Here is a 115343-nt window from a genome sequence, read left to right on the forward strand (position 1 = left end):
CGCGATACAGAGAATCTCTATATTTAAACTGGATAATTTCATCCGCCTTTGATTTCCTTACCCTCTTTTTCTTCTCCTTCTTTTTCTTTTCCCTTTCCGGAAGTTTAAACCTGGGGTTGAACTTATCGAGAATATAGTTATATCCAAAAGTTACCGTAAAATCATTACTAGAAGTTGTTGAGTTTCTAAATTGCGATAGTACGTTAAGGTTAAAATTGTGTTTTTTAAGATAAGTATACGAACTACCTAATCTTATATTCGTTACATCTCCCTGTTTTTCGCCATTATTATTACTCTGATTATAACTTACTGACCCGGTTGTACGTAGTTTTTTATCAAAAAACTGTTTATTAGCAGATACTATAGGTCCGTATGTCACGCCTGTATCTGTACCAATAGTACTATAACTTATATTAACGGCTGTAGAAATATTTAGATTGATAATAGGATAACCAAATGTATAAGAGGCACTACCATTATAAAAATTAGAATCTCCGTTTTCTACAGTTCGCCCTCCTTGTTTATTCACCGCATTCTGAAAAGATAATGCTATGTTAAGATTACGTTTTCTGGTTTCTGTATCTGTTAAAATATAATTTGTATTAAGATTTGCATTCTGCGAAATTTGTTGAAAATCCAGAGTATCCAAATTATCAATTTGTGAAACTTCATTAATAAAATCAAACTGATCCTTGATATTAGTATAGGATTGAAAATTAGAATATCCTCCTGAAAGGCTTAATTTTTCTGAAGCATTATATGTAAGATTAACAGCACTAACAACACGTTGTAGTTGAGTACTCTTTGTATTATCAAGATCATCTCTTTGCAAACCTGCGTTAAAAGCAATATTTACTTTATTTTCAAATAGATTCTGAGTAGCATTTAACGTAATATTTTCGAGATCATTATTAAAAAAATAAGCTCCCAAAGTTCTATAATCCGGATCAATATATTCATAACCAACACCAACAGTTCCTTGTCCCACAGGATAAGAAAAACTAGCATTAAAGGCTTTATAATGCTGTGTAGTAGCATTCGTTTTAACTAACGCCGATAAAACTGATGAATTTTCTGCTTCTCCTTCTGCATTTGTATCTTCGGTTATCGTAGAAGAAGCCACTTCTACATTAACCTCTCCTTTATCAAAAAGTTTTACTCTCCCCTCTATACTTGCCACAGCATTTTCTTTAGGCTGTAATGCTAATTCTAATGCTATGGGAACAGTAGGTTGTAATTCTAATTCTCGAGGAATGGGTTCAATAGAATTTTTATCATCCGAGGCTTTAAAGAAAATTGCTCCTATAGAAAATTTTTCAAAATCATAGCTTGTCTTAATACCGTATCCTATTCTTCGATACGCTGGTTGAGATTGTGGGTCATCAGGATTAAACTCAGATTCTTTAAGCAATCGACCATACATGGCACTTACTTTAAAACGACTTCCCGGAGTAAGATCAACTCCTAATCCTGTAAATTGATGTCCGCTTAATGTATATGGAGAAAATGTCATACTAACATCTCCAATATGAGTAGTTACCCATTTATAAGACGGATGAATACTTAATCGATTATAAGAAAAAGGATTGCTACTTCGAAATTCCTGATTAGAATATGAAAATGAGAAAGGGATATTATATACTCCACTAATATTCAAATTAATATTACCCGTTAAAAAATAGGTAAACGGTTCTCTATTAGATTGTCCATCATAAAAAATTGCGTTGGCTGCCACTCCTCCTGTTAATTTAAATAGTTTTGCTTTTCCTATTTGACCTAAATCCTGACAAAATGTTGTAACCGAGAAGCAGAAAAAAAAAGTGAAACAAAGTATTCTTGGAATCAAATAATGATATTTTCCTAATAAATGAGGTGCTAAACGATACTTTTTTGATGAGGTCTCCAAAAACTCAAAATACTTTAATTAAAACTTCTAGATTTACTTACATTTTGAATAATACATAAACATCTAATGTATACTAATCGCTAGTTGTTTTACATATCTGAAGAAGGTACTTTTTGATCTTACCTCAACAATATACTAGGTACATAAAGATGGTTAATAACATTATTTCTGGAACCAAAATTAATTTAAAAGGTTTAGGAAATACTCACTGTTTTCAGTGATATTCTTAAAAAAAAGATTCAAAAATTGTATTGTTAAAGTGTATAATATGCCTATCCTGGAATTGTGAAGTAAAAGGTACTACCTTGGTTTTCAAAAGATTCTAACCATATTTTTCCTCCATGGGCTTCTACTATTTTCTTACAATGAGCTAAGCCAATACCAGTTCCTTCATACGTATCTCTGGAGTGTAACCGTTGAAAAATAGCAAATATACGTTCTTGATGTTCTTTAGGAATTCCAATACCATTGTCTTTTACAGAGAATTGCCAAAAACCTTTAGTATCTTTCTTATCATCATTTTTTTTGATACAATTTATTGTGATCTCTGGTACTGTATCTGAAGCTCTAAATTTGATTCCGTTACTAATCAAATTTTGAAATAATAATCTAAGTTCAATTTCTGACCCATTCACTATTGGTAAATCAGCTATATGAAGTATTGCTCCTGTATTTTCTATTCTATTTTTTAAATCACTTTTCAATTCCTTCAATACTTCATTGCAGCTCACTTTTGTATAAGCTTTACTTCTTCCCAATCTAGAATATTCTAATAATGCATCTATTAACTTCTTCATTCGAATACTGGCATCCTTAATAAAGGACAAACTTTCTTTTCCCACATCATCAAAACTTGCTTCATAATCTTCTGCAATAAGCCCTATAAAGCTAGATATCGTGTTTAATGGTTCTTGAAGGTCATGACTTGCTATATATGCAAATTGTTCTAATTCCTTATTTTTTGCCTCTAACTCAAGTGACTGTTGAGAAATCGCTTCATTTTTTATTCCCAGTTCTTTGTTTAATTTTTTCTTTTGAAGAAAACCTCGATAAATTAGCAAACTTCCTAACAAGGCTAAAAAAATGATACTCACCAATAGAATATTGATCTTTTTTTGAGCATTGATTTCTGATGTTTGTTTTTCTAAAATGGTACTTTGTTCTTCAATTTTTGAATTCTGGCGTTCTAAAAATTCATTTTGCTTTTCAATTTCCAGAGCGCTAGTCTTTATTTTCTCTTCCTGGTTTTTTATGAACACTATTTGTTCTTGAATATTTTTTTCAAGCTCTCTTTCGATAGAAATTTTTTCTTTATACTTTATTTTCTGTATCTCGCTTTCGGTATACAGGTTTTCTATTTTTTCATTTCGACGAATAATCTCACCTTCTTTTGTATCAATTTCTTTTTCTTGATGATCTATTTTTTCTAGCTGGTCTGTTATTTTTTCCTTAAGAATCGCTTCTTGTTCATCTTTATCTTCTTTTACTTTTGTTAATGTTTCTTCTGTTTTTTGATACAATTGTTTCCATTTTTCAGAAGAGGAAATAGCATATTCTTTTAATGTAGGTACAATTACAAATTTTTCTTTTTTTATCCTACTTTCATTGATCTCATATTCAAATGCATCTGCAACATTAACCATGTTAATCATAGAAGCATTATAATTATAGTCTTCACTAACTAGTAATATATTTTTTCCCGAAATTTTATTCAGAATATATTTAATATCATAGTTATACTTATGATTAACATATAATAACTGGACATCTTGTACATTTTTAACTACTGTAAAACGTACAATCTCTACTGGCTTACCATGAATTTTACGTTTTTGTGCCATTGCATGGAGGTCTAAAATTGTTCGATCCGGTCCAAGAACACCGATTTTAAAACTTTTTAGCTCATCAATATTTGGCCAGCCTATTTGCTGCGCAAAATTAAATACAAAAATAGGTCTATGTAGTCGTTTAACCTCTTCATTATCTGTTTCCTGAGCAGTTGTATTTAAAAAGAAAAAAGCAGTAAATAAACATAAGAATACAGGGGTTAGATATTTACGAATGGTCAATATATAAAACCTTTCCCCCATCATAATCTAAGTAGTAATCTTAAATAATAATTAGCTCCATTAACACCAAACTGCTGCACTCTTCTACTGTATGTGAAACTACCATCTTCAGTATTTGCTGCATGTTTATGTTTATCTGGGTATACATTAAAAATATTATTTCCGCCTAACGTAAATTTCATATAATCATTAAACTGATATGAAATCGCCATATCTGTAACTAATTTGGGAGAAAATGTTTGATCTCTTGTTTCTACATTTCCTGTAAAATCATTTACAACCCAATTTATAGGATTTCCGTCATTTGGATGTATAAATTTAACTTCGCCAAATAAGGTATTTACCATCTGAAACCTTAGTTTATCAAAATCATAAGATAACAAAGAATTGATTTTATAATTAGGTTGTCCATATTCTACTCTCGCAATTTCTTCTCTATTAAACAGCACTTCTTCCTGTCCGGTAAGTGCTGGTGAAACCTTTATAGCTCCTTTTACTTTAGTTCCTGTTATATTGGCTCCCAAAGAAGCATTAAACTCTCCACTACCAAGTGGGGTTTTATAAAACAAAGATATATCTGCTCCAGACGTTCTAGAGTCTATGGCATTGGTAAAGAATTGAGCTGCCCCTACATTAAATGGCTCTAATATTGTTTCATACCCCTCTGCAAATCTTCCAGAAAGTACAATTCTATCTTCTATATTGATCAAATAATAATCAAAACTAAAAGATAGATTATTGCTGAATTTTCCACTTATTCCTGCACTAAAATGGTTGGACAATTCGGGTTTTAATTTTCCGATATCAAAAGCCTCTGTGGCTACAGCACTTTCATTATTAAAAGTCCCTACTTGAACACTTTCTCCATTAATAAACTGGGTACTAATATTTTGAAAAAAGACCTGATGTAATGAAGGTGCTCTAAAGCCAGTAGAGAAACCTGCTCTAACGCTAATTTCATCTTTAATTCTATATCGACCCGATAATTTCCAAATAGCCTGCCCTCCAAAATCATTATACGCCTCGTAGCGTCCAGCGCCTCGTATCAATAATTTTTCTGAAACATTCGCCTCTATATCCAAATATCCGGAACTATTTGTTCTAAAACGGTTTAATTCATTTTCTGGTTGAAAACCAGGAAAAACCTGAGCTCCAACAATTCTTGGTAACTCCATTCCTAAATCATCTATATAGGTACTTCCTCCATCTATATAAGAAGCTTCCTCTCCCGCAATAATCTGATAATTTTCTACTCTTAATTCTGCTCCAAAAGCAATATTTACTCCACTAAGCCAATCAAATGTTCTTGAAATATCCAGATTTGTAGTATTCTGTTTATACAAAAATCCTCCGGCATAAAAGGTTCTCGGCGAAGTCACTCCCAACGAAGCGTTATTAGAATTATTTACAGTATAATCTAATCTATTAATTCCAATAGAATGACTGAAATCTACATCCCAATCATTCTTTATTCCTTTTATACCTCCGGTAATTGCATCATCCTGGATATCGGTCATAATCTCAGGTGAAAAACCATTTGGAAATAATTCGAGAACCACTCTATCCTGATCTTTGGGGAAGCGATAAAAGCCTTTTGATGTGCCTTCTCTATAATTTCTTCCTCCATGCATATAAAATGTTGCATAATCAGACATTTTTATTTCCCCGTTAAATGATAATGCCAAGTTCTGTGTCTCTGCACTTCCTATTTCCATTACTCGTCTACCAGAATATCCTGTTTGTCCGAAAAAATTATTTTCTAAAATCAACCTCTGATCTTCTGTCACATCGTTAGTATAAACTGCACCTGTATACTCTCCGGACCGGTTTATTGATTCTCTATCTCTATATTCTGCAGTAACATTAATATACCCTTCTTCTCCTATTTTTAATCCAAAATTTGCAGAAGAATATATATTTACTCCATCTCCTTCAGTATTTAACCCTACTCTATTATCTATCTGAATAATCTCTATCTGTTTCTTAAGAATAATATTAATCACACCTGCTATAGCATCAGAACCATATTGTGAAGTAGCACCGTCTCTAAGTATTTCTATTCTTTCTATAGAGGCAATAGGTATTGCATTAAAATCAGTACCTACAGACCCTCTCCCTACTGTACCATTAACGTTTAACAAAGAACTACTATGTCTACGCTTACCATTTACTAAAACCAGAACTTGATCAGGCCCTAATCCCCTAAGAGTTGCCGGATCTATATGATCTGTTCCATCTGCAATAGTTTGATTAGTAGAGTGAAAAGATGGAATTAAGTAATGTAAAATATGACTTAATTCTACCTGCGATGAATTTGTAAGGTGTTGTGGTGATACAATATCAACGGCTGCTGTATTTTTTAAAAGAGATTTGGGTTTGGCTCTGGAACCTAAAGAAATAGGCTGATCAATAGAAAAACCTGTTTTTAAAATAAAATCAAGTTTTGCTGTATCTCCAACTTTAACGTTAACTGTTTTGGAAACAGAAGTATACATAACAAATTTTGAAGTAACTATATACTCTCCTTCATCTACATCAAAACTATAAAAGCCATTAACATCTGTTGTTGTGCTTTTATCAGTGCCTTCAATAGCTACTCTTGCTCCTGGTAAATTACCAAACTGATCCGAAACATTCCCCGATATAATCGCTCTAGACTGAGAAGATACTCCCGAAATAACACCAATGAATAGGAAAAGAGTAAGGTATACTCTGTACCCTACTAATGAGATAGGGGATCTTTTTTTTATCTTCGTTTTAATATGTTTACTTATTTAAAATTAAATAAATGATTTATGGTGATATCCAAAACTATTATAAGTTAAATCAAATTACAAATATTTTTGGACAATACCTTTATATAAAATGTCAAATCATTTTGTTAGGAACATAAGGCTGGACGTACATCAGAAAAATATGTATTTACAATCTTACAAACTATTTCCTTAGATAACATTTTTTCCTGAAACTCCTTTATTTCTGGGATATTTTCTGCTTTTGTTCTTTCTTCTTCATTTAGTGTTGTACCAAGCATAAGAACAATAATAGATTTTTTTAAATTACTTTCTAGTTTTTCAAACTCTGTAAGAAACTCCCAACCATTCATCACTGGCATATTTACATCCAGAAAAAGTACTTCTGGAACAATTCCTGATTGTATATACTCTAATGCTTCTCTCCCATTTTTTGCAACCAACACTTCTTCAACACATTCTGTCTTCTGGATTATTGTTTTATTAAAAAAATTGGTTGCATCACTATCATCTACTAAAAGAAAATATTTTATTTTTTCCATATTAAATGGTTATTACTTCACTTGGTTTAATCGTTATTATTCTTTTTAATGTAAGAAACATAAATTCACTACTTTTTAGTTTACACTTTAATACCTTGGTACAAAACAATCTAAAAAAAATTAAGTCATTCTTAAAATATAAAAAACAAAATCTATTTAACGATTAAGTACACAAATAAACGACAAAAAGATACTTGTTATTATTTTTCGGTCAAAAATAAAGTAAATTCCTAACCTACAAACTTTATCTATCGTTAAAAATGATAGGTAATAATATTATAAACAGTATTCTAAAGTGCTCTTACTTATTAAAATGATTTTCTAATACATTATCCAATAAATCTAAGGATAGTGGTTTGTTGATAAAATCATCAACAGAGTGATTTTTGGCAGAAGCTCTTACATCATCGGGGTTAGAAGATGTAGACAATAAAATCACTTTAATACCTTCTCTAATTTGTTCATCTAGTTTAGAAAATTCAATTAAAAACTCCCACCCATTCATCGCAGGCATATTGATATCCAAAAATATAAGATTGGGTTTTGTAGCCGTATTTTGTGCTACATTATTAAGATATTCAAGAGCTGCCATCCCACTCTGCACAGTATTTACTTTATGAAAAGCACTGTGTTTGGCAACAACTCTTTCGTTAAAGAAATTTGTGGCTCTGTCATCATCTATTAACAGAACGCAATCAACCAATGTATTCATTTAAATTCCCAATTACACTCAAAGGAAATAAACTTTCTTGATATTACCATAAGAAAATCTAATTTTATGAAAGACTTTTCGTTCAAAAACACAAATTTAACGGTAAACCGTACTTTATACAGTTGTTTTTATAATAGTAAAACTATGAATAGCTTAAAACGCTATAATCATCTTCTTTTAAATTGGTTTTGTAGTTCTTTTAACGAAGACTCTAAAAAATAAATGTAAATTTGGATTATATCGAATTCTAATGCATTCGAGAATATTGTAAGGAATATATGCTTGATAAAATAAAAAATAAATGTAAAACATCATCTTTAAAATATGTTTATTACAATCATATCGATGATATACCTCATGTTAACTGGGATATTATAAATCCAGAAAACAACATCTTTCTTTCTTTAGATTATCTTAAAACATTAGAGAGCACTCTTTCCAGTTCTATTCGCTTTAGATATATTCTATTTTATGATAACGACATTCCTGTTGGTTTTGCCGCAGCACAGCTTATAAAATTTAATTCGGCACAGTTAAAATTACAAGAATTCCCCTGCTGTATTAGTGACACTATTAAAAATACATTGTTTAAAAATTTAGATGTTAGAGTATTGGTGTGTGGTAATTTATTTTCTTGCGGCGAACATGGTTTTGTATATAATACCGATTACATCTCCTCAAAAACAGCATTTGAAAGTTTGTCTGATGCATTACGTGAAATCCGAAAATCAGAAAACTCAGACAAGCCCTCTTTTATTTTATTAAAAGAATTTTGGCCAGAGTCTTTTGATCATAGTGATTATATCAAAGAACATGATTTTAGAGAATTTAAAATCGATGTCAATATGGTACTACATATGCATTCTAACTGGCATACTTTTGACGATTATATGGCCAGTATGAGAACAAAATTTAGAACTCGGGTTAAAAAAGTTTTTAAAAAATCTGAAAACATAATCGTTAAAGATTTTGATGCTGAAGACATAGAGATATTTAAAAACGAAATTGACAACCTTTATTTATCTGTAATTGAAAAAGCTGATTTTAAAATTGGTAAACTTAATGCTTATACCTTTAAAAATTTAAAAGAATCATTAGATCAAACTTTTGTATTTAAAGGATATTTTATTGAAGAAAAACTAATTGGATTTACAACCTCTTTTGTTACTAATGATATCGTAGATGCTAATCATATAGGTATAGATTATCAGTACAATAGCACTCATTCTATATATCAAAAAATGTTATATGACTATGTTGACTTAGCCATACACAAAAAGGCTCGTGAGCTTCGATTGGGAAGAACAGCAGAAATTATTAAAAGTTGTGTCGGCGCAAAACCAATTGAGATGAAACTATATGTCAGGCATGGAAACTCTATTTCAAACACCTTATTAAAACCATTAGTAGAACTAATTTCTCCAAGTGAGTACGAAATTAGAAATCCTTTTAAACTCCAATTAGATTAATGGATTCATTAACTCAAATTGTTTTGGGAGCAGCTGTTGGTGAAGCAGCTCTGGGAAGGAAAGTAGGTAATAAAGCAATGCTATGGGGTGCGATTGCAGGAACTATTCCTGATCTCGATGTACTATCAAAAATTTTTGTAGATAATGTCACTGCTAATGAATTACATCGGGGCTTTTCACATTCTATACTCTTTAGCATATTAGCAGCTCCAGTATTGGGTTGGATGATTTCTAAAATCTATCAAAATAAAGAAGCTGATTGGAAAGATTGGTCAAAACTTATGTTTTTGGGGCTTTTTACACATCCTATTTTAGACGCATTTACTACATGGGGAACCCAGTTATTCTGGCCATTCGAATATAAAGTTTCTTTTAAAAACATATTTGTAGTAGACCCTCTCTATACTATACCTTTTTTAATTTTTGTGATTCTTGCTATGTTTTATAAACGTACTCATCCAAAAAGGAAAAAATTCAATCAACTTGGGTTGTATATTAGTAGTATATATATGATCATCACATTAGGTTTAAAATGGTATACCTATGGTATATTTCAAACCAATCTTGAAAATCAACATATTTCTTATAAAGAAATTCAAACCAAACCCACTCCATTAAATAGCATTTTATGGACTGCTAACATAGAAACAGAAGATTCTTTTTTAATAGCTTATTATTCTTTATTAGAAAAAGAAGATATCATTGTTTTTTCAGAATTCCCAAAGAATCATCATCTCTTAGGTAAAATGAAAAACGATCCTCTAATCCCTAGATTAATCAAATTATCAGAAGGTTGGTATACTATCGAAAAAAACGATAACAAACTATTTTTTAATGATCTCAGGTTTGGACAATTAGGAGTAGGCACAGAAGCTAGTCGTTTTGTTTTTAGTTATGAATTATTTTATGATGACAACGGTATTCTTACAGCCAAAGAAAGAGAACGAAATATGGAAGACACTACTCCTCTACTTAAAAAACTATTCAGTCGAGTATTAGGCAATAAATCATAAAAAAAGGGACTTCATTAAATAAAAGCCCCTCTGATCGATCTATTATTATATATATTTATGCAAACTGGCAAATCACACCTCCCATTAAGGCAAGACAAACTATCCAGTACCCAATATTAACTGCCATATACTTAAACCCTTTTCTTTCGAACAGGGCATTTGTTCCCATCACTGGTAATACTACCATTAATCCAATCATAGTACCATGTAAAGCTCCATGACCAAAAGTTCTAAAATTATTACCATACTTCGCCATATAATCTTGTGCATATTGATACGTTTCTGTACCTGCTTCTGTTAATCCAGGCTCATTCATAATACTAGAAAAAAAACCAAATTGATGAATCACAAAGGTATTAAGTATAAAAGCTAAGAAGAGACTAAAAACATACGATAGAATAAATATCAAAGCCATATTCCCTCCTTTTAAATCTTCCTGAGTAAATCCGCAAGCATTCATCCATGCTGTACCAAAAACTTTTGGGTTATACCATATAAATCCTAATATCATTGGGATTAACGCTGCAAGTGCAGTAATTAAAAAATTAAATTCCATATCAGTTAGTATTTAAAGTTGTTTCTCAAATATAACCAAAATCAATCTAATACGGTTTTACCACACTACATATAACAACCTGATAGAAAAGCAAATAAGAAGAAATCCTGTCACTTTAAAAAATACAGATAACCTTTTGGATGAGATAAATTTCTTTACTTTTTTTGATAAGAATACTTTAAGTAAATCTGTGGTCAATATACCTGTTAGAACAGCTACAATAAAAATAAATAATGATCCATTTTCTGAATATTTATGTTGACCATAGTTATAAACACCTATCCAAACTACAAAAACAAATGGATTAAAGAAATTAACACTAAATCCTTTTAAAAAAAAAGAATGCAACTTTTTGGATTGTACTATAATATCAGCAGTTGTTGTAACTTTTTTCATCAAATAATTAATTCCCAAACCAAAAACAATTACACTACCTATAACTCCTATCCAAAATTTATTTTGTTCTATAGTAACAAAAGCTGACAACCCATAATAACATAACATCACGCAAACAACATCGCTACAAATAATACCTAAAGCGACAGCCGTTCCTGCCTTAGAACCAAATTGAAAACTACTGTTCAACAGTAAAAAAAATACCGGACCTACAAAAATGATCATTCCTAATCCAATAATAAATCCTTCTAAAAAAGACATTAAGATATTTTTGACGTTTAAATTCTCGTAAATATAATATCTATATTTATCTTGCGAATCAAATAGTCATACTTATGAGCAATATATACAAGGCTGGTGTAAATAAGATCTTTGAGTTTGATCTTACCGACCAAGATATTTCAACAATAAATACTATAAAAAACTCAAGTTCTTCTTATCATTTACTACAAAATAACAAATCATACCATACAGAAGTTGTATCATCTGATTTTAATACAAAGTCATACACCGTAAAAGTTAACAATACTACCTATCAGGTCAATATTGCTAATGAATTGGATATGCAAATCGCAGCAATGGGCTTCTCTATTGGCTCCGCAAAACAAGTCAATAGTATTAAAGCACCAATGCCTGGTTTATTATTAGACATTCAGGTTTCTGTTGGACAGGAGGTAAAAGAAGATGATCCTCTTCTTATTTTGGAAGCCATGAAAATGGAAAATGTTATTCTATCTCCCAGAGATGGTGTCATCAAATCTATTTCATCAGATAAAGGTGATGCCGTAGATAAAGGACAATTATTAATCGAATTTGAATAAGCCTTCAACAGGCATTAAAAAGAACAGCACGTTCTAATCATTTTTCAGTATGAAAAAAATATTAGTAGCAAACCGAGGTGAAATAGCAATAAGAGTAATGACAACCGCTCGTAAAATGGGAATCAAAACCGTTGCTGTATATTCTACGATCGATAGAAATGCGCCTCATGTAAAGTTTGCAGATGAAGCAGTATGTATAGGAGAAGCACCTTCTAACCAATCTTATCTTTTGGGATCAAAAATAATAGAAGTTGCAAAACAATTGAATGTTGATGCCATACATCCCGGGTATGGATTCTTGAGTGAAAATGCAGATTTTGCAGAAGAAGTTGAAAAAAACAATATCATCTTTATTGGTCCAAAATCTAAAGCTATAAAAGTAATGGGTAGTAAGTTAGCAGCAAAAGATGCTGTTAAAGCTTATGATATCCCAATGGTCCCTGGTATAGATGAAGCTATTACCGATGTTGTCAAAGCAAAGAATATTGCAAACGAAATAGGGTTTCCGATCTTAATCAAAGCTTCTGCAGGAGGTGGCGGAAAAGGGATGCGTGTCGTAGAAGAAGAAAAAGATTTAGAATCACAAATGAACCGTGCTATTAGTGAAGCAACCTCTGCTTTTGGAGATGGTTCTGTATTTATTGAGAAATATGTAGCCTCACCACGACATATAGAAATTCAAGTGATCGCTGATAGTCATGGTAATGTTCTTCATCTTTTCGAAAGAGAATGTAGTGTACAACGCCGACATCAAAAAGTAGTGGAGGAAGCTCCTTCTGCTGTACTTTCTCCAGAACTACGTTCTAAAATGGGAGAAGCCGCTGTAAAAGTAGCTAAAGCCTGTGACTATCTTGGTGCAGGAACTGTTGAATTCCTTTTGGATGAAAACCATAACTTCTATTTTCTTGAGATGAATACAAGACTACAAGTAGAACATCCGGTTACAGAACTCATTACAGGAACAGATCTTGTAGAATTACAAATAAAAATAGCACGAGGAGAACAACTAGAATTACAACAAGAAGATTTAAGTATCACCGGACATGCCTTGGAATTAAGAGTATATGCCGAAGACCCTTTAAATGATTTCTTACCTAGTGTTGGACATTTAGATAAATATATATTACCTGTCGGAGAAGGAATTCGTGTAGATAATGGTTTCGAAGAAGGAATGGATATCCCTATTTATTATGATCCGATGTTATCAAAACTCATCACTTACGGAAAAACCCGGGAAGAAGCTATTCAATTAATGATCAAAGCGATTGATAATTATGTCGTAGAAGGCGTACAAACCACATTACCTTTTGGAAAATTTGTATGTGAACACGAAGCCTTCCGCTCGGGTAACTTTGACACACATTTTGTGAAAAAATATTATACTCCCGATTTGTTACAATCGGCAACTGAAGAAGAAGCTAAAATTGCTGCTTTAATTGCAATGAAACAATATATCGAAGATCAAAAAACACTACGCATACCAACGCACTAAGAATATGGACTCAAAAATAAAAACGTTACAAGAGAAAATTGCTCAGGCAAAATTAGGTGGTGGTGAGCAACGTATTGAAAAACAACATCAAAAGAAAAAATTAACCGCTCGCGAACGGGTCGAATATCTTCTTGATGAAGGTTCTTTCGAAGAAATTGGTATTTTGGTAACACACCGTACTACAGATTTTGGTATGGAAAAAGAAATTTATTATGGAGATGGTGTGGTTACTGGGTACGGGACTGTAAACGGACGCTTAATCTATATTTTTGCACAGGATTTTACTGTTTTTGGAGGTGCATTATCAGAAACACATGCCGAGAAAATTTGTAAAGTAATGGATATGGCCGTAAAAACAGGAGCCCCTATTATCGGACTTAATGATTCTGGTGGGGCTCGAATTCAAGAAGGAGTACGATCTCTGGGAGGTTATGCCGATATCTTTTTCAAAAATGTACAGGCATCTGGAGTGATTCCACAAATTTCTGCTATTATGGGACCTTGTGCCGGAGGAGCCGTATACTCTCCAGCTATGACCGATTTTACAATGATGGTTGAAGATACAAGTTATATGTTTGTCACTGGTCCAAACGTAGTAAAGACAGTTACTAATGAAGAAGTTACCTCAGAAGAATTAGGAGGAGCCAGTACACATTCTACAAAATCAGGAGTTGCTCATATTACTTCTGCTAATGACATAGAATGCCTCGAAGATCTTAAGAAACTGTTGAGTTATCTCCCACAAAGTAATAAAGAACAACCCAAAAAACTAGCCTATACGCTAACCGATGAAGTAAGAGACAATCTCTCTACTATTGTGCCTGATAATCCTAATAAACCTTATGATATGCATGAGGTTATTGAAGGGCTTATTGATGCCGATTCTTTTTATGAAATCCATAAAGACTATGCTGAAAATATCATTGTAGGGTTTGCCAGAATTGGAGGAAGAAGTATTGGTGTTGTAGCGAATCAACCTTTATTTTTGGCTGGAGTTTTGGATGTGAACAGCTCTAAAAAAGCAGCACGTTTTACCAGGTTTTGCGATTGCTTTAATATTCCGTTATTGGTCTTGGTTGATGTTCCAGGATTCTTACCGGGAACCGATCAAGAATGGAACGGTATCATTGTGCATGGAGCAAAGTTATTATATGCATTAAGTGAAGCTACCGTACCTAAAGTAACGGTAATCACACGTAAAGCTTATGGCGGAGCATATGATGTAATGAACTCAAAGCATATAGGTGCTGATCTTAACTTTGCCTGGCCATCGGCAGAAATTGCCGTGATGGGTGCAAAAGGTGCTAGTGAGATTATCTTTAGAAGAGAGATTGGTGCAGCAGATGATCCCGCAGCCAAACTTGCCGAAAAAGAAGCTGAATATGCCGATAAATTTGCAAATCCTTATCGCGCCGCACAACGTGGTTTTATCGATGAAGTAATTCTTCCAAAAGACACTCGTCGAAAACTAATCAAAGGATTTAGCATGCTCGAAAATAAAGTAGTTGTTCGTCCCGATCGCAAACACGGCAATATCCCTTTGTAATTTGTGATTATATATAACAGTATTAAAAGTAGAGTCGAAAAATTCAGATATTAACTGTGTTATCGACTCTATTTTTTAAATCCAAAATTATAACAAAAGAATAGTATGTATCAAATACATTATTTAGTATTTTAGATTCTTATTTTTAACTGAAAAGTCATTTTATTCATGAAACATATATGTACTCTTTTTTTGATGTTTTTTGTATGCTATACATATAGCCAACAAACTATAACCTATAAAGCTACCGATGGAATCAACATTACTGCTGATTTCTATAAAGCAAACGGTAGTGATCAATTTATTATTCTTTTTCACCAAGCAGGTTGGAGTCGTGGAGAATATAAAGAAATTGCTCCAAAACTTAATGCACTAGGCTATAACTGTCTAGCAGTAGATCAACGATCTGGTGGAGCTGTTAACGGAGTACAAAATGAAACTAATGCTATGGCCAAAAAGAAAGGTAAAAAAACAGAGTTTGTTGATGCCTTTCAAGATTTAGAAGCTTCAATAGCTTATGTTAAAGAAACATATCATCCTAAAAAACTTGTGATTTGGGGTAGCTCATACTCTTCTTCATTAGTGCTTAAATATGTAGGTGAATATCCAGATGGAATTAATGGTGTACTTTCATTTTCTCCAGGAGAATATTTTGAAGATAAAAAATTTATTACTAAAAGTGCCAGCCATATAAAAATACCTGTATTTATTACCTCTGCTCAAAATGAAAAAAAGAGTTGGTCAACTATTTATGATGCAATACCATCTACCAAAAAACATTTTTTTCTTCCAAAAACAAAAGGAAATCATGGATCTAGAGCACTTTGGGCGAAGTTTTCTGATCATGATGAGTATTGGCAGGCTGTAAAATCATTTTTAGAGACTATATAATTATTCTACAATCCAATTCTCAAGGGTATGAATGATTTTATAACCAATTTAAAGAATGACAAAAGGAAACGTAAAAGACTTGTGTTTATGCTTCTGTTTGTTGTATTTCTTTTTGGTATACCTATATATACAAATGCTTTTATATATTTTGATAATAAGGCAATGTATGAAAATCCAGAGTCTGGACAATATTATGTATTTAAACACTTCAACTATACAAAATATGGTGTGCCTAAAAACAAGATCAGCTTATACCCGCCTGCTTTGGAAATATTAAAGGTTAATAAAGTGTCCAAAGATGCTATTACTTTCTTGATCCCAGAATATATTTTTCCTTTTACAGGGAAAATTAATTCAAGCCATATCAGAGAAGTCAAAAGACTCGAACAAGAGAATGGGATGTTTTCTTCTTCTAGCACGATAGTAGTACCAACAAAAGATGTCAAAAAATACTGGGATAATCATTCTTTTTTTTATGATAACGAAAACGAAAAAAATAAAAACATTGTAAAATTAGTTGGTATATACTAGCTAGAGGTGTTTTATCACACTTATCTGCATTATTCGGCGCTAACTTCTTTTCTACCGCTAATTCCCGTAGCACAGCCTCCAAAATAACTATGAAATGTAACATCTAAACCTTCTGATTTAAATATTTCGGCAACTGATAATGAGTTTTCGTACACTTCTGTGTACTTCCAAAGCATTTTATATTCTCTCGGATTACCTATAAGTAATCTACCGCAAATAGGTACAATATATTTTAAATGTAATTTGTATAACCCCCTCAAGAATAAACTTTTTGGTTGAGAAACCTCTATAAATGAAAACTCTCCTCCTGCCTTTAAAATCCGTTTTGTTTCCTCTGCAAGTTTTACGATTTGTTCTTCGCTAAATGTTTTAAGTCCGAAAGCAGAAAGTACCACATCAAAATGATCTGACGGGAGGTTATTCTGCAAGGCGTTCTGGTTTGTTATATTAACACTATCATTAAATTGAGAGGAGTTTTTCTTGTGTGCCTGGCGTAACATACCTTCAGAAAAATCTAACGCAGTAAAGTTTCCATTAGGAAAATGCCTTTTTACGGGATGCCATGTTTCTCCCATACCTGTCATTAAATCAATAACTTCGAGTTCTTGGTCAGAAGGTTTGATAGGATCAAGAAATTGCTTTCTCCATCGTAGTGAAAACCCAAAAGAAGTAATATAATTTACTCTTTCATATGAACCACTCATTTTATTGAATAGCGTTTTTATATATTCTGGATCATATTGGTTATTCATTATATTTAGCAATCTTTTAATGTAAACATTATCTTATTTCATTTTTGAAAGAGGTTTCAAAATTATGTAATAATGTTAAAGCAAATGTAAATAGCTTAAATGAATATTTTCTCCCTTTTTTCAGTGAAATTATTTTCCAGAAAATGAATTAAACTATGACGAACTTTAGTATCATAAAATTCACTAAATAATTCCTTTTTTTCAATTTTGTATTTTTAGAGACAATGATATGATTTCAATAAATAAAAACACTGTAAAGTTTTGTGATAAAACCTTTTTCTTTAAGAAGTTCAATCTTATTTCATTTAAGAAATAGAAGTACTTGTTGTTTCTATAATTGCTAATACCATATTTGCCGATACTGTTTGTTCTCCTTCTACTTTATATAATAAAGTACCGGTATGTAAGGGTTTAAATTCTATAACCTCTCTATCGGTTTCTACCTTAGCCAATAATTCCTTTTTCTTAATCGATTCTCCTACTTTTTTATACCAGGTGGTTACTATTCTTTCTTCAGAAGTAGTATGTAATTCTGGTATTCTAATCACTTCTACTCCTCCTGGAGTCTCTACAGGAAACATTGTCGTATTAGTTTGCCTTATAATTTCTGACACATCGGTACCTGCAGGCCCAATGATTGCCAAAATACCATCTACTAATAATGATTGTCCATTTTTAACTCCTTTATATAGTAAAGTCCCGTTATAAAAGCTTTCAAACTCCATAATTGCTCTATCAGTTTCTATATCTGCCAGAACATCTCCTTCTTTTATAGTATCTCCTACTTTCTTATGCCATATACTTACTATTCCTTCTTCCATTGTATCTGACATTTTTGGCATGACAATTAATTCTACTCCTTCTAGAGTAGTAATTTTATCCAAAGTAAATGTGGATGTAGGTATTGTTCTTATTCTTTTTCGAAATACTTTTTTAGGAGGTGTTATTTGATATAAAAATCCTGAAATATCTTCTCCTTCTTCTCCAACGATACATAATAATTCTCCTACAGGGATTATTTGATATTCTTCTGTAGCTATAAATAGTACAACACCTTCATAAAAGGAATCTAAATCAATATATGCAACATCAAGGTTAATTTCTGCCAGAACATCACCTTTACTAATTTTATCTCCTTTTTTGACAAACCACTTACCGATAAATCCTTCTTCCATTGTATCTGTAATTTGAGGCATATTAATTTGTATCGCCATGATCATTATGTTTTTGTAGTAATAGAACTCATTTTGAACTTTTAATTCTGAGCTATAAAAACTTATTGTTACCCCCTTCCAGACAAAAGTTCAAATGAGTTCATAGTAAATTTAAAATTAAAAGAGCATGACTATAAAGTGAATACTTGTTGCTCGGTTGCAGTTGTCCCATCAGAAAAGAAAGCTATCATTTTTAGGTTATGGTTACCATCTTCTAGTATTTCACCGTTAGAAACTGTACTCATGGTATAGTTTGAAGCTATACCTGGGATATCTATACGACTAAGTCTATTGTCTACATAAATATAATATACAAAATCTTTACCATCAGGTGCAATGGGCGTTGTCCAAACAATCTTAATTTGCGTTCCGTTAAATTGCGGAGTAATAGAAAGAGGAAAAACAATATTAGGATTATCTATAACTGCTGTAGTACTAAATGTTTCAATAATTGGATTAGAAGTCTCCCCTGTTTGAGCTGTTGCAGTTATTGAAATAGAATAGGCTGTACCCGGACATAAGTTATTGAGCAGTAAAGAATTTCCTGTAACTTGATTTCTTTCAACATGTTCATTTACAAGAATACTGTAAGATACTGTGGTGTTACCTGTCGATATTGAGGGCGTCCAGGTTAGCATTGCTTTTTCGGTTGTAATATCTATAATATTGATATTAAAATCAGAAAGCACAATAGCTTGGGAAGTACTAAATGAAATATCTACAGGATCACTCGAACCTCCATCTGAAAGCGCCTCTACTGTCACATTATAAAAAGTATTAGGGGTAAGGTTTTCGAAGGTATATGATGTTTCGAAATAAGTATACATGTTTGTCACTGGATTACCATCTAGATACACATTGTAATATATAGTTCCCCCATTAGGAGTATAGGATGGCAACCAATTTATAGTAGCGGTTGTGCCCGTTATATTTTCTACTGATAGGTTTTCTACGGGATAAGGTGGTGGTGGATCTATTCTGAAATTTAACTTTTCAATGGCTATACTTCCATCTGAAAAAACCGCTTCTACTTCAATATCATAATTCCCATAAGATTCAAAAGTAAATTGTCCGAACTCATCTACGGGGACAATGTTATTAAGCATGTTTGTTGTACCAGGTAAGTTTGCTTCTTTTAACTCAAGGCCTTCATAAACATTATATATAAAACCCTGACCATCTGGAGCAATTGGAGGAACCCATTCAATCACACCTCCTCCTACATGAGATAGTGGAAAAGATATGTTAGGGTTGTCTACGGGACTTGCTGCCGTTGTAAACTCTTTTTGTATAAATTGATTTACTTGATAAACATTCCCTGCTGTTGCTTGAATTGTAATTACGTATCTCGTAGAGGGTCTTAAATCATTCGCCTTGAAAAATGTTTCTGTACTACTGTCCGATGCTATTATTCCTAAAAGTTTGTAAGATACTTCTGAATTATCTGATGCAACAGATGAGGTCCAGTTAATTCTTGCACTATTAGAAGTAATATCATCAATACTCATTGTGAAATCAGAAAGTGTGATAGTCTCAGGGGTTATAAAAGAGAAATGACCAGTCTTAGTAGTAGTAGTAGTAGTAGTATTTTTTGCGACTACTTTACCAGAATACGAAGTATTGGGTTTTAAATCACGTAATTGAATATTTAAAAGTTGACGAGCATCAGTGTTGTTTTCTAAAACTTTCTCATCTCCTAAATAAACATCATATAGAATTTCTGCATCATTGTCAAAGTTTGGTCTTTTCCATAGTGCACGTGCAAAATCATCTCGTACAAACTCAATATCGACCGTAAAATCTGAAGGCTCAGTACTCAAATTATTGCTTTCTTTTGTCTTAAAAGAAAAACCAATATTTTTGGTTTTCTCATTAGAACTTATGGCGATAATTTCACCTGTATATTCGGTATTGCTATTTAATAAGGGTAATAAAAATCTTGTTGAAGTACTGTTTTCTGACACTTTATCACCTTCTAAATATACATCATACCTGATCTCTGAATTATCAGTTATTGTAGCCGCTTCCCATTGCAGTGTAGCACTTACTAACGTTATATTGGTTACTTCAATCAAAAAATCACTTGGCTCTGGAGCATTAGCATTTTTATATTTTTTAGTTTTAGCAGAAAAAGGTATTTTCTCTAATCTTACTTTACTTGTTTTACTTTTTGATTTTTCGCTGCTACTATTGGCTATAATTTCTCCTATATAATCAGTATCACTTTCTAATCCAGTTAAGGTAAAATCTGTATCTTCATTACCCTCTTTAATTTTTACTCCTTCCAGATAGATATCATATGTAACCTTGGCATTATTATCAGCTTTAACTGCTTCCCAATTCAAAGCTATAATAGTATGAGATATATTCTCTGGAGCAATAGGTAAATTATTTAATTCTTGTTCAAGTTCTAATGGTTCATTTATAGTTTCATCATCTTTAGAACAACTTATTACTAATGCTAGAAAAAAAAATGATAGAAAAAGATGTATTTGCTTCATAGTGAATAGGTTTAAAAGTTTAACTTGATATTAGGGATATTCATTTGGTTACCACTATTTCAATAAGAATTAGTTTTTTTAAGTAATACTCAAAATTATCAAGTTAACATGAAGTTGACTTCCCTACTTTTGGCAAAAATCACTACCCTATTTATCGGGTAATGAAACCTAACTTAACCTATTAATGAGTTGAAACCGGGTGCTCAATAGCTAGTATATGTTCCTATGCATTAATATATAATTGAAGAAATAGGAATTGCAGAAATACTGATAATTCTGTTTAACATAGAATACGTTAAACTTAAATCTAAAGGAATACAACTTGTAAAAAAACAGAGGGAGACCAATATAAGTATATCAAGTTAATCCAGATTCTATAGCATATCTTGTAAGCCCTGCGATGTTACGCACTCCTAATTTACCTAGTAATGTTTTGCGATAGCTTTCTATAGTATATTTGCTTAGCATAAGTATATCAGCAATCTCCTGAGAAGTATGTTCTTTGGCAATAAGTTTTAGGACTTCTTTTTCGCGCGGAGTGAGCATCACTTGTTTTTCTTTTATTTTATTACTGTTGAACAAGAAATCTTGATATATATTTTTGATGGTATCAGAAAAAAAACTCGAACCATTTAGAATTGTGTCTATAGCAGTTAGTAGTTCTTCTTTCTTAGCGTTTTTTGGTATATACCCATCTACATGATCATTTATAAGTGTTCCTATCTTGGAGACATCTGCATGCATACTAACGATTAAGGTTTTTACCTCGGGATGCTTTTCTTTTATAAGTTTATTTAGGGTAATACCATCCATAGAAGGCATACTCAAATCACTAATCACCAGATCAACCGATTTAGGAGGGTTGATATCTAGGTATTTAATAATATTTTCTCCATTTTTTGCAGTAAATAAGATTGTATACTTTTCATGTTCATTGAAAATACTAAGTAAACCATCTAAGAACATACTATGATCATCTGCAATAATCAAGTTATATTTCATCGTGTGTATTATTTAATGTTGGTATAACTATAGGAATATCAATATTTACTATAGTTCCTCTTTTTGGTGTAGAATCGATATGCATCTCTCCTGCCAATTTCTTTAGTCTATTTTTTATATTGGTTAATCCAATACCAAATCTGTTTTTTGAAACTATAAACCCCACCCCATCATCTTCAAACAACAACTTAATTGCATCTTCAAAGTGGTTAAGTTGAATCGTAATTTTATCTGCATTGGCATGTTTAATCGTATTAGTAAGTAATTCCTGTATAATTTTAAAAATTTCTACCTGTAGATTTTCATTTATCATATTTAATTCTTCAACAGGATATAAGTCACAAATTATATGATGATTCCTGGTACTATTGAGATTCTCTACATATTCCTCAATAAGATTAGTAAATGGGTTCTGAACAAACTTTTTTGGAATTAAGTTATGAGACATATCTCTTGCCAGTTCATAAGTCTCATCTATTTGATTTACAATTTTATCATAATTAAAAGTGCCTTCGTTAAAATTTGCAAGTTGTAACTTTATACTAGATAAATTTCCCCCAATACTATCATGAAGTTCTTGTGCAATACGTTCACGTTCTTTATGCTCTCCTGTTATTGAAGCTTTGATCAGTTTTAATTCTTGATTTTTGATTAGAGAAGTTACTTTTTGTTGATTTATCTCTTCTTGCTTATCACGTAGTTTATGTTGTGCTCTTAATTTTTGGAAATATACATATAGTAAAACAATGATAGGGATCAAAATGATGATAAATGCAATTAGAATTGTTTTTTTTACAGCACGTTGCCGGGCTATTTCATTTTCTTTAAGCGATTGTTCTTTTCTAAGCGATAATATCTCATTTTCTTTAACCAACTGTTCTTTTCTAAGGGATAATATTTCATTTTCCTTGAGCAACTGTGTCTGTTTTAGCGATAGCACTTCATTTTTTAATGTTTCTAACACATCACCCTCATTAATAATCGGATTATAGGTTCCCTTTCCTAGTTTAGCAAGATCTGTAAGTGTATTGGTTCCTGTTTGTTTTTTTGTGGTGTAGTGTAGTGTTGATAGATAAACTCCATTATCTGCTTGTTTCTGGATTTCGTTTTTAAACTCAGTACTCGCTTCAAAATCCCCGTCAGATAAAATAACAATCCTATTGCTCCCTTTTTCAATAAAACTATCTAAACTCTCCTTATAAGCAAGCATTAACCCTGATTTTGCACTTGTTTTTTTATTGGTATTTGTAGTAAACGTTAACCCAGAAATTATCTGTCTTAGTGCTTTTTTATCATAATCTGTACCTGTTTTTATTATTTTATTTGCTGCTATAGCGGTATAGGTAACTATGGTGAGTTGATCTTCTGGTTGTAATGTTTCAATGAGACCAATTACAGTACTTTTTAGCTTATCTAACTTTCTTTTTTCTTTTTTTGATGTAGATAAATCTATAAGCACCACTAGATTATTAGTGACTTCTTTTTTTGATGTAGTTCCTTTTTGTTTGGTTACAAGATCTTCTCTACTGGTTATCTTGGTTGGAAGATTTTCTCTATTGGTTACCTTTTTTCCATTAATAAAGACATTTCCTTTAATATGCAAACCATCTTCATCCCATCGCATTACAGCAGCATATTCTTCTTCTGGTATAGCCGTTGGAAAACATACTCTAAAAGGCATTAATTCTTTAACAATGTGCAACATAGGGACCTTAGGATTAAAATCATTATATTTTCTTAATAAAATGCTATTAAACCTATCTATCATTCTTATCTCATACCCTAATCCTTTATACCCCTCACAATCAATACTCCCCATTTTTGTTATTGGTTCATGTTTTTCTTTAAGATAATTTATTGATTGATTAATAATATCATCACTCCAACTTTTTATATTGTTGCAGCGAAGTTTTACACCAAGATGATGCTCTTCAAAAAAAACTTCTAATTCCTCATATTGCTTATCTCTAAATGTATTATGGGTTCTTATACTTTTTTTATAGATGTTTATAAACTTTTGAAGCTGTTTCTTATCTTTTTTACGTACTGAATGAATCATACCTTGAGCTGAGGATATAATATCTTTAGTTAGTTGTAAAACTATTGGCAATTCTTCTTCTCCGAATATTTTTTGTGTTGTTTGTCTAAATTGGTAATTTATTAGAATCAGCTCTTTGTACTTTAATTCGTATTTTGTTAGTAAGCCATAGGAGTTTTCGAATGTTAAAGACTCAAAAAACAACATTTTATTATTTGATAATTTAACTAATTGGTTTTCTAAATCTTTTAATTCATTAAACTTACTCTGATATGTATTGATTACTTCTTTTAATTTCCTACTAACTTCTGAAGGGTTCTTTTTTCTAAATTCACCTAATTGTATAAATTCTTGTTGTAGTTTTCCTGGAGACCAATCCCATTTTTCATATCTATTTATTATTGGTAAAGGTTCATGAGCATTTTTTATTTCAATCAGATCATCATTATCTATATGTCCTTCAATATGATTATCTGCGTTTGTCTTAATATACCCATTCAATTCATCTAACTCTTCAATTACTTCTAAAAGGTATTCATTACAATGATTCACATAATCAATATGCTGATTAATGAGTTTTCTATCCTCATCGGTGGGTTTTACCTGACTAAAGCAAACATTGCAAAGAATAAAAAGTACATATATTATCTTCTTAGTCATATTCTTGATATCCGATTTTTTTAATAGAGGAAATATTGTCATAAAATTACAACAAAAAAATTCTGTCTAATACCCTATAAATAGGGTGAGATTTATAATAGCCATTATATTTTATTTTGTATTACTATTTCTTCAAAAAAAATAATGTATACTGCATGGATAATGGGTTAATGTATAGTATCAACTCTCAAACACTAAAACCCAAATATTTCCTTTGTCATCACTCGCTTTTTTTTAGTTTTGCATCTTTAAAGAAAATGATATGATTTCTGTAGATAATATCGCTGTAGAGTTTAGTGGTGCAACCTTGTTTAACAATGTTTCTTTTGTCATCAATGAAAATGATAAGATTGCTCTCATGGGAAAAAATGGTGCTGGTAAATCTACTATGATGAAGATCATTGCCGGAGTACAAAATGCTACCAAAGGGAATATACGATATCCAAAAGAAGCTGTTATTGCCTATCTACCTCAACATCTTTTAACCGATGACAACTGTACTGTATTCGAAGAAGCGTCTAAAGCTTTTGGACATATCGCTGCGATGCAACAAGAGATGGATCAACTTAATACTGCACTCGAGACTCGAACCGATTATGAATCAGAAGAGTATATGAATATCATCCAAAAGGTAACTGACCTAGGCGAAAAATTCTATGCTATAGAAGAAGTAAATTATGACGCAGAAATCGAAAAAGCCCTACAAGGTTTAGGGTTTAAAAGAGAAGATTTCACAAGACCCACCAGCGAGTTTAGTGGTGGTTGGCGTATGCGCATCGAACTTGCTAAAATCTTATTGCAAAAACCAGATTTAATCCTCCTTGACGAACCTACTAATCATGTTGATATTGAATCTGTAATCTGGCTTGAAGATTTCTTGATTAATAAAGCAAAAGCAGTGATTGTAATTTCACATGATAAGGCTTTTATAGATAATATCACTAATCGTACGATCGAAGTTACTATGGGTAGGATCTATGATTACAAGGCCAACTACTCACACTATCTTCAATTACGAGAAGATCGACGAGCACATCAAATTAAAGCGTATCAGGAACAACAAAAATTTATTGCCGACACTAAAGATTTTATAGAACGATTTAAAGGCACTTACTCTAAAACTAATCAAGTCAATTCGCGAGAGCGCATGCTTGAAAAATTGCAAATCATAGAGATTGATGAAATCGACAATTCTGCTTTAAAATTACGTTTCCCTCCTTCAATGAGATCAGGAGATTATCCTGTTCTGGCAAAAGGTTTATCAAAAAGCTACGGAGAACATATTGTATTTAAAGATGCAGACCTATCAATATCCAGAGGAGAAAAAGTGTCTTTTGTAGGTCGTAATGGTGAAGGAAAATCAACTATGATCAAAGCCATAATGGGTGAAATAGATTTTGAAGGAGAATGTACATTAGGTCATAATGCTAAAGTTGGATATTTTGCTCAAAATCAAGCTTCACTGCTAGATCCTGGTCTTACTGTTTTTCAAACAGTAGATGAAGTGGCTCAAGGAGATATCAGAACACAAATTAAAAATATATTGGGGCAGTTTATGTTTAGTGGAGATGATATTGATAAAAAAGTATCGGTACTTTCTGGTGGAGAAAAGACTCGACTGGCTATGGTAAAACTTTTACTGGAACCTGTAAATGTCCTTATACTTGATGAACCAACCAACCATTTGGATATTAGATCAAAAGATGTATTAAAAGAAGCTCTTTTAGCATTTGATGGCACACTAATATTAGTTTCTCACGATCGTGATTTCTTACAAGGATTATCCCAAAAAGTATTTGAATTTAAAGACAAAAGAGTAATCGAACATTTTGAAACTATAGATGAATTCTTAATCAGAAATAGAATCGAAAACTTAAAACAAATTGATTTAAAATCATAAAACGCCATTACACTTATAGTGAAGTAATCTGTTAGCAATGAAAAAGACATCTTCGTACTACGTGTAATGACGTTATGATTCTAGTTGGTCAATTTAAAACATCTTGACACCACTTTCAAAATTGTGACACTCAAAACAATGCTAAAAGTCTAAGTCTTACTAATTATATTGGGACAAAAATTTCATCATCAACCTCGCACCGAAGTTATGATTCATTATCGCTAACTTTTCGACAAAATGTGTTTGACTTAATTTCCATACATTACTTTGAGTGTTTTTCGTGTTTTGACACATAAAATATATCGAGATGTTTTATTCATTTATAATTCTACAAATTAGATTTTGATTTCTTTCTCAATACTTCTATAAAATCTGCTTTTACCCAATAAATATCTCCATCTTTTCCAAAGAAAAAATATTTACCATCCGGAGAAACGTAAGGCCCATAACCAGTTATAGGGTTTTTAGTAAAATAGCTTTGGTTTAATTTAAGAGGTAAGGACCATTTTCCTTGATCATTTTTAAAACTTATATGAAATGGATTTGACCAATGTAAAGGCTTAAATATGATATAGTCATTATTTGGTGAAATAAAAAACTCTGCACAAGGGTTAATTCTATACGGAAGTAATTTTGGTTTTGAGTACTTTCCATTTTTAAACTTTGAAGAATATGCATTGTAAAGATGCCTATCGTAAAAATAAAAAGTATTGTTTTTAGTAAGCTGAGCTAAACCAAAACCTTTTTTAGCTTTTATATTTGGAATTATTGAATCAACTTCAGACCAAGTATTATTTTCTTTTTCTGAAAAGACGATACGAGCAATCGCTCCATTATGTATGGGTTGTTCCATAAATATTTTTTTCCCATCTGCACTAAATAAAGGATAACCTATAATTTTGTTATCAGTGAATTTGGCAATTTTAGGAGTAGACCATTTTCCATTTTCAAATATGGAGTGCATCAATTTTGGTTTAAAGTAATTGTTTCCTCCATCAGGATGCCTACCAAAAAAACACTCTTTCCCATCTGGAGAAAAAGTAATTTTTTCTTCCCATCGATTTTTTAATGAAATTATGCCTTCTGCAAAAAGAACTGCCGCATCTGCAGGAGGTGGTTCGCTATCAAAATAATTAATTTGGGGTTGTTGTTGGGCACATATATTGTAGCTGAAAAACATAAAACAACAAATGATAAGAATACAAGATGCTTTTTTTTTCATAACCATGTGAAATATGATGATTGATATACAAAAATAAAATCTTATACTCTATTTATCAACCATTTACATCCAAAATCGTATAACAAATCACCTAAATCTATGGACCAATATATCATATGGTCACCAAGAATAAAACAAAATAATCAGCTATAAAAATGCTACTTTAAAGCGTAATACCGTTTTTAATTTTTCTGCGGCAACTCTTCTAAAATCTGTTAAGTAAATTTCTCGATGTACTTTAGAAAGTCTTGTAAGACCTTTCTTTTGAGCAAAAGTCTCCATGATTCTAAAGCTTTTATGTTCATTATCATAACTCCCTATATGCATCATTTGTATACATTTCCCCTCCTTTATACACTCAAATTTTATATGGTCAAATAATCGATGAGGTTTTTTGTTTTTTGTTTGTATCATCATTTTTTGTACAAATTCTTCTTCAACAAAATTAGGCTGCCTAATCATCAATGTAAAAATCAAATCATTCTTATCTAATGTACCATCATAAGTTTTCTTTGCCTTCTCATTAATATCCCATACGCCTTCAAGGGGATATACTGTATAATCTACATATCCATTGATTTCGGGTTCTTTTTTTAGATTCATTTTAATAGCATACGACAAAGAATATAAAACACTAATATATTCTGAAAAAATATCACTATTAGGATTTCCTTCTCCTTTAATAGTTAGAAATTTAAATTCGGGGATATCAATAACTTCAGGTTCATTTTTAGGGAGGTAGACTGTTTTTTCCCTTTTTCTCCATTCCTGTTTCATAACGAATTGTTTTATAATAAAAAAGAAAGGTAAAGAGTAAGTATGACAACCCTATGTCAAGTATATAAATTTCCTTCTCGAAACTAACAATTATTTGATCATAAGATAATTTTGGTTTATCATTCCTCTATTCGTCTCATTGTATTTTTAAAGTAACTTAAAACCTAAATATTATGAGAAAAATTATTTCCTTATTCGTAATCACCTTGATGTTATCCTGTAGTGTAGAAGAAAATAGTACCTCAGAAGAAAAAAACAGTTCACTTAAATCTTCGTGCCCAGGAGAACTTAATGGGGTTGTAGGTCTATGTGGATTTGATCGACATGGCGACCCTATTGAATACAATGTTTGGCTTACTAATGTAGGTCAAATTAGTGGATTTCCTACATGGGAAATCAGCACTAGTGAAATAGAAATTGTAAGTACAAGCAGATACTCATGTAAAGTAAAACTTAGAAGACCAGAAGGACAGGTACAGCATTATAATACTATTGGGACCGTAGATGTATCATATAATGGTAATTGTGTTAAGTCAAAACCTATTAATATTACCAATTGTAGAGACTATTCATATACGGATTAATGCAACAAAATAAATCTACACTAAAAAAGGGTATTTGAACATAAAGATTCAAGTATCCTTTTTTAATATCATATCAGATATTATTATGATCTTCTATTTTTTTTCGTTTTTTAAGTTCACTACTAATCAATTTTTCTAAATCATCATACTTTATTTTTAAAGAATTGGATGTTATTGATAATGGAGAGCCATACATTTTATGATTGGCTTTCAATGCTCGTTTAGACAGCGTATTTTTTGCACGTTCAATATATTTATCTGGTTGATCTGTTAGTAACATTAAAATTTTGGTCGAAGCAATTTGTACAGTCTCAATTCCTGTGATATCGTTCCACTCTATTAACCCGACACTTGTTGCATTGGTATGGTCTGTGATTCCATTTTGGTCAATTATCAAACCCATTTTATTATCAAAAAGTTTTTTAACAGCAAATCCCAAACAAAGTCCAAAAAATCCAACAGCTACAATCCCAATAATTCTAACAATTTCTGAATTACGAAAAAATCCTGACGCAAACAAACCAGGACTCATTATGAACAACACCCCTAATATTACAAATACTAATGCTCCAATTAATAATAGAAATATTTTTTTCTTACTTAATTCTATTTCGATTTTATCTTTCATATGCTAAAAATAAATATGGTAAAAGAGAATTGGCTTATTTATATTTTGTCAAGAATTATTCATTGATAATTGTTTTGTGCCCAAGTTATTGCATTTCTTATAGCGTGAACTAATCTTTGATGCACCATATCCAAATCATATTGGTAAGGCCCATCATGATTTCCTTTAGATAAATTAGTAAGGTTAGCTGAAAGGCTTTTTAATTGACCAATCATTTTTATTGGTGCATTAATTGAATCAGATTTCACTTCTGCAAGGGTGCTTATCGATTCATCAATCAAATCAATAGCACTTTGAAGATCTACTTTGGTATTTTGTGATAGTTTGATTGGTGCCCTTCCTTCAACATTTTTTCTTGACTCACCAAGTGTCTTTTCATGTTTCATGAACTTTTCTCTTGCTTCCAAAACTTTTTCAATTTCTACTCGAATTATTGGATCAAGTTTCAATTTAGGATCTTTAAGTAGATTATGCATTGATGGTACTTTTAAAATTGTACCATTCTTAATATCGTTAACATTTTCGATTTCATTATATATTGACAAAATCGAAGAATAATGTCTGTTTCCATAATATGTCCTGCATAAATACCACAAAGTTTCTCCTGATTTAAAAACATGGGTTGGTATAGTATCTTTTACTATCGGTTCATTAATAACCTCAGGTTTCTGAAGGTTCTTTTGTACATCATCAGATAGACTATCATTGACAACTTCAATTTCTTTATTTAGTTTGTCATCTTCAACAGGTTTTTCACTCTTACATGAAAAGAAGATCAGACTAACTGCAGTCAAATACATTATTTTTTTCATGCTTTTTTTATTACAGTTTTAGAAATATCTGAAAAACAAAATGATAGATCAACAATATGTTTAAAATCGATACTAAGTCAAATATAAATATTTTGTTTTATATACTGGGTAGACGAATAAAAGCTTAGCATAAACCTTCAAATCTAAAACTATACTCCCTAACCTTCTTTTATTTTCTTGAAGATAACAATTGCCTTATGCTTGCCAAATGAGAAAACAAAACAATAGGTACAATTACTGCTGGAAGCCATATAAAAGGGAAGTAAGTTACTCCTATATTTGGTTGGTCAAATGCCATCATTTGTAAAGGAGTTTGGGCACTTAACACTGCTATCGTTAGAATGTTTATGAGTAACCCTAAACAGATAAAATTCCAAATCAAAAGTCCTTTGTTACCCATCCATTTTTTTATAAAAACCAAATAATATATAATCGGAGCAGAAATCCCTGAAAGAATATCAAAATTTAACCCTTCAAATGTCATGAGATCAGGTATTAATCCTTCTACAAAAATGTAGAAAAGAATAATCTCTACCGGAATTCTTATCGTATGTAATAATGTAAGCCATTTTAAATTAAGATTATCAGAAAACCTTCTTCCTTTACGAGTAAAAAAAACGATCAGTACGAAAAAAATACCTGGTCCTAATAAAAATAGTAATCGAGGAGGAATTGCATTCGCGTTTTTATAAAACCCTGATATTCCCAGAATGCTCAGAACGACCATCCACAAAATAATTCCTATAATTATTTTTTTATTTTTGGAAGCTTTAAAAAAGCTCCATAAAGTAATTACTGTTGTTAAAACAAAACCTATTATTATAAAATTTGATATATCTGCCATTTGTTATGTATTTATAAATGTAAATTTCTGATGAAATCAATACATATTACTTGACAAAAGGCAAGAAATGGAACGATTATATTTTTTTTCTTAATCTGCTTAATGTACTATCTGTAACTCCTAGATAGGATGCAATATATTTCAGCGGAGAATATTGTAAAATTTGTGGTTTTGCAGTTAACAAATTTTGATAACGCTCTTCTGCTGTCCGATTAATCATTCCATAATTGCGTTTTTTTGAAGCCATAAATTCTTTAACTAAAATGGCACGCCCAAAATCCCTAAAGGCCGGTTTGTCATGAAAAAGAGTATTTAATTCTTCATAAGATATAGAAAAACCATAGCAGTCGGTAATTGCATGGATATTGGCTTCAGAACGTACACGATTAAAAAAAGAAGTAACTTCGAATACAATATTATCTTCCGTGAAAAAATCAGTTGTTATTTCATTCCCTTCTAAATCAAATAAAAAAGTACGCATCAATCCTTTTTCCAAATAAAAATAGTCATCATTTGTTTGATTCTCTCGAAGAAGAAACTCTCCTTTTTTCAATTTAATTGGATGAAAGGTATTAGCAATTTCCTGAGCCTCGTTCCTTGCTATAGGAACTATACTAAGTATAAATTTTATGAGTAGATCTCTGGTATTCATTTAATATATAACAATTAACGGTTTGTATATAATGTAAATAATACTACATTTTACGCTTATCGTAGAACCTGATTTTTATGTTTTATTAGATACATTATTTTTCTTTATTGGTAATAACTCTTTATAAGTTAAGCATCTCCAAATCCATTCTAATGGTCCGAATCGGTAATAATTTAACCAAACCTTACTCAATATTAGCTGAAAAACAAAAACGACAATCGCTGTAAATAAAGCTACCGAAGGACTTAACGTCTCATACAGTTTAAATCCAATCGATGAAAATAGAATTAAACCTATAAGGCTTTGCATAAGGTAATTTGTAAGAGCCATTCTACCCACATATTTTAATGGGGATAAAATAAATTTCCATTTGGTATTATACCAAAGCCAACCAATACCCCACAGATAAAACAAGCCCATTGTAATATCTGAGAATACCATTAATTTTATGAATATAGGTCTAAAGGTTGCCGTAGAATAAATTGCATAATTAGGTAATACAAATAAGAAAACAACTCTATAAGCATTGGTTAAAATTGCAATAATCAATATCGGTATTCTTATTTTTTGAATGAAAGCATCCAAAGAATCATAAATTTTGTTTTTGCCCAGATAAAGTCCCAGAAGAAACATTGAAATAGCAACTGGCGCTAAAAACCCAAATAACATAGGTATGTTTGACAGATACTCTAGTAACCTCATTTGTAGGCCTTCAAGATAAGTTCCATTTTTTATTATTTGATTGACTGTTTCTCCTGTATACTCACTCAAATAAATTTCTGGTTTAAAATTTAAAAGGTTGAATAGATATTCAAAAAGTTGGTCATAAAAGGGAAAAAATAGAAAAATTACAGATAGAATAAGAATTAATTGGTTTGACTTTTTCAACATAAGTGTGGTTAAAAGCCCTAGTAATGCATACAGATTTAACACATCCCCCGACCATAAAAATACAATATGTAAAACGCCAAAAAGAAAAAGTATAAACATTCTTCTTGCAAAAAATGAAAATGAGAGTTTATTTTTCTCCAACATTTTTAAGGCTTGCATTGAAATTCCTAATCCAAAAAGCAATGAGAAAATAGGAAAGAATTTTGTGTAAAAAAACAGTTGTAAGATTTTATTGGAAATTTGGTCGATACCTGAAGTCCATTGCTTCGCAAATTCATCTTGATTAAGAAAAGTTGAATTCATTATTACAATATTGACAACAAAAATTCCGAGAATTGCGAATCCTCGGAAAACATCTAATACATCAATTCTTTTTTTTACTTTGACGGGTTGTTCGTTCAATTTTGATAAAGTTTTGTATTGTATCTAATAGAGACATAAATCTGATTCGGTTTATTTCTACTATAATTGTTTACAATTATACGTTAAAAAAACTTCTTCAAGATATAAATCTATGTATTACAGATTCACATAAATTTTTCCTTAAAAACGGGTTTTGTCAATTTCCATCGATGTACTTTTAATTCAAAGTTCCATCCAGAAGGCTTGGATACATAACATTTTTCAAATTGGAAGCCTAGTTTTACCAAGGTTTTATTAGGAGCACTATTTAAATAATATGGTTCACTTATAAGATTTTTTATTTCTAGGTTCTTAAAAAAATAAGGTATCGATCTTTTAACCATTTGACTACCCAAACCTTTCTGTCTTCTATCCGAATTCCAAATGTGCAAATGCATATGTGCTTCTTCTCTGAATTTTATACTATTCACATAACAATGCCCATAAGGTTCCCCATCTATTAGCCCTATCATAAACAAGGCAGATTTTTGTTCGTATGGAAGGCTAATTTGTTTTTCTATATACTCACCTAGATTCGCATAGATATATAATTCTTCCCTTTTTATACCCATAGATTCTAAATGGGATGTAGAAATAGTACTCCAATACTGTACTATATGTTGAATATCTTTTTTCTCAATTTCTTTAACTGCGAATAGATTTTCCATATTTCTTAAATCAGATCTCAAATTTATATAAAACCTTAGTGTTCTTTTTAGTTTGGTACCAATCATTATATACCAGTTCGTAGGTATCAATTTCGAAAGATCCAAAATCAACATCTCTGTATTTTTGTAATACTTTAATGAATTCTTTTGGATCTGTAATTTCTGATTTAAATCGTACTATTGTAGCATGTGCTGTTCTTATTTTATATCGAGTATCTATAGAATGTTCTAAGGTTGTTTTCTTAAAATTTGACCTCAAGTTCATTCTCGTAGTGTCCAAACTATTATTTTTAGTAAACCCTTTTAACATAATACAGGAACTAGAAGCAGTAATCCCTTTAAAAGTAATGTTATCTCTTAATGTTGTTTGAAGACTATCTGTTATCTGGTCTATATATTTTGAAATATCTATAGCGTTGATATCAAACCCCTGATAGCAGGAGATTATTGACATCACCGTAACATGTATATCTGTAGACGGATAATAATATTGATTAGGATCTATATGTTTAAGTTCTTCAATAAATTCCGAAATTAATCTTTTGACCTTATTATTAGGTCGTACCAATAAAGTGATTCCTCTTCTTAAATCAGATGTTGATTCGATTAACGGATCAATATTAAATTCATTTTGATTGAACTTTGCTAAAGATTCTGACCACAAATTATCATAATGAATATTCAATTCCATTCTTATTTTTTAATACCAGATGTTAGCTAAGATATGAAGGTATAAAATTAGGTGACATATCGTTTATAATCAATATTTCCCTCTTTATGACATTTCTAATACTATAATTTTATACTTCTAATGATTATTTTTTCTAAACTATCGATTGGTTTTATCGTTTTTTCCTTTTGATTGATTCCGCTTTTAATTTGAGAATTAACAATGAAGTGATAATATCCATTTCCAATTTCTCCTGTAGTACTTGAATCAAATTCTTCTCCAGAGTCTAAAACTTCTACTTTTGTTATTTCTGAAATATCTTCATTAAAATAAAACTTAGAAACTTTAGAGCTTTGATGTCCTATAAAATAATTATCATAAATAGCCAATCCATCAATCCCTTTAGTATCAATATTAGTAGTATTGAGTAATGTGATCATCTTGTTTTGCAACTCTATTTTTAGGATTCCCTCGTTTGTAGCTACGAACAGGCAGTTAAGAGGATTGTAATAAACAATTCCGTTAGGAAACGTATACTTTTCCAGATCAATAAAGATATCTAATGTGTCTGTATTTTTATCTATTTTATAAATTTTACCATTCATTGTCTCAGTAGTGTATACATCTCCACTTGTTGCTACTGTAATATCATTAAAAAATGATCTTGTTTCCCCTTTTTCAATAGTGTATGTTTTTTTAATCTTCTGATTCACTATATCAAAGGCCATAATAGCAGTTTCCCAATTTTTAACATTAGATTGATTTACTATAGGTGCAGCTGCCATATTGATCCATAATATTTTATTAGATACGTTCATCTCCATACCTATTGGACTTAATCTTCCGAATGATTCTTGACCTATCATATCGCGAATTTTTCCTTTTGAAGTAATTCCAATTACTTTCTGCCTATAAATACTACCAATATAAATCATATTCGTTTCAGTATTAAATGCAGTACCTTCTGGTATAAGATCTTTTTCTTTTAGAATGTAATCTCTCTTATTTACATTACAACCAAACAAAAGAAACAGTATCATTAATACTATTATACAAGGATATTTCATGTGTTTATTATACATATTCTAATCCATAATTGTTTTCACAATAATATCTGAACCCAAGTAAGCATTATCAGAATATTCATGCCAATGTCTTATTCTGGGGATATTTATGTTTTTTATTTCGATATTTCCATCAAAATATAATCGTTCTCCTTTGGTAGTATCATCTGGAAAAATAATTTCTATTCCTTTAAGTTCATAATCCATTTTAGAAATAAAGACATACCAGTGTTTTGAAAATAGTTTTTCTTTTAATTTTATTTCTATTTTAAAACAATCAATTTTATTAAAGGTTTCTATACTCACCTTACCTATACTTTCTATCGTTTCAGAAGTAAGGCTCATTGGTAATCCATACATAATACTATAAAAATCTTGGTATCCTTTATTTCTTTTAGGGTTCAATCTATATTTTTCGATTAATTCTTCATCTATATCTTTTATCCCATCCAATGCTACTTGAGCATTTCCTTTGTCATCAATACTATATTCTGCAAGGTGCGTATCTCTATTTCTTATCAATTTAAACGCATTGGTGGCATTATTTATACTTACTATCGAATATCTCCCGGGGTTTGACAATCTAGGCTCCTGAATATGAATTTTTAAATCTATCGTATCCCATGAAGCATTGGGGTCATGTTTAGTAATACTTTGCTCAATTATACTTTGACCAGATAAGCTTTCCTCTTTAACTTTGCATGAAAGTAATACTATGGGTATACACAATACATAGATGATGCTTTTTGTCTTTCTGAGCATATCGAAAATTTTAAAATAGAAAAATAGAATACATAAAACTAACAAAATTCCCTCAATCATTGTTATTTCAGATATCATAAAGAAAACCTAATTAACTCATTTTTAGCAAGTGATACTTTACTTTAAATTACAATCAATTTACATTGATCAGCATTGATGTATTTATTTTTCTACAAATTCATTTTGGATAGGTTCTCCCCTTTCAATCCATTTATCATTTGTATAATAATTTAAAAATTGATTAGGTAAACCCTCTTCATTAAAAGGGCTTCAAGCGCAATTCTCTTTTTGATTGCATGTAAATGGGTTAAATACAAAAACCCCAATTGTAATTGAGGTTTTTTGTAATCTTAAACATGAATTATTATTTGTAATAGAAGAAAAGATTATATCATCTTTTCACTACCACTTTCCTAGTGATATTCGATACATTATCTCCGGTTATTTTAATAATATAGATACCTTGTTTTAGGTTACTCATTGGTATTACTTCCTTATCATTATCTACTTTGTACTCATACATGATCTGCCCGGTCAAATTAAAAATAATAACTTTATCATATCCTTTTGTAATTCCTTTTACTTGCAGCATATCTTTTACTGGCAAAGGATATAGCATTATTTCTTGGTTATTATTAAGAGTTAACACTTCACCTAAAGATCGATTAACTGCATTAGTAGCTGTTATCATAAGCTTTGGTTGGTAGGAAATAGTAGAGTTTTCTTTAGAGGCAAATTTAACATATGTCTTACTTGCATCTCCTCCATTTGATCTCACATGAATTGAGATTTGATTTAAACTATTCAAAACACCATCATTAACAAGGTCTGTAATATCATACACGCTTGGTTCTCCAACTACATATCCACCAGTTTTAGTATCTAAAAGCTTTGATATTCCTGGAGTTTGACTATATGTTACATTTGAATTAAAATCATCAGATTCATATACATGAGTTGTTAAATCTGAAGCTGTACTTCCCACTTGAACAGGAGTTAACATTAATTTTGCAGAAGTTATGTTTCCGCTAAGCGCAGAAATATCAAATTTGAATAATGCTCTTCTTTTGTAATCATCAGAATTAGGTTCTTTTACCCAAAGATCAGTACTCGTATTATAATTTACAGCATCAAAACTTCCTCCTCTTATATACGTATCTATAGTTGGAATTAAAGTAGATTCGGTTACAGTTCCTGTGCTCATTTCTTTTCCCCAGATTTCAACCTCAGTTAAACTATTCCAGTTGTTCCCTGATGAATTCCCTTTTCCAATAATTCTAACGTATCTTGCTTGCCCACTCAAGGCAAAATCTTCCAGATCATTAGAATTGCCGCTACTTGATTGATTTGATATGAGGGTTGCAAAATTGGTTCCGTCCTCTGATATAGCAATATCAAAAGTTGTAGTTCTTTGATCTCCTTTAAAAAATGCTATTTTAATTGTATTAATATCATACACAATTCCCAAATCATATGTTATTGTTTCTCCTATACCTTGGGCAGACCATCTTGTGCTTAAATCTTTATCTAAAGTTTTTTCTGGACCATTATCAGATTGAAAAGTACTTGCGTTTACACTAGAAACGTTTAATAACATATCATTACCAGTGCCTGGATTCGTTCCACTTTGTGAAACACTAATTGTTTTGGTTATTGCTCCTCCTGTGATTGTTATTATTCCTGTTCTGGTATTTGTAGTGGCATTAGCATTTACATTTACTGTAACTGTTGCGTTATTACTTCCTGATGATGGCGATGTACTTAACCAATTCTGGTTATCAGAAACTGTCCAATTGAGGTTAGAATTAATAGTAAATGTACTATTATCTATGGATGAGCCAAAAGAAATCGTAGAATTAGAAACAGTTAACTCATCTTGTTGTTGAGCCACTCCATTTTGAGTTATATTTATAGTTCTTGTTATTAATCCTCCTGATACTGTAACAACTCCTGTACGCGCTGTTGTTTCTGTATTTTCAGTTACCGTAATTTCTACTGTACCATTATTTGATCCATTATTAGGGCTAATTGATATCCAGTTTTGATTATCAGAAACTGACCAATTTACATTAGACATTATTGATAAGCTTTTACTATCCGCAACAGCCGCAAAATCGCTAATTGTGCCTACAGTAAGCGTGTTAGTTGGTGGATTGGGATCTTCACCAGCATTTGGTCCAACATCACTAGGTGTTAAAGGCTTATATCTTACAGAGGCAGTACTAAAATGATCTGCACCAGCATTACTAGTACCTGGCCTGGGTTGTCCTTCTATATCTTCATCAATATTTAAGCCCGCAATAGCACAACTAATGGTTGGTGAAGAATCTGTAGATCTCCATACAGTACCGTCAAAGGTTAAACCTGGGTTTATTTCATTAACCTGATCAGCGGCAAATGTTGATCCATCACTAGTAAGATTTGCACTACCTGTTGGATACATAATATTATTAAAGAACTTTACTTCTCCTCCCTGGTCATTACCATTGATATAACTAATCATACTATTTGTTGATCCAGTCACAATATTATTGGCAATAGTAATATCTTTTAACTTTACATTATAAGGGTTTCTTCCTGGTTTATCATAACCAATCTCAATACCATATGTATTATTTACGAGAGTGTTGTATGCGATAGTGACACGCTCTGCTCTAAAATGTTTAGTAAGATTTGTACTGTTTCCATCTATCGCATCCCCTTGGGTTAATGCAATTGGAGCATTCCAAATAGTTCCTTTTAACCCTTCCATATAGTTATTTACAATAACATGATCGGTACCATATATACGTATTCCTCCAGTATGTATTGTGGATGATTCAAAAGTTCCATTAGGTTTATTATCTCCAAAGAAATAATTCCCTTCTGCTCTGTTTCTATTACCATGTCTAAATGATAATGTTCCATAACTTTTTCTAAAAGTATTATGTCTAATAATGTTATCACATGATTTTACAGACACTATTTCTGGGTCTCCATCACAATCTTCGAATAAATTGTGTTCTACAATAGTAAATCCGCTAGATTTTGACATTTGACTCCAACCAATACGTATAGATTCTTGTTCATTTTTAGCTCTTGGTGAATTGTTCTTAAAATAATTATGATCTATTCTATCATACTGGGATTGTCTAGAATCACTTTCATCCTGATTACTCGTCCCATCTATAGTAATATAATGTCCGGGAGTTGTCTTATTTTGAAAAATATTATGATCTATCCTATTATGGTGGCTTGTATGTTGAAAAGTATAGTCATTATAAATACCACCAATAAAAACCCATTTTATAGGTACAGTAGTTTTTAATTCGAAAACATTTCTCGTTATTCGAATATTATTAGATCCTTCGAGTTTTACAAGCGTATTTTCGCCTTCACAATCAAAAACAAACCCTTCTAAAACAATATGTTCACACCGTTTTAAAGAAAAAACCGATTCTTTGGTAAATGTTACTCCACCGACCGTTTCGGCTTTGATAATAATTGGATTTCCCGGAGTTCCTTTTGCATCAGAAAAACGCGCTTCGAAGTCTCTATATGTTCCATTCGGAATTATAAAAACTGAACCCGCAGAAGCAGAATTAACCAGGTCTCTAAGTTCTTTATCATCACTTACAGTAGTTTGTGCATAAGTACTCAGATAACAACATGTACATAAAAAAAGTAATAGTTTGGAATACGTAAAAGTTTTCATTTTGAAGATTGAATTTGTGTAAAATCAGTTAAAATTAAATTGGTTGACCAATTTAATTCTTATAAAGATAAAACATTATATCAACTAGAAAGGCAAAATGTTAAAAAAATAAACAATTTCTAAAACAAACAGCCATATATTGAATAATTGATATTAATCTATTTTTATTTACTTCATAATACTATTCGATTTATTGATCCTGTATCACTTACATAAACTGGGTTTTATATCCGAAAAAGCAATCAAACAATCTATATACTTATGATAACAAAGAAAATTATGACCTTGATTCGTTTGTGATAAATCATAATTTTTTATTAGATTTCAACTCCAAAATAAGAAACTAGCCTCCATGAGTAATAATAGACAATCTACCAAATATGCTATTTATGCAGTTGCTGTTTTATCGGCTGCTCTAATTAACGGGTTCATTTTAAAATATGTAAAGAGACATATTGATCAACAAGGGTATCTTCTTGTTCTGATAGACATGTTAGTTGTCGTACTAATTTTTGCGCCGGCTTTTGCTTTGGTAACGAGTTATGCAAAAAAATTGTCAAAAGTGTATTTAAAAACTTCCAAAAAACTATCGAGTAGAAATAATGGAATGTTGCTTGGCTTTATTGTCGCCATAATTATTCTATTTATTCTTTATGCTAACCTTAGGCATAACATCAATGTTATTAATGACTTAAAAGCATTAATTTCAGGATAATATATTCTTTTAGACATCACAAATCATAATTCCTTCTTGTAGAGCACTTAATTTATCATCATAAGTCGGGATAAATTCCTGAGCTACATACCCTTTAAAACCAGTGGTTAATGCAGCTTGCATTATGGCTGGGTAATTAAGTTCCTGACTCCTATTAATCTCATGGCGGCCAGGTACTCCACCCGTATGATAATGCGCAATATATTCAGTATACTTTCTTATCGTTGCAATAATATCGCCCTCCATAATTTGCATATGATAGATATCGTAGAGTAATTTAAAATTAGATGACCCTATTTTATCAACTAAAGCAACTCCCCATGGAGTCAAATCACATTGATAATCTTTATGGTCCACTTTGCTATTCAGCAATTCCATAATAAGGGTAACATTATTTTTTTCGGCATGTTTAACTAACACATCCAAACCTTTAGCACACTGTTCCCAACCCTCTTCATCAGAAATACCATTTCGATTACCAGAGAAAACGATAACTTGTTTTATACCTGCATTAGAAGCTTCTGAAATTAGGGTAAGATATTGTTTTTGTAGTGCTTCATGATTTTTAGGGTCATTAAAGCCGTCTGTTATACTTGCAAATGTATCAGTTGCCAGAGAACATTCTAATCCAGCCTCTCTTACTATTTTCCATTCATCCGGCTTTAATAAATCAATTGCCTTAAGCCCCATTTCCTTTCCTTTTCTTGCAAATTCCTGTAAAGGAATATCTTGGTAACACCACCTGCATGCCGAATGATTTATGTTTCCTTTTAAATCTTCTTGAATGTTAGTTTTTTGGTCTTCTACACAATTTGCAACTATTGATCCGCTTAACCCTATAGCCCCAATACTTAGTGATATATTTTTAACTGCTTGTCTACGATTGATTTTATCTCTTGCCATGACTAAAAGAATGATGATATGATCTTATTAAAGATAATAATTTATAATAATAAATATTCTGATTATTGATTTAATACTTTACTTGGCTTCTAACAAAATTTCTGATTTCACTGGTGCTAAAAACAGGATTAGCTCCTTCTCTCGCTGCTACCATAGCACCTACAGCACATGCATTATCAATCGCCACCTGAGGGGTTTCTTGCTGAAGTAGTCCCGAAATTAAAGTAGCCAAAAAAGAATCCCCGGCACCTACAGTATCTACAACTTTTATTTTATATCCTTCATTATGGTAAAATGTGCCTTTATACCATAATATTGCTCCTTTTCCTCCTTTGGTTATACAAATTTGATCTGTATCACAATGTTTTGCAACAGCTTTGATTTTATTTTCAATAAATTTCTCCTCGATTTTGAATATCGTACAAATTTCATCCAATTCCTCATCATTGAGTTTTATGAAATCCGTATTTTTCATTAATTCCAATAACAATTCAGCATCATAATGCGGAGGTCTGAGATTAACATCCAAAATCTTAAATTTAGCTTTGTCTAGAGCTCTTAGCAATGTAGCTCTTGATGTTTCATTTCTACTTGCTAAACTACCAAAAATAATAGCATCAGATTGCGCTACTACTTGTATAACCTCTTCTGTATATTCAATAAAGTCCCAAGCCACAGGGTGGTTAATGTTATAAGTAGCTGTGTTTTCTTCATCCAGAGTTACTTCAACCTCTCCTGTTTTATATTGATGATCAATCTGAAATGTATCTAATGGTAATTGTCTTTCTGCAACATACTTCATGATGTCCTTACCCAAATCATCATCTCCAACTCTTGAAACAACGCAGGAATCTATACCCATAGATTTTAATCGTAAGGCTACATTAAGAGGAGCTCCTCCTATTTTTTTATGCTTTGGAAAAATATCCCAAAGTACTTCTCCAAAACAAGTGATTTTCATTAGATATTGGTTTTAATTTATATATCTGCCTGCTCTTTTTAATATACTTATTATGAAATTTTGGATAATTAATACGACTGATTATACACAATGTATTATTTGTGTATATTGAAAACAACCCTCAGTGGTTAACAACTCCTCTGAGGGTCTAGGCCGAAGCGATAAAATTAAACTAACTCAACTTACACTCAATTAAACTTGCTTCAGCTTCTCTTCAATTTTATTCAGACACAGGTTATTAATACTACCTATGTGACTATGTTTTGTATTCTTTTCTGGTTTATAATCTCCATTTTCGATATCTAAACCGATTTTCACATATGCGTCTCTAAATGACATTCCCTGCATTACCAATTCATTTAATGTATCTACACTAAAAAGGTAGTCATATTTATTATCATTAAGAATATTTTTATTTAAAGTAACATTTTTTAATGCATATATCGCCATTTCTAAAGAAGCTTTTAAATCCTGGATAGCAGGCACAACTCCTTCTTTAAGTAACTGTAAATCGCGGTGATATCCGCTAGGTAAATTGTTTGTCAATAGACTTAACTCATATGGTAATGCTTGAATTTTATTGCATTTCCCTCTAATCAATTCGAAAACATCAGGATTCTTTTTATGAGGCATAATACTAGATCCTGTAGTAAATTCTGAAGGTATACTCATAAAATCAAAATTCTGACTCATATACAAACATACATCCATTGCCAACTTTGATAAAGTTCCTGCAACACTGCTCATTGCAAAAGCAGTTGATTTCTCTGATTTACCTCTACTCATTTGAGCAGCTACTACATTATACTTTAATGTTTCGAATTCTAGTTCTTTGGTTGTAAACTCTCTATCTATAGGAAATGAGCTACCATATCCTGCCGCACTACCCAGCGGGTTTTGATCGACCACTTTGAGAGCAGCGTTCACAAAATGAAGATCATCTATAAAACTTTCTGCATATGCAGAAAACCATAACCCAAAAGAAGATGGCATTGCGACCTGTAAATGTGTGTATCCTGGTAAAAGAACATCCTTATATTTTTCTGCTGTGGTTAGCAGGTTAGACGATAATTCTTTGACTTGTGATTTAATTTGTAGCAATTCATCCTTTAAATACAAATGCATTGCTACCAAAACCTGGTCATTACGTGATCTTGCCGTATGGATTCGTTTACCAGCATCTCCTATTCTTTTGGTTAGTTCAAACTCTATCTTAGAATGAACATCCTCAAACTGATCTTCTATTAGAAACACACCCTCTTCTATCTCCTTTGCAAGTACATCTAACTCTTTCTCTATCCCAGCAATATCATCATCAGAGAGTAAACCTATTTTATGCAACATTTTGGCGTGTACCAATGTAGCTCTTACATCATATTTGGCGATTACCAAATCTAGTTGTCTATCGTTACCTACGGTAAACATATCTATTTTCTGGTCTGTTGGTAATCCTTTATCCCAAAGCTTCATAACCTTATTATAATTTTTATTCCTTAATGCATTTCCAATACATATTGAAGCTACATTTTAAATTATTATTTTAAATTTAACAAATTAAGTATAGAATCATAATTTTCTATACAATTCCTTCTAAAATCTTTATATATAGTTCTACTCCTTCTTTAATCTCATTCACGTAAATAAATTCATTAGCAGAATGCGATCGTGTTGAATCTCCCGGCCCTAGTTTTAAAGATGGGCAGCTTAATACTGATTGATCTGATAATGTTGGTGATCCATATGTTGTTCTTCCTAGTGCTATGCCTGATTCTACCACTGGATGATCTACAGGTATCGATGAAGATCCTAGATGTAATGATCTTGGACGAACCTCAACCTGTTCTGGCATTGCCCGTTTTACAAGTTCCAAAATCTCTTCATTTTTATACTTATCATTTACTCTGATATCCACTACCAGATCACAACTCGCTGGTACTACATTATGTTGATTTCCTGCATTTATTTGTGTTACAGTCATCTTTACTTTTCCTAAAGCTTCTGAATTTTTATCAAATACATAGGTTTCAAACCATTGTATAACCTGCAAGGCATTATAAATAGCATTATCGTCATTTGGATGTGCAGCATGACTTGCAGTTCCTTTTACTGATACATCTAAAACCAATAATCCTTTTTCTGCGACTGCCAATTGCATCAAAGTAGGTTCTCCTACAATCCCAAATTCTACATTCTTTAGATATTTTAATACGCTTTTTAATCCCAATGGTCCGCTGCTCTCTTCTTCTGCTGAGGCCACGATCACAAAATTGTATTTTAAACCATCCTTCTTATAAAAGTAAGTAAATGTGGCTAGTAATGACACCAAACATCCACCAGCATCATTACTCCCTAATCCATGTAATTTTCCATCTCCTACAAAAGCCTTAAAAGGATCATTAGTATAATTTCCATTAGGTTTTACCGTATCATGATGTGAGTTTAATAAAATAGTAGGCTTTGATTCATCAAAATGAGCATTATAAGCCCAGATATTATTATTCTCTCTTTCGAAAGGAATATCATTTTTGACAAACCAATGTTCTATCAACTTAGCCGTCTTATCCTCTTCTGAAGAAAAAGATGGGGTTTCTATTAGGTTATGCAAAAGCTCTATTGCCTGATTTGTTAGTTGTTCTACCATTGTTTATAGACTCAAAGTCGTATGTTTAGTTGTATTATCTTTTATAAAATCTGCATTTGCTATATGTACTTTACTCACTTTCTTTTGTAATGCTTCAAAACAGTTCTGAAGTTTAGGCAACATACCATCTGCAATCACCTGAGCATCCCGTAATTCGTTATATTTTTCTAAGTTTATATGTTCGATTACAGAATCTTTATCTTTTATATTTTCTAGAACACCCTTTAATTCAAAGCAATAAAACAATGAAACTTCATAATGAGGGCTCATCGCAGAAGCAATTTCAGATGCTATTGTATCGGCATTTGTATTAAACAATTGTCCATTTGAATCATGTGTTACTGCACAAAAAACTGGAGTTATTTTTTGATTCAAAAAGCCTTTTATTATTGTATCATTCACTTCTACTACATCTCCAACATACCCGTAATCTATAAACTGAACAGGTCTTTTCTCTGCTCTAATCACATTAGCATCTGCTCCTGTTAATCCCATAGCATTACAGTTATTCTTTTGTAATCCTGAAACAATTCTTTTATTTAACAATCCAGCATATGTCATTACAACAATATCTAAGTTTTCTGCTGATGTAATTCTTCGTCCATCAATCATTTCTGTCTTTACTCCAAGCTTAGCAGCAAGTTGTGTCGCTGACTTCCCTCCTCCATGAATCAGAATCTTAGGTTCTTTTATCTTTGAAAAATTCTCTAGAAAGGATTGCAAAGCAACCTCATCTTCTATTATTTTTCCACCAATTTTGGCAACCAGTAACTTCTGTTTTTCCATATCTACCTTTTTAAGTTTTTGCAAAAAATGCAAAGACTTAAAGTTTTCAATTATTTTGTAAAATCTTCTTTAACACCAATTGTGCTGCATATGTTCTATTGTTTGCTTGTTCAATAACAATAGAATTCTCACTGTCGATGACATCATCATCAACAACAACATTCCTTCTTACAGGTAAACAGTGCATAAATTTAGCATCATTGGTCAGGTTCATCTTCTCTTGAGAAATTTTCCATGAAGGATCATCTGTCAATGTTTTACCATAATCCTCATAAGCGCTCCAATTCTTGACATAAACAAAATCTGCATCTTTTAGCGCATTCTCTTGATTGTAATCAATGGGCACCTCTTTAGTAATCTGACTGGCTAACTCAAATCCCACAGGATGGGTAATTACAAAATTTGCGTCCATTCTTTGCATCATCTCTACAAAAGAATTAGCAACCGCCTGTGGTAAGGCTTTTGGATGCGGTGCCCATGATAGTACAACTTTGGGTTTATCTATTTTTTTATGTTCTGTTATCGTTATTGCATCTGTTAATGCTTGTAATGGATGCCCTGTAGCGCTTTCCATATTAATTACAGGAATAGAGGCATATTGTATAAAACTTTTAAGGATCTTCTCGCTATAGTCATCTTCTCTATTTTCTAACTTTGCAAAGGCACGTATTGCCAATACATCACAGTATTGAGAAACTACTTGTGCTGCTTCTTTAACATGTTCTGAATTACCCTGATCCATAACAGTACCATCACCATACTCTAAAGACCATCCTTCTCCTGTAAAGTTCATAACAATTACATTCATCCCCAGGTTTAAAGCTGCTTTTTGCGTACTCAAACGCGTACGAAGACTAGGATTAAAAAATAAAAGTCCAATCGTTTTATCCGCTCCCAAAGTTTTATTCGACATTGGAGTTTTCTTCATTTCTATAGCTTCACTTACCCAATCAGGTAGTGAATCTATATCTTCTATAGAAAAATAATTATTCATTATATACTGCTTTAACTATTTTGGTAAATAAAGTTTTATTTTGGATTGCATTGATTACAAAATTATCTTTCAATCCATTGATAACCCAAGTTTCTATATCTGCATTTTGAGCTATTCTTGCCGCTTCTATTTTCGATTTCATACCTCCCGTACCATGACTAGAAATCTCTGCAACAATTTCATTTTCTAACATCTCAATATCATTTACTTCATCAATTGTTTGATAAGTATTATTTTCTACCGATTCTTTAGTGCATATTCCATTCGTATTTGTTGCAATAACCAACAGATCTGCATTAAGTAAAGAAGCTGTCAATGCGGCTAGTTTATCATTATCACCAAATTGAATCTCATCGGTGGCTACAGTATCATTCTCATTAATGATCGGGATATAATTATTGGCAACTAATACATTAATTGTATTTATAATATTCTTTTTGGATTGCTCTCTTTCAAAATCTGAATAGGATAACAAACATTGAGAGGTTAGCAATCCAAGATCCCTAAAGCTTTCCTGAAATATTCGCATTAAATGTGGTTGCCCTATAGACGCTAAGGCTTGTTTTACGTCTATTGCTACTCCATTACTCTCCAGATTTACAAATTGTTTGGCTACAGCAATTGCTCCAGAACTCACAATAACAAATTCATATGTATCCTGAAGTGCCACTATTTGTCGACCTATATCTTCAATCTTTCCTCTAGAAATATGATCTGTTCCTTTGGTTAAGACATTTGATCCTACCTTGAGTACAATTCTTTTTTTATCTCGTCTGCCCATCTCCATGTATATACCATTTATTAGTTACCAAATGTTGTAAACCGATCGGGCCTCTTTGATGTAATTTATCTGTACTTATAGCTAGTTCTCCTCCAAGGCCTAATTGGAAACCATCGGTGAATCGAGTAGATGCATTATGATATACGGCTGCACAATCGACTGAAGACATAAATACTTCTGCCGCAGATTTATCCTTGGTGATTATAGCTGCAGAGTGTCCCCCACTAAATCTATTGATTTTGGAAATTGCTTCGGGAATGTTTTCGGTCTCTCCAATAACAATTTTGTAATCCAAAAATTCTTCAAACCAAACTGTATTTTTTTGTATTGGCTTTACTTCTTCATATTGAGATAGAGATTCATCCCCTAAAATTTCTACATTATATCCATGAAGTGTTGCAATAAGGTTTTTTACAAAATCTTCTTTATTAGGAAGGTTTTTATCTATTAAAACTTTATCTACAGCATTACAGGCAGAAATCTTATCTGTTTTTCCATTAATGATATTATCCAACGCTAATGCTTTATCGGCTTCTTTGTGTACATATACAAAGTTATTACCTCTACCACTTACAATGACCGGGCAGGATGCATGAGCTTTTACAAATTCAATTAATTTTTCTCCCCCACGAGGAACAATTAAATCTACTTTTTGCGTTGGTTTTTCTAGAAATACCTGTGTTTTCTGTCTATCATAATTCAAATATTCAACCCAATCTGTTGTAATATCATTTTCTAAAAGTGCCTGGTGCCAAAGTTTTACAATAGCCAGATTAGAATGTAATGATTCTTTTCCTCCTTTAAGTAATATTTTATTACCAGATTTGAAAGCAATTCCAGCTGCTTCTATAGTCACATCAGGTCTAGATTCATAGATAATCAATACCGTCCCAAAAGAAGCAGTTTTATTAAATATTTCCATCCCGTTATCATGATGAAACCTGAATCGCTCTACACCCACTGGGTCCTCCTGACCTGCCAATTGTTGAAGCGAGGTAATCATACCATCAATTTTATGCTCATCAACCTTAAGTCGGTCTCTCATCGCCAGATCATTACCAGAATATCCGTCCATATCTCTAATATTCGCCTGAATAATCGATGTTCTATTTTGATCTACAAGAATTGCCATTTTCTCTAAAACCAAATTTCTTTGTGATATGTTTAATGTTATACTACTCATAACCCAACTTTTTCTTCAACCAAAACATTTTGTAAAGCTTTAATGAATTGGTCAATTTCTTTTTTACCTATAGTTAATGGAGGAAGTATTCTTAATAGCTTTTTATTCATTGCTCCTCCTGTAAAAATATGTTCATCATAGATCATTTTTTTTCTCAGTTCACTAACTTCAAAATCAAACTCTAATCCCAGCATCAATCCTTTTCCTTTTACTTTTTGTAATCCCGGAATCTGCTGTACTTGTGATAAGAAATATTCTCCGGTTAACCTGGTATTATCTATTAGGTCTTCGCTTTCGATTACTTCTAGAACTGATAGTGCTGCAATACAAGCGAGATGATTCCCTCCAAAAGTAGTTCCTAACATTCCGTAGTTTGGTTCTATATGTGGTGCGATCATAATTCCTCCTATAGGAAAACCATTCCCCATACCTTTTGCTATAGAAATAATATCAGGAGTAATCCCATGGTATTGATGCGCAAAGAATTTTCCACTTCGTCCAAATCCCGATTGGACTTCATCTAAAATCAAAACCGCTCCAAATTCATGACATAAAGTTTCTAATGCTGTGAAGAATTCTGTTGTCCCTTCATCTAATCCTCCCACTCCTTGAATAGGTTCAACAATAACAGCACAAACATCACCTTTTTCTAATTCAGTCTTTACCAACTCAATTTCGTTTAACGGTAAAAAGGTGACGTCTTGCTGAGCATTTAAGGGCGAAATAATTTTAGTATTATCTGTTGTTGCAACTGCTGCTGAAGTTCTTCCGTGAAAACCATTATTAAAAGCAATAACTCTTGATTTTCCTGTATAAAAAGAGGCTAATTTCAGCGCATTTTCATTTGCTTCTGCTCCAGAATTACAAAGAAATAACTGATACTCGTCGTATCCAGACAACTCCCCTAGTTTTTTTGCTAATCTTGATTGCAAACTATTTTGAACTGCATTAGAATAAAAGCCTATTTTTTCTATTTGTTCTTTAAGTTTTTTTACATAATGAGGGTGAGAATGCCCAATCGAAATGACGGCGTGACCCCCATACATATCTAAGTACTCAATTCCGTTTTTATCGACTACGATACAGTCATAAGCATTAATTGGTTCTACATCATAAAGGGGATATACATCAAATAGTTTCATCTTCTTTATTTTATGGTATTAATTTTCTCATAAGAAGCCATTACTCCTTTTATTACAGAGGAACTTAACCCCTGGTGCTCCATTTCATTTAACCCTTCTATTGTACACCCTTGAGGTGTTGTCACTTTATCGATCTCTCGCTCGGGGTGAGTACCATTTTCTGCTACTAATGTTGCTGCTCCTATAGCAGTTTGTACTGCTATAATTTGCGCTTCATGAGGATGGAATCCCATTTGAATTCCTCCTTGGATCATAGCTCTTAGAAACCTTAAAAAGAATGCAATACCGCTCGCTCCTAAAACTGTTGCAGCCTGCATTAATCGTTCTTCGATTATTAAGGTTTCTCCTATAGTATCAAACATTTTTTTCACTATCTCTAATTCTTCTTTTACATCATCATTTGCTGCAATACATGTCATAGAAAGTTTCTTTGCTGCACCAGTATTTGGCATAACCCTAACTACTTTATTGCTTGGAACAATCTCATTAATTTCTGTAATAGATGTCCCTGTTACAGTCGAAATCAATATTTGGTCTGTAGTCACTATATCTTTGATTTCTTCTAATACCGCATCTAATTGCCTAGGTTGTACACAAAGAATTACCCATTTCACATTTTCTATAGACTCCGCTATATTTTGTGAAGTTGATACTCCTAATTTATCTTCAACTTCTTTTAGGTTATATATGGACTTATCAACTACGGTAATATTCTTAGCTTCAAACAAATCGCTACCCGCTAATCCTGATATGATTGATTTACCTAAATTTCCGCCTCCTATGATCGTTATTTTATTCATCTTTAAAATGCGCTTGCTTTTAATTCTAATCCTGTTTTTTCTTCTAATCCAAACATCAAATTCATGTTATGAATAGCCTGTCCAGAAGCTCCTTTTATCAAATTATCAATCACTGATGTAATCAATAACATTCCATCTTTCTTGCATACATGCAGAATACATTTATTTGTATTTACCACTTGTTTTAAATGAATCTCTTCATCAGAAATTACCGTGAATTTTGCGTCAGAATAAAATGATTTATACAGTGTTTTAGCATCGGATTCACTACCATCATATCTTGTATATATTGTGGCATAAATCCCTTTACTGAAATTCCCTCTATTCGGAATAAAAAATAAAGGAAAGTCAAAATCGGTTTGCAACTGCTTCAGACTTTGCTCAATCTCATCCAGATGCTGATGAGTAAACACTTTATAGCTAGAGAAATTATTATCTCTCCAACTAAAATGGGTTGTTCCTCCTGGCATTACTCCTGCCCCTGTGCTCCCAGTGGTAGCATTTATATGTACCGCATCAGTAAGTTTTCCCTCAGAAACCAAAGGAAGTAATGCCAACTGGATAGCCGTAGCAAAACATCCTGGATTAGCAATATTCTTTGAAGATTTAATCTTTTCCTTTTGTAACTCAGGTAAGCCATACACAAAATCTCTTCCTAAGAATTGTTTATCTTTTGTTAATCTAAAGTCATTACCCAGATCAATCACTTTTGTGGTTGAAGAAAATGTATGTGTTTCTAAAAATGATCTAGACCTTCCGTGACCAAGGCATAAAAACAATACGTCTACATCTGGATGTATTGTATCTGTAAATTCCAGATCTAATTCTCCAATCAAATCAGGATGTTGTTTATAAATTGAAATACCTGCATTGGTTGTACTATATACAAAGTCTAATTTCACCTCAGGATGATGCACCAATAATCTTAGTAATTCTCCTGCAGTATATCCTGATCCTCCTATAATCCCTACCTGTATCATAATTCATTTGGATTTACATTATGATATATTTTATTGGCATTACCATAAATTTTGATAAAACCTTTGGCATCATCAGACGTCCATGAATTATTCATTTCTCCATATTGCCCAAAATCTGATTTCATCATATCATAATCAGATTCTATACCCTCTAAAATAAAGTGGTAAGGTTTTAACTTCACCTTTACATCTCCTGTTACTGATTTTTGAGCATCTTCCATAAATACTTCAATATTTCTCATCACAGGATCCAAATAATTCCCTTCATGCAATAACATTCCATACCAATTAGCCAATTGTTCTTTCCAATACTGTTGCCATTTGGTTAATACATGTTTTTCTAATAAATGATGTGCTTTTATAATAATCATTGGTGCAGCGGCTTCAAACCCAACCCTTCCTTTAATTCCAATTATAGTATCACCGACATGGATGTCTCTTCCGATAGCAAATGCACTTGCTAACTCTTCCAGTTTTTGAATATTTTTTACGGGAGTATCTTGTACTCCATCAAGCCCGGTAAGTTCGCCTTTTTCAAAATGAAGGGTAATTGTTTCTTCTTTTTCCTTTTTTAATTGGCTTGGATATGCTGTATCAGGTAATGCACTATGAGATGTTAATGTTTCTTTTCCTCCTACACTAGTCCCCCATATTCCTTTGTTAATAGAGTATTGTGCCTTTTCCCAGCTATAGTGCACTCCATGTTTTTCCAGATAGGTTACTTCTTCTTGTCTAGAAAGTTTTAAATCTCTTATCGGAGTAATGATTTCAATCTCTGGAGCTAATGTTTGAAAAATTACATCAAATCTGATTTGATCATTTCCTGCCCCTGTACTTCCGTGAGCAATGTATTTTGCTCCTACCTTTTTTGCATAGTTAATTACTTCTATAGCCTGAAAAATTCGTTCAGCACTAACTGACAAAGGATAGGTGTTATTTTTTAATACATTTCCAAAAATCAAATACTTAATTGCTTTATTATAAAAATCATCCAATATTGTTTTATTAACATGATCCTTACTACCTAGCTCGTATGCTCTCTTCTCGGTTTCTTCTAATTCTTTTTCTGAAAAACCTCCTGTATTTACCAAGATGGTATGTACTTCAAGATTTTTCTCATGAATAAGGTATTTTACGCAGTATGAAGTATCTAAACCTCCGCTATATGCTAATACTACTTTTTCCATACTAATAATTGTTTATTATTTTCAAGCATAGATTGCTTGATTTTTTTTAATCTTTTTAATACTTTTTTATTGAACCATTTTTCTTTTTTCTTAACTTTTTGTGTAGGATCGTATAGCATTCCTGTACATAAACACATTTTGTGATCCTTAGATGTTAAAATTTCAAAATTGGTACATGTTTTACACCCGGCCCAAAACTTTGGATCATCGGTCAGTTCTGAAAATGTAACAGGTTTATAACCTAAGTCTGAATTTATCTTCATTACTGCCAGTCCTGTAGTAATTCCAAACACCTTAGCTGTTGGGTATTTATTTAAAGAATGATGAAATGTAAACTCTTTGATTTTTTTAGCTAACCCTCTATTTCTAAAATCAGGATGAACTATTAACCCAGAATGTGCTACATATTTTTCATGTCCCCAGACCTCGATATAGCAAAATCCAGCAAATTGGTCTCCGGATAATGCTATAATTGCATTACCATTTTGCATTTTGGTTTGCACATACTCTGGCGTACGTCTAGCAATACCTGTCCCTCTGACTTTGGCAGATTCTGATATTACTTCACATATTTCTTGTGCGTATCTAAGATGGCTTTCGCCAGCAATTATGATATCTACTTTTTTCATAAACGAATTACGCTTATTAAAGAAGCTTTGAAATTGAATACTAGTTGATTGTTTTGAATCCGGATAAAACTGAAGTAACAATGAAGTTATATCTCCCAAAAAAATAAATATACTTATAAAAGTAATTCTTAGAATTTGGATTTCATTAAATGGATTCGATGTTTATAGGGGAAGTAGGACGCACCTACTTCAGAAGAAAATTAGACCCCCAAGGGGCGACGAAAGCGGCGTACAGGAATAATTGTATTATCTAATGTGTTCAATAACTGAACTCTAACTTCTGTAAAAATGTAATTTACCGTTTTCATAATAGTAACTCTAAATCGTCGGCCGTAGCCCCTTTCGTTAACTAGATAGTGCAATAATACATAAAAACTAAATATCGATTGCAAAACAATTCACAAAATTTAATAAAAATGTCATTTTGATAAAATTACACCTCTTGATTTAGAGATATCATAAAAATATTACCTTCAAGACACATATTAAACAAAGCTCCATCAGATCAAATTAAAACATATATTTTGATTTCCCTAAATAAATAGCCTCCAATACTTTATCATATGAATTAAAAAAAAATCCAATAATTTTTAATTTTCAATAAATTTTCTTTAATTGGGTTCAAATTGGTTGACCAATTTGAATTAACCGATATTAAAAACCCCAAACAGAAATGAAAAATATTAATTTTTTAGGCACAATTTTAATACTCCTCAGTCTCGTTTTTTCGTATAGTTGTTCTTCGGATTCTGAACCAACTGATCCAGCTGAACCAACTAATCCAGAAGAACAAGGTTCAGGGAATGATGATCAAACTGAAGGAGATGATGGAGATGGAAGCACATCTACGATTCCTTATGAAGTTTTACAATTAAAAAATTGGAAAATCACTCTCCCTAGAGATTTTGATAATGACAATTTAGCGGATGAAGTGTATATTGATAAAAACAGAAATGATTTTATTGATGATCCAAGTTTTAAGACATATAAAGATGAATTCTTTTTTGTTGAAAACGGAAACGTACGATTTTTATGCCCAACAGAAAATGGCACCCCTACCACTGGTAACTCTTCAAATACAAGGAGTGAGTTGAGAGAAATGCCATCTGATGGAAGTGGCGAAACAGGTTGGGATGCTACCGATAACAGCGTTAAAACATTAACTTTTAAAATAAGAATTATACAAACTTCTTCTACAGGAAAATTTGCTTTTGCTCAAATTCATGATTTTAAGCAAGATATTTGGGATGATTTATTGCGAATACAAATACAAAGCGATAATGTTAATGCTAAAGAAGGAGATACTGGTAGAATATATCTACTGGGAGATGTTACAGAAGGTAAAATGTCTGATGGATTCCCTGTTGATTTTAGAAGCTTAAACTATAGCGATCGATACATTAAAAATGATTATGTATTAGGAAATTGGTTATCATTTAAAGTAACTGTACAAAATAGCTTGATGAAAATCTTTCTTGATGACATGAATACTCCCATACGAACATATGACAATATCACATGTACTAGTAATTACTACAAAGTAGGGGTATATAACCAATCAACTACGTCTACAAGCATGGGGAATGGTATTGCAGAATTTAGCGAAATAACAGCCTCAGAAAACTTCTAATAAACCTCTTCTTAGGCTCTTAATAATAAGCGAGATTACAAATATCTCGCTTATTTTTTTATGTTCAAATCAGATTGTATTACAATATTATTACTCTCAAAAAATTGATAGCTAAATAATCTTAAATATTAAGGTTTCATTAAATTAATCCAATGTTTGTTGAGGGAACAGAATACACCTATTTCAGAAGAAAATAAGACCCTAAGGGTCGATGAATGCACTGTAAAAGAGTAACTGCATTAACGAATATATGTTAAGACTGAGTTTTAACTTCTGCAAAAATGTAATTTACCACCTTCATAATCGCAACTATGTATACTGTAAATCTCAAAAAACAAAATCTTACCCCCCACTTAAACTTATTAATTCTTATTTTTTTAACAATAAAAATGATAAATATATTATTTTAATTAGTTTTTTTTAAGAATTTATCTTAAATTGGTCAACCAAATTGGTCGACCAATTTTATCAACACATAAATTCAACAACAAAACGATGAAAACTACTAAATTATTTTGCCATCTCTTGGCAATTGTATCTATTGGATTGTTATCCAATTGTACTACCGAAACAGAATCTTTAGACGATCCTAGTCTAATTGAACAACAGAACACCTTAAAGGCATTAACTGAATTATCAGTTTCATCTGTCTCTGCAAATGGAGATGATGGTAATGTTCCTGCCAATACTTTAGATGGAAATTTGAACACCAGATGGTCTTCAAATGGAACAACAGGAAAATACATCACTTACGATTTAGGTTCTTCAAAGAAAATCTCTAGTGTAAAATTAGCCTGGTATAAGGGGAATCAACGAAAAGCATTTTTTAAAATTAGGGTTGGAAACTCTACTTCAAGCCTATCTACTGTTGTCGATAAAAAATCAAGTGGAAGTAGTGGATCTACAACTCAACTAGAAACTTATAATTTTAGCGAAGTAAGCGCCCGATATGTTCGTATATCTTGTTTTGGCAATTCTAGCAATAGTTGGAATAGTCTCACAGAAACCGAAATTTATGGTAATACCGACGGTGGTAACCCACCACCTCCACCACCGCCATCAGGAAATACGCCATACGATCTTCTTGGTCTTCAAAATTGGAAATTGAATGGCTTATCAGGATCTCCATCTAATAATGATTATGTAGATGCAATCCCGAACCTAAGTAATTATACTAATAACAATTGGTTTTTTGTAGAAAACAATTGGGCAATATTTCAGGTATGGGCAGGTAGCGACACATCTTCTGGTTCTGGTAATCCAAGAATGGAACTTAGAGAATTAACCGCTAATGGTAACAACAATATTTTCTGGGATGGTACAACCAACAAAGAACATAGAATGAAATGGAAGGTTAGAGTGGATCGTTTACCCAGTTCTGGAAAAGTTTGTTTTGGACAAATTCATGATAAAACTGATTTTTTTGATGATGTAATTAGAGTACAATGTCAAGGAAGTGCCAACCAAACCAGCGGAAGTGTAAAATTAAGAATTAATGGTTATGTAACCGAAGAACTCGAAGGCGGTGGAAAAACTGTCGGCAATTTTAACTTAGGAGAAGAACTGTATTTCGAATTAACATATAAAAATAGTATAGTAAAACTATATGAACTAAATAGTAGTGGTAATCGAGTAAATACCATATTCACTTCTCAGAGCGCGCCTGCTAAACAAAATTACTTTAAAGCAGGAAATTATTTGCAATCTATGAAAGGAAAAAGCTATAAAAGTTCTGACTATGGTAGGGTAGCAATCAATAAGTTAGAGGTATTTCATTAACACCTAAAAAAGTACACATCGTAAACAAAGCTATCCAGTGATTTTCTGAATAGCTTTGTTTTTTTAGAAAAATCCAGTCTTTTTAGATTTATATTAATAATTTTAGTGTTACGTTTTTGAAAATATGTTTAAAAACATATTCATCAATCAGCTAATTAAAATTGATATGAAGTTAAATGGACTAGAAAAGATTGAAAAATTACCAGAAGACAAAGAAAATGTCGAAGAGGTAATTATTTCTAAAATCAGGGAACTTATTGTTTCTAAACATTTAGAACCTGGAGACAGGCTTCCCGCAGAAAGAGACCTCGCTGAACGATTTGGTGTAAGCCGTAATCAATTGCGACAAGCTATTCAAAAATTAGAATTTTATGGACTTGTCAAAAAATATCCTCAGAGTGGTACTCGTATTTCAAACATTGGAGTAACCGCATTAAACGGAATGATGTCAGATATCTTGCAACTACAAAATCCTGATTTCAAATCTTTGGTAGAAACCCGAATAATTTTAGAAAAAAACGCAGTACGTCTAGCCGCTACCAGAAGGACAGAATCACAAATTCACCAAATAAAAAAAGCGCATGAAGCGTATAGTGAAAAAGCGATACAAGGACTTGATGCCATAGAAGAAGATCTAATGTTTCATATAAAATTAGCTGAAGCAAGTAATAATAGCGTGATCAATTCTCTAATGCTTATTATAACTCCCGAAATTATTGCTCATTTTGTAAAAAATAAAATATGCGATAAGGAGGAGAATTTTCTTTTGATTAAAGAGCATCAAGCTATAGTAGATGCAATTGAAGAAAAAAATGCGGATAAAGCAGTTGCCAGTTTAAATGACCACTTTAAAGAACTTTATAAGTATTGTAATAAACAGTAGTTCACTCTTATTCATTCAAAAAAACATTAATTGAAGCAGGTTTTTATAAAAACCTAAACTTCATAATATCATCATGTTGTTTATTCATTATTATGTAATAGGCAATTTTATTGGATTTTCTTTAAAGAAAATGTATAGTCTTAAAAGGTTTTTTAAAGATTTCTTTAAAAAATAGAGATACTTTCTTTGAATATTAATTTATATGTTTATTTTTGGTTAACCAAACTGGTAAACCAAATTCATTCATGGAAAGAAAAGTATTTTATCTTATACTTATTTTAATTTCGTTATACTCTTGTAATAATCAAACGAAAAAAGAATACGTTAGCACAATTGAAACTATTGATGCCTTTAACGAAGCGGTTAAAGCTGCACAACCAGGAGATTCTATAATATTAGCTAAAGGCATATGGAAAGATGCCGAACTATTATTCGAAGCTAAAGGAACCAAAGAGTTACCAATTACATTGACGGTAGAAGAAAAAGGAGCTACAACATTTGAAGGAGCTTCTTATTTACGTATCGCAGGAGAACACCTTATAGTTAGTGGCTTAGTATTTAAAAATGGCTTTACCCCTACTTCTGAGGTTATTTCTTTCAAAAAGGACAAAGATAACTTTGCTTCAAATTGTCGATTAACAGAATGTGTAATCGATAATTATAGTAATCCAGAACGAAGAGAACAAGATTATTGGATTGGTATTTATGGAAAAAACAATCGCATTGATCACAACCATATTGAAGGAAAAAGTAACCTTGGAGTTACAATGGCTGTCCGCTTAAATTCAGAACAGTTTATTGAAAACCATCATCAAATTGATCATAATTATTTTGGTCCCAGACAAACTTTAGGGTCAAATGGAGGTGAAACATTAAGAATAGGAACAAGTCACCATTCTTTAAGCAATTCAAATACTATTGTAGAATATAATTATTTTGATCGCTGCAGTGGTGAATTAGAAATAATCTCAAGTAAATCATGTCAAAACACTTATCGCAATAATGTGTTTTTTGAATGCAGAGGAACTTTAACCATGCGTCATGGTAATGAAACCAATGTAAATAATAATGTTTTTATTGGAAATGGTGTTCCAAGCACTGGAGGAATACGTGTAATTAACGGAAAACAAACCGTAGAAAACAACTATGCTATTGGACTCACAGGGTATCGTTTTGGCGGGGCATTGGTGGTTATGAACGGAGTACCAAATTCTCCTTTAAATCGTTATTTTCAGGTTACTGATGCAAAAATCAAAAATAATACATTCATCAACTGTGATTATATTCAATTATGTGCTGGTAGTGATGCAGAGAGAAGCGCAACTCCGATAAACTCAGTCATGGAAAATAACATTTTTTATAATCCAGAAAAGAATGATACATTCACAGTTTATGATGATATTAATGGAATTCGTTTTAACAATAATATCATAAGCCCAAATACAAAACCTATTACTGACAAAGGATTTATTCAACAAAAATTAGAGTTATCAAATAACACTGCCGGATTATTAGTTCCTTCGCAAAAAGACCTTACTGCCGGTGCTGTAATCAAAGGAAAAATCCCTACTAAAGAAAGTACAGGAACTTCCTGGTATCCCAAAATAGATAAAGTAGCAGAGTTTAATTCTGGTAAAAAAATTCAAGTATCCCCTGGGATCAATACACTATTTGATGCCATAAAAAATTCTGCTCCCGGAGACATCATAGAACTTACTTCTCCTAATGAATATTTAGTTACAAAAACCATTGATATCAATCACCCTGTCACAGTAAAATCTGCTTCAGGAAAATCGATAATTACTTTTGAGAAAAAATCACTTTTTGACATTTTAAACGGAGGAAGTCTTCAAGTAAAAGATTTGATCTTTGATGGAAAAGAAGCTCCGGACTATTCTGGTAATTCTGTAATAAGAACAAGTAAATATTCTATGAACAAGAATTACAAATTGATTGTAGATAATTGTGATTTTAAAAACCTAAACATTAATCATTCTTATGATGTAGTAAAGGTTTCTAAAAACACAATGGCAGATATAATTCGAATTGAAAATTCAACTTTTAACAATATATCAGGTAATGTGCTTTCATTAGATAAAGAAATTGGAGAAAACGGAATCTTTAATGCTGAATTTGTAGTCTTAAAAAACAATATCTTCTCTAACATCGACGGGGCAATACTTAATCTTGTAAGAGACGGACGAGATGAGAGTACTTTTGGACCTTTTCTGACCTTCGATCATAATATTGTTGACAATGTAGGTAACGGGAAAAGAAATAAAAACAAGAAAGCTATCTCTTTAATCGGAGTCCAAAATGCTAACATTAAGAATAGCATCTTTAATAATAGTAAAGGAATTCAAATGCATTTGGTCGTAGGTGGACCAATAGCAAAAGTACATCACACAAACTTTTTTAATTCAGAAAAAGTTACTGTTACAGGTGATCAGAAATACGAGGTTAGCTCTATTTGGTCTTTAGATCCAAAATTTGAAAATGACACAACATACAAATTGGAAGAAAATTCAAGTCTTAAAGAAAAAGCAGATGATGGACAAAATCTTGGTGTCATTAATAAATAGGTATGCAAAAATTAATCCCACACTTGTCAATAAGAATTTTACAACAGTTTTTTGTTGTCTTCGCTATCATGTTCTGTTTGCATGGCTATGCTCAAGAACATCCTAATCTTATTTTAACAAAAAAAGGAGTAACCGATATTCGAAAACAATTAGGGCAAATCCCTATTTTTGATCAAACATTAGCTGCCACCAAAAAAGAAGTTGATGCAGAAATCGCTTCAGGTATTCACGTCCCTATTCCCAAAGACATGGCAGGGGGTTATACTCATGACAGGCATAAAAAAAATTGGTTAATACTCCAAAAAGCAAGTATCCTTTATCAGCTTCTTGAAGATGAAAAATATGCTATTTACGTACATGATGTCCTTAAAGCCTATGCAGCAATGTATCCTACACTTCCTCTGCACCCTCAGACAAGATCATATGCTCGAGGGAAAATATTTTGGCAATGTTTAAATGACGCTAATTGGTTGGTCTTTGTAAGTCAGGCTTATGATTGCATCTATACATATTTATCAAAACAAGAACGCGAATATTTAGAGAAAAATTTATTCGTACCATATGCAAATTTCCTTTCAGAAGGGAGTCCTCAATTTTTTAATCGCATCCACAACCATAGTACCTGGGGAAATGTAGCCGTTGGTATGATTGGTCTTGTAATGAATAATGAAAAACTAATTAATAATGCTTTATATGGATTAAAGAGTGACAACATTGATCCTAACCAAAAAGATAACGACGGTGGTTTTATTAAAGCTAAAGGTCAAAAAACAGGGTTTTTAGCGAATTTAGATGAACCCTTTTCTCCAGATGGATATTACACAGAAGGTCCCTATTATCAACGTTATGCTATGTATCCTTTTATGGTATTTGCAGAAGCATTACAAAATGTAAAGCCAGAATTAAAAATTTTCGAATATAAAGATAGTGTATTAATAAAAGCAGTGTATGCATTACTAAATTTAACCAAAACCAATGGTGAATTCTTCCCACTAAATGATGGTCAAAAAGGAATGTCATATTATTCTAGAGAGCTAGTATCCGCAGTAGATATTGCATATCATTTTGGCGGAAACGATGCCTCATTATTAAGTATTGCTAAAAAACAAAACAAAGTTCAATTAGATGACACTGGTCTTGCTGTTGCTTTAGGAATCCAACAAGGAAAAACGACTGAGTTTATAAAAAAATCAATAGAACTCAGAGATGGTTCTGATGGCTCAGAAGGTAGTGTGGGGATTTTACGCTCAAAGGATCAACATTTAGAATTACTCATGAAATATACTGCGCAAGGTCTAAGTCATGGTCATTATGACAAATTATCTTTTTCCTATTACAACAAGGACACAGAAATATTTCAGGATTATGGTCTGGCAAGGTTTGTAAATATTGAACAAAAAAATGGAGGAGGATATCTAAAGGAAAATAAAACATGGGCTAAGCAAACTATTGCTCATAATACTATTATTCAAGATGAAACATCTCACTTTGGAGGTAAATTTGAAATAGGCAGTAAACATCATTCAGAAAAGTATCTTTTTGATAGTTCAAATCCAAAATTACAAGTGGTAAGTGCAAAAGATCAAAACGCCTATCCAGGTACAAAATTACATAGGACTATGATTATGCTGGAGGATGAAGATTTTGAAAAGCCAATACTCATTGATGTTATGCAGTTTGACTCTAACACAATACATCAATTTGATCTACCCTTTTACTACAATGGACAAATTATAGATACAAATTTTGAATATATCACTCCAAGTAGCCTTGAGATATTGGGAAATAAAAATGGATATCAACATTTATGGTTAGAAGGAAAAAAAGAATTTCAAAATGATGAAACCACTCAAGTCACCTGGTTATCAAAAAACACATTTTATACATTATCCACTATAATCAAGGCAAAAGATGAATTTTTATTTGCCAGAATTGGTGCCAATGATCCTAAATTTAATCTACGTAGAGACCCTTCTTTTATTGTAAGAAAACCTAAAACTAAAAACGGAGCTTTTATTAGTGTTATCGAAACGCATGGTCTATATGACCCTGTTACTGAAATAGCAAATAATGCATATAGTAATATTAAAGGAATTACTAAGTTTTCAATTCAAAATGAAAAATACATAGCCTGGGCGATCATTACCAAAAAAGGGAACACACACACCTTTATTTTATGTACTTCTGACACAAATAAAAAGAGCACACATAATTTGAGTCTAAATGGTAAAACCTATACATGGTCTGGCCCCTACTCATATACTAAAGAAAATTAATTTTTACATCTTAATAATTATCAAATGAAAAGTTTTGGATCAAGCAAAGAATTTATCATCGGAAAAGAAATTGAATGGGAAACTGTTGGTGAAGGAGTACAACGCCAAATTATGGGATATGACGACAAGATTATGCTAGTCAATGTAAAATTTGACAAAGGAGGAATTGGTGTTATGCATAAACATTATCATTCTCAAGTTACTTATGTAAAGAGTGGAGAGTTTGAAGTTACCATTGGTAACGAAACCAAAATATTAAAAAGCGGAGATTCTTTTTATATACCTCCAAATGTAATGCACGGTGCGATTTGTTTAGAATCTGGTTTCCTTATTGATGTATTTAGTCCTATACGAGAAGATTTTATGGAGTAAGTGTTATTATTAAATTCGTATTTATCACTTCAAAAAGAGAATATCTCAACCATTTTATATGTCAAATAAAGAATCTCAAAAATTTTAACATTAAATATTGTAATAATTTTTTGTTTAACATTAAAATAACATATATTTGGTAAACCAAATTGGTTTTCCAGTTTGGTTTACCAAAAAACATCAAATCTTTTACTCATTTTCAAATCACAAACAACATGAAACTAATTGATTACTAGAAAACAAAAAAAGGACAGGTGCACACCTATCCTTTTATAAATTACTTCTTTCGGAGGGAAGTAATACTTAACACGCATGCACTTTGTAAATCACATGCTTAACAAAAATACGAAATTTCGTTAACACTGTTATGATATGTGATTAATTAAAAGGGAGAATAAGAAACACTCATTTATTCTTCATTAGGATATCTACATAAGATATCAAACTAAATTGTAAGGAACATAACATAATCAAAATGAATTTTAAAGGTAAATTAACATTTATTGTCCTGATTGTTTTTCAAATTTCTTTGTTTGCACAGGATGGTAATTATACCGTTACAGGAACAGTTACAGATTTAAAAGTACAAACTCCTCTACCCGGGGTGAACATTATTATCAAAGGGACACAAAAAGGAGTTTCAACTGATTTTGACGGTAAATACTCAATCAAAGTCAAAGAAGGAGATATTCTCGAATTCTTATATGTAGGCTTTAAAACAAAAGACGTTGTAATAACTGGACAAACAGTTATAGATATTCAATTAGACGAAGATGCTGCGGAGCTAGAGCAAGTTGTAGTAATTGGATATGGTACCCAGAAGAAATCTTTACTAACCGGAGCAATTTCAAAAGTTGTTAATGAAGATTTGGATCAAATAGCGGTATCCAGGGTAGATGAAGCCTTAATTGGTCAAGTTTCTGGGGTAAACATCAGAAATTCTGAGGGTGAAGCTGGTTCTGCACCCACAATTCGTATACGTGGTATTGGATCAATATCTTCAAATAACGGACCTTTAGTCGTAGTTGATGGTGCTGTTGTTGATTCTGATTTTTTAACCAACATTGATATGAACAACGTAGAATCTTTTGAAGTATTAAAAGATGCTGCGTCTGCTGCCATTTTTGGTTCTAGAGGTTCAAATGGTGTAATTCAAATTACAACTAAACAAGGTAAAGAGGGTAAAGCAAAATTTACGTATAATACCTTTACAGGAATTAAGAAAGGTCGACGAAGTGATGCATATGACATTGATTTTGAAGGCGAACTGGAGCGAGAGAGGCAAATAACAGGTGGACTTTCTTTAGGAAGTCAATTCAGACAATTGATAAATGCCGAAAACGACTGGCAAGACATCGTTATAGACGGAGGTATAATCCAAAGTCATAGTTTTAGCATAAGAGGAGGTACTAAAAAAACAAAATACAATGTTAACTTAAGTTATGTTTCTGATGATGGTGTATTGTTAACAGATAGTTTTGAAAGATACCAAGCACAACTTAAGCTTAGTACAGAAGTAACCGATAAACTAAAGATAGGAGCGAGTTTCTCTCCTTCTTACTCAAAACGAAGACGATTTAGTGCAACTGGTGTTTACGATGTTATAAGACAACCTTCTTGGGTACCTACTCGTTTGGATGAGAGTAACATCGGTTTTGTGAATCGTGTTAGAGATGGAGGTAGATATGCTGATGCACAGATTGGAGACTATGCATTACAAAGAATGTTTGACGATTTCGAATACCCTACTGGAGCAACAAGTATTTTTGATAGTGCTGGTAATTTTCAAGGAGTCCCTGTGGGTAGTGGTGTAGATATTAGTAATACAAGTAATACCAATCCATTGGCAAAATTACTTGAACGTGAACGTTTTGAAAATAGGTATAATTTTTATGGTAACCTATACGCAGATTATAAATTCACAGATGACTTAAGTTTTAAATCAACATTCACTGCTACTTATGAAAACAGAATAAATACAGACTACCGCGGTGTTAATTCATCAAGAAATGGTGCTGCCGCAGCAAACTCCTCATATGATACACGTAGCAGATATGCTTTAATTTCTGATAATATAATAAGCTATAACAAAACAATAGGAAAACATGCGATTAATGCGATTGCTGGTGTTTCTTTAGAAAATAGATTTTTTGAAGAGTCTCAAATAGAGACCAGTGGATTTACTTCAGATTTGATCCCAAATGTTGGTGGAGGTTCTATTATTAATGATGCAACTGCATTTGAGTATGAAAACTTTTTAAATGGTTTCTTAGCCAGAGTTATTTATTCTTATGACGATAAATATTTGTTTAACGCCAGTATTAGACGAGATGGTAGTTCTGTTTTTGGACGAGACGTAAAATACGGTAACTTCCCCGCAGTATCCGCTGGTTGGGTGGTTTCAAACGAACAATTCATGGATAATGCAGACTGGGTTAATCAACTTAAATTCAGAGTTAGTTATGGTATTACAGGTACTAATGCCCTTGATACCGGTTCTTTCTTAACCGACAACTACCCTTCTCTAGCCTTATTAGAAGGATCCAGTGCTGTTGTCGATGGTACTATAACCAATGGCTTCAATCCAGCTAATATTCCTAACGCTTTATTACAATGGGAACAATCAGAAGAAATTAATCCAGGGGTTGACTTTGGTTTCTTTAACAATGCAATTTCTGGTTCATTTGATTACTATAAAAGAACCAGTGATGAATTACTTTTGGATAATCCAGTAGCTGGAACCACAGGGTTTACTTCTGCACTTGTGAATCTTGGTACCGTTGAAAATGAAGGATTTGAAGTAGAATTACGTGCACGATTAGTAAGTACAGAAAAATTCAGATGGGATGCGACCGTAATAGGTTCATTTAATGAAAATACTTTGGTTGATTTTGGTGATTCAAACGGTCAAGTAGTGAATACTAATGACGGTAGTAGATTAGTTGAATGGATCAACTTAGTAGGTCAGCCTATTTCATCTTTCTATGGTTATGTATATGATAGGGATATTGATTTTGAATTTCTAAACGATCCTTTTAGACAAGTAGGTAACAGAACTCAATTCGCCTATGCAAAAGATTTGAACGGTGATGGTTTAATAGACGAAGATGATAAAACTATTTTAGGTGATCCTTATCCAGATGTGGTTTGGAGTCTTAGCAATAATTTTAGATATGGAAATATGGATTTTAGTTTCTTATTTCAAGGTAGTCATGGAGCCAAGACTTATAATTTAGGAGATCAATATGTTTTTGACTTTTTTAATAGTAATACTGTAGATTTTGATAGAGCTAGCACACCTGATCAAGAGTTTTTGGTGCAGCGTATATTTACAGACCAATTGGTGCAGAATGCAGGTTATCTAGCTTTGCGTACGGTAAGTTTGGGATATAATTTTCCTAAAGATGTTACTTCTAAATTGAATTTGACCAGTCTTAGATTGTATGCTACCGGTCAAAACCTATTATTCATCACAGCTGATGATTATACAGGTTGGAACCCAGAACATGTGCGTGAATTAACGCCTTTAACCTTTGGTTATCAAAGAGGGGGTACGCCAATACAACAAACAATAACCTTAGGAGTAAATGTTGAATTTTAACATACCAAAAACAAAAGTTATGAAACTAACAAAAATATATTCATTGTTTTGCCTGACCCTTTTATTTTGGTCATGCGATTTAGATCCAGTGCCAACTTCCGCTGGTATTGTTGATGAGTTTTTTAGAAATGATGATGAAATAACGGCGGGGATCATAAATATCTATGATGCTTTGCAAGGAAGCAACCCTCTCGAAGGTGACGGTGGTTTTAACAACCCACATTTAGCTATTCAAATAGAATATCAAATGGCTGAGACCTTAAGCGATAATTCAAGAACGAAAAGTGGATCCCCACAAGGTTTCGATTTTGAAACCTTTACGGTCACTCCACAAACAGCAGCAGTAACTACATATTACCGAAGTATGTACAGAATTATCTTTTCTGCTAATGTCGTTTTGGAGAACCTAGAAAACGCCTCCAGTGAAAACGCAAACAGGTTTGAAGCAGAAGCACGTTTTTTAAGAGCTTATGCTTATTTTAATTTGGTACGTTTTTATGGTGATGTTCCCTTGGTCGACAGAGTTCTTGAATCTGCTGTGGCAGAAGATATAGAAACTTCTTTTACCAGAGTTGATGAAAATCTAATTTATGATTTAATTATCAGTGATCTTCAGTTTGCTGTAGACAGTGATTTGGATAATAGCTTTAGGACAAGAGCATCAAAAGCTGCAGCTCAAACATTTCTTGCCAAAGTATATCTTACCTTAGGAACTAATTATTTAGAAGCGCAACGCTTGTTGGAAGCTGTAATTGATAGCGGTGACTATAGTCTTGAACCTAATTTCCTTGATATTTTTTATACCGAAGCTAATGAGGAGACAATATTTTCAATTGGTTTTGATGATACTATAGTTGATGATAGTCAAGGTTTTTCTGCAGAATTTTTAGACGCTGTAGGTCGTGGTACAGGTTCAAATTATGCAACAGCTGAACTCGTAGCAGCTTTCAGTACTTTTGGAGGTAATAGAGGACAATTTACTTTTAGAGAAGATCCAGGAAATCCAGGTTTATTCCAAACGGTAAAATACTTACCAATAGCTGACGCAGATGTAGGTGTAACATCCGCCCCTGCTAATCCAAGAATCGCTGGTAATGACTGGATTGTCACACGATATGCAGATGTATTACTACTACATGTTGAAGCTATTCTTGCAGGTGGTCAAGAAACTAGTGCTCCTGCAGCAATTACATCTTTTCAAGCGGTTAGAGAAAGAGCAGGCATAACTGATCCTATCACAAGTATAACCAAGCAAGCATTGATGGACGAAAGACGTGTAGAATTAGCTTTTGAAAATCATCGTTTTTTAGACTTAAAACGTTTTAAAGTAGCGCAAGAAGTCTTATCTGCCTTTTCAGAAGCAAACAGTTTTGACTTTCAAGCTACTGATTTATTGTTACCTATTCCGGGTGCAGAAATTGCTATTAGCCAAGGGGTATTAACACAAAACGATGGGTATTAAAAAATTAAACATAACGTTATGAGAAAAATAGTTTTAAACAACAGATTGATATCAAAAACTAGTATGGCTATGCTTTTAGTTTTTGTAACGGTATTTGTCTCTTGTGATTTTATAGACGAATTACCAGAGGAAAACTCTATTGCAGATGAGACACCACCAAATGCATTCTTTACCTTTACAAATGGTGTAGAAATTGAAACCTTTACACAAGTTACTTTTGCAAACCAATCAAATAATGCAACCAGTTATAACTGGGATTTGGGAGATGGAAATACTTCGACTGAAATAGATCCGCAGAATACCTATCCAGGAGAAGGTTCTTACACAGTTACATTAACCATTACAGATGCATTAAATCAAACTTCTACCTATTCAGAAACAATAGAATTAATTGAACCCGACGTGCCAGCTGTTCCAGATCCAGTATTATTAAATGCTGATTTTGACAGGCTTCCTAAATCTTCAGGTTCTGATTGTACTTGTTCTGGATGGATCAATACAAGCATTGGAGAACAAGGCGAATCCAGCAGCGGTAATGGTTCTGATGTTATCAAGTTTGATAACGCTGAACCTGACCACGCATATCAAGAGTTTGCAGTTACTCCAAATGCCGATTACAGAATTGAAATCCCTTTACGTTTCGAATCAGATCAAGCCGGAAGTTTACCAAGTCAGTTAGAAATAAGAGTTTTGGCAGGAGAAGGTTATGTAAGTAGTTACACACCTACTTACTTCACAGATACCGCCGCAATTCCACAAAATGGTTTTGGATACACGTCTGTAGCTCAAATTGAAGACGCTGATAATAATTTATTAATTGAGGTTATAGATAATCCTAATGATTCTGACTATCGTATTTTTGCTTTCACCTTTAATTCTGGAGCCAATGACAGTGTTGCCCTCTTCATAAGAGGTATTGGTAATTCTGGACCAGAAGATCCTGCCGATTTTGCTATGTATGGATATTCTAGTGGAGATGAAGAAATACGAGTTGATTCTGTTACTATTACAGCTGTTAATTAATTTGTAAAAATGAAAAACATTCAAAAAAACATATTACCTTTTTTAGTAATAGTATTTCTATCTGTTAATGCTACTTGTCAATCTCAGACAAGTAGTATTACAGATTCGAATGTTAAAAAAGAAAAAAAGAAAAAACGCAAAAAGAAATACAAACTCCCAAAGATTGATTTAAGTCATTGGAAAGTGACTTTACCTGTTGGAAAACCAGATGAAGTAAGTCCACCAGAAATATTAGATTATGCAAATAATGACGTCCTTAAAAAGTATATGTATAATGACTCTACTAGTGGAGCCTTAGTTTTCTACGCTTTTCCAGGATCTCAAACCGCAAATACTAAATATTCCAGATCAGAATTACGTGAACAAATGGTGCCTGGAGATAATAGCGTAAACTGGACATTCGAACAAGGAGGAAAAATGCGAGGGCGATTAAAAATGGGGGAAATCTCCCGAGACAAAAACGGAAAATATCATAAAACCATAATCATGCAGATTCATGGTAGACTAACCAATGAACAACGTGATTTAATCGGTCAAAAAGATAATAACGCTCCTCCAATATTAAAAATATATTGGAAAAATGGAAAAGTTAGAGTTAAAACCAAAGTATTAAAAAATCCAAATGCATCAAATACAGAGATTCTAAGAACTGATGCCTGGACAGATGATAAAGGATATACTTTTAAGGAAGAAGTAGGATTTAAAAAATTCACATTAGAAGTAAAAGTTACAAAAGGAAAAATGGTCATCTCGTTAAACGACAACGAATTTGCCGTTTATAAAGATATAAATATCAAGAGATGGGGCGTTTTTGAAAACTATTTTAAAGCCGGAAACTATTTAGGCACTAAAGACAAAAATGGTTTTGCAAAAGTGATGTATTATGAATTAAATGTTAGCCACTAAATCATGAATAAGAAAAAAAACATATCAAAGTACTTCCCAAAAAAATTGATAATTAATAAAATCTGGAGTATACAATTATTATTAGGATTATTTCTTTTAATATCTAATACTAGTTGCCAAAAAGATAATTCAGACACAGAAACTCCTCAAAATGAGACCGTAAGTACTGATGAGAATGATAATACAGATCAAAATAATCCAGTCTCTGATAATTTCAAATTACCAGAAATTGATTTGAATCATTGGAAAGTTACCTTGCCTATAGGAAATCCAACTGAAGTAAAACCACCAGCTATTTTAGCATATGCGACCAATGAAACATTAAAACCTTTTATGTATAATGACTCTATAGATGGATCTTTAGTTTTTTATACATATCCAAGTTCATCTACCGCAAATTCTTCCTATTCAAGAACAGAATTAAGAGAACAAATGGTTCCCGGAAGCAATAACACAAATTGGACATTTGCTCAAGGAGGACGAATGAAAGGTACTTTGGCAATGAATGAAATCACAAAAGATAATGATGGTAAATATCATAGAGCTATCATTATGCAAATTCATGGTAGACTAACAGATGCGCAAAGAGATTTGATAGGAGAAGATGATAATAACGCCCCTCCTATTCTTAAAATATACTGGAATCAAGGAAAAGTTCGTGTAAAAACAAAAATTCTTAAAGATCAAAATGTCTCTGAGACAGAGATCCTAAAAACAGATGCGTGGACAGATGACGAGGGGCATACATTTAAAGAAGAAGTAGGGTTTGAAAAATTCACCCTGGAGGTAAAAGTATCAGAAGGAAGAATGGAAATTATACTTAATGAAAATGAGACTGTGGTATATGATGATATAAATATCCAAAAATGGGGAATTTTTGAAAATTATTTTAAAGCAGGAAATTATTTAATAACCAGAGATGAAGGATCTAATGCAAAAGTTAAATATTATAACCTTGAAGTATTTCATTAAATAATAATAATAAATACGTGATCCCTATCTATTATAAACCAAAAAAAATAAAAATTTAGATTTGAATTAGTATTGTTTTAGGATTTTGTTAGCCCTATATTGTATAGGGTTGACAGACTCCAGTAGTACCAAAAAAGACTATTCTAAATAATTAATTCATGTCTCTTTGATATATTTTTATTATACCGAATAATTTCATAAATTTGGCAAACCAATCTGGTTAACCAATTTTATCTAATACACATTTTAACTATGAAATTAGAAATACTAACAAAGAATGAGAACGAGGAAATCCAAAAGAAAATCATTTCTGATATAAGGGATTTGATTAATCATAAAAATTTGGAACCTGGAGATAAATTACCTTCAGAAAGAACCTTATCTGAAAAATTTGAAGTTAGTAGAAGTAACATTCGAGAAGCGATTCAAAAGTTAGAATTTTATGGTTTATTAAAATCTATACCACAAAGTGGAACTTTTGTCGCTAATATTGGAGTTATTGCCATGAATGGTATGATCGAAGATATTCTAAGATTAGATGATCCAGAATTTAAATCCTTAGTTGAAACACGTATTTTATTAGAATTAAAAACAGCAAGGTTGGCGGCTATCCGAAGAACAGATGATGATTTAAAGCTCTTAAAAGAAGCATTAGATGCATATTCTAATAAAGTACTCAAAGGCGAAGATGCCGTTCAGGAAGATTTATTATTTCACTTAGCAATTGCTCGAGCAAGTAGAAATAGTACCATGAATACTTTTATGTTAATCATTACTCCAGAGATCATTACCAATTTTGAAAAGTATCATGTATGTGATACAAATCAGGCTTTTTCAGGAATTCAAGAACACACAGATATTTATGAAGCTATTAAAAACCAAGATCCAAAATTAGCTAAAGAAAACATGAAAAAACACTTTAAGATATTATACCAATATTGTTATAATCTCAAAGACTAAATTTAAAATTAAGAACACAGAAGATAAAAGTGCACAATTTTATCTTCTTATAAAAATATTAGGAGGGAATCTTACTTAAACCATTTTACTACAAGTTTTTATAAGTACATAATATACTTACACCACTTCAAGATTTTGATGACTTTCAGTAAATGAAACGAGGATTAGTTTGCATTAATGTTTTTTAATAACTGCGTGTATCTAATACTAATTATTAAGATTCTCTTGAATTAAAAAAAACAATATGAAATTAAAAGGATTACGCTGGTGGGTTATAGGGTTAATAGCTTTAGCGACCGTTATCAATTATATTGACAGGCAATCATTAAATGTTCTTTGGCCACAAATATCAGAAGAATTATATCCAGATAAATCTATGGATGAACGAAAAGATATCTTTGGTTGGATATCATCAATTTTCTTATTCTCTTATGCTTTTGGTCAAGCAATTTTTGGAAAAATTTTCGATAAAATAGGTACACGTCTAGGATTTGCATTTTCAATAGGGTTTTGGTCTATAGCAACCGCATTACATGCTTTAGCAAAAGGTTTTCTTAGTTTTTCCATCTTTAGATCCATATTAGGTGTCGCTGAAGCTGGAAACTGGCCAGGCGCTGCTAAAGGAAATGCAGAGTGGTTTCCATCCAAAGAACGCGCCTTTGCTCAAGGTATTTTTAACTCAGGTGCCGCTATCGGGGGTATCATTTCGATTCCTGCAATTGCTTTTATGACGATTCATTTTAGTTGGCAAATGATATTCATTATCGTTGGAATTATAGGACTGCTATGGTTAGTTCCATGGATGTTAATAATGAAAGCACCACCAGAAAAACATCCATGGCTTACAGAAAAAGAACGAAAATATATTCTTGATAAATCAGAAAATATTGATCAAAATCAAGACGAAAATAAAAATGATGACTATAATCCCGTTACTGGCAAAATGTTATCTCATAAAGAGAGTTGGGGCGTAATGATAGCTTCTGCTGCAATTGATCCTATTTGGTGGCTATTTGTTTTTTGGATTCCAACATACCTTGTAGAAGTATATAATATGGATGTAAAGTCAATAGGAATTTATGGATGGGTTCCTTATGTCGGTGCAATGATTGGTGCATGGTTTGGAGGACTTCTAGCACAGAATCGTATTAAAGCAGGTTGGAATATTAATAAAACCAGAAAGTTTGTTATCACGCTGGGTTGTCTAATTATGTTGCCTTGTTTCTGGTTACTATCTGACCCTGGAAGCCCTGTTAATGCGGTACTCATTATGGCAGTTATTCTTTTTGGATTTCAAACAGCCATTGGAAACATTCAAACATTACCAAGTGACTTATTTGGTAAAAAGACAGTTGGAACCCTAGCTGGTTTATCTGGAATGTCAGCAAAATTTGCTGGTGTAGGTCTTACTGCATTAGTATCCACTTTAACCATGGGAGGAAATTACACCCCTGCATTTATAGTTGGAGCTGTTTTGACCTTAATAGTATTAGCGAGTGTATGGATCTTATGCCCTAAAATCGAACCATTAAAAGCAAAAAAATAAAACCAATTAGAAAAGTAATCAATTAAACAATAAACTTAAAAAAAAATGAAATTAAAAGGAAAAGTTGCTATAGTAACAGGAGCTACCGGTGGTATCGGTTACGAAGTTGCAAAAAGATTAGGTAATGATGGATGTACTGTAATTTTAAACGGTATAGAGGATGATAAAGGAGCTCAAAGAATAGAAGAACTTACTGCTCTTGGAATAACTGCAGAGTACTATGGATTTGATGTTACAAACGAAGATCTTGTAACTTCAAACATAAATGCAATTGGAGAAAAATATGGTAAAATTGATATCCTGGTAAATAATGCTGGTGGATTAGGCGGACGATCAAGATTTGAAGGAATGACAACAGAATTTTATCGGTCTGTAATGGCGTTAAACCTTGACTCAACATTTTTTGCCTCAAGAGCTGCTATTCCATTCCTTAAAAAAGGAGAAAATGCCTCTATCATTAACTACACATCAAATGCAGGATGGACTGCTGGAGGACCTGGAGCAGGAATTTATGGTACATCTAAAGCCGCAGTTAATGCAATAACCAGAGCTTTAGCAAAAGATCTGGCAGAGTATGGCATTAGAGTAAATGCAGTATCTCCTGGTACAATTGATACCCCATTCCATAAACAAATCAAATCAACAAAGCCTGAAGTTTTTGCATCGTGGAAAAACAATATTTTATTGGGAAGATTAGGTCAACCAGAAGATGTAGCTTCTGTTGTTTCTTTCTTAGCAAGTGATGATGCTGCTTTTATAACAGCTGAAACTATTCAAATTGGTGGAGGACAAGCGTTAGGAATTTAAATAATAGCATATTTAGCTAGCTATTATTTATCTTTATTAAAAGGAAATCGTACGATCATAAATAGAAACGTAAGTTTTTGGCAAATTTCCACTATTAACGACCTAAATTAATTTAACAATGAATAAAGTAGTAACCTTTGGAGAAGTTTTAATGCGTATAGCTCCTTTGGGAAATAAAAAATTAAAACAAACCAACCAACTAGAGTACTACTTTGGAGGTACAGAAGCGAATGTAGCTATATCGCTTTCACAATTAGGAAATCAGACACAACACGTAAGTGTTGTGTCTGATGATTTTATCGGTGATGCTGCAAAAGGTTTTTTACAAAAATTTGGAGTTAATACACACCCAATATACAGCTCTCAACACCCACTAGGATTATATTTCCTTGAGGTAGGAGCCGTTATGAGATCTAGTACTATTACATACAATAGAACACATTCTGCGTTTTCTAATATAGATCCCAAACAAATAGATTGGCACAAAGTTTTAGAAGATTGTCAATGGTTTCATTGGACAGGAATCACTCCTGCCCTATCTCTTAACGCATATCAAGCGTTAAAGGATGGGTTAACTATTGCAAGCCAAAAAGGAATTCCTATTTCTGCAGATCCAGCATATAGAAGCGATTTATGGAACTACGGAAAAGATGCTAGAGAAATATTAAATGAGTTGGTAAAATTATCTACTATATTTATAGGAGGACCTAATGAAATTAATGAATTATTAGATACAAAATTTTTGTATAAAAATGATGATTTTATAAAAGGTAGTAAACAACTAATTGAAAAACACCCTAACATTAAAAAAGTATTTGATAAAACCAGAAATTCAATAAACGCAAATTGGCATAAAATCCAAGCTAGAATGTGGAACGGTTCAGAGTTTTTAGAAACAAATGAACTAGAAATTACCCATGTTATAGATAGAATCGGAACAGGAGATGCCTATGCCGCAGGATTGATTCATGGTCTATTGCATTATGATGATACAAAGGCATTGCAATTTGCAAACGCTGCTTGCGCAATTAAACATACAATAGAAGGCGATGCAAATTTGGCAACTGAGCGAGAAATTATAAATATTATTGAAGGTAATCTTTCTGGAAGAATTATAAGATAATGGCACAATATACAAGAATAGAAGTTGCAAAAGTGATGAAAGACACAGGGATTGTTCCCTTATTTTATCATTCAGATATAGAAATCGTAAAAAAAGTAATAAAATCCTGTTATGATGGTGGTGCAAGGGTATTTGAATTTACAAATAGAGGAGATCATGCTCAGGATATATTTTCTGATGTTTCTAAATGGGTAATTAAGGAACTTCCTGGTATGATTCTGGGTATTGGATCTATAGTGGATTCTGGCACAGCTTCTCTATTTATTCAGAAAGGGGCTAATTTTATAGTTTCTCCTATTCTTAATGCAGATATAGCAAAAGTATGTAACCGCCGAAAAATAGCCTGGTTACCTGGGTGTGGAACCCTCTCTGAAATTAATTATGCAGAAGAATTAGGAGCTGAGATTGTCAAAATCTTTCCTGCAGCACAAATAGGTGGTCCAGATTTTATCAAAAGTATTAAAGCACCTTGTCCATGGTCTAGCATCATGCCTAGTGGTGGAGTTACACCAGAAAAAAAAAATCTATCCAACTGGTTTAAAGCAGGAGCACATTGTGTAGGTATGGGTTCTAAACTTATAACTAAAGATGCACATGGTGTTTTTGACTATGATCAAATCACTAAACTCACTGCCAAATCTATAACGATTGTAAAAGATTTGAGAAATCAGAATCTATAACTTTTGAGTATCTTTTAATACAAATAGAAAAAGACGATCTTTTCAGATCGTCTTTTTTAATACTATAAATGAATTGAATTAGTTTCCTCCAAAAGTAAATAATAGGCCAAGATTTATTGTAAAATCACTAACAGATTGTTCAAAGTTTCCTTCTCCTGTTTTACCTGCATTCAAATACGCAACATTCATATTAAGAACGCCATATTTAAAACCAATTGCAGGGCGAATTGCAAAGTTTGATGTACTTGCCGCTACTTCTACATCTCCTGTATTTCCTGTAGCTTCCACTTCTACTGATCCAATAGAAGTAATACCCAACCCTAAACTTCCATAAGGTCTAAACCCTTCCTTCCTAAAATAATACCGACCGTTTAAAAGATAACTGCTTAATGCAATAGCTCCAAAAGATACATTTTGCCCATTAATAGTTTCATCACCTCCTACTAAGAAGTCACCTTGCGCCAAAATAGATACGTCAATATCTTCGGTAACGCCATATCCTAATTCTAGATGTGCAGAAACCCCTCCATCGGTATAGTCTGCTATATCCCCAGTAGGAAGAGCATATCCAACACCAAAACCAAGTTTAACTTGCGCGTTTGCAGCAGTCATTCCTAATAATGCAACTGCAGCTAATAATAAAAATTTTCTCATAATTGAAATATTAATTAATTTATGTTGAATATCTTACTTACCAACTATCAGACCAAAATTTAAGCAACGCAAAAAAACAACGCATATTCATTAAAATAAAAAATTGATAATCAATGTTTTACGAAATTAAAATTTATTTTAAAAAACAAAATAAAAACAAAAAAGACGACCTTTTCAGATCGTCTTTTTATATTATATATTTGATTGAATTAGTTTCCTCCAAAAGTAAATAATAGACCAAGATTTATTGTAAAATCATTAACAGATGCATCTCCAGTTTTACCAGCACTTAAATAAGCAGCATTCATATTAAGAACACCATACTTAAATCCTAAAGCTGGACGAAATGCAAAGTTAGATGTACTAGCAGCTAATTCAGCTGAAGTCCCATCTACTTCAATAGCTCCAATTGTTGCAAGACCTAAACCAAGACTACCATATGGTTTAAATTTAGATTCTGTAAAATAATAGCGTCCATTAAGCATATAAGCTCCTACAGCAACATTTCCGATAGAACCAGTCGCTTGTCCAAGACCAGTATCTACATTAAGATCAGATCCAACCAAGAAATCTCCTGTATAAAGGAAAGAAACATCAATATTTTCTGTTACACCATATCCTAATTCTAAATGTGCAGAAACACCACCATCTGTAAAGTCTGCTATATCTCCAGTAGGAATAGCATAACCAACACCAAAACCAAATTTAACTTGTGCATTTGTAGCTGTAATTCCTAATAAAGCAATCGCAGCAAAGAGTAAAAATTTTTTCATAATTGATTAAGTTTTATCGTTTAAGTGCACGAATATACCGATAAAAAACACGAATTAACAAATTATTTTGAAAAAAAATTAACATAATAACAACAAAAACCTATAAATCAAGTGTTTAACAACATAAGAGACAAGAATTGTTGTTGTTTTAGTGTAACGAAATAAGGTATTAAATGAGAAATTGAAATAAGTCTGGTTTATCATTTAGATAATCTCCAAAGAAATTAAGCTCTTTCATTCTGGAGATTAAAGGCTCTAAATCCTTTTTGTCTTTTAATTCTATTCCAACCACAGCAGGGCCATTCTCTCTGCTTGATTTTTTTGAATATTCAAAATGTGTAATATCATCGTTAGGGCCTAATACTTCGCCTACAAATTGTTTTAGAGCACCCGCTCTTTGTGGAAAGCGAACAATAAAATAATGTTTTAAGTCTGCATATAATAGAGCTCTTTCTTTAATTTCGGCTGTACGCGTAATATCATTATTACTTCCACTTACAATACACACGACATTTTTACCCTTAATTTTGTCCTTATAAAACTCCAATGCAGCAAGAGTTAAAGCTCCAGCCGGTTCGACGACTATAGCATCTCTATTATACAGATCTAAGATAGTCTGACATACTAATCCTTCAGGTACTGTATACATATCAGATAAGTATTCTTTACAAATTTCAAAATTAAGATCTCCTACTTTTTGAACAGCGGCTCCATCAATAAATTTATCAATATCAAAAATCTCTGTATTCTTATTGTTTCGTATAGAAGATAACATAGATGGTGCCCCTTTAGGCTCTACTCCGATAATTTTTGTTTTTGGTGATAAAGCTTTCATAGCACCACATAATCCTGATGCCAAACCCCCTCCTCCAATAGCTACAAAAATATAATCTATAGTCACATCTGCTTGCTTAAAAATCTCGAGGCCGATTGTCCCTTGTCCTTCTATTGTTTTAGGATCTTCAAAGGGATGAACAAAAGTTTTCCCTTGAGACTTACAAGCTTCCATAGCAGCTTTAAATGAATCATCAAAAGTATCTCCTTCAAGAACAATTTTTACATAGTCTCCACCAAACATTTCTGTTTGAGCAATTTTTTGTTTTGGAGTTACCGAAGGCATATATATGGTACCTTCGATTCCCAAATGATTACATGCAAATGCAACTCCTTGAGCATGATTACCCGCACTAGCACATACCACTCCTTTTTCTAACTCTTCTTTGGTAAGTGAACTAATTTTATTAAAAGCTCCTCTAATTTTATAAGATCGAACTCTCTGGAGATCTTCTCTCTTTAATAAAACATTAGCTTCATATCTACGAGAATAACGAATACTATCCATTAGTGGAGTGACCATGGCTACTTCTTTGATTATAGAAGCTGCTTTCTGGATATCTTCTAATTCAGGAAAATATGTAGTAATGACAGAGCTCATACTTATAGGTTATTATTCATTAAAACTTTGTTAGCCTGGATCCATCGAAGGTTACACAATACACATCTCAAAACTTCAACAGACCCGGCCGAACAAAATTTAGTGAATTAGACTATCGGTTTCATTGCGGTCATAGACGCTCTAAGTCTAGCTCCAACAACTTCGATAGGGTGATTACGTAATGCCGCATTTACCTCTATTAACTTAGCATTATCTACACCATTATTTCTTCCTTCATCGTATTTTTTTCCGATTACGTCTGTATCGATTTTCTTCATAAAATCGGTAAGTAATGGTTTACATGCATGATCAAAAAGATAACATCCATACTCTGCAGTATCAGAAATAACACGGTTCATTTCAAATAACTTTTTACGTGCAATAGTATTGGCAATAAGCGGAGTCTCATGTAAAGATTCATAGTATGCAGATTCTTCTATGATTCCAGAATCTGTCATAGCTTCAAAAGCCAACTCAACACCTGCTCTTACAAAAGCAACCATTAACACACCGTTATCATAGAATTCTTGTTCAGAAATCTCTACATCACCAGCAGGAGTTTTTTCGAATGCTGTCTCTCCTGTTGCGGCTCTCCATGATAATAAGTTTTTATCATCATTCGCCCAATCTTCCATCATTGTTTTAGAGAAATGACCAGAAATAATATCATCCATATGTTTTTGAAATAATGGACGCATAATCTCTTTTAATTCCTCAGATAATTCAAAAGCTTTCACTTTTGAAGGATTGGATAATCGATCCATCATATTGGTGATTCCACCGTATTTTAACCCTTCGGTAATGGTTTCCCATCCATATTGAATCAATTTAGAAGCATAACCTGCATCAATTCCTTTTTCTATCATTTTATCAAAACATAAAATTGACCCTGTCTGCAACAATCCACAAAGAATTGTTTGCTCGCCCATGAGGTCAGATTTTACTTCGGCAACAAATGAAGATTCTAATACTCCTGCTCTATCTCCTCCTGTTCCTACAGCATATGCCTTTGCTTGTTCTAAACCATGCCCCTGAGGGTCATTCTCTGGGTGTACCGCAATTAGTGTTGGCACCCCAAAACCTCTTTTATATTCTTCTCTTACTTCTGACCCAGGGCATTTAGGCGCTACCATAATTACAGTAAGATCCTCTCTTACCTGAGTACCTTCTTCTACAATATTAAAACCATGAGAATATGATAAAGTAGCTCCTTGTTTCATTAAAGGCATTACCGCATTTACTACTTGAGTATGCTGCTTATCTGGAGTAAGATTAATAACCACATCTGCATGAGGTACTAATTCTTCATAAGTTCCAACATTAAATCCATTATCAGATGCATTGATAAAAGATTGTCTTTTCTCCTTTATAGCTCCTTCACGAAGTGCATATGAAACATCTAAACCAGAATCTCTCATATTTAGTCCCTGATTAAGACCTTGGGCACCGCATCCAACGATAACCATCTTTTTTCCTTTTAGTGCATCAATTCCTCCTGAAAATTCTTCAGAATTCATGAATCTACATTTTCCTAATTGTGTTAATTGATCTCTTAATGATAGCGTATTAAAATAATTTGCCATTTCCTTCCTAATTTGTGATTTCCGTTCGGAAATTTGATTTAATTTTGATTTATAGTTGTTTATTTTTATGGTGTCCCCTAATGGGACGGGCTATCCACTTTATCTTTTATCTCTGATCCCTTCGAGAACCTCTGGGATAGAGTAAAAGGATGTCATTTCTATCCCTTACACAGTCTCTGATCCAAAACTTTCTAATATTTTAGAAATATGCATTTTATCTTTTGTAACTGCAATTCTGCCAGAACGCACAAATTGCATCAGCCCAAAAGGTTCTAATTTGTGATACAAAGCTTCTACTTCTCTTCGTCTTCCTGTTTTCTCTAACACAAAAAACTCTGGAGTCACAGTAACAATATTAGCATTACTATTCTTAATTACATTCTGAATCTGGCGATCTTCAAACAATAACTTTGAAGCTACTTTAAACAATGCTGTCTCCTGATAAATAGTCTCTTCATCTTTATGATAAAATGCTTTTATAACTTCGATCTGCTTTTCGATTTGACCAATTAACTTTTTTACTTGTTCTTCGGTTATTTTCACCACTATAGTAAATCGAAACACATCTTTGATTTCTGAAGCAGAAGCTGTCATACTATCCAAATTGATGTGACGCTTCAGGAATATTGCCGATATCCTATTTAGCAATCCTATATTATTCTCGGTATATACCGATATCGTAAAATTTTCTTTTTCCATAATTACTCTAATCTTATATCAGAAACTGATGCTCCTGTCGGAATCATCGGAAATACATTATTTTCTTTTTCAACACATACCTCCAAAAAATAAGGGCCTTCACACGCGATCATTTCTGCAATTGCATCTTGTAAATTTTCTCTTTTGGTTATTCTTGTGGATTTTATGTGATATCCTTCTGCTATTTTTATAAAATCTGGATTTACCATTTCTGTAGAGGCGTATCTTTTATCAAAAAATAGTTGTTGCCATTGCCTTACCATACCCAGAAAGTCATTGTTTAAAACCACTATCTTTACAGGTACTTTGGTTTGAAAAATTGTACCCAACTCCTGAATCGTCATTTGATATCCTCCATCACCAATTATAGCGACAACTTCTCTATCCGGAGCTCCCATTTTTGCACCAATAGCAGCAGGTAATGCAAATCCCATTGTACCTAGCCCTCCAGAAGTAACATTACTTTTGGATTTAGTAAACTCTGCATATCTGCATGCAATCATCTGGTGCTGTCCTACATCAGATACGATAACTGCATCTCCTTTGGTTTCTTCATTAATCCCTCGAAGCACTTCTCCCATAGACAATCCTTCTTTACTAGGATATAGTTCATCTTTGATTACTTTATCATATTCTATAGCATCGTAATCTTTAAATTCCTGAAACCACGAATCATGCGTATTTGATTTTACCAAAGGAAGTATTTTGGCAAGTGTATTTTTAACATCTCCCATTACAGCAACATCAGCCTTCACATTCTTATCAATCTCTGCTGGGTCAATTTCAAAATGAACAACTTTAGCTTGTTTTGCGTATGTTTCCAGATTTCCTGTTACTCTATCGTCAAAACGCATTCCGATGGCTAATAATAAATCACACTCATTAGTTAATTTATTTGGACCATAATTACCGTGCATACCTACCATACCAACATTTAATGGATGTGATGTCGGCAATGCAGAAAGTCCTAGTATTGTCCATGCTGCAGGTATTCCTGTTTTTTCTATAAAGTTTTTTAATTCTTCTTCTGCTTCTCCAAGAATTACCCCCTGACCAAAAACGACCATTGGTTTTTTTGCTCCATTTATGAGTTTAGCAGCGGCTTCAAGACTTTTTGGTTCTGTTTCTGGTATTGCCTGATAACTACGTACTCCTTTGCATTTTTCATATATAAAATCTAATTCACCAAACTGAGCATCTTTAGTAATATCAACCAGAACAGGTCCTGGTCTACCCGACCGAGCAATATAAAAAGCTTTTGCCAGTACTGTTGGAATATCTTCAGCTTTCGTTACCTGACAATTCCATTTTGTAATTGGCATGGAAATTCCAATAATATCTGTTTCTTGAAATGCATCTGTACCTAAAAGATGAGAACCTACCTGGCCCGTGATACAAACCATAGGGGTAGAATCGATCTGCGCATCCGCAATTCCAGTCACAAAATTAGTAGCTCCCGGTCCAGAGGTTGCAATTGCTACTCCTACTCTACCACTGGTTCTGGCATATCCTTGCGCAGCATGTGTTGCACCTTGCTCATGTCTGGTTAATACATGATGTAACTGATCCTGATACTTATAGAGTTCATCGTAGACAGGCATTATTGCCCCTCCCGGATATCCATAAATCAAATCTACACCTTCTGCCAAAAGACATCGTATTACCGCTTCAGCACCAGTCATTTTTTCTGTTGCTACTACCTTTTGTTTTTTCACTGTTTGCGTTTGTGTTTCCATACGCGTTTTTTTATTTAGAGTCTGGATTTTATTTCAATCAAGACTTAGATCCTTTTATATATTTCGGTTTTCACCGAAATGACAATTAATAGAAACCAATACCTCATAAAGCATTGGAATACTTTTTTAGAATTCATCAGTTACACATCCTTGCGATGCCGATGAAACCGTTTTTGCATATTTATACAATACACCCTTACTAAATTTCAATTCTGGTTGTACCCAAGAAGCTCTTCTTTTTTCTATTTCCTCTTTATCAATATCTACAGTAATAGCATTAGTCTCTGCGTCAATTGTAATGATATCTCCATCTTTTACTAATGCTATCAAACCACCTTCTTGTGCTTCTGGAGTAATATGCCCTACAACAAACCCATGGGTTCCTCCCGAAAATCTTCCATCGGTAATCAAGGCTACATCTTTACCTAAACCTGCTCCCATAATCGCGGCGGTAGGCTTAAGCATTTCTGGCATTCCTGGACCTCCTTTTGGACCTTCATACCTAATGACGACCACATCACCTTTTTGTACTTTTCCATCTCTAATCCCATCATTAGCATCATACTCTCCATCAAACACTTTAGCTTTTCCTTGAAAACGCAATCCTTCTTTACCCGTTATTTTTGCAACACATCCATTTTCAGATAGGTTTCCAAACATAATTCTCAAGTGCCCTGTTTGTTTGATAGGGTTTTCCAAAGGTTTTATAACGTCTTGACCTTCGGTAAGATCAGGAACATCTAATAAATTTTCTGCTAATGTTTTTCCGGTTACAGTCAAACATTCTCCATGTAATAACCCTTTCTTTAATAAATATTTTAATACTGCAGGAATACCTCCAACCTCATGTACATCTTCCATAAGGTACTTTCCACTTGGTTTTAAATCTGCCAAGAATGGAGTTTCATCACTAATTCTCTGGAAATCTGCAAGTGTAAAATCTACATCTGCAGCTCTTGCAATGGCTAAGAAGTGTAATACTGCATTGGTAGATCCTCCAAGGATAGTTACTAACCGTATTGCATTCTCTAAGGATTTCTTAGTTACAATGTCTTTTGGTTTTATATCTTTTTCTAAGAGTACTCGCATAGCACGACCTGCAGCGATACTCTCTTCTTCTTTGTTGTTACTAATTGCAGGATTTGAAGAATTATAAGGTAATGACATACCCAAAGCCTCTATTGCAGACGCCATTGTATTGGCAGTATACATACCTCCGCAAGCTCCTGCTCCCGGACAAGCTTTTTCTATCACACTTTTATATTCTGTTTGAGTAATTGTACCAGCCACTTTCTCTCCCCAGGCCTCAAAAGCTGAAACCACATCTAATTTTTTACCTGCATGATGTCCTGAAGCTATTGTACCTCCATACACCAGAATTGAGGGTCGATTCAATCGTAAAATAGCCATTAAAGCACCAGGCATATTCTTATCACACCCTACAACAGTTACCATTCCGTCATAAGACATGGCTTGTACCACAGTTTCCATAGAATCTGCAATCACATCTCTTGAAGGTAATGAAAAACGCATTCCCGGAGTTCCCATAGAAATCCCATCACTTACTCCAATAGTATTAAAAATGAGTCCTACAACATCTTCTTCTAATGTTCCTTTCTTCACTAATTTAGCGAGATCATTAAGATGCATATTACAAGGATTTCCTTCATATCCTGTACTTGCAATCCCGACTAAAGGCTTATTAAAATCTTCATCGGTTAAACCAATTGCATGAAGCATTGCTTGCGCTGCAGGCTGTGTGTCATCTTGAGTGACTTGTTTACTATATTTATTGATGCTCATTACGTTTGAATACCAGTTTTTTGTTAATTTGATAAAATTTTAACTATTCTTTTACGACATTTGTATCGTATTGAATAAACCACAGTATAAAATTATTTCCTTATGGCTAAACGGGTAAAGATTATTCAATACCCTTACAATATCCAATACCCACTTTGACCTTCTTAAACACTGATTAACAAGTATTTATATTCATTTTTTTTACAATCACTATTTGTTAATTTTTAATTAATTCTACATTTTGGTCTAAAAAAAATCCCTTCATATTTGAAGGGATTCTTATATTTTTAACATATCAACATCCCTCATCATAGTGAGTTAATCACAATACTAATAATGACATTGATATTACTGTTGTTAAACATGTTCATTTTTTAAATTTGGTTCAAAAAAAAACCCTTTACTGAGGTAAAGGGATTTTTTATATTTTGAATATCAAATATGATCCCTTATCAAGGTAAAATGATTACCTCAATACTAATGACCGCGTTGATATTTATGTTTTTTGTATTCATTTATATGATCAAATATAGCAAAATATTCTATTGTCCTATATTTTTATATGTAAACTTTTGAAAATTTAGCGTTTCACTAGATTTTAAATAATTTGTTTTTCATACAATAAATCACCAACCCTACTCTTGTTTTCACTTCTAGCTTTCTAAAAACAGTTTCTCTATAATTTTCTATTGTTTTTGGACTTAGGTTCATTTCTCCAGCAATATCCCTATAGGTAAGTTCTGAACAAGCGAATTTCAAAAAGACTCTTTCTTTGTCTGTTAATTTATCTTGTAGGTTTTTACTATTATCAACACCTTCAGAATTTCTTAATGCACTTTCTATTTTACCTGAATAATAGAAGCCTTGTTCTATTACCATCTTCATTGCGAACTCAAAATTCTCTGGATGAATATCTTTAAGCAAATATCCTTTTGCTCCAGCTCTAAGCATTTTGATAATGGTTTCTTCATCATCTTCCATGGTCAAAGCCAATACTTTTTGATCTGGTTTATTTTCCTTAAGCCATTGCATGGTTTGCACACCATCCATAACTGGCATTTTTACATCCAAAAGAATAAGGTCTGGTGTTTTTCTTTTATGAAGATAATATTGTGTAAGTTCTTTGCCGTTCTTTAGAATCGCTAATACCTCATATGCTTCAAGCTTAGAAATCAAACTTTCTAGCGACTGCGCGAATAAAAGATGATCATCAACAATTACTATGGTCTTTTTTTTCATCTGGTCCTTTTTAGTATGTATACCATTTAAATTATATAGCCATCTATATTGAGAAAACAATTCTCAATACTACAAATGTATTAAATCAATTTCTATCTAGCATAGGATATGACAAGGTAAGTAAGACACCTTTTCCCGGAGAAGATTTATAGTCCAGTTTTGCTTTGACCAATGAAGCCCGACTTTTCATATTTAATAATCCTGAGTTTGCCTGTACAGATTTCATATCAAAACCAACCCCATCATCTTGTATTTTAATACCAAGTGCTTCTGGTGTATACTCCAGTTCTACATCGAGATTAGATGCTTCTGCATGTTTAATGGTATTAGAGAAAAATTCTTGAATAATGCGATATAGGATAATCTCATCTTTGGGGTCAATATACCCCTCTTCACCCTTTATCGTTAGTGTAGGTGTTAAAAAATTAAGTTTTTCAAAACGTTTTAGTTCTACCCGAATGGATTTCTCTAATCCCACATTCTCAATCACTTCATGATTTAAGGTTTTGGATAAATTGCGTATTTCCTGGAGACTATCTCCTACCAGTTTACGCACATCTTGCAAAGAATCTGAAGACTGTGTATCAATGGTAGTACCCATTATATTGATTTGCATTACTGCTGTAGATAGTAACTGCCCAATATTATCATGCAACTCCCAACTTACATTTTTAAGAGCCTGTTCCTGTATCTCTATACGAGATTTAAAAATCTCATCTTCAAAACGTTGTTCTGCTCTTAATTTTTCTAACAATAATTTGTTTTTTCGTCGTTGAAAAGCCACAAAAAAGATAATACCGAAAATTATAAAAAAAAGAATAATAACGGTAAAATAGACTATTAATAAGATTTGTTCTTTCGGAAGCATACTATAAAACCTACTGTAAAACAAGTGTACATAAAAATATTTGCAATAGTAATTATATTAGTATAAATTTTAACAAATTCTGGATTTGATGAAGCACTATAATATTTACTATATATTAAGAGAGGAGTAACCGTCAGGTGAAAAACCAAAGTCCCAGCAGCTACATAAAAAGGGAATATTCTACCAAAATACAAAATGGTGTCACTTTGAAAAACTTCATAGAAATATAAAAAAATACCTATAAAAATCAACACTCCTCCTAAAATAAAGGTATAAGCAGAAATAGCTTTAAAAAAAACATCGGTTAACAAAAGGTTTACGATTGAGCTAAAAAAGAAAAACAAAGCAAGCCCTTTAAGGAGGTTTTTACTTTTTTTTGATTTTATGTTTTTAATATAGTAAAAAATATAAAACACAAAATTCAATATCAAATATGGATTATACAACCAATAATTATCTTTTTCAAAAAAAGTCCCCTTTAATGGGAAAAACAAGCTCCAGCCATCAACCAACCTAGGCAATAAACCCATTGTCTCTACAATAACAACAAAAAGCAGAAACCAAACAAAATACCGAGAAACTTTATCTTCTCGGTATTTTGTTGTACAATACAAGCCTACTAATACGGCAATAAGCTCTATACTATGTATAATGATTAACTGAGTATTGCTCATTAATAAATATGTGGAGGGTCTCCTGCTGACCCAAGATTATAAGGTTCTAAATTATAATTATTTTGTGCATGATCTCCTCCTTTACCCATTTCGCCAGCTGGTGCACCAGTAGGTGCTAAAAACACAGTAGAATATCCTCTATCCATTTTACATTTCTCTTTAGGATATGCTCCAAAATATATTCTGATTCCAGGATTACAGATCCCTTGTTTTTTAGATTGTTTCTTCACGTATTTAAGGTACTCTTGTAATTCTTCTACGCTCCACCAAAACTCTCTGGTATCTTCAAATCCAAGACACTTATCAATTTCTGGCGTTCTGGTATCGCACCATGTTTTTTGAAGCTCTTTTGCTTCTTCTATACTAATACATTTTTTGGGTCTTTTTTTTCCCATAACTTTTTTTTATTTAGGTTAACTGATGCTAATATATCCAAAAAACCTGGTGCAAAGCAAATACAACGTACCATTAACCACAAAACCAAAAGAAGACCAACTACTATTAAAAAACTGGATCACAATACCTTAACACATTAAACACAATACTATAAAAAAAGAACACAGGGGATTTTCCCCCTATTACAAAAAGGGGCATTTCCCCTGTTTCATAATTACACTTTTTGATTATACAAATGTGTGGCATATAGAAAGATTATGCACTATGCAGTAGGTCGAACAAGAAGAAATCGACCCAAGGATTGAGGCGTTAAAATAAGACTCTGTTGAAAAAACAAAATTAGTTTAACTTACAATATTTAATTGTCAGTTAAATAAGGTTCAAAAAAACGAATTTCATTAATATAGAAATAAGTTGATTTTTCATTCCGTTGAAAAATGGAATCTACTTAATACATGTACTACCAAAAATTGACTCCAGCCTACACTGGAATGACAAAAAACAATGAATACTCGTTCATCATACTAAAAACAACTAATTAAACATATAGGCAAATAGGAAATGAAAAAATTACCTTATCACTTTGAAACTACACTTCGACAATGCCTGTCCTGAGCTTGTCGAAGGGCTCAGTATGACAATTTTGATTTTATCATACTTAAACCCGTTGTGCATTTAGGAAAATTATTACAAAAAAGCGTCAATTCGATTGTTTTGTCGTAATAACCTTTAGACTAAGCTCGAGGCGACGGAAGACAAAATGTATCGAGAATAGCTTTTTTAAACCAAAATCCTTGTCATCCAGAGTGTGCCAAAGGACTCGATGCACTTCTCCTAAAGTCGAAGCACTCAAATTGACGGATTATGATTAGAAAAATATCTAAATAGCACAAAAGATTACTTAACGGTATTGTTATATCAACTTAAAACTACATCTTTCTTTCATTCTTTTTTGTGCAATGCTATTGATTGACATTTCACTTAATTGTAAAACTCTTGGATATCCTCCCGTGGTTTGACAATCTCTCATCAAAATTATCAAAGTCCCCGATGGAGTCAATTGAACTGTACCTGGTAAAACAGGAGAAGTTAACATCGATGGTAAATCATTATATAATTTCTCTTCTAATTGAATTGCCATTCTATTTATTGTATTCGAAATGGTAAACGAATTATCAAATAAAAACAACTGTTGATCTTTTGATAAATGATCAAATTCTGGTCCCTTATACACTTCTAATTTTTGGGTACTATCGAACAATATTGGAATAGAAATAGTAGACAATTGACTATCAAAAATATTGCTGATTTTATATGGCAAAATAGCATCATTTTCTAATCGACAATCAGAGGTAATTGATTTATAAAATGATTTGCTTTTTAAAATCATTGGAGTAGAAAAACCTTTACTTATTCCTACATAACCATACACACCTTTCATACATGATTTAAATTTTAAAATATCATCTTTAACAATGCGAATTCTTTTATACATATCAATTTTCAGATCATTTAAAAATGCATCCGCTTCAGCCCCTGTTAAAACAATTTCTGTATTTTCAAAAAAATGTAAAACTGGAGGCTGAAAAGCCCATTCTATACATGCCGAATTTTTATCATTCCCCAACAATGAATTTGCTAATCCATATGACAATTTATCCATAGCTCCACTTCTGGGAACACCATATTTTGAAAACCCAAAACGACCTCCATCCTGAATAGTGGTAAAAAAACCTGCTTTAAGAATTTTAACTCCTCCAGTCATATCGTGATCGGTTTAAGTAAGAAACTATCTTTTTCACATTTTGATCTGATATCGTTATATTCATATTCTTTTATCGATATAAACTGAATAGTATCTCCAGGTTCAAAAACAGTAAACTCTTTAGTATTTGGATTAAAAAAATCAAGAGGACACATACCAATTACATGCCAACCACCAGGGCTTGTAACCGGATAAATTCCGGTTTGATTTCCACCTATAGCTACAGATCCTTTTTTCACCTCTAAGGAGGGTGTATTTTTTCGAGGCAAATGAAGCTTTGAATCAAGACCACCCAAATATAAAAACCCAGGTAAAAAACCTATAAAGAAAATAGTATAACGAGGAGCAGTATGCAAGGCAATTATTTCATCTACAGACAAAGATTTATTTTTTGCAAACGTGTTCAAATCAGGTGCCAGAGCAGGGGAATAACATACTGGGATTTTCCACAGTCGATTTTCTTGTTGTTCTGATAACACATTAGATGAATACAAGGTTTTTAGCTCAAAAACGGTATCATAGAATTTCTCTATAGTAGACACATAGTAAATTAACAACGAGTTATATCCAGAAATTACCTCAACAATTAGTTTACCATAAAAAGATTCAATTGATTTTTTATAAAAAAGAAGGTCATGAAGGACATTTTTGTCAATTACTGAAGGCCATTCGATTAAAATAGCCTTTTCAGAATACTGCCAATATCTTAATTCGTAACTCATGAATTTATCCTATACTTATGTTCAATTTCAAAAATTCCTGATGTAAATATTTTAAAATATCAACCGATTTTGGATTATCTCCATGTACACAAATCGTATCAAAAAAAATTGGCAACTCCTCTCCTTTTTTCGTTCTCACCTTATCTTCTAAAACCATTCTTTTTAAATGTTCAAAAACTTGTTTTACATCTGTAAGAACAGCTTCATTTTCTGAACGAGAAACCAAAGTCAAATCGTCATTATAATTTCGATCCGCAAAAGCTTCAAATTTTAATCTAAATTTATCTTTCACAAGATACGATAATTTAGATTTTTTTGACGTTATTATCAATAAACTTTTATCGATATTATTTATTGCTTCAAGTACTGCAGAAGCTACCTCTTCATTTTTGACTACTTCATTATAAAGCGCTCCATGTGGCTTTACATGATGCAACTCCTCTCCTTTTTTGTCAACGTAAAATTTAACTTCTTCTATTTGAGCAACAATTGTTTTCACTAAATCATCATATGCCAAGGCCATCTTAACTCTTCCAAAATTTTCTCGATCGGGATATGATGGATGTGCTCCAATCTTTACTTTATGTGTACTTGCTAACCGGATAGTTTTCTGGATCTCTTCTTGATCACCTGCATGACTCCCACATGCAATATTACACCAAGATATAAATGGCATTATCTGAGCATCAAAACCAGCTCCTTCTCCAACATCTGCATTAAAAATTATTTCTTCCATATTCCTACAAAAAACAAAAACAAATCCTACAAATTAATCACTACCTTCCAAATACTTCTACATCCTAAAAAAGCGGCAATCAATACAATCAAAAAACCAATAGCATTTTGCACCTTAGAATTAGTGTATTTTCCTAAAATATTTTTCTTGTTCATAACCCACAAAAGGAAACCTGCAATTACAGGTAAAAGGAGTCCGTTTGCTACTTGTGCAAATTGTATAATCTTAATTGGTTTTATTCCGAGAGATGAAAATACTACACCAAGAAAAAGTATAAACATCCAAACTGATCTAAATTGTTTACTCTTTAATCCTCCTTGCCATCCTAAACATCCTTTTACTACATATGCAGCTGCTAAAGGAGCAGTTATAGCCGAGGTAATTCCTGCTGCAAAAAGCCCTAAAGAAAGTACATATTTTGCTGCAGGTCCAAAAACAGGTTCCAGGCTTTTTGCTAAATCAGCTGCATTATTTACTTCGTTACTAAGTATTGCAGCACCCGCAATAATAATAGCCATAGACACTAACCCACCAGCCGAAATAGCAATAATGGTATCTTTTCTTGCTAATGGTAGTTCTTCTGGAGTATTCCATTTTTCTTTTACCACTGAAGCATGAAGAAACAGATTATAAGGAACGACTGTAGTACCCACTAACCCAATAACTGTAAATAGTTTTTCTGAAGAAAAATTGGGTACAAACCCTTTAACAACTAAAGAAATATCTGGTTTGGTCACAATAGCAGTAATAATAAAAGCCAAACTCATAAAAAGTACTAACACTATCAAACTTCTTTCTAGTATTTTATAATTACCTATGTACAAAACCACAAATGCCAACACTCCAATTATCCAACTCAAATAGTTAAAAGTGAACCCTGCCAAGCTTATATTTGGCGATTCAATGATTGTTGACAACCCTAAGACACCACCACTTATGTTACCTGCTTCATAGGCGGCATTACCAATAAAAATTGCAGAAATAATAATACCCAGAAGTATTGATTTTACAATTTTATTATCAAACTGAGATTTAAGCACTTCACTAAGTCCATTTTGAGTTACCACACCTAGCCTTGCTGCCATTTCTTGCAATACCATACAAGCTATAATAGAAAGTCCCAAAGCCCATAATAATGTATACCCAAACTTCACTCCTGCTATTGTGCATACTGTGACTGTACCCGGACCAATAAATGCTGCTGTAACCAAAGTTCCCGGACCAATATTAGAAAACCACTTTTTCATGCGTTCACCTATTTTTAATCATTTATTTTGTATTTATATCTAAGGTGTATATCGCAAATGACCCTAACCAATGCCCTCCTTCATAACTATCTCCAACCAGATTGGGTAATGAATAGTTGATGTGCGTATTTGCTACCGAAAAAAGATGCGCATAGTCCTCGTATTGTTTTGCTAATCCATATAGCACCCAGGCTCTACTAAAATTTAATCCATCTAAATGTACTAGTTTACCATCAGTACGATCAGATACTTTACCCACTTCTATTGTGTAGTTTTTATTTTTTAGTTGAGGCATGAAAGCAGAAATCCAATGATCAAATTCTTTTTTATTAAGTATTCTTCTCATTAGGTCAATTTCTTCAAAACAAGGAGACAAAAAATCATAGCCACTTGGTTCCCATCCGATAGGGCAGTTCTGATCATTCTGATAGAATTCCTTTGCTTTACCTTCAATACTTTCCTTTAATTTTTGATGATTAACCGTATTCGCATAGTCCCAAGCAAATGATAATCCGAATGCTGTATTGGTATGCTCTCCCACTCTAATAGGATAATTAAGTTTTGGCAAGAAATCAATGTATTTTTGAACAATCATAATTGTTAAAGGTTCTAAATTTTGCTGCAACTCCCTTGCTATTGGATCATCCCAGGTATGCAATTCTTCTGCCAGCTTAAGCAACCAAGCCCAACCATAAGTTCTCTCATAAGATTTATTATGTTTCTCTTCAAAATATTTAACTTCTATTGCTATATTATCTTTTGAAATATTTTGCCGCAATTTGTTTATAGCTTCTTCTCTTTTTTCGAGGTCGGGAAAGGTTTTTAAAAGCTTCACCAATGACCAATGACCATGAACAGAAGAGTGCCAGTCAAAGCAACCATAAAATGTAGGATGCAATTCTTTAGGCTCTCCAATATTTTCTTTTCCTCCCAGTGTTTGATTAAGCTTGTTAGGATATTCAATTTGTAAACACGCTAATGGTAATTCTGCCAACGAATTAGCATTGGCTAATGTAAGTTGCAAAGGTTTTTGAATTGGATGTTCTTGCTGATTTTGAGCTGCTTTATCTTCTGATAATTTCTTCTGATTTTCAGCATCTTTATTACAACTTATGAAAGCTAGTATTAAAATCAAAAAAAGTATTCGATTCATAGTCAATATTTAAAAGTTCAATGTCTGTTTTCCTAAAAATATTGATTTCAGAAGGGATAGTAAATGGATTGTTGATAAGAACCACAAATAGTTTATAAGTTATCGAATACCCCATTATTGGACTTATTAAACTATCCTAACCAACCATCCCGATCCAGGCTTCTGTATTGTATGGCTTCAGAAATATGATTTCCTTTTATATCCTTAGAACCTTCAAGGTCTGCAATAGTTCTTGAAACTTTTAGAATACGATCATAAGCTCTTGCTGATAGATTTAACCTTTCCATTGCTGTTTTCAGTAATTCTTTTGAATTTTTATCAAGTGCACAAAATTCTCGTATTTGTTTTACCCCCATTTGTGCATTGTAATGAATACTCTGTAACTTTTCAAATCGCTTGGTCTGAATATCTCTTGCTACAATCACTCGTTTCCGAATATCAACACTAGGCTCTCCTCTTCTTTCTTCGCTAAGTTTATCAAATGGAACCGGAGTAACTTCAATATGAATATCAATTCTATCTAATAAAGGCCCGGAAATCTTACTTAGATAACGTTGCATTTCTGCAGGAGAAGAGACTACGGGGGCGTCAGGATCATTAAAATAACCTCCCGGACTCGGATTCATGCTCGCCACTAACATAAAACTAGATGGATAAGTGACTGTAAATTTTGCTCTCGAAATTGTTACTTCTCTGTCTTCTAAAGGTTGACGCATTACCTCTAACACTTCTCTTTTAAATTCTGGCAACTCATCCAGAAATAAAACTCCATTATGTGATAGGGATATTTCTCCTGGTTGGGGATAACTTCCTCCTCCAACTAAAGCTACATTTGAGATCGTGTGATGTGGACTTCTAAATGGTCGTTGTGCCATTAATCCAACATTATCTTTAATACGCCCAACGACACTATGAATTTTGGTCGTTTCTAATGCTTCTTGCAAAGACATAGGCGGAAGAATACTTGGTAACCTCTTACTTAACATCGTTTTTCCACTACCCGGAGGACCTACCAATATAATATTATGACCTCCCGCGGCCGCAATTTCCATACAACGTTTTATACTTTCTTGCCCTTTTACATCGGCAAAATCAAATTCGGGATTAGCAAGCGCCGAATAAAATTCTTCCCTAGTGTCAACGATAGTTTGTTCTAATTGTCCTTTATCATCAAAATAATCAATTACCTCTTTAATATTATCAACACCATACACCTCTAGATGATCTACAATTGCAGCCTCTTTAGCATTTTGTTTTGGAAGTATAAAACCTTTAAAACCTTCTTCTCTGGCCTTGATTGCTATTGGAAGAGCTCCTTTTATTGGTTGCAGACTTCCGTCTAGAGAAAGCTCCCCCATAATTAGATAATCAGAAACAGTATCTCCTTTGATTTGTGAGCTTGCAGCAAGGATTCCTAATGCCAAAGTAAGGTCATATGCAGACCCTTCTTTTCTTAAATCTGCAGGCGCCATATTGATAGTAATTTTCTTTCCCGGTAATTTGTAACCGTTATTTTGTAAAGCAGCTGCGATACGATAACTACTTTCCTTTATCGCATTATCAGGCAACCCTACCAAATGATACCCAATTCCTTTATCAATATTTACTTCTACAGTTATTGATGTTGCTTCAACACCAAAAACAGCACTACCAAAGACCTTTGTCAGCATATATTCCTTTTTTCATACATGCAAACATAATCAGAATGAGTTTCAAAAAATGAAACTAGATTTTTGTATTCCGAAATATAGAATGGTAAAATAAATTATTCGACTATCAATATTTCTCGAATAGAGACTGGTTTTCCTTTATCAGTAAATCCTTCTAGTGAGATTTCATATTGCCCAACATTGTCTGATGTAAAAAAGTCAATTACCATCTCTTTAGCATCAAATTTAAGGTTGGGTATCCACAGTAATTGATGTCTATAATCCGGAATATGATCTGTTGTGGACTTTGTAGTTTCATCATATTGTTCGTGATAATATTTTTTTATAGGTAATGGTTTTGATAAAGCCAAGCTATACACCCCTTCACTTCTAAATGATTTATAATAATCCCCATCTATTGTTTCTATATCTATCACTCCTTGAAACATTTGTGAATTTAGAAAATACAAATCTCTTATGAGTTTAATACTTTTAATTTTGTTTGCATTATAATCTACTATAGTACTATGATCCTGAATTATGACACCATCAATAATAACTAGTGGCAGAAATGCATAATTTGAAGAAGATTCATAGCCACGAACCTGAAAAACATATTGCTCTTCATCAATCTTTTTAATCCATGCATTATTTACAATCTCTACCAAAGTTTCTCTTATTGTAGGGAATCTTGTGTAATCATCTAAATTAAAAACCTGTGCAATATCTCCATAAAAACGAGACTTGTCATCATTTAAAGCCAGTGTATCAGGTTTAACAGAGAAGTATCCATTGCGTATTTGATTATACACACTTCGTTCCAAAACGGATGATTTAGATTCTGAAGACAATGAAAATTTATTAAATACAAGATCAGAATAATCAGGGGATTTAGGATCATCCAAGGTTATTCTGAATTTCTCTTTATCGCCTAATACCTGAACTAAGGCATCCTGCTCAATGTGGGCCTTGTCTACATTAAAATAAAACACTCCGTCCCCATCTGCTTCTGCTATTTTTAATTCATAATTCTCACCAGGTATTGATATAGCTACTTTCTTATTAGACACTAAAGTTCCCGAATCCACAGGAGTAATCTTACCCGATATAAGCTCTCCTCTAAGTTCTGGTGGAACAATTTTTTTAGGACTACCACTTTGTTGTGACTCATACAGAGAAAAAAATGTTTTGGCGCTATATCTTGATGCTTCTTGAAATGATGTATCCTTCTTTTTAACTGATATTGAATAATTTCCATACCCAAGATTGCTTCTTATATCTTTTATGGTTAATTGAACCTTACTCCTTTTAGTAAATTTTTTCTTATCCAGAATCAGTTCTACATTAGTATTATCATTTTGAATTAGATCCGAATCACTATTTATCTCTTTCTTATCTGAAGTCTCTAAAATGTTTTTTTGATTACCTTGATAAGGATTTATGACACTAATATCTCCTTGAAAAAAATTATTCTTAGCCCCGTTATTCATCCATTGCGTGTATCCTACAAGTTTATAATTCCCAGAAGGAATAGTAACTGGAAGGAAAAAATCTCCTTGCCCTACTCCTTTATTCAAATTTATTTTATGTTGGAAAATACTTTTTTTATCCTCTCCTACTAACTCCACATATGCAATTTTACTCAAATCACTCAAGAGGTTAAGCCTAGCATTAATACAGTATAAACTATAGTATAAATATTCTCCTGTGAATAATAATGATGAATTGTAATGTATATAAACTTTTTCTTGAGGTATATCCTTATAGTCTATAGATTGTAATTTATTTTCAGTATTTGATTGAGAATTAACCAATGAATAAAATAAAAGAAAGATCACCACTAATTTCATACTATGTCTATTCATAATTTTCATAATTAATTTTCCCAAAATTCTGGGATTTCACTATTACCTATCTCTGTACAATCACCACACTCCTTTTCTACCAACTTATATGGACCTCCTTGTTCTGGGTCATCATTAAGACCAGCAAACAAAAACAATCCCGACCTTATTATACTAGAAAATCCATTTATACGTGGCGCACCAACATTACAATCTTCAAAATAAGGAGGTAAGTCTTCTTTTGGAAAAAAGTCTCTATAATTAAAAAAAATGCGTTTTGATGATATTGAAGAAACCTGAAAAAGCCCTAAAACATTTTCTTTTTCATTAGAAAGCGATTTGATATTACCTACAATAAATCCAGGTTGTGTTTGAGAAAACAAGGTTATAGAATTAGAAAATTCTTTTAACGTTTGATAAAACTCATATGTTTCTCTCGACTGCACAAACTGATGTACTAGAATTGAATAGCGATCACTTATTGTATAATCATCGATACCAATAAAACGAACCAAAAATTTTGACACTCTATTTTCATCAAAATCTTCAGTTTTTGTAATTAAAATATCTAAGGCGGGGTTTGTTTTATAGCATACTCTTTTTTCTAAAGGTCGTCTAACGAAATCCACCGTTAATGGGTTATCAGAAAGTAAAATTAAATCAAAATCATTAAATTCTGGAGCTACAAATCTAAATGTTTCTTCGAATTCATATCTGTAAAAAGACGCATTACCTGTTGCATCAAAACTATCTACAAAAATCCCTATTCCTTCCTTACCTTTTTCATTGATAATTCGCTCAGCATATAGTTTGTCTATACTTGTTTTTGGTGTTAATTCTACCGAATCAGATATATATGATTTACCGTCATTGGTTTGAATTGATAAAGTATACTCTCTATCAGATAATGCCTGAAAAGGCAATACTGATGTATACACCCCTAAATCTGTTTCCTGAAAGAGATACTCACTCCCTTCACTATCACTAATCTTCACTTCGGCATCCTTTTCTCCCGATAAATTATCATCTTCAAACCGAAAGGTTTTTGACAACTTAACCACTTGGTGTTTTAACTCATCTGTAATATTAGCTTCGATAACAATAATATCTTCAAAAGTCTCTGTTTGTAGTTTAAACTCTTCTGTACAATTTGTTATACAAAACAAAATGAGCACTCCTAAAAGTATATGATATGTCTTATTATTCGTTTTCATTATATTAGTTCTCCCAAAACTCTGGTACTTCACTACTTCCTACCTCTGTGCAATCACCACATTCTTTGGGAACAATAAGATATGGTCCAGTTTCTGTATCATTTGCTCCAGTTTCTTCTAAAAATAAAAAAAGTCCTGTATTAAATGTGTTCGTAAAAATGCCTGGAGAAGGCATAATTGGCGGAGCAATACCTTCACAACTAAAAAAATATGGTGGTAGATCCTCTACTACAAAAAAATCTCTATAATTAAAAAATATACGTTTTGATGATACTGATGATACTTGAAAAAACCCAAGTACATTTTCATCAGGATTTTCAATAGCTTCAATATTACCTGCTATAAACCCTGGTTGTATTTGCGAAAACAAGGTTTCTGAACCAGAAAAGTCTTCTATCGTTTCATAAAACACCTGAGCTTCTCTGGACTGCACAAATTGATTCACCTGTATAGAATAACGATCACTAATACTATAATCATCTGTTCCTACAAAATGAACCAAAAAACGAGAAATTCGATTTTCATTAAGTCCTTCAGTCTTTGCCAGAATTATATCTGTTGAAAGATCAGTTTTATAACATGTTCTTTTTTCGATTGGTCTTGGTGTAAAATCAACCACAAAAGGATCTTCTGAAATCACTTCGAGATCAAAAAAAGAAAACGACGGCGCAACAAATCTATATGTCTCGGCATACTCATACCGATAAAACGAGGCGTTCCCTGTAGCGTCAAAGCTATCTACAAAAATACCTACTCCTTCTAACCCATCATCATTAGTCATACGTTCTGCATAGAGGTTATCTATTTCTGTTTCTGCCGGTAAAACAACAGGATCAGAAACATATGATTTCCCATCGCTTGTACGTATCGACAATGTATATTCTAGTCCAGAAATTGCTTGAAAAGATGTCGTAGATATATATACCCCTGAGTCAGTTTCTTCAAAAACATATTCATTTTGATCACTATCAACAACTATTACCTCTGCATTACTTTCTCCAAATGTTCCACTTTCATCCTCAAAACGAAATGTTTTTGATAATTGAATTTTATGCTGTTTTAATTCATTCGTAATGTTGCCTTCTATTACCAAAAGGCTTTCAAAAGTTTCGGTTTTAGGTACAAATTCTTCTGTACAATTTGTTAAACAAATGACTACTAATCCTAGAAAAAAATGAAATAATATCTTATTTGCTTTCATATGATTAATTTTCCCAGAATCCTGAGAGGTTTGTATGATCATAATTAATAATAATATTTTTTATAGCTAAAATATTGGGTTACCTCATCAAAATTTAAAACTATAAGTAATCGACGGCACGGGTACCGAAAAAATTGAACTTTGTAATCCTTTAATCTCACCCTCATCCGTAACAAAAAAGACAGAGAAAGGATTATTTCTTCCCAATACATTATATATAGAAATTGTCCAAAAACTATGGGCCACTTTTCCCTTTTTGTGATTGCCTTCAACATTAAAACCAATATCTAATCGATAAAAATCTGGTATTCTAAATTTATTACGATCACTGTACACTACAAATTCAGAATTATTAAAATTAAAATTCCCTATAGGAAAAGTTACGGGTCTCCCTGTCTGGTATACAAAGTTTGCAGATAGACTAAATCTTCTTGTAAATTTATAATTAGTGACCATACTAATATCATGAGGCCTATCAAAATTTGAAGGAAAAAAATCTCCATCATTTACTTGTTCTTCTCTAAATGGACTATCCAACTTAATAAAAGAACGTGAATAAGTATATGCTAACCATCCATTAAACTTTCCTTTGTTTTTTCTTATTAAAAATTCTGCACCATATGATTTTCCATCCCCTTGTAAAACTTCGGTTTCTATATTTTGATTTAGTAATGTTTGTGCACCTGTTTTAAAATCTAAAATCTTATCTAATCTTTTATAAAAACCTTCTAGACTTAGCTCATAAGCATTCTGATTAAAGTTTTTATATAACCCTATAGAATATTGATTTGCCCTTTGTGGTTCTATATTTAAATCTGAAAGTTTCCATGTATCTATTGGAGAGGCTGTGGTATTATTAGATAATCTATGTATATATTGTATTGTGTTATTGTAGCTTGCTTTGACCGAAAAATCTGGTAATATCAAATATCTCGCAGACAATCTAAGTTCTGGTCCTCCATATGTTTCAACCACTTCATTTTTGTCAAATTCTCTTGTTTCAATTAGAGTTCCATCATTTTTAGGTAATCCTTCTTGATATATTCGCTGTGATGATTCTCCCAATGTATTAAACACAGAAAATCTAATCCCTGCATCCAATAATAATTTTTTAGTTACATCAAACTTTCCAGAAAGAAAAGCAGCTGATTCTAAACCTCTTTCTTTTGGAACGTTTACAGGTGTTACAATAGATTCTGCACCATCCGGTTTTTTATTTCCTGGTCGCAATGCGTATAACTTACTTGAAATACCATAATCAAACTTTAATCGATCACTATACAAGTATTTCATTTTTAATTTTAATTCGGTTTCTTCAATACTATTTCCTAGTTTAAAATCACCATTTGTATCTCCATCAAACTCTATATCAAATTCATAAGCACTATTTACTACTATTAAATTACCTCTATTCTTCTCATTAAACTTATGCTCCCAGTTAAGAGATAATGCTCTGTTTTTATAGATATACAATGAATCAGAAGTAATACTAAAGTCATCTCTACTAAAATAGCCTGTTGCACTAATTTTATTATTCTCATTGAATTTATGATTATATTTTGCCACAACATCATAAAATGATGCCTCACTATTTTGTAGGTTTTCTTCATCCAGAGATCTTAAAATCCAATTCGCATAAGCTACTCTTCCTCCAACCATAAGTGCAGACTTATCTTTAAACACTGGTGTTTCTAATACTACATTACCGGTAACAGGACCAATAGAGGCCTCTCCTTTAAACTCCTTAGCATCACTATCTCTTGTTTTGATATCAAATACAGAAGATAATCGACCTCCGTATTCTGCTGGTATACTCCCTTTATAAATATTAACTTCACCAAGAGTAAATGGGTTTAATGCAGAAAATACTCCGAAAAAATGTTGAGGATTATAAACCACTGCGTCATCTAGTAAGATTAGATTCTGATCTGATTTACCCCCTCTAACATTAAATCCAACGGCTCCTTCGCCAGCAGTAGTAACTCCTGGTAATGTAGTAGCTACTTTTAAAACATCACGTTCTCCAAGTACCAATGGTATATTCTTTGATTCTTCTACATCAACTTTCTCTGCTCCTGTTATTGCACTTTTAACATTTTCATTGACATTTGATTCTATAATTACTTCATCAAGAACTTCTAAACTTTCTTCGAGATTAAAATCCAACTCACCGTCATTATAAATAATAATCCTTTTAGTTTGATTTGCAACTCCCATAGCACTTGTTTCTAAAATATTGAGACCTGGAGAGAGTTCTATCTCATAGTATCCATTTTTATCTGTATCGGTTCCTGTATTTTTATTTTTTACAATAATCGAGAGGTTAGACACTGGAGCACCTGTTCTACTATTTATAGCATATCCTTCTAGAGTAAAACTAGATCGATCACTATTTTTATTTTCTCTTCCTATTCGAATAGTTTGTGCTCTTCTCTTTTTTGAAATACCATCTTTTATCTGAAAAACCGGATTCACCTTTATTTCTTCTCCACTATCAACAGTTTCTTTTTTTTCATTTCCAAAAAACCCCTTCGGTAATTCATCATAAATAACACTATTACGAGTTATTATAATCCCTTTTTTATTAGAAATAAAAAAGTTCAAAATGGTGTCTTTAAAGATATCTTCTAAAACTTCATTAAGCGGAGTATTTTCATACTTACCAGAAACAATTTTATCTCCTAACCAAGCATCGACATAATAAAAACGATAATTTGTTACTTCTTCTATTTGACTAAATGCATTTTTGAGATTAACGTTATCGAATGACAATGACACCTTAGGTTGATTATCTTGTGCGTATATAACGGTAAGCCCGAAAAAGAATATAATTCGTATTAAAAACCTCATTCTTTTATACTATTATTATTGTTAGAAATCAGTGAATGGATTTTTTTCATTAGAAGTATCCAAAACATATCTGAATTTGATTTACGTACTGTCTTATTAGCATTATAAAAAGTAGTGATATCTTTCTTGAGTTCTGGAAAAACTCTATTTAATTCGCTTTTTGTACGTATTGAATAGTAACTATCGTTATAAAAAAGAAAATATGATTCTCTATCTAAAAAATCATATAACAACCGGTCTTCTTTAAAGAGCTCTTTCTTAATTTTCTGATGTTTCTTATAAAAAACAAAACGATCATTACTTGTTAGAACTTCATAGAATCCAGATTCTTTTGTAGTACTTATTTCAGAACGAATATTAACAAATTTATGATCACTAATACTAAAATTATCCACATTACTGGAAATAAGCTGTAAAGTTCTTACTCCAAATTTATTTGACAATTTAATAAGTACCTTATCTTCATAAATATTATATTTTATCATCAATCCATAGTATTCCTTACCTTCATACGAAACTGATCCGGGAATAAAATCGGATGAATTAAAAAATTGATGCTTTTTATGTATAAGATTATATTTTTCTGTGTATAATACACCATTATATAGTCCTGTATTCTCTATACCTATAAATGTATCAAACCAATTATAGTAGTCTGGATTATTTTTATTGAGTAACTGACCATAGGATATGAAACAAAAAAGTGAGGAAAAAAATAGTAGCCGTATTTTCATGCAGTTTTGATTAGTTAGACTCTTTTAAAACCACAATAACTTTTAGCCCAATAACTATAAAAGTAATATCTATAGTTTAGATAGTTAAATTAAACCCAGGATTTAGATAATTGTAATGAATTAACAGAGATTTCTTACTTTTTTCTAAAAATACATATTTTGAAAAGCTAAAAAACACCCTTAACTGTTAAATAATGTTAATAATATAAAAAAGAAGAAAATAATTGACTTATAAAAAATTCATAATCTCCTCTTTCTTCTTTTCGAGTATCTTCAATAGTTTCTGGAATATGATTTTAAATGAACAAGTATAATTTAAAAGCACTATCTAGCAGTCCTGTATATATAGAAAGTTGAAGATCTAGGACTTTTTTCTTGTTGATAACCTATATCTTTTTTTTATAATGATTAGCAATCTATTATAAACTAATAAAGTAGGGCTTACACTTTGTTAAGATATATATTACGTATGATACCAAAGCTCATGCCCTACTTATTTATGTACAAATTACATAACAAACAATTATACTACTGCCTCTTCTTTAACCTGAAACAGTTTTTCATTTAAAAATCTTAATGTTGGAATTTTATCTTTTGTATCTACCAGAATAGATATATTATTATTACTTCCTCCATAAGAAACCATACGAACCGGAATAAAATTTAATATTTCAAAAAGTTTATATGAATTCTTATCATTAATAACAGATTCTCCAACAATACATATAATACTATGATCCTGTTCTACTGTTATTTCTGCATAGCTTTCTATTTCTTTTACAATCTTATCTAAATTGGTAGTGTCATCGATAGTTAATGATATGGCGATTTCTGAAGTTGTAATCATATCAATAGATGTATGATAATTATCAAATACTTCGAAAATCCTTCTAAGGTAACCATGCGCCATCAGCATTCGATTAGACTTTATTTTAATCGCGGTAATTCCATCCTTTGCAGAAATTGCTTTCAATCCTTTTCTGTATGTCTTATTAGAAATTACTGTTCCTGAGGCTTCTGGATCAAAAGTATTTTTTAATAATACAGGGATATCTTTATCTACTACAGGAGAAACAGTTTGTGGGTGAAGAATTTTTGCTCCAAAATATGCTAACTCTGCAGCTTCGTTATATGTAAGGTGAGATATTGGATGCGTTTCATCCACATATCTTGGATCATTATTATGCAGGCCATCTATATCTGTCCAAATTTGTATCTCGGAAGCGTTTATAGCTCCTCCAATAATTGTAGCAGTATAATCACTACCTCCTCTTTTTAAATGACTAATCTCTTCTTTAGTATTTCTACAAACAAATCCCTGAGTAATATATATTGAAGATTGAATATTATTTTCTAATATCCTGTTCAATTTTTTTGAAACCTTCTCAAGATTGGGGTTATCTACAGAATCAACATACATAAATTCTTTGGCATCTAAAAGTACATTGGGCACATCAACAGTATTTAAAAATCCAGAAAATATATACGTTAATAATGTCTCTCCATATGTAATAATCCTAGAATTAATAATTTCAGAATAATCTTGACTAGATATCTCAAACATTTCTGTTATCATAGATGATAAACCATCTTTAAGTGTATTTTTTACTTCCTGGTTTTCAATTAACTCATCAATAACATCACTATGTTTACTCTCAAGTCGATGTAAATTTCTTGTTATAGCATCTGTATCTTTAAATTTTATACTTTCTACCAATCTAATCAATTGATCAGTCACTCCAGACATTGCAGAACAAACTACAATTTTATCTTCTTGATCAGAAGTCAGAATTTCTTTAACTCTATTTAGATTTTCAACAGATCCTACAGAAGTTCCTCCAAACTTTAAAATTTTCATCAATCTTACTTTTACTGTTTTTTAACGTTGCATAATTAGTTAATAACGAACAGATAATAAATATTTTAAAAGAAAAAACATAAATTTGCACAGAATGTTAAATATATAACAATGAAAACAATTACTGATTGCGTACACAATATACTTAGACATCAACCCTTTCTTGAGGACGCTCTATCAAGAGATATCATAAACTTTAGTTCTTTGGCCATTGATTTATTGCCAAGAGTAGAAAAAGTTATGAAAAAACCTGTTAAACCAGGATCTATTGTAATGGCATTAAGGCGCTATCATCCCAGACGTATTAAGCATATTGACAATTTGAGGAACCTTGGAGATATTGTAGTAAGGTCTGGAATAACAGAATATACCTTTTTAAATTCTAACACTATATTATCAAGTCAGAGTAATCTCTTAGAAAGTGTAAAAAACGAAGCTAAAGCATATTTCACTTATTCCAGCAACTTCCAGGAGAGTAATATTTTAGTGACATCTTCACTTAAAAGTATCGTAGAAAAGCATTTTAAAGCTGAAACCTGTATCTCTGTTGCAGATAATTTATCTTCTATTTCTATTGCCTTACCCGAAGATAATTCTAAATCCATTGGACTATACTTTTACATTTTTAAACTCTTAGCATATGAAGGCATTCCTGTTTTTGAGGTTATTTCTACTTCAAATTATTTTACTTTGTTTCTAGAAAAAGAATATGTAAACAAGGCTTTTCTTTTAATGAATGAAATTAAAGAAGATTAAATAAAAAAACCCTGCCATATAGCAGGGTCTTATTATATAACTATTATAAATAAACGTATTACCAGATTTGAACTCTTTTCTCTGGCGCTAAATACATTTTATCACCTTCTTTTATCTCAAATGCATCGTAGAATGCCTGAACATTTAACAAGGGTTGAATTGCTCTTGTAAAGCCTGGAGAATGTGGATCAGTTTTGATTCTTGTTCTTAATGCATCTTCACGCATTTTTGTTCTCCATACTGTAGCCCAAGACATAAAGAAACGCTGTTCTGCCGTAAACCCATCAATATCTTCTGGTCTTCCGTTTTCAGCAAGATGCATTTGTAATCCATCATAAGCTCCTAATACACCTCCTAAATCACCTATATTTTCACCAAGGGTAAATTTTCCATTGATAAATACACTATCCAATACTTCTATAGCGCTATATTGCTCTGCTAATGCATCTCCTCTTTTTGTAAATGCCTTAAGATCTTCTTCTGTCCACCAATTTTTAAGGTTTCCATCTGCATCAAAACGAGCTCCAGAATCATCAAAAGCGTGTGAAATCTCATGACCAATTACCGCACCGATACCTCCATAATTGACAGCTTCATCAGCAGTGTAGTTATAAAAAGGTGGTTGTAAAATCGCTGCAGGGAATACAATCTCGTTATTAAGTGGATTAAAATATGCGTTCACCGTTTGTGGTGACATTCCCCATTTTGTTTTATCAACAGGTTCTCCTATATCCTCAAAATTCTTATCCCTTGCCCACTTATCTACGGCGGCCATATTCTCAAAATAGGTTTTATCTGAAGACACTTCCATTTTAGAATAATCTTCCCATTTATCCGGATATCCAATTTTAACAGTAAACTTATTCAGTTTTTCAATCCCTTTTGCCTTGGTTTCATCACTCATCCAATCCAATTTCTGGATACGAGCTTTATATGCTTCAATTACATTAGCAATCATTTTTTCGGCTTTGGCCTTAGCTTCTGGTGGGAATTTTTCATCCACATATAGTTGTCCTAAAGCTTCTCCAACTGTTCTATTTACAGTAGCAAGCGCACGCTCATCTGCTGGACGTTGTTCTTTTTGACCACTTAAATATTTACTATAAAACTCCCAATTAGCAGTTTCAACATCTGTTGTCAAGCGACCAGCTGCATTATTAAACGTATCCCATCTGATCAAAGTCTTTAAATCTTCGATAGACGTATCCTTTAAGAAACCATCTAAAGCTTTAGTGTATCGTAATTGAGCAACTATTATGGTATCAAATTTCTTAGTTACACCAAGATCACTAAGCATTTTATTAACATCTATTGAAGTTAACATTTTATCAGCTTCTGCTATTGTTCTTGGATTATTATAGTTACGAGCATCTCTACTTTCAACTTTATTTAGTCTAGGTTCTGCAAGTTTAGTTTCTAAATCAAGTATCTTGTCTGCTGCTGCAGTAGCGTCGGACTCTGAATCTCCCAACATTTGCAACATTCTAACAATATGCTTTTTATATTCTACACGAATTTCTTTTGATTTACCATCTTGATCTAAGTAGTAATCTCGATCTGGTAATCCCAATCCATTTGCTCCAAGATAAACCGCATTCATAGCACTGTTATTTAAATCTGCTTGTACACCTAATCCTATGAATGGTGACGAAACTGATGGGTTTTTGGCCAGTACAGTTTGTAAGTCATTAAGGTTCTTAATCGATGCAATATCATCAAGTGCTGACTGTAATGGTGTAAGACCTGCTTTATTCCTTGTTACCGTGTCTAATTTGGTATCAAAAATGGCTAATGCTTTTGCTTGATCGGTATCTCCACCGTATTTCCCGCTTTTCTTAGCTTTATCCAAAATTTCCAGTACATCTTTATCTGTTGACTTACGAAGCACTCCAAATCCTCCCCAAGTTGTTCTGTCCGCCGGAATTTCGGTGGTTTTCATCCAACTTCCATTAACATAGTTATAGAAATCTTCTTTAGGGCTCACGGTCGTATCCATATTTTCCAGGACTATCCCGGGGATTTTTTCTACCTCTGCTACCACTTCACTCTCGCTGTCATCTTTTTTTGTTTCGTTTTTACAACTCACAAAAGCGAAAATAAATGCAGCTAAAAAATAAACATTTTTCATTTTTATACTCATTCTATTAGTAAATTAAGATTAGTTATCTGCAATATGACGTATAAATTGAGAATTTGTTACGCATATTAAGCGCGTAATTTATGGAAAATGATAGATGTTAATACTCTTTATGTAGAGTTTTAACTAAAAAATAAGATTTATAAAAAGTAATAAATTCAAAATAAAACAGTTAGCTTCTCAAAAAAAAAACAATTCTTATTTCAACAATCTGGTATCGAAAGAGAATGGTTCTATGTCAACAAGTTTTATTTCCCCAAATTTAGGATGCAAAGGATTGATGAGAAGGTTTTCTTCTTTTGGTATGATTATACTAGGGACCTTAAGTCCTAAGTATTTCTCCTCTGTTATCCATGGAACTGCAAAATTTTGAATTTCTATCGGTACAGGAATTTTATTCCAATTATCAGGTAATGTTTCTATACGCATAGTAGTTACCATCTCATCAGGAATGGTTATAGTAGCAATTGCCATATCATCCGGGAAATAAGCAGCTGGTAAATGTGCTAATACTTCTAAGGCCGAAAGAGCTACAGACGCACTTGTATAAAGTACCGCAATACCTTTGGGATTCCACCTTCCACCTACAGTTTTTGCACCAATTCCAGAAAGGTCTTTAATGTATTTTTGCTTTGCTATTCTATATACTTGCATTATGCAAAGATTCCATGCTCGATTCTAACTAATTCTTCATTAAGCAGTTGAAAGCCAAAAGTTGTATCCAGAAGTTCTTTTGGTTTTTTCATAGCTAATGCAACACTTGGGTGATCCATCCAATTCTTAAAACGAATAAGGTCTCCAAAAATATTTTCCCCTTTTGCATAAAGTTTTGCTAATTGTAACGCCTTTGCACTTGCTTCAGTACTTAATTTTTTATTCAAATCATAACGTTGGATAGTACGTTCTGACATATGTAGTACATGTGCTAATTCTTTGAGATCAAAACCAATAGTTTTGGCTAAATGTAACAATGCTTTTTTATCTATTCCATTTCTTGATAATTCAATAAAATCATACATATTTCGTAATGGAATATCTATATTTAGATATCGTAATAAACCTTTATTCTCAAAACTATCAAAATCCAAAGGAGATACTGCACTCATGGCTATTTATTTTACGACAAAAGTACGAAAAAAAATGACAACTGTCAAATATTACTGATAAAATTGAGTTAAATTAATGGTTTTACCGTATTTCATAACATACTTGATGATTACATTATATCCTCTGACCTAATAAAGTACCTAATTACTAATCATTACTATAATGAACGTATAACTTTAATACTTAGTTCATACAAACTTTACTTTTATACTGTAAAAATCAATAGAATTATAAAACTCAAGTTAGATTTGTTAAAAAAAACAAAATATCTCTATTTCTAAAACTTCCAGTGATTACGGGGGTATTCAAGATTTACACTGCTAAAACAAAAATAATTTTCAATCTTCCGCGCAAAAAAGTTACGTTTTTAACATAATTTATTGTATATTGTCGTTGATTTTATGTTTTACAACGATAAAAAACCAAAACAAGAAAGAAATTTCTTACAAATTTAAAATTAAGGTTTAACCCTAAAACCCCAAGCTATATGAAAACACTTTTACCCTTATTAGTCTTGTTTATAACAAGCGTTACATTGGCAAATACTAAAATCGATATTTCATATAAATTAATGTCGGTCACAGAAAACACTATTGTGAATGGTTTGGATGAAAATACAGAAGAAGGTGTTATTTTTATTACAGAAAGTTTACATCTAGAAGATGGTGTTCGTATTAAAGTTAGAAATGCATGTCTTATCATCCTTGGTGATTTAACTGGTAATGGTATAATCGACATTGATGATACTGCAACCGTTACTCTTGAAGGACAAGAACAAGGAAGAATTACCTTTATAGACAGGTTTTTGGCAGATGACACTTGCCAACAAAGTACTGATTTAAAAACTTTTAAAGATATAAAAGAAGTTCCCCAAGGTCTTAACTACAGTCTTTATAATATGTCTGGAAGATTATTAGACAAAGGAGAAGTTGACGACTATATTCAGAATTATTTAGATCCAAAAACTTATCTAATTAAGATAGAAGGATATAAATTAAAGCAAATAGTTTTCAAAGGATAATTTTAACACTAAAGTAAGGTTTAAAATCCGCAGCAGATCTTCTGTTTCGGATTTTTTTATGGCATCTATTTACACCAAAAATTCTTAATTTTAGAGAAACATTAAGTTTTGTATTTTAAAAAAGACTTATATTTAACAAGAAATCCCCTATAAAAATTTACTTCCTTACCTCCAGGTTGTTAAACACTAAACTAACGTAAGAACTCAACCAAATCAATTCATATGGTTCATATATCATGGTTCAAATCTGAGGTAGCAAAATATACTTTTTACGGAGTACTATTTGGACTTATGTTTCCTATTCTAGCCACGTGTATTGATATAATGAGACTGGATATGGAACTTTCCTGGAAATCTGCAATCTTTGTTCAAAAGAACTATCCAATTCATTATATTATAGATACAGCTCCTCTATTTCTTGGACTATTTGCCATGTTTGGTGGAAGAAACCTAGATCGTTTAAAAGAAAAAAACCATCAAATATTAAAGGCTTCAAAATTCAAACAAGATTTTCTTGCAAATATGAGTCATGAAATAAGAACACCTATGGTAGGCGTAATAGGTATGATAGATTTGCTTCTTAAAAACACACCCCTAAATAGTTTACAAAAAGAATATGTAAATATCATTCATCAATCTTCTCTAAACTTATTAGATATTTTAAATCAAATTTTGGATCTATCAAAAATAGAAGCAGGAAAATTTGATTTAACTCCGACACATATTGATTTTAAAAAAACAATACATCAAAACATGAATCTTTTTCTAGCAACAGCTAAGGCAAAAGAAATTGATATGTTTCTCGATTATTCAGAAGAATTACCAACTACTATTCTTGCAGATGGTAATCGTTTAACTCAAATTATTTCTAATCTTATAGGCAATGCTATTAAATTTACCGAAGGAGGTGACATACACATAAAAGCCTCTTTATCATCAAAAAAGAACGATGATTTAGTGATAAAATTAGAGGTTATAGATTCTGGGGTTGGTATTAATAAAAAAGACCAGGAGACTCTTTTTACTCGTTTTAGTCAATTTCATGAAGCTTCTATCATAGCCGGAGAAGGAAGTGGTCTTGGGCTCACTATTTGTAAAAAATTAGTAGGTCTTATGCAAGGAAAATTAGGAGTCAAAAGTGAATTAGGCAAAGGAAGTAATTTTTGGTTTACCTTTAAAACGACTCGATCTAATTTAACAATAACCAAAGAGAATACTCCTTCTCTAAAAAAACAAAATCAAAAATACAACCTACATGTTTTATTAGTTGAAGACTCAGATACTAACATACTTGTCTCTGAACAAATATTAAAATACTTAGGATGTACTTCTGATATTGCGAAAGATGGAAAACAAGCATTAAAAATATTCAAAGAAGATACGTATGATCTTATTTTAATGGATATAAACCTACCAGAATTAGACGGAGTACAAACCTGCAATCTAATTCGTGAAAAATACACCAAAATCCCACCTATAATTGCACTTACGTCAAATGCACTTCCAGGTGACGCAGAACGTTACATTGCCAAAGGTCTAGATGATTATATCACAAAACCTTTTACAACAGAAATTCTAAACATTAAACTTAAGAACTGGTTTGGAGATCACCATGAATATCATTAAAAGTCATAAATTCTAAATCAATTGACTTCTCACCTCTGTTTTTAACGTATCTACAGCAAATTACATCAAGAAAATTTCTTACCTTGTAAGTTAGGATTAAACTCAATACATAGAATTTACAACCAAAAAAAATAGCTATGAAAAATATTTTATTTTACAAAAAGCATCAGGCTCTTATACTGTTTGTTTTATTGATTATCGGATATTCAACACATATGCACTCATTTACATATTATCAAGATATCGATTCTCAAAATTCAGTAAATTATAATGAATACAAAGGAGTAGCTGTAGATAAAGAAAATAATACACCTCTTATATCTGCTTCTATAACTGTAAATGAAACTAATATTTCTACCGTTACAAATGATGAAGGAGAGTTTTTATTAAAAGTTCCTAAGAATATGGCTGATGGTAAAATTACTATTTCACATCTTGGTTACGTAGACAAAATAGTTTCACTATCAGAATTTAAAGGTCAGGAATTAAAAATAAAACTGAGCTTATCAGTAACAGAGCTATCAGAAGTTACCATTGATCCAAGAGATCCTAAAGCCCTTATACGTGAAGTTATAAAACGAAAAGGAGTCAACTATATTAATGATAATACAATAATGACCGCTTTTTATCGAGAAACAATTAAGAAAAGAAGAACTTATGTTTCTCTTTCTGAAGCTGTAGTTGATATCTATAAAAACCCGTACGAATCAAAAAAAACGGACATTATTAAGCTGTTTAAGGCTAGAAAAAGTGCTGACTACAAAAAACTAGACACACTAACGTTAAAACTACAAGGAGGACCGACTAGTACACTGTACATAGACGTAATGAAAAATCCTGAAAACATATTTACCGAAGAGATGCTAAAATTCTATGATTTTAGTTTTGATAAATCGACCAAAATTAATGATCGATACATTTACGTACTAAAATTCAAACAGCTTCCTTCAATCGAAGAACCTTTATACTTTGGCAAACTATATATAGATGCAGAAACCTTGGCTATGACAAAGGCTATTTTTAGCCTGAATACAGAAAACAAAGAAGAAGTTAGTAAAATGTTTGTTCGTAAAAAACCTAATAGAGCCAAAGTATATTTTACAGAAGCCACTTATAACATTGATTATCGACAAAAGAATGGTAAATGGTATTATGGATACGGCAGAATTGATCTTGCGGTAAAAATAAATTGGAAAAAGAAATTATTTAATTCAAATTATAGGTTAAATGTTGAAATGGCGATTACCGATTGGAAAAAGAATATTGACAACGAAACACTTAAACCAAAAGATAGGTTAAAATCATCTGTGGTGATTAGTGATGAAGCTTCTGGGTTTTCTGATCCGCAATTCTGGGGAGAGTATAACGTGATAGAACCCGAAAAGTCAATAGAATCGGCAATTAAAAAAATTAAAAAACAATTGCGAAAATTGAACTAGCAAAATAAGTCTAAATAAACTTCTTTAAAAGAGCACGCTATAGCGTGCTCTTTTTTTTAACAACATCTATCAATCAATTCAACATACAATTTTATTACTTTTACATCTGGGAAAACAAAAAGATTGCAACAATTACCAATCTAAAGAAGTTAATTAAGTAAAGAATCATTTTTCAAAATTATCAAATGAAGAAAACACAGTTTTTTGTGCTTTTTTATATATTTTCTTATGTAGTATCTGCCCAAAGACATGTTGACTCTTTAGGAGTTAAGGAAGATTTTAAGATTTTTGAAAGCATCTTGAAAAAAGGACACCCAACCTTATATGAATTTATTGATGAGGATTCTCTGAATTATATTTTTAAAGACACCAAAGAATCACTTGGTTCTAAAAATTCTGATATAGATCTGTATAAAAAAATGTTAAACATTACGGATAAGATCAAAGATGGGCATCTTATATTATATGCTCCAAATACAATAAAAACAGATCAATATTATTTTCCTTTAATTTTGAAAATAATAAACACCGAATTTTACACTGATACAGAGGATTTTGGAATTCCGGTTGGCTCAAAAATTCATGAGATTAATGGCAAAGAGATTTCTGAAGTTTTAGAAAGAATGAAAAAGTATGTTGCCAGTGATGGATATAATTTAACTAAAAAATATAGAGATATTGAATTAAAATTTGGCTTGTATTTTGCCTACGAATATGGTATAGAAAAACAATTTAATATCAACTATACAGAACCCAATGGAATAAATAAGACACTCTCCCTCCCAGCAGAATCTTTTGCAAAAGTTAGATTAAGAAATACCAAGCGTAATTCATACTTTGCCAAATATCATAACAAAGAAAATGACTTTGATTTTTTTAATACATACATCAGTAATAAAGATCCTTTTGTTTATTATAAGGAAAAACTTAATACAGCAATTTTAGTCGTAAATACTTTTGAAGGTGATACAAGAATATTTAAATCGAAGTTGACAAAAATTTTCAAAGAAATCAATAAGAAAAAGATTCGTCATCTTATTATCGATGTTCGTCAAAATAATGGAGGTTTCAGATCTAGCGCAGTTCATTTATATTCTTTTATCACAAAAAGTATCTTTAAGCAAGTTACTAGTGAATATGTTACTTCTCTTTCTATCCCTGAACGAAAATACATAACACAAACATTTCTTAATGAAAAAGAATTTTTAAAAGATAAATTTAATAATCACCCTATATATGATGGTTGGAAGCTCGCATTTGATGATATGGAAGCTGTTATGGTACCTGATAAAAATCGTTTTAAAGGGAAAGTTTATGTATTGTCAGGAGGAGCAACTTTTGCTGCAGGCTCAACGTTTACACTAAATGTAAAAAATGATCCCGATATGCTATTGATAGGAGAAGAAAATGGTGGAGGTTATTATTTCTTTAATGCTGAATTTCCTGTTTTCTATGAATTCCCAAACTCCAAAATACTTATGTCCATGTCTATGGAAAAAGTTAATCACTATGTTAAAGATAAAACCATCCCTAAAGGATCTGGTGTACCTCCAGATAAACATATAATTCTAACCGTAGAAGATCTAATATCGGGTAGAGATCCAGAACTAGATTATGTTTTACGACTTATAGGAGGATGAGAAAAGAATACAAATTTTAAAATCATGTATTATCCTATGTAAGTAT

General features: G+C 32.2%; 94 protein-coding genes and 2 pseudogenes (1 of these 96 only partly in view). 31 read left to right on the forward strand and 65 right to left on the reverse strand.

Annotated features, from left to right (window positions below; genetic code table 11):
• The 5 genes from PQF96_RS01190 to PQF96_RS01210 form a co-directional block, all read right to left on the reverse strand.
• Positions 1-1906, reverse strand: partial view of a TonB-dependent receptor gene (locus tag PQF96_RS01190; RefSeq protein WP_271764818.1) — the 5' portion only. 665 nt of this gene lie to the left of the window's left edge; only the first 1906 of its 2571 coding nucleotides appear in the window; its start codon is at positions 1904-1906; its stop codon lies beyond the left edge, outside the window.
• A 272-nt stretch (positions 1907-2178) separates the two neighbouring features.
• A complete protein-coding gene (locus PQF96_RS01195; RefSeq protein ID WP_271764819.1) occupies positions 2179-3999 on the reverse strand; it encodes a YfiR/HmsC family protein in 1821 nt (606 codons plus the stop codon).
• Entirely contained in the window at positions 3996-6737 is a 2742-nt protein-coding gene (locus PQF96_RS01200) for a TonB-dependent receptor (RefSeq protein WP_333967942.1), read from the reverse strand. Before PQF96_RS01200 ends, PQF96_RS01195 begins: the two co-directional genes overlap by 4 nt.
• A 119-nt stretch (positions 6738-6856) precedes the next feature.
• Positions 6857-7270 (reverse strand): response regulator, encoded by a 414-nt coding sequence (locus PQF96_RS01205; RefSeq protein ID WP_109436577.1) that lies wholly within the window; start codon positions 7268-7270, stop codon positions 6857-6859.
• Positions 7271-7571: 301 nt separating this feature from the next.
• Complete coding sequence (locus PQF96_RS01210) at positions 7572-7982, reverse strand: response regulator (RefSeq protein ID WP_143917448.1); 411 nt, start codon at positions 7980-7982, stop codon at positions 7572-7574.
• A 278-nt stretch (positions 7983-8260) separates the two neighbouring features.
• On the opposite strand from PQF96_RS01210, the gene PQF96_RS01215 reads away from it, so the two are divergent.
• Positions 8261-9451 (forward strand): hypothetical protein, encoded by a 1191-nt coding sequence (locus PQF96_RS01215; RefSeq protein WP_271764820.1) that lies wholly within the window; start codon positions 8261-8263, stop codon positions 9449-9451.
• Positions 9451-10464: a metal-dependent hydrolase gene (locus PQF96_RS01220; RefSeq protein WP_109436574.1), complete on the forward strand. Its 1014-nt coding sequence runs from the start codon at positions 9451-9453 to the stop codon at positions 10462-10464. Before PQF96_RS01215 ends, PQF96_RS01220 begins: the two co-directional genes overlap by 1 nt.
• Positions 10465-10519: 55 nt before the next feature.
• Here the strand turns inward: PQF96_RS01220 and PQF96_RS01225 are convergent, their stop codons facing one another.
• On the reverse strand, positions 10520-11020 hold the full coding sequence (locus tag PQF96_RS01225; RefSeq protein WP_271764821.1) for a DUF1761 domain-containing protein: 501 nt from the start codon (positions 11018-11020) through the stop codon (positions 10520-10522).
• Positions 11021-11077: 57 nt separating this feature from the next.
• Positions 11078-11677 (reverse strand): LysE family translocator, encoded by a 600-nt coding sequence (locus tag PQF96_RS01230; RefSeq protein WP_271764822.1) that lies wholly within the window; start codon positions 11675-11677, stop codon positions 11078-11080.
• 74 nt (positions 11678-11751) lie between these two features.
• Here PQF96_RS01230 and PQF96_RS01235 point away from each other — a divergent pair, with 74 nt between their 5' ends.
• The 5 genes from PQF96_RS01235 to PQF96_RS01255 all read left to right on the forward strand — a co-directional run bounded on the left by PQF96_RS01235 (position 11752) and on the right by PQF96_RS01255 (position 16697).
• Complete coding sequence (locus PQF96_RS01235; protein ID WP_109436571.1) at positions 11752-12237, forward strand: biotin/lipoyl-containing protein; 486 nt, start codon at positions 11752-11754, stop codon at positions 12235-12237.
• A gap of 49 nt (positions 12238-12286) precedes the next feature.
• Positions 12287-13729 carry an acetyl-CoA carboxylase biotin carboxylase subunit gene (accC, locus tag PQF96_RS01240; protein WP_109436570.1) on the forward strand — a complete coding sequence of 481 codons (1443 nt, stop codon included), beginning with the start codon at positions 12287-12289 and terminating at the stop codon, positions 13727-13729.
• 4 nt (positions 13730-13733) lie between these two features.
• Entirely contained in the window at positions 13734-15275 is a 1542-nt protein-coding gene (locus tag PQF96_RS01245) for an acyl-CoA carboxylase subunit beta (protein WP_271764823.1), read from the forward strand.
• Between the two features lie 168 nt (positions 15276-15443).
• On the forward strand, positions 15444-16166 hold the full coding sequence (locus tag PQF96_RS01250) for an alpha/beta hydrolase (RefSeq protein ID WP_109436568.1): 723 nt from the start codon (positions 15444-15446) through the stop codon (positions 16164-16166).
• 27 nt (positions 16167-16193) lie between these two features.
• Positions 16194-16697, forward strand: a complete 504-nt coding sequence (locus PQF96_RS01255; RefSeq protein ID WP_271764824.1) for a hypothetical protein — start codon at positions 16194-16196, stop codon at positions 16695-16697.
• Positions 16698-16726: 29 nt separating this feature from the next.
• Here PQF96_RS01255 and PQF96_RS01260 read toward each other — a convergent pair whose 3' ends face one another.
• From PQF96_RS01260 to PQF96_RS01280, 7 genes and pseudogenes are all read right to left on the reverse strand, one after another.
• On the reverse strand, positions 16727-17449 hold the full coding sequence (locus PQF96_RS01260) for a class I SAM-dependent methyltransferase (protein WP_143917440.1): 723 nt from the start codon (positions 17447-17449) through the stop codon (positions 16727-16729).
• 305 nt (positions 17450-17754) lie between these two features.
• Entirely contained in the window at positions 17755-18030 is a 276-nt protein-coding gene (locus PQF96_RS28615) for a biotin/lipoyl-containing protein (protein ID WP_408629603.1), read from the reverse strand.
• A gap of 26 nt (positions 18031-18056) precedes the next feature.
• Positions 18057-18315: pseudogene (locus PQF96_RS28620) on the reverse strand (biotin/lipoyl-containing protein); the annotation flags it as partial.
• 135 nt (positions 18316-18450) lie between these two features.
• Positions 18451-18669, reverse strand: a pseudogene (locus tag PQF96_RS28625) (biotin/lipoyl-containing protein); the annotation flags it as partial.
• A 125-nt stretch (positions 18670-18794) separates the two neighbouring features.
• Complete coding sequence (locus tag PQF96_RS01270; protein ID WP_271764826.1) at positions 18795-21164, reverse strand: fibronectin type III domain-containing protein; 2370 nt, start codon at positions 21162-21164, stop codon at positions 18795-18797.
• A gap of 357 nt (positions 21165-21521) precedes the next feature.
• On the reverse strand, positions 21522-22166 hold the full coding sequence (locus PQF96_RS01275; RefSeq protein WP_109436563.1) for a response regulator transcription factor: 645 nt from the start codon (positions 22164-22166) through the stop codon (positions 21522-21524).
• Positions 22156-24864, reverse strand: coding sequence for an ATP-binding protein (locus PQF96_RS01280; RefSeq protein ID WP_271764827.1), 2709 nt, complete (start codon positions 24862-24864; stop codon positions 22156-22158). The genes PQF96_RS01275 and PQF96_RS01280 overlap by 11 nt, the downstream gene beginning before the upstream one ends.
• 262 nt (positions 24865-25126) lie before the next feature.
• On the opposite strand from PQF96_RS01280, the gene PQF96_RS01285 reads away from it, so the two are divergent.
• Positions 25127-26764 carry an ABC-F family ATP-binding cassette domain-containing protein gene (locus PQF96_RS01285; RefSeq protein WP_271764828.1) on the forward strand — a complete coding sequence of 546 codons (1638 nt, stop codon included), beginning with the start codon at positions 25127-25129 and terminating at the stop codon, positions 26762-26764.
• A 328-nt stretch (positions 26765-27092) separates the two neighbouring features.
• On the opposite strand, the gene PQF96_RS01290 is transcribed toward PQF96_RS01285, so the two are convergent.
• Positions 27093-27986 carry a hypothetical protein gene (locus tag PQF96_RS01290; RefSeq protein ID WP_271764829.1) on the reverse strand — a complete coding sequence of 298 codons (894 nt, stop codon included), beginning with the start codon at positions 27984-27986 and terminating at the stop codon, positions 27093-27095.
• 147 nt (positions 27987-28133) lie between these two features.
• Positions 28134-28763 carry a GyrI-like domain-containing protein gene (locus PQF96_RS01295; protein WP_271764830.1) on the reverse strand — a complete coding sequence of 210 codons (630 nt, stop codon included), beginning with the start codon at positions 28761-28763 and terminating at the stop codon, positions 28134-28136.
• A 173-nt stretch (positions 28764-28936) separates the two neighbouring features.
• Here PQF96_RS01295 and PQF96_RS01300 point away from each other — a divergent pair, with 173 nt between their 5' ends.
• Positions 28937-29347 carry a hypothetical protein gene (locus PQF96_RS01300; RefSeq protein WP_271764831.1) on the forward strand — a complete coding sequence of 137 codons (411 nt, stop codon included), beginning with the start codon at positions 28937-28939 and terminating at the stop codon, positions 29345-29347.
• Positions 29348-29420: 73 nt separating this feature from the next.
• Here the strand turns inward: PQF96_RS01300 and PQF96_RS01305 are convergent, their stop codons facing one another.
• From PQF96_RS01305 to PQF96_RS01350, 10 genes are all read right to left on the reverse strand, one after another.
• Positions 29421-29975, reverse strand: coding sequence for an STM3941 family protein (locus tag PQF96_RS01305; protein WP_271764832.1), 555 nt, complete (start codon positions 29973-29975; stop codon positions 29421-29423).
• Between the two features lie 59 nt (positions 29976-30034).
• Positions 30035-30787 (reverse strand): hypothetical protein, encoded by a 753-nt coding sequence (locus PQF96_RS01310; protein ID WP_271764833.1) that lies wholly within the window; start codon positions 30785-30787, stop codon positions 30035-30037.
• A gap of 169 nt (positions 30788-30956) precedes the next feature.
• Entirely contained in the window at positions 30957-31631 is a 675-nt protein-coding gene (locus PQF96_RS01315; RefSeq protein WP_109436555.1) for a hypothetical protein, read from the reverse strand.
• Positions 31632-31707: 76 nt separating this feature from the next.
• Positions 31708-32283, reverse strand: a complete 576-nt coding sequence (locus PQF96_RS01320) for a Crp/Fnr family transcriptional regulator (protein ID WP_109436554.1) — start codon at positions 32281-32283, stop codon at positions 31708-31710.
• 75 nt (positions 32284-32358) lie between these two features.
• Positions 32359-33576, reverse strand: a complete 1218-nt coding sequence (locus PQF96_RS01325) for a DUF418 domain-containing protein (RefSeq protein ID WP_271764834.1) — start codon at positions 33574-33576, stop codon at positions 32359-32361.
• Between the two features lie 125 nt (positions 33577-33701).
• A complete protein-coding gene (locus tag PQF96_RS01330) occupies positions 33702-34244 on the reverse strand; it encodes a GNAT family N-acetyltransferase (RefSeq protein WP_271764835.1) in 543 nt (180 codons plus the stop codon).
• Positions 34245-34254: 10 nt separating this feature from the next.
• Complete coding sequence (locus PQF96_RS01335; protein WP_271764836.1) at positions 34255-34935, reverse strand: mutarotase; 681 nt, start codon at positions 34933-34935, stop codon at positions 34255-34257.
• A gap of 101 nt (positions 34936-35036) precedes the next feature.
• Positions 35037-35981, reverse strand: coding sequence for a hypothetical protein (locus tag PQF96_RS01340; protein ID WP_271764837.1), 945 nt, complete (start codon positions 35979-35981; stop codon positions 35037-35039).
• A gap of 18 nt (positions 35982-35999) precedes the next feature.
• Positions 36000-36740 (reverse strand): DUF6503 family protein, encoded by a 741-nt coding sequence (locus PQF96_RS01345; protein WP_271764838.1) that lies wholly within the window; start codon positions 36738-36740, stop codon positions 36000-36002.
• 391 nt (positions 36741-37131) lie between these two features.
• Positions 37132-40434, reverse strand: a complete 3303-nt coding sequence (locus PQF96_RS01350; RefSeq protein ID WP_271764839.1) for a chondroitinase-B domain-containing protein — start codon at positions 40432-40434, stop codon at positions 37132-37134.
• Between the two features lie 352 nt (positions 40435-40786).
• Between PQF96_RS01350 and PQF96_RS01355 the strand changes: the two genes are divergently transcribed.
• Positions 40787-41149, forward strand: coding sequence for a hypothetical protein (locus tag PQF96_RS01355; protein ID WP_109436547.1), 363 nt, complete (start codon positions 40787-40789; stop codon positions 41147-41149).
• A 9-nt stretch (positions 41150-41158) separates the two neighbouring features.
• Here PQF96_RS01355 and PQF96_RS01360 read toward each other — a convergent pair whose 3' ends face one another.
• From PQF96_RS01360 to PQF96_RS01420, 13 genes are all read right to left on the reverse strand, one after another.
• Positions 41159-42052, reverse strand: coding sequence for a hydroxypyruvate isomerase family protein (locus PQF96_RS01360; protein ID WP_271764840.1), 894 nt, complete (start codon positions 42050-42052; stop codon positions 41159-41161).
• A 70-nt stretch (positions 42053-42122) separates the two neighbouring features.
• Positions 42123-43013, reverse strand: coding sequence for a carbohydrate kinase family protein (locus tag PQF96_RS01365; RefSeq protein WP_109436545.1), 891 nt, complete (start codon positions 43011-43013; stop codon positions 42123-42125).
• A 192-nt stretch (positions 43014-43205) separates the two neighbouring features.
• Complete coding sequence (gene argH, locus PQF96_RS01370; protein ID WP_271764841.1) at positions 43206-44483, reverse strand: argininosuccinate lyase; 1278 nt, start codon at positions 44481-44483, stop codon at positions 43206-43208.
• Between the two features lie 106 nt (positions 44484-44589).
• Positions 44590-45654 (reverse strand): M20 family metallo-hydrolase, encoded by a 1065-nt coding sequence (locus PQF96_RS01375; protein ID WP_271764842.1) that lies wholly within the window; start codon positions 45652-45654, stop codon positions 44590-44592.
• Between the two features lie 3 nt (positions 45655-45657).
• A complete protein-coding gene (gene argB, locus PQF96_RS01380; RefSeq protein WP_271764843.1) occupies positions 45658-46440 on the reverse strand; it encodes an acetylglutamate kinase in 783 nt (260 codons plus the stop codon).
• A 46-nt stretch (positions 46441-46486) separates the two neighbouring features.
• Entirely contained in the window at positions 46487-47434 is a 948-nt protein-coding gene (locus PQF96_RS01385; protein WP_271764844.1) for an N-acetylornithine carbamoyltransferase, read from the reverse strand.
• The gene (gene proB, locus PQF96_RS01390; RefSeq protein WP_109436541.1) at positions 47427-48215 is read right to left on the reverse strand and encodes a glutamate 5-kinase; all 789 of its coding nucleotides are present in this window, start codon (positions 48213-48215) and stop codon (positions 47427-47429) included. The genes PQF96_RS01385 and proB overlap by 8 nt, the downstream gene beginning before the upstream one ends.
• The gene (locus tag PQF96_RS01395) at positions 48199-49398 is read right to left on the reverse strand and encodes a glutamate-5-semialdehyde dehydrogenase (protein WP_109436540.1); all 1200 of its coding nucleotides are present in this window, start codon (positions 49396-49398) and stop codon (positions 48199-48201) included. The genes proB and PQF96_RS01395 overlap by 17 nt, the downstream gene beginning before the upstream one ends.
• Positions 49395-50540, reverse strand: coding sequence for an aspartate aminotransferase family protein (locus tag PQF96_RS01400; protein WP_271764845.1), 1146 nt, complete (start codon positions 50538-50540; stop codon positions 49395-49397). Before PQF96_RS01400 ends, PQF96_RS01395 begins: the two co-directional genes overlap by 4 nt.
• A gap of 5 nt (positions 50541-50545) precedes the next feature.
• Positions 50546-51340 carry a pyrroline-5-carboxylate reductase gene (gene proC / locus PQF96_RS01405; protein ID WP_271764846.1) on the reverse strand — a complete coding sequence of 265 codons (795 nt, stop codon included), beginning with the start codon at positions 51338-51340 and terminating at the stop codon, positions 50546-50548.
• 2 nt (positions 51341-51342) lie between these two features.
• Entirely contained in the window at positions 51343-52320 is a 978-nt protein-coding gene (gene argC, locus PQF96_RS01410; RefSeq protein ID WP_109436537.1) for an N-acetyl-gamma-glutamyl-phosphate reductase, read from the reverse strand.
• Positions 52317-53507 (reverse strand): argininosuccinate synthase, encoded by a 1191-nt coding sequence (locus tag PQF96_RS01415; RefSeq protein WP_109436536.1) that lies wholly within the window; start codon positions 53505-53507, stop codon positions 52317-52319. Before PQF96_RS01415 ends, argC begins: the two co-directional genes overlap by 4 nt.
• Positions 53495-54136 carry a GNAT family N-acetyltransferase gene (locus PQF96_RS01420; RefSeq protein ID WP_143916097.1) on the reverse strand — a complete coding sequence of 214 codons (642 nt, stop codon included), beginning with the start codon at positions 54134-54136 and terminating at the stop codon, positions 53495-53497. Before PQF96_RS01420 ends, PQF96_RS01415 begins: the two co-directional genes overlap by 13 nt.
• A gap of 673 nt (positions 54137-54809) precedes the next feature.
• Here PQF96_RS01420 and PQF96_RS01425 point away from each other — a divergent pair.
• From PQF96_RS01425 to PQF96_RS01500, 16 genes are all read left to right on the forward strand, one after another.
• Positions 54810-55766 carry a polysaccharide lyase family 7 protein gene (locus tag PQF96_RS01425; protein ID WP_271764847.1) on the forward strand — a complete coding sequence of 319 codons (957 nt, stop codon included), beginning with the start codon at positions 54810-54812 and terminating at the stop codon, positions 55764-55766.
• A gap of 495 nt (positions 55767-56261) precedes the next feature.
• Complete coding sequence (locus tag PQF96_RS01430) at positions 56262-57545, forward strand: polysaccharide lyase family 7 protein (protein WP_271764848.1); 1284 nt, start codon at positions 56262-56264, stop codon at positions 57543-57545.
• 166 nt (positions 57546-57711) lie between these two features.
• Positions 57712-58428, forward strand: coding sequence for a FadR/GntR family transcriptional regulator (locus PQF96_RS01435; protein WP_109436698.1), 717 nt, complete (start codon positions 57712-57714; stop codon positions 58426-58428).
• A gap of 245 nt (positions 58429-58673) precedes the next feature.
• Complete coding sequence (locus tag PQF96_RS01440; RefSeq protein WP_271764849.1) at positions 58674-61010, forward strand: polysaccharide lyase 6 family protein; 2337 nt, start codon at positions 58674-58676, stop codon at positions 61008-61010.
• 2 nt (positions 61011-61012) lie between these two features.
• Positions 61013-63286 (forward strand): heparinase II/III domain-containing protein, encoded by a 2274-nt coding sequence (locus PQF96_RS01445; protein WP_333967940.1) that lies wholly within the window; start codon positions 61013-61015, stop codon positions 63284-63286.
• A 24-nt stretch (positions 63287-63310) separates the two neighbouring features.
• Positions 63311-63658, forward strand: coding sequence for a cupin domain-containing protein (locus PQF96_RS01450; RefSeq protein WP_109436532.1), 348 nt, complete (start codon positions 63311-63313; stop codon positions 63656-63658).
• Between the two features lie 475 nt (positions 63659-64133).
• Complete coding sequence (locus tag PQF96_RS01455) at positions 64134-67259, forward strand: SusC/RagA family TonB-linked outer membrane protein (RefSeq protein WP_271764850.1); 3126 nt, start codon at positions 64134-64136, stop codon at positions 67257-67259.
• Positions 67260-67278: 19 nt separating this feature from the next.
• Positions 67279-68721 carry a RagB/SusD family nutrient uptake outer membrane protein gene (locus tag PQF96_RS01460; protein ID WP_109436697.1) on the forward strand — a complete coding sequence of 481 codons (1443 nt, stop codon included), beginning with the start codon at positions 67279-67281 and terminating at the stop codon, positions 68719-68721.
• Between the two features lie 18 nt (positions 68722-68739).
• A complete protein-coding gene (locus PQF96_RS01465) occupies positions 68740-69744 on the forward strand; it encodes a PKD domain-containing protein (RefSeq protein WP_271764851.1) in 1005 nt (334 codons plus the stop codon).
• Between the two features lie 9 nt (positions 69745-69753).
• Positions 69754-70650 (forward strand): polysaccharide lyase family 7 protein, encoded by an 897-nt coding sequence (locus PQF96_RS01470; RefSeq protein WP_109436529.1) that lies wholly within the window; start codon positions 69754-69756, stop codon positions 70648-70650.
• A gap of 3 nt (positions 70651-70653) precedes the next feature.
• Positions 70654-71622: a polysaccharide lyase family 7 protein gene (locus tag PQF96_RS01475; protein WP_271764852.1), complete on the forward strand. Its 969-nt coding sequence runs from the start codon at positions 70654-70656 to the stop codon at positions 71620-71622.
• 252 nt (positions 71623-71874) lie between these two features.
• Complete coding sequence (locus PQF96_RS01480) at positions 71875-72582, forward strand: FadR/GntR family transcriptional regulator (protein ID WP_109436527.1); 708 nt, start codon at positions 71875-71877, stop codon at positions 72580-72582.
• A gap of 244 nt (positions 72583-72826) precedes the next feature.
• Entirely contained in the window at positions 72827-74128 is a 1302-nt protein-coding gene (locus PQF96_RS01485) for an MFS transporter (RefSeq protein ID WP_109436526.1), read from the forward strand.
• A gap of 45 nt (positions 74129-74173) precedes the next feature.
• Positions 74174-74935 carry an SDR family NAD(P)-dependent oxidoreductase gene (locus tag PQF96_RS01490; RefSeq protein ID WP_109436525.1) on the forward strand — a complete coding sequence of 254 codons (762 nt, stop codon included), beginning with the start codon at positions 74174-74176 and terminating at the stop codon, positions 74933-74935.
• A 118-nt stretch (positions 74936-75053) separates the two neighbouring features.
• Positions 75054-76058: a sugar kinase gene (locus PQF96_RS01495; protein ID WP_271764853.1), complete on the forward strand. Its 1005-nt coding sequence runs from the start codon at positions 75054-75056 to the stop codon at positions 76056-76058.
• Positions 76058-76738, forward strand: a complete 681-nt coding sequence (locus tag PQF96_RS01500) for a bifunctional 4-hydroxy-2-oxoglutarate aldolase/2-dehydro-3-deoxy-phosphogluconate aldolase (RefSeq protein ID WP_271764854.1) — start codon at positions 76058-76060, stop codon at positions 76736-76738. Before PQF96_RS01495 ends, PQF96_RS01500 begins: the two co-directional genes overlap by 1 nt.
• A gap of 78 nt (positions 76739-76816) precedes the next feature.
• Here PQF96_RS01500 and PQF96_RS01505 read toward each other — a convergent pair whose 3' ends face one another.
• The 23 genes from PQF96_RS01505 to PQF96_RS01615 form a co-directional block, all read right to left on the reverse strand.
• Positions 76817-77392: an outer membrane beta-barrel protein gene (locus PQF96_RS01505; RefSeq protein ID WP_271764855.1), complete on the reverse strand. Its 576-nt coding sequence runs from the start codon at positions 77390-77392 to the stop codon at positions 76817-76819.
• Positions 77393-77601: 209 nt separating this feature from the next.
• Positions 77602-78165, reverse strand: a complete 564-nt coding sequence (locus PQF96_RS01510; RefSeq protein ID WP_271764856.1) for an outer membrane beta-barrel protein — start codon at positions 78163-78165, stop codon at positions 77602-77604.
• A 169-nt stretch (positions 78166-78334) separates the two neighbouring features.
• A complete protein-coding gene (gene ilvA / locus PQF96_RS01515; RefSeq protein ID WP_271764857.1) occupies positions 78335-79600 on the reverse strand; it encodes a threonine ammonia-lyase IlvA in 1266 nt (421 codons plus the stop codon).
• A gap of 107 nt (positions 79601-79707) precedes the next feature.
• Positions 79708-81183, reverse strand: a complete 1476-nt coding sequence (ilvC, locus tag PQF96_RS01520) for a ketol-acid reductoisomerase (protein WP_271764858.1) — start codon at positions 81181-81183, stop codon at positions 79708-79710.
• Positions 81184-81348: 165 nt separating this feature from the next.
• The gene (ilvN, locus tag PQF96_RS01525; protein WP_109436518.1) at positions 81349-81882 is read right to left on the reverse strand and encodes an acetolactate synthase small subunit; all 534 of its coding nucleotides are present in this window, start codon (positions 81880-81882) and stop codon (positions 81349-81351) included.
• Between the two features lie 2 nt (positions 81883-81884).
• The gene (ilvB, locus tag PQF96_RS01530; RefSeq protein WP_271764859.1) at positions 81885-83618 is read right to left on the reverse strand and encodes a biosynthetic-type acetolactate synthase large subunit; all 1734 of its coding nucleotides are present in this window, start codon (positions 83616-83618) and stop codon (positions 81885-81887) included.
• 126 nt (positions 83619-83744) lie between these two features.
• The gene (gene ilvD, locus PQF96_RS01535; RefSeq protein WP_109436516.1) at positions 83745-85421 is read right to left on the reverse strand and encodes a dihydroxy-acid dehydratase; all 1677 of its coding nucleotides are present in this window, start codon (positions 85419-85421) and stop codon (positions 83745-83747) included.
• A gap of 591 nt (positions 85422-86012) precedes the next feature.
• A complete protein-coding gene (locus tag PQF96_RS01540) occupies positions 86013-86660 on the reverse strand; it encodes a response regulator transcription factor (protein ID WP_271764860.1) in 648 nt (215 codons plus the stop codon).
• 85 nt (positions 86661-86745) lie between these two features.
• A complete protein-coding gene (locus PQF96_RS01545; protein WP_271764861.1) occupies positions 86746-87414 on the reverse strand; it encodes a sensor histidine kinase in 669 nt (222 codons plus the stop codon).
• Positions 87415-87500: 86 nt separating this feature from the next.
• Positions 87501-88202, reverse strand: a complete 702-nt coding sequence (locus PQF96_RS01550) for a hypothetical protein (RefSeq protein ID WP_271764862.1) — start codon at positions 88200-88202, stop codon at positions 87501-87503.
• Positions 88202-88597 carry a hypothetical protein gene (locus PQF96_RS01555; RefSeq protein ID WP_271764863.1) on the reverse strand — a complete coding sequence of 132 codons (396 nt, stop codon included), beginning with the start codon at positions 88595-88597 and terminating at the stop codon, positions 88202-88204. The genes PQF96_RS01550 and PQF96_RS01555 overlap by 1 nt, the downstream gene beginning before the upstream one ends.
• 914 nt (positions 88598-89511) lie before the next feature.
• Positions 89512-90363, reverse strand: a complete 852-nt coding sequence (locus PQF96_RS01560) for a 5-oxoprolinase subunit C family protein (RefSeq protein ID WP_271764864.1) — start codon at positions 90361-90363, stop codon at positions 89512-89514.
• The gene (gene pxpB / locus PQF96_RS01565; protein WP_271764865.1) at positions 90360-91085 is read right to left on the reverse strand and encodes a 5-oxoprolinase subunit PxpB; all 726 of its coding nucleotides are present in this window, start codon (positions 91083-91085) and stop codon (positions 90360-90362) included. The genes PQF96_RS01560 and pxpB overlap by 4 nt, the downstream gene beginning before the upstream one ends.
• A gap of 4 nt (positions 91086-91089) precedes the next feature.
• A complete protein-coding gene (gene pxpA, locus PQF96_RS01570; RefSeq protein ID WP_271764866.1) occupies positions 91090-91821 on the reverse strand; it encodes a 5-oxoprolinase subunit PxpA in 732 nt (243 codons plus the stop codon).
• A gap of 26 nt (positions 91822-91847) precedes the next feature.
• A complete protein-coding gene (locus tag PQF96_RS01575) occupies positions 91848-93068 on the reverse strand; it encodes an Nramp family divalent metal transporter (protein ID WP_271764867.1) in 1221 nt (406 codons plus the stop codon).
• A gap of 22 nt (positions 93069-93090) precedes the next feature.
• Positions 93091-94221, reverse strand: a complete 1131-nt coding sequence (locus PQF96_RS01580) for a DUF2891 domain-containing protein (RefSeq protein ID WP_271764868.1) — start codon at positions 94219-94221, stop codon at positions 93091-93093.
• A 131-nt stretch (positions 94222-94352) separates the two neighbouring features.
• Entirely contained in the window at positions 94353-95891 is a 1539-nt protein-coding gene (locus PQF96_RS01585; RefSeq protein WP_143916081.1) for a YifB family Mg chelatase-like AAA ATPase, read from the reverse strand.
• Between the two features lie 95 nt (positions 95892-95986).
• Positions 95987-97735 (reverse strand): hypothetical protein, encoded by a 1749-nt coding sequence (locus PQF96_RS01590; RefSeq protein ID WP_271764869.1) that lies wholly within the window; start codon positions 97733-97735, stop codon positions 95987-95989.
• A gap of 11 nt (positions 97736-97746) precedes the next feature.
• Positions 97747-98928: a DUF4249 domain-containing protein gene (locus PQF96_RS01595; RefSeq protein ID WP_271764870.1), complete on the reverse strand. Its 1182-nt coding sequence runs from the start codon at positions 98926-98928 to the stop codon at positions 97747-97749.
• A gap of 4 nt (positions 98929-98932) precedes the next feature.
• Complete coding sequence (locus PQF96_RS01600) at positions 98933-100171, reverse strand: DUF4249 domain-containing protein (protein WP_271764871.1); 1239 nt, start codon at positions 100169-100171, stop codon at positions 98933-98935.
• A gap of 45 nt (positions 100172-100216) precedes the next feature.
• Positions 100217-102979 carry a carboxypeptidase-like regulatory domain-containing protein gene (locus PQF96_RS01605; RefSeq protein ID WP_271764872.1) on the reverse strand — a complete coding sequence of 921 codons (2763 nt, stop codon included), beginning with the start codon at positions 102977-102979 and terminating at the stop codon, positions 100217-100219.
• Positions 102976-103713 (reverse strand): hypothetical protein, encoded by a 738-nt coding sequence (locus PQF96_RS01610; protein WP_271764873.1) that lies wholly within the window; start codon positions 103711-103713, stop codon positions 102976-102978. Before PQF96_RS01610 ends, PQF96_RS01605 begins: the two co-directional genes overlap by 4 nt.
• A 523-nt stretch (positions 103714-104236) precedes the next feature.
• Complete coding sequence (locus PQF96_RS01615; protein ID WP_271764874.1) at positions 104237-105571, reverse strand: aspartate kinase; 1335 nt, start codon at positions 105569-105571, stop codon at positions 104237-104239.
• A gap of 111 nt (positions 105572-105682) precedes the next feature.
• Here PQF96_RS01615 and PQF96_RS01620 point away from each other — a divergent pair, with 111 nt between their 5' ends.
• The gene (locus tag PQF96_RS01620) at positions 105683-106327 is read left to right on the forward strand and encodes a hypothetical protein (RefSeq protein ID WP_109436499.1); all 645 of its coding nucleotides are present in this window, start codon (positions 105683-105685) and stop codon (positions 106325-106327) included.
• A gap of 58 nt (positions 106328-106385) precedes the next feature.
• Here PQF96_RS01620 and PQF96_RS01625 read toward each other — a convergent pair whose 3' ends face one another.
• From PQF96_RS01625 to parS, 3 genes are all read right to left on the reverse strand, one after another.
• Positions 106386-108455: a M13 family metallopeptidase gene (locus PQF96_RS01625; RefSeq protein ID WP_109436498.1), complete on the reverse strand. Its 2070-nt coding sequence runs from the start codon at positions 108453-108455 to the stop codon at positions 106386-106388.
• Between the two features lie 207 nt (positions 108456-108662).
• Positions 108663-109118: an RES family NAD+ phosphorylase gene (locus PQF96_RS01630; RefSeq protein ID WP_271764875.1), complete on the reverse strand. Its 456-nt coding sequence runs from the start codon at positions 109116-109118 to the stop codon at positions 108663-108665.
• Positions 109118-109570 carry a type II RES/Xre toxin-antitoxin system antitoxin gene (gene parS / locus PQF96_RS01635; protein WP_109436496.1) on the reverse strand — a complete coding sequence of 151 codons (453 nt, stop codon included), beginning with the start codon at positions 109568-109570 and terminating at the stop codon, positions 109118-109120. Before parS ends, PQF96_RS01630 begins: the two co-directional genes overlap by 1 nt.
• 488 nt (positions 109571-110058) lie before the next feature.
• On the opposite strand from parS, the gene PQF96_RS01640 reads away from it, so the two are divergent.
• The 4 genes from PQF96_RS01640 to PQF96_RS01655 all read left to right on the forward strand — a co-directional run bounded on the left by PQF96_RS01640 (position 110059) and on the right by PQF96_RS01655 (position 115297).
• Entirely contained in the window at positions 110059-110592 is a 534-nt protein-coding gene (locus PQF96_RS01640; protein ID WP_143916074.1) for a hypothetical protein, read from the forward strand.
• Between the two features lie 222 nt (positions 110593-110814).
• Positions 110815-112218, forward strand: coding sequence for an ATP-binding protein (locus PQF96_RS01645; RefSeq protein ID WP_271764876.1), 1404 nt, complete (start codon positions 110815-110817; stop codon positions 112216-112218).
• Positions 112219-112355: 137 nt separating this feature from the next.
• Positions 112356-113657: a carboxypeptidase-like regulatory domain-containing protein gene (locus PQF96_RS01650; RefSeq protein ID WP_271764877.1), complete on the forward strand. Its 1302-nt coding sequence runs from the start codon at positions 112356-112358 to the stop codon at positions 113655-113657.
• Positions 113658-113842: 185 nt separating this feature from the next.
• Positions 113843-115297 carry a S41 family peptidase gene (locus PQF96_RS01655; protein ID WP_271764878.1) on the forward strand — a complete coding sequence of 485 codons (1455 nt, stop codon included), beginning with the start codon at positions 113843-113845 and terminating at the stop codon, positions 115295-115297.
• Positions 115298-115343 lie beyond the last annotated feature (46 nt).

This window comes from Aquimarina algiphila (assembly GCF_947494415.1).
GTDB classification, from domain to species: Bacteria; Bacteroidota; Bacteroidia; order Flavobacteriales; family Flavobacteriaceae; genus Aquimarina; species Aquimarina algiphila.

Excerpts from the sequence above, each read along its gene's own strand:
- PQF96_RS01195 (WP_271764819.1), bottom strand. The coding sequence starts at position 3,999 with ATGATGGGGGAAAGGTTTTATATATTGACCATTCGTAAATATCTAACC.
- PQF96_RS01205 (WP_109436577.1), bottom strand. The coding sequence starts at position 7,270 with ATGGAAAAAATAAAATATTTTCTTTTAGTAGATGATAGTGATGCAACC.
- PQF96_RS01210 (WP_143917448.1), bottom strand. The coding sequence starts at position 7,982 with ATGAATACATTGGTTGATTGCGTTCTGTTAATAGATGATGACAGAGCC.
- PQF96_RS01215 (WP_271764820.1), top strand. The coding sequence starts at position 8,261 with ATGCTTGATAAAATAAAAAATAAATGTAAAACATCATCTTTAAAATAT.
- PQF96_RS01220 (WP_109436574.1), top strand. The coding sequence starts at position 9,451 with ATGGATTCATTAACTCAAATTGTTTTGGGAGCAGCTGTTGGTGAAGCA.
- PQF96_RS01225 (WP_271764821.1), bottom strand. The coding sequence starts at position 11,020 with ATGGAATTTAATTTTTTAATTACTGCACTTGCAGCGTTAATCCCAATG.
- PQF96_RS01230 (WP_271764822.1), bottom strand. The coding sequence starts at position 11,677 with ATGTCTTTTTTAGAAGGATTTATTATTGGATTAGGAATGATCATTTTT.
- PQF96_RS01235 (WP_109436571.1), top strand. The coding sequence starts at position 11,752 with ATGAGCAATATATACAAGGCTGGTGTAAATAAGATCTTTGAGTTTGAT.
- accC (WP_109436570.1), top strand. The coding sequence starts at position 12,287 with ATGAAAAAAATATTAGTAGCAAACCGAGGTGAAATAGCAATAAGAGTA.
- PQF96_RS01245 (WP_271764823.1), top strand. The coding sequence starts at position 13,734 with ATGGACTCAAAAATAAAAACGTTACAAGAGAAAATTGCTCAGGCAAAA.
- PQF96_RS01250 (WP_109436568.1), top strand. The coding sequence starts at position 15,444 with ATGAAACATATATGTACTCTTTTTTTGATGTTTTTTGTATGCTATACA.
- PQF96_RS01255 (WP_271764824.1), top strand. The coding sequence starts at position 16,194 with ATGAATGATTTTATAACCAATTTAAAGAATGACAAAAGGAAACGTAAA.
- PQF96_RS01260 (WP_143917440.1), bottom strand. The coding sequence starts at position 17,449 with ATGAATAACCAATATGATCCAGAATATATAAAAACGCTATTCAATAAA.
- PQF96_RS28615 (WP_408629603.1), bottom strand. The coding sequence starts at position 18,030 with ATGTTTCCTGTAGAGACTCCAGGAGGAGTAGAAGTGATTAGAATACCA.
- PQF96_RS01270 (WP_271764826.1), bottom strand. The coding sequence starts at position 21,164 with ATGAAGCAAATACATCTTTTTCTATCATTTTTTTTTCTAGCATTAGTA.
- PQF96_RS01275 (WP_109436563.1), bottom strand. The coding sequence starts at position 22,166 with ATGAAATATAACTTGATTATTGCAGATGATCATAGTATGTTCTTAGAT.
- PQF96_RS01280 (WP_271764827.1), bottom strand. The coding sequence starts at position 24,864 with ATGACTAAGAAGATAATATATGTACTTTTTATTCTTTGCAATGTTTGC.
- PQF96_RS01285 (WP_271764828.1), top strand. The coding sequence starts at position 25,127 with ATGATTTCTGTAGATAATATCGCTGTAGAGTTTAGTGGTGCAACCTTG.
- PQF96_RS01290 (WP_271764829.1), bottom strand. The coding sequence starts at position 27,986 with ATGAAAAAAAAAGCATCTTGTATTCTTATCATTTGTTGTTTTATGTTT.
- PQF96_RS01295 (WP_271764830.1), bottom strand. The coding sequence starts at position 28,763 with ATGAAACAGGAATGGAGAAAAAGGGAAAAAACAGTCTACCTCCCTAAA.
- PQF96_RS01300 (WP_271764831.1), top strand. The coding sequence starts at position 28,937 with ATGAGAAAAATTATTTCCTTATTCGTAATCACCTTGATGTTATCCTGT.
- PQF96_RS01305 (WP_271764832.1), bottom strand. The coding sequence starts at position 29,975 with ATGAAAGATAAAATCGAAATAGAATTAAGTAAGAAAAAAATATTTCTA.
- PQF96_RS01310 (WP_271764833.1), bottom strand. The coding sequence starts at position 30,787 with ATGAAAAAAATAATGTATTTGACTGCAGTTAGTCTGATCTTCTTTTCA.
- PQF96_RS01315 (WP_109436555.1), bottom strand. The coding sequence starts at position 31,631 with ATGGCAGATATATCAAATTTTATAATAATAGGTTTTGTTTTAACAACA.
- PQF96_RS01320 (WP_109436554.1), bottom strand. The coding sequence starts at position 32,283 with ATGAATACCAGAGATCTACTCATAAAATTTATACTTAGTATAGTTCCT.
- PQF96_RS01330 (WP_271764835.1), bottom strand. The coding sequence starts at position 34,244 with ATGGAAAATCTATTCGCAGTTAAAGAAATTGAGAAAAAAGATATTCAA.
- PQF96_RS01335 (WP_271764836.1), bottom strand. The coding sequence starts at position 34,935 with ATGGAATTGAATATTCATTATGATAATTTGTGGTCAGAATCTTTAGCA.
- PQF96_RS01340 (WP_271764837.1), bottom strand. The coding sequence starts at position 35,981 with ATGAAATATCCTTGTATAATAGTATTAATGATACTGTTTCTTTTGTTT.
- PQF96_RS01345 (WP_271764838.1), bottom strand. The coding sequence starts at position 36,740 with ATGCTCAGAAAGACAAAAAGCATCATCTATGTATTGTGTATACCCATA.
- PQF96_RS01350 (WP_271764839.1), bottom strand. The coding sequence starts at position 40,434 with ATGAAAACTTTTACGTATTCCAAACTATTACTTTTTTTATGTACATGT.
- PQF96_RS01355 (WP_109436547.1), top strand. The coding sequence starts at position 40,787 with ATGAGTAATAATAGACAATCTACCAAATATGCTATTTATGCAGTTGCT.
- PQF96_RS01360 (WP_271764840.1), bottom strand. The coding sequence starts at position 42,052 with ATGGCAAGAGATAAAATCAATCGTAGACAAGCAGTTAAAAATATATCA.
- PQF96_RS01365 (WP_109436545.1), bottom strand. The coding sequence starts at position 43,013 with ATGAAAATCACTTGTTTTGGAGAAGTACTTTGGGATATTTTTCCAAAG.
- argH (WP_271764841.1), bottom strand. The coding sequence starts at position 44,483 with ATGAAGCTTTGGGATAAAGGATTACCAACAGACCAGAAAATAGATATG.
- PQF96_RS01375 (WP_271764842.1), bottom strand. The coding sequence starts at position 45,654 with ATGGTAGAACAACTAACAAATCAGGCAATAGAGCTTTTGCATAACCTA.
- argB (WP_271764843.1), bottom strand. The coding sequence starts at position 46,440 with ATGGAAAAACAGAAGTTACTGGTTGCCAAAATTGGTGGAAAAATAATA.
- PQF96_RS01385 (WP_271764844.1), bottom strand. The coding sequence starts at position 47,434 with ATGAATAATTATTTTTCTATAGAAGATATAGATTCACTACCTGATTGG.
- proB (WP_109436541.1), bottom strand. The coding sequence starts at position 48,215 with ATGGGCAGACGAGATAAAAAAAGAATTGTACTCAAGGTAGGATCAAAT.
- PQF96_RS01395 (WP_109436540.1), bottom strand. The coding sequence starts at position 49,398 with ATGAGTAGTATAACATTAAACATATCACAAAGAAATTTGGTTTTAGAG.
- PQF96_RS01400 (WP_271764845.1), bottom strand. The coding sequence starts at position 50,540 with ATGAAACTATTTGATGTATATCCCCTTTATGATGTAGAACCAATTAAT.
- proC (WP_271764846.1), bottom strand. The coding sequence starts at position 51,340 with ATGAATAAAATAACGATCATAGGAGGCGGAAATTTAGGTAAATCAATC.
- argC (WP_109436537.1), bottom strand. The coding sequence starts at position 52,320 with ATGATACAGGTAGGGATTATAGGAGGATCAGGATATACTGCAGGAGAA.
- PQF96_RS01415 (WP_109436536.1), bottom strand. The coding sequence starts at position 53,507 with ATGGAAAAAGTAGTATTAGCATATAGCGGAGGTTTAGATACTTCATAC.
- PQF96_RS01420 (WP_143916097.1), bottom strand. The coding sequence starts at position 54,136 with ATGAAAAAAGTAGATATCATAATTGCTGGCGAAAGCCATCTTAGATAC.
- PQF96_RS01425 (WP_271764847.1), top strand. The coding sequence starts at position 54,810 with ATGAAAAATATTAATTTTTTAGGCACAATTTTAATACTCCTCAGTCTC.
- PQF96_RS01430 (WP_271764848.1), top strand. The coding sequence starts at position 56,262 with ATGAAAACTACTAAATTATTTTGCCATCTCTTGGCAATTGTATCTATT.
- PQF96_RS01435 (WP_109436698.1), top strand. The coding sequence starts at position 57,712 with ATGAAGTTAAATGGACTAGAAAAGATTGAAAAATTACCAGAAGACAAA.
- PQF96_RS01440 (WP_271764849.1), top strand. The coding sequence starts at position 58,674 with ATGGAAAGAAAAGTATTTTATCTTATACTTATTTTAATTTCGTTATAC.
- PQF96_RS01445 (WP_333967940.1), top strand. The coding sequence starts at position 61,013 with ATGCAAAAATTAATCCCACACTTGTCAATAAGAATTTTACAACAGTTT.
- PQF96_RS01450 (WP_109436532.1), top strand. The coding sequence starts at position 63,311 with ATGAAAAGTTTTGGATCAAGCAAAGAATTTATCATCGGAAAAGAAATT.
- PQF96_RS01455 (WP_271764850.1), top strand. The coding sequence starts at position 64,134 with ATGAATTTTAAAGGTAAATTAACATTTATTGTCCTGATTGTTTTTCAA.
- PQF96_RS01460 (WP_109436697.1), top strand. The coding sequence starts at position 67,279 with ATGAAACTAACAAAAATATATTCATTGTTTTGCCTGACCCTTTTATTT.
- PQF96_RS01465 (WP_271764851.1), top strand. The coding sequence starts at position 68,740 with ATGAGAAAAATAGTTTTAAACAACAGATTGATATCAAAAACTAGTATG.
- PQF96_RS01470 (WP_109436529.1), top strand. The coding sequence starts at position 69,754 with ATGAAAAACATTCAAAAAAACATATTACCTTTTTTAGTAATAGTATTT.
- PQF96_RS01475 (WP_271764852.1), top strand. The coding sequence starts at position 70,654 with ATGAATAAGAAAAAAAACATATCAAAGTACTTCCCAAAAAAATTGATA.
- PQF96_RS01480 (WP_109436527.1), top strand. The coding sequence starts at position 71,875 with ATGAAATTAGAAATACTAACAAAGAATGAGAACGAGGAAATCCAAAAG.
- PQF96_RS01485 (WP_109436526.1), top strand. The coding sequence starts at position 72,827 with ATGAAATTAAAAGGATTACGCTGGTGGGTTATAGGGTTAATAGCTTTA.
- PQF96_RS01490 (WP_109436525.1), top strand. The coding sequence starts at position 74,174 with ATGAAATTAAAAGGAAAAGTTGCTATAGTAACAGGAGCTACCGGTGGT.
- PQF96_RS01495 (WP_271764853.1), top strand. The coding sequence starts at position 75,054 with ATGAATAAAGTAGTAACCTTTGGAGAAGTTTTAATGCGTATAGCTCCT.
- PQF96_RS01500 (WP_271764854.1), top strand. The coding sequence starts at position 76,058 with ATGGCACAATATACAAGAATAGAAGTTGCAAAAGTGATGAAAGACACA.
- PQF96_RS01505 (WP_271764855.1), bottom strand. The coding sequence starts at position 77,392 with ATGAGAAAATTTTTATTATTAGCTGCAGTTGCATTATTAGGAATGACT.
- PQF96_RS01510 (WP_271764856.1), bottom strand. The coding sequence starts at position 78,165 with ATGAAAAAATTTTTACTCTTTGCTGCGATTGCTTTATTAGGAATTACA.
- ilvA (WP_271764857.1), bottom strand. The coding sequence starts at position 79,600 with ATGAGCTCTGTCATTACTACATATTTTCCTGAATTAGAAGATATCCAG.
- ilvC (WP_271764858.1), bottom strand. The coding sequence starts at position 81,183 with ATGGCAAATTATTTTAATACGCTATCATTAAGAGATCAATTAACACAA.
- ilvN (WP_109436518.1), bottom strand. The coding sequence starts at position 81,882 with ATGGAAAAAGAAAATTTTACGATATCGGTATATACCGAGAATAATATA.
- ilvB (WP_271764859.1), bottom strand. The coding sequence starts at position 83,618 with ATGGAAACACAAACGCAAACAGTGAAAAAACAAAAGGTAGTAGCAACA.
- ilvD (WP_109436516.1), bottom strand. The coding sequence starts at position 85,421 with ATGAGCATCAATAAATATAGTAAACAAGTCACTCAAGATGACACACAG.
- PQF96_RS01540 (WP_271764860.1), bottom strand. The coding sequence starts at position 86,660 with ATGAAAAAAAAGACCATAGTAATTGTTGATGATCATCTTTTATTCGCG.
- PQF96_RS01550 (WP_271764862.1), bottom strand. The coding sequence starts at position 88,202 with ATGAGCAATACTCAGTTAATCATTATACATAGTATAGAGCTTATTGCC.
- PQF96_RS01555 (WP_271764863.1), bottom strand. The coding sequence starts at position 88,597 with ATGGGAAAAAAAAGACCCAAAAAATGTATTAGTATAGAAGAAGCAAAA.
- PQF96_RS01560 (WP_271764864.1), bottom strand. The coding sequence starts at position 90,363 with ATGACTGGAGGAGTTAAAATTCTTAAAGCAGGTTTTTTTACCACTATT.
- pxpB (WP_271764865.1), bottom strand. The coding sequence starts at position 91,085 with ATGAGTTACGAATTAAGATATTGGCAGTATTCTGAAAAGGCTATTTTA.
- pxpA (WP_271764866.1), bottom strand. The coding sequence starts at position 91,821 with ATGGAAGAAATAATTTTTAATGCAGATGTTGGAGAAGGAGCTGGTTTT.
- PQF96_RS01575 (WP_271764867.1), bottom strand. The coding sequence starts at position 93,068 with ATGAAAAAGTGGTTTTCTAATATTGGTCCGGGAACTTTGGTTACAGCA.
- PQF96_RS01580 (WP_271764868.1), bottom strand. The coding sequence starts at position 94,221 with ATGAATCGAATACTTTTTTTGATTTTAATACTAGCTTTCATAAGTTGT.
- PQF96_RS01585 (WP_143916081.1), bottom strand. The coding sequence starts at position 95,891 with ATGCTGACAAAGGTCTTTGGTAGTGCTGTTTTTGGTGTTGAAGCAACA.
- PQF96_RS01590 (WP_271764869.1), bottom strand. The coding sequence starts at position 97,735 with ATGAATAGACATAGTATGAAATTAGTGGTGATCTTTCTTTTATTTTAT.
- PQF96_RS01595 (WP_271764870.1), bottom strand. The coding sequence starts at position 98,928 with ATGAAAACGAATAATAAGACATATCATATACTTTTAGGAGTGCTCATT.
- PQF96_RS01600 (WP_271764871.1), bottom strand. The coding sequence starts at position 100,171 with ATGATCATACAAACCTCTCAGGATTCTGGGAAAATTAATCATATGAAA.
- PQF96_RS01605 (WP_271764872.1), bottom strand. The coding sequence starts at position 102,979 with ATGAGGTTTTTAATACGAATTATATTCTTTTTCGGGCTTACCGTTATA.
- PQF96_RS01610 (WP_271764873.1), bottom strand. The coding sequence starts at position 103,713 with ATGAAAATACGGCTACTATTTTTTTCCTCACTTTTTTGTTTCATATCC.
- PQF96_RS01615 (WP_271764874.1), bottom strand. The coding sequence starts at position 105,571 with ATGAAAATTTTAAAGTTTGGAGGAACTTCTGTAGGATCTGTTGAAAAT.
- PQF96_RS01620 (WP_109436499.1), top strand. The coding sequence starts at position 105,683 with ATGAAAACAATTACTGATTGCGTACACAATATACTTAGACATCAACCC.
- PQF96_RS01625 (WP_109436498.1), bottom strand. The coding sequence starts at position 108,455 with ATGAAAAATGTTTATTTTTTAGCTGCATTTATTTTCGCTTTTGTGAGT.
- PQF96_RS01630 (WP_271764875.1), bottom strand. The coding sequence starts at position 109,118 with ATGCAAGTATATAGAATAGCAAAGCAAAAATACATTAAAGACCTTTCT.
- parS (WP_109436496.1), bottom strand. The coding sequence starts at position 109,570 with ATGAGTGCAGTATCTCCTTTGGATTTTGATAGTTTTGAGAATAAAGGT.
- PQF96_RS01640 (WP_143916074.1), top strand. The coding sequence starts at position 110,059 with ATGAAAACACTTTTACCCTTATTAGTCTTGTTTATAACAAGCGTTACA.
- PQF96_RS01645 (WP_271764876.1), top strand. The coding sequence starts at position 110,815 with ATGGTTCATATATCATGGTTCAAATCTGAGGTAGCAAAATATACTTTT.
- PQF96_RS01650 (WP_271764877.1), top strand. The coding sequence starts at position 112,356 with ATGAAAAATATTTTATTTTACAAAAAGCATCAGGCTCTTATACTGTTT.
- PQF96_RS01655 (WP_271764878.1), top strand. The coding sequence starts at position 113,843 with ATGAAGAAAACACAGTTTTTTGTGCTTTTTTATATATTTTCTTATGTA.